At 71.2% G+C, this 113,946-nt stretch carries 107 protein-coding genes and 4 tRNA genes (2 of these 111 only partly in view); 70 read left to right on the top strand and 41 right to left on the bottom strand.

Annotated elements, in window-relative coordinates:
• The 3 genes in view from ctaD to DAI20_RS15055 are tightly spaced (at most 21 nt apart) and all read left to right on the top strand, a layout consistent with a single transcriptional unit that may run on beyond the window.
• A protein-coding gene (ctaD, locus tag DAI20_RS15065; RefSeq protein ID WP_108252276.1) for an aa3-type cytochrome oxidase subunit I crosses the window boundary here: on the top strand, positions 1-508 show its 3' end. The gene continues 1,235 nt to the left of window position 1, outside the view; only the last 508 of its 1,743 coding nucleotides appear in the window; the start codon falls outside the window, past its left edge; its stop codon occupies positions 506-508.
• A 1-nt stretch (position 509) separates the two neighbouring features.
• Positions 510-929 carry a cytochrome c oxidase subunit 4 gene (locus DAI20_RS15060; RefSeq protein ID WP_108252274.1) on the top strand — a complete coding sequence of 140 codons (420 nt, stop codon included), beginning with the start codon at positions 510-512 and terminating at the stop codon, positions 927-929.
• Positions 930-950: 21 nt separating this feature from the next.
• A complete protein-coding gene (locus DAI20_RS15055; RefSeq protein WP_240606101.1) occupies positions 951-1,382 on the top strand; it encodes a GNAT family N-acetyltransferase in 432 nt (143 codons plus the stop codon).
• A gap of 321 nt (positions 1,383-1,703) precedes the next feature.
• Here the strand turns inward: DAI20_RS15055 and DAI20_RS15050 are convergent, their stop codons facing one another.
• From DAI20_RS15050 to ctaE, 5 genes are all read right to left on the bottom strand, one after another.
• Entirely contained in the window at positions 1,704-2,522 is an 819-nt protein-coding gene (locus DAI20_RS15050) for a methyltransferase domain-containing protein (RefSeq protein WP_108252272.1), read from the bottom strand.
• Between the two features lie 50 nt (positions 2,523-2,572).
• Entirely contained in the window at positions 2,573-4,240 is a 1,668-nt protein-coding gene (gene qcrB, locus DAI20_RS15045) for a cytochrome bc1 complex cytochrome b subunit (protein WP_108252270.1), read from the bottom strand.
• Positions 4,224-5,336 (bottom strand): cytochrome bc1 complex Rieske iron-sulfur subunit, encoded by a 1,113-nt coding sequence (gene qcrA, locus DAI20_RS15040; protein ID WP_108252268.1) that lies wholly within the window; start codon positions 5,334-5,336, stop codon positions 4,224-4,226. Before qcrA ends, qcrB begins: the two co-directional genes overlap by 17 nt.
• A 76-nt stretch (positions 5,337-5,412) precedes the next feature.
• The gene (qcrC, locus tag DAI20_RS15035) at positions 5,413-6,210 is read right to left on the bottom strand and encodes a cytochrome bc1 complex diheme cytochrome c subunit (RefSeq protein WP_108252266.1); all 798 of its coding nucleotides are present in this window, start codon (positions 6,208-6,210) and stop codon (positions 5,413-5,415) included.
• A 54-nt stretch (positions 6,211-6,264) separates the two neighbouring features.
• Positions 6,265-6,903 carry an aa3-type cytochrome oxidase subunit III gene (gene ctaE, locus DAI20_RS15030; protein WP_108252264.1) on the bottom strand — a complete coding sequence of 213 codons (639 nt, stop codon included), beginning with the start codon at positions 6,901-6,903 and terminating at the stop codon, positions 6,265-6,267.
• Between the two features lie 95 nt (positions 6,904-6,998).
• Here ctaE and trpD point away from each other — a divergent pair, with 95 nt between their 5' ends.
• On the top strand, positions 6,999-8,054 hold the full coding sequence (trpD, locus tag DAI20_RS15025) for an anthranilate phosphoribosyltransferase (protein ID WP_108252262.1): 1,056 nt from the start codon (positions 6,999-7,001) through the stop codon (positions 8,052-8,054).
• Between the two features lie 40 nt (positions 8,055-8,094).
• Here trpD and glpK read toward each other — a convergent pair whose 3' ends face one another.
• Positions 8,095-9,609, bottom strand: coding sequence for a glycerol kinase GlpK (gene glpK / locus DAI20_RS15020; protein ID WP_108252260.1), 1,515 nt, complete (start codon positions 9,607-9,609; stop codon positions 8,095-8,097).
• 89 nt (positions 9,610-9,698) lie between these two features.
• Complete coding sequence (locus DAI20_RS15015; RefSeq protein ID WP_108252258.1) at positions 9,699-10,451, bottom strand: MIP/aquaporin family protein; 753 nt, start codon at positions 10,449-10,451, stop codon at positions 9,699-9,701.
• Positions 10,452-10,641: 190 nt separating this feature from the next.
• Here DAI20_RS15015 and dhaK point away from each other — a divergent pair, with 190 nt between their 5' ends.
• From dhaK to dhaM, 3 genes are read left to right on the top strand one after another with little or no spacing between them, the layout of a single operon-like run.
• Complete coding sequence (gene dhaK / locus DAI20_RS15010; protein WP_108252256.1) at positions 10,642-11,643, top strand: dihydroxyacetone kinase subunit DhaK; 1,002 nt, start codon at positions 10,642-10,644, stop codon at positions 11,641-11,643.
• 8 nt (positions 11,644-11,651) lie between these two features.
• Positions 11,652-12,293 (top strand): dihydroxyacetone kinase subunit DhaL, encoded by a 642-nt coding sequence (dhaL, locus tag DAI20_RS15005; protein WP_108252254.1) that lies wholly within the window; start codon positions 11,652-11,654, stop codon positions 12,291-12,293.
• A complete protein-coding gene (gene dhaM, locus DAI20_RS15000) occupies positions 12,290-12,982 on the top strand; it encodes a dihydroxyacetone kinase phosphoryl donor subunit DhaM (protein ID WP_108252252.1) in 693 nt (230 codons plus the stop codon). The genes dhaL and dhaM overlap by 4 nt, the downstream gene beginning before the upstream one ends.
• 29 nt (positions 12,983-13,011) lie before the next feature.
• Here the strand turns inward: dhaM and DAI20_RS14995 are convergent, their stop codons facing one another.
• The 4 genes from DAI20_RS14995 to DAI20_RS14980 form a co-directional block, all read right to left on the bottom strand.
• Positions 13,012-13,410, bottom strand: a complete 399-nt coding sequence (locus tag DAI20_RS14995) for a VOC family protein (protein WP_240606100.1) — start codon at positions 13,408-13,410, stop codon at positions 13,012-13,014.
• Between the two features lie 154 nt (positions 13,411-13,564).
• Positions 13,565-14,434 (bottom strand): Rieske (2Fe-2S) protein, encoded by an 870-nt coding sequence (locus DAI20_RS14990; RefSeq protein ID WP_108252248.1) that lies wholly within the window; start codon positions 14,432-14,434, stop codon positions 13,565-13,567.
• A gap of 94 nt (positions 14,435-14,528) precedes the next feature.
• Positions 14,529-16,049, bottom strand: coding sequence for a serine hydrolase domain-containing protein (locus DAI20_RS14985; protein ID WP_108252246.1), 1,521 nt, complete (start codon positions 16,047-16,049; stop codon positions 14,529-14,531).
• Positions 16,025-17,953 carry a glycoside hydrolase family 127 protein gene (locus DAI20_RS14980; protein ID WP_108252244.1) on the bottom strand — a complete coding sequence of 643 codons (1,929 nt, stop codon included), beginning with the start codon at positions 17,951-17,953 and terminating at the stop codon, positions 16,025-16,027. The genes DAI20_RS14985 and DAI20_RS14980 overlap by 25 nt, the downstream gene beginning before the upstream one ends.
• A gap of 210 nt (positions 17,954-18,163) precedes the next feature.
• Between DAI20_RS14980 and DAI20_RS14975 the strand changes: the two genes are divergently transcribed.
• From DAI20_RS14975 to DAI20_RS14950, 6 genes are all read left to right on the top strand, one after another.
• Positions 18,164-18,505 carry a hypothetical protein gene (locus DAI20_RS14975; RefSeq protein WP_108252242.1) on the top strand — a complete coding sequence of 114 codons (342 nt, stop codon included), beginning with the start codon at positions 18,164-18,166 and terminating at the stop codon, positions 18,503-18,505.
• Positions 18,492-19,013 (top strand): MarR family winged helix-turn-helix transcriptional regulator, encoded by a 522-nt coding sequence (locus DAI20_RS14970; protein ID WP_108252240.1) that lies wholly within the window; start codon positions 18,492-18,494, stop codon positions 19,011-19,013. Before DAI20_RS14975 ends, DAI20_RS14970 begins: the two co-directional genes overlap by 14 nt.
• Positions 19,014-19,145: 132 nt before the next feature.
• Positions 19,146-20,294 carry a zinc-dependent alcohol dehydrogenase gene (locus DAI20_RS14965; RefSeq protein WP_108252238.1) on the top strand — a complete coding sequence of 383 codons (1,149 nt, stop codon included), beginning with the start codon at positions 19,146-19,148 and terminating at the stop codon, positions 20,292-20,294.
• Between the two features lie 19 nt (positions 20,295-20,313).
• Positions 20,314-20,895, top strand: a complete 582-nt coding sequence (locus DAI20_RS14960; protein ID WP_108252236.1) for a hypothetical protein — start codon at positions 20,314-20,316, stop codon at positions 20,893-20,895.
• A gap of 117 nt (positions 20,896-21,012) precedes the next feature.
• Complete coding sequence (locus tag DAI20_RS14955; RefSeq protein ID WP_108252234.1) at positions 21,013-21,798, top strand: hypothetical protein; 786 nt, start codon at positions 21,013-21,015, stop codon at positions 21,796-21,798.
• Positions 21,799-21,807: 9 nt separating this feature from the next.
• Positions 21,808-22,608 (top strand): hypothetical protein, encoded by an 801-nt coding sequence (locus tag DAI20_RS14950; RefSeq protein ID WP_108252232.1) that lies wholly within the window; start codon positions 21,808-21,810, stop codon positions 22,606-22,608.
• A gap of 96 nt (positions 22,609-22,704) precedes the next feature.
• On the opposite strand, the gene DAI20_RS14945 is transcribed toward DAI20_RS14950, so the two are convergent.
• Positions 22,705-23,175: an SRPBCC family protein gene (locus tag DAI20_RS14945; protein ID WP_108252230.1), complete on the bottom strand. Its 471-nt coding sequence runs from the start codon at positions 23,173-23,175 to the stop codon at positions 22,705-22,707.
• Positions 23,172-23,507 (bottom strand): ArsR/SmtB family transcription factor, encoded by a 336-nt coding sequence (locus DAI20_RS14940; RefSeq protein ID WP_108252228.1) that lies wholly within the window; start codon positions 23,505-23,507, stop codon positions 23,172-23,174. The genes DAI20_RS14945 and DAI20_RS14940 overlap by 4 nt, the downstream gene beginning before the upstream one ends.
• A gap of 101 nt (positions 23,508-23,608) precedes the next feature.
• On the opposite strand from DAI20_RS14940, the gene DAI20_RS14935 reads away from it, so the two are divergent.
• A complete protein-coding gene (locus DAI20_RS14935) occupies positions 23,609-24,163 on the top strand; it encodes a DUF3817 domain-containing protein (RefSeq protein WP_240606099.1) in 555 nt (184 codons plus the stop codon).
• Positions 24,164-24,212: 49 nt separating this feature from the next.
• On the opposite strand, the gene DAI20_RS14930 is transcribed toward DAI20_RS14935, so the two are convergent.
• On the bottom strand, positions 24,213-26,684 hold the full coding sequence (locus DAI20_RS14930; RefSeq protein ID WP_108252226.1) for a DNA gyrase/topoisomerase IV subunit A: 2,472 nt from the start codon (positions 26,682-26,684) through the stop codon (positions 24,213-24,215).
• A 33-nt stretch (positions 26,685-26,717) separates the two neighbouring features.
• Between DAI20_RS14930 and DAI20_RS14925 the strand changes: the two genes are divergently transcribed.
• Complete coding sequence (locus DAI20_RS14925; protein WP_108252224.1) at positions 26,718-27,857, top strand: alkaline phosphatase family protein; 1,140 nt, start codon at positions 26,718-26,720, stop codon at positions 27,855-27,857.
• A gap of 62 nt (positions 27,858-27,919) precedes the next feature.
• On the opposite strand, the gene sepH is transcribed toward DAI20_RS14925, so the two are convergent.
• Entirely contained in the window at positions 27,920-29,017 is a 1,098-nt protein-coding gene (gene sepH / locus DAI20_RS14920; RefSeq protein ID WP_108252222.1) for a septation protein SepH, read from the bottom strand.
• Positions 29,018-29,219: 202 nt separating this feature from the next.
• On the opposite strand from sepH, the gene DAI20_RS14915 reads away from it, so the two are divergent.
• Positions 29,220-29,513, top strand: coding sequence for a DUF4193 domain-containing protein (locus tag DAI20_RS14915; RefSeq protein WP_108252628.1), 294 nt, complete (start codon positions 29,220-29,222; stop codon positions 29,511-29,513).
• 12 nt (positions 29,514-29,525) lie between these two features.
• On the opposite strand, the gene DAI20_RS14910 is transcribed toward DAI20_RS14915, so the two are convergent.
• Positions 29,526-29,996 (bottom strand): DUF3093 domain-containing protein, encoded by a 471-nt coding sequence (locus DAI20_RS14910; RefSeq protein WP_108252219.1) that lies wholly within the window; start codon positions 29,994-29,996, stop codon positions 29,526-29,528.
• Positions 29,997-30,035: 39 nt separating this feature from the next.
• On the opposite strand from DAI20_RS14910, the gene dut reads away from it, so the two are divergent.
• The 4 genes from dut (at position 30,036) to DAI20_RS14890 (ending at position 34,935) form a co-directional block, all read left to right on the top strand.
• The gene (dut, locus tag DAI20_RS14905; RefSeq protein ID WP_108252217.1) at positions 30,036-30,494 is read left to right on the top strand and encodes a dUTP diphosphatase; all 459 of its coding nucleotides are present in this window, start codon (positions 30,036-30,038) and stop codon (positions 30,492-30,494) included.
• Complete coding sequence (locus DAI20_RS14900) at positions 30,491-31,141, top strand: DUF3710 domain-containing protein (protein WP_108252215.1); 651 nt, start codon at positions 30,491-30,493, stop codon at positions 31,139-31,141. Before dut ends, DAI20_RS14900 begins: the two co-directional genes overlap by 4 nt.
• 4 nt (positions 31,142-31,145) lie before the next feature.
• Complete coding sequence (locus DAI20_RS14895; RefSeq protein WP_240606098.1) at positions 31,146-31,907, top strand: DUF3159 domain-containing protein; 762 nt, start codon at positions 31,146-31,148, stop codon at positions 31,905-31,907.
• Positions 31,908-32,073: 166 nt separating this feature from the next.
• The gene (locus DAI20_RS14890; RefSeq protein WP_108252624.1) at positions 32,074-34,935 is read left to right on the top strand and encodes an aconitate hydratase; all 2,862 of its coding nucleotides are present in this window, start codon (positions 32,074-32,076) and stop codon (positions 34,933-34,935) included.
• A 72-nt stretch (positions 34,936-35,007) separates the two neighbouring features.
• Here the strand turns inward: DAI20_RS14890 and DAI20_RS14885 are convergent, their stop codons facing one another.
• Genes DAI20_RS14885 through DAI20_RS14860 form a run of 6 tightly spaced genes read right to left on the bottom strand, consistent with a single transcriptional unit; the run spans position 35,008 to position 42,803 of the window.
• Positions 35,008-36,213 (bottom strand): acyl-CoA dehydrogenase family protein, encoded by a 1,206-nt coding sequence (locus DAI20_RS14885; RefSeq protein ID WP_108252213.1) that lies wholly within the window; start codon positions 36,211-36,213, stop codon positions 35,008-35,010.
• Positions 36,210-37,640, bottom strand: coding sequence for an LLM class flavin-dependent oxidoreductase (locus tag DAI20_RS14880; RefSeq protein WP_108252211.1), 1,431 nt, complete (start codon positions 37,638-37,640; stop codon positions 36,210-36,212). The genes DAI20_RS14885 and DAI20_RS14880 overlap by 4 nt, the downstream gene beginning before the upstream one ends.
• Positions 37,637-39,349 carry a dipeptide ABC transporter ATP-binding protein gene (locus tag DAI20_RS14875; protein ID WP_205781461.1) on the bottom strand — a complete coding sequence of 571 codons (1,713 nt, stop codon included), beginning with the start codon at positions 39,347-39,349 and terminating at the stop codon, positions 37,637-37,639. The genes DAI20_RS14880 and DAI20_RS14875 overlap by 4 nt, the downstream gene beginning before the upstream one ends.
• Positions 39,342-40,196: an ABC transporter permease gene (locus tag DAI20_RS14870; protein ID WP_240606097.1), complete on the bottom strand. Its 855-nt coding sequence runs from the start codon at positions 40,194-40,196 to the stop codon at positions 39,342-39,344. Before DAI20_RS14870 ends, DAI20_RS14875 begins: the two co-directional genes overlap by 8 nt.
• Positions 40,186-41,145 (bottom strand): ABC transporter permease, encoded by a 960-nt coding sequence (locus DAI20_RS14865; RefSeq protein WP_108252209.1) that lies wholly within the window; start codon positions 41,143-41,145, stop codon positions 40,186-40,188. The genes DAI20_RS14870 and DAI20_RS14865 overlap by 11 nt, the downstream gene beginning before the upstream one ends.
• Before the next feature lie 8 nt (positions 41,146-41,153).
• On the bottom strand, positions 41,154-42,803 hold the full coding sequence (locus DAI20_RS14860) for an ABC transporter substrate-binding protein (RefSeq protein ID WP_108252207.1): 1,650 nt from the start codon (positions 42,801-42,803) through the stop codon (positions 41,154-41,156).
• A gap of 241 nt (positions 42,804-43,044) precedes the next feature.
• On the opposite strand from DAI20_RS14860, the gene dxs reads away from it, so the two are divergent.
• Positions 43,045-44,994 (top strand): 1-deoxy-D-xylulose-5-phosphate synthase, encoded by a 1,950-nt coding sequence (gene dxs, locus DAI20_RS14855; RefSeq protein ID WP_108252205.1) that lies wholly within the window; start codon positions 43,045-43,047, stop codon positions 44,992-44,994.
• A gap of 21 nt (positions 44,995-45,015) precedes the next feature.
• Here dxs and DAI20_RS14850 read toward each other — a convergent pair whose 3' ends face one another.
• On the bottom strand, positions 45,016-45,612 hold the full coding sequence (locus DAI20_RS14850) for a dihydrofolate reductase family protein (RefSeq protein WP_108252203.1): 597 nt from the start codon (positions 45,610-45,612) through the stop codon (positions 45,016-45,018).
• Positions 45,613-45,713: 101 nt separating this feature from the next.
• Between DAI20_RS14850 and DAI20_RS14845 the strand changes: the two genes are divergently transcribed.
• The gene (locus DAI20_RS14845; RefSeq protein WP_108252201.1) at positions 45,714-46,694 is read left to right on the top strand and encodes an aldo/keto reductase; all 981 of its coding nucleotides are present in this window, start codon (positions 45,714-45,716) and stop codon (positions 46,692-46,694) included.
• A gap of 13 nt (positions 46,695-46,707) precedes the next feature.
• On the opposite strand, the gene DAI20_RS14840 is transcribed toward DAI20_RS14845, so the two are convergent.
• The 4 genes from DAI20_RS14840 to DAI20_RS14825 all read right to left on the bottom strand — a co-directional run bounded on the left by DAI20_RS14840 (position 46,708) and on the right by DAI20_RS14825 (position 51,998).
• On the bottom strand, positions 46,708-48,837 hold the full coding sequence (locus DAI20_RS14840; protein WP_108252199.1) for a 3-hydroxyacyl-CoA dehydrogenase NAD-binding domain-containing protein: 2,130 nt from the start codon (positions 48,835-48,837) through the stop codon (positions 46,708-46,710).
• Complete coding sequence (locus DAI20_RS14835; RefSeq protein WP_108252197.1) at positions 48,834-50,063, bottom strand: thiolase family protein; 1,230 nt, start codon at positions 50,061-50,063, stop codon at positions 48,834-48,836. The genes DAI20_RS14840 and DAI20_RS14835 overlap by 4 nt, the downstream gene beginning before the upstream one ends.
• A gap of 80 nt (positions 50,064-50,143) precedes the next feature.
• Positions 50,144-51,349, bottom strand: a complete 1,206-nt coding sequence (locus DAI20_RS14830) for an HRDC domain-containing protein (RefSeq protein ID WP_438501989.1) — start codon at positions 51,347-51,349, stop codon at positions 50,144-50,146.
• A gap of 52 nt (positions 51,350-51,401) precedes the next feature.
• Positions 51,402-51,998, bottom strand: a complete 597-nt coding sequence (locus tag DAI20_RS14825; protein ID WP_108252195.1) for a DUF3000 domain-containing protein — start codon at positions 51,996-51,998, stop codon at positions 51,402-51,404.
• Positions 51,999-52,113: 115 nt separating this feature from the next.
• Between DAI20_RS14825 and DAI20_RS14820 the strand changes: the two genes are divergently transcribed.
• Positions 52,114-53,289: an alpha/beta hydrolase family protein gene (locus tag DAI20_RS14820; RefSeq protein WP_240606096.1), complete on the top strand. Its 1,176-nt coding sequence runs from the start codon at positions 52,114-52,116 to the stop codon at positions 53,287-53,289.
• Between the two features lie 121 nt (positions 53,290-53,410).
• Here DAI20_RS14820 and DAI20_RS14815 read toward each other — a convergent pair whose 3' ends face one another.
• The 4 genes from DAI20_RS14815 to DAI20_RS14800 all read right to left on the bottom strand — a co-directional run bounded on the left by DAI20_RS14815 (position 53,411) and on the right by DAI20_RS14800 (position 60,463).
• Positions 53,411-58,126, bottom strand: coding sequence for a PKD domain-containing protein (locus DAI20_RS14815; RefSeq protein ID WP_159085079.1), 4,716 nt, complete (start codon positions 58,124-58,126; stop codon positions 53,411-53,413).
• Positions 58,127-58,301: 175 nt separating this feature from the next.
• The gene (locus DAI20_RS14810) at positions 58,302-59,030 is read right to left on the bottom strand and encodes a dihydrofolate reductase family protein (RefSeq protein ID WP_108252191.1); all 729 of its coding nucleotides are present in this window, start codon (positions 59,028-59,030) and stop codon (positions 58,302-58,304) included.
• A complete protein-coding gene (locus DAI20_RS14805; protein WP_108252189.1) occupies positions 59,027-59,458 on the bottom strand; it encodes a SufE family protein in 432 nt (143 codons plus the stop codon). The genes DAI20_RS14810 and DAI20_RS14805 overlap by 4 nt, the downstream gene beginning before the upstream one ends.
• Positions 59,459-59,566: 108 nt before the next feature.
• Positions 59,567-60,463 (bottom strand): sulfurtransferase, encoded by an 897-nt coding sequence (locus DAI20_RS14800; RefSeq protein WP_108252187.1) that lies wholly within the window; start codon positions 60,461-60,463, stop codon positions 59,567-59,569.
• 183 nt (positions 60,464-60,646) lie between these two features.
• Between DAI20_RS14800 and zapE the strand changes: the two genes are divergently transcribed.
• Both zapE and DAI20_RS14790 read left to right on the top strand, forming a co-directional pair.
• Positions 60,647-61,663 carry a cell division protein ZapE gene (zapE, locus tag DAI20_RS14795; protein WP_240606095.1) on the top strand — a complete coding sequence of 339 codons (1,017 nt, stop codon included), beginning with the start codon at positions 60,647-60,649 and terminating at the stop codon, positions 61,661-61,663.
• A 285-nt stretch (positions 61,664-61,948) separates the two neighbouring features.
• On the top strand, positions 61,949-63,211 hold the full coding sequence (locus tag DAI20_RS14790) for an ammonium transporter (protein ID WP_108252182.1): 1,263 nt from the start codon (positions 61,949-61,951) through the stop codon (positions 63,209-63,211).
• A gap of 109 nt (positions 63,212-63,320) precedes the next feature.
• On the opposite strand, the gene DAI20_RS14785 is transcribed toward DAI20_RS14790, so the two are convergent.
• The gene (locus DAI20_RS14785) at positions 63,321-64,106 is read right to left on the bottom strand and encodes an EI24 domain-containing protein (RefSeq protein WP_205781460.1); all 786 of its coding nucleotides are present in this window, start codon (positions 64,104-64,106) and stop codon (positions 63,321-63,323) included.
• Between the two features lie 40 nt (positions 64,107-64,146).
• Here DAI20_RS14785 and DAI20_RS18595 point away from each other — a divergent pair, with 40 nt between their 5' ends.
• A complete protein-coding gene (locus DAI20_RS18595; RefSeq protein WP_159085078.1) occupies positions 64,147-64,302 on the top strand; it encodes a hypothetical protein in 156 nt (51 codons plus the stop codon).
• A gap of 91 nt (positions 64,303-64,393) precedes the next feature.
• On the opposite strand, the gene DAI20_RS14780 is transcribed toward DAI20_RS18595, so the two are convergent.
• From DAI20_RS14780 to DAI20_RS14765, 4 genes are all read right to left on the bottom strand, one after another.
• A complete protein-coding gene (locus DAI20_RS14780; RefSeq protein WP_108252180.1) occupies positions 64,394-65,722 on the bottom strand; it encodes a sensor histidine kinase in 1,329 nt (442 codons plus the stop codon).
• Entirely contained in the window at positions 65,715-66,395 is a 681-nt protein-coding gene (locus tag DAI20_RS14775; protein WP_108252178.1) for a response regulator transcription factor, read from the bottom strand. The genes DAI20_RS14780 and DAI20_RS14775 overlap by 8 nt, the downstream gene beginning before the upstream one ends.
• Before the next feature lie 156 nt (positions 66,396-66,551).
• Complete coding sequence (locus DAI20_RS14770; RefSeq protein WP_108252176.1) at positions 66,552-67,574, bottom strand: AfsR/SARP family transcriptional regulator; 1,023 nt, start codon at positions 67,572-67,574, stop codon at positions 66,552-66,554.
• A 247-nt stretch (positions 67,575-67,821) separates the two neighbouring features.
• Positions 67,822-67,897: transfer RNA gene (locus tag DAI20_RS14765), tRNA-Val, on the bottom strand.
• A gap of 161 nt (positions 67,898-68,058) precedes the next feature.
• Here DAI20_RS14765 and DAI20_RS14760 point away from each other — a divergent pair.
• From DAI20_RS14760 to DAI20_RS14750, 3 genes are all read left to right on the top strand, one after another.
• Positions 68,059-68,130 (top strand) — tRNA-Gly (locus DAI20_RS14760).
• 51 nt (positions 68,131-68,181) lie between these two features.
• Positions 68,182-68,252 (top strand) — tRNA-Cys (locus tag DAI20_RS14755).
• A gap of 29 nt (positions 68,253-68,281) precedes the next feature.
• A tRNA-Val gene (locus DAI20_RS14750) sits at positions 68,282-68,353 on the top strand.
• Between the two features lie 104 nt (positions 68,354-68,457).
• On the opposite strand, the gene DAI20_RS14745 is transcribed toward DAI20_RS14750, so the two are convergent.
• Complete coding sequence (locus tag DAI20_RS14745) at positions 68,458-69,222, bottom strand: hypothetical protein (protein ID WP_108252174.1); 765 nt, start codon at positions 69,220-69,222, stop codon at positions 68,458-68,460.
• A 170-nt stretch (positions 69,223-69,392) separates the two neighbouring features.
• Between DAI20_RS14745 and DAI20_RS19105 the strand changes: the two genes are divergently transcribed.
• Positions 69,393-69,515, top strand: coding sequence for a hypothetical protein (locus DAI20_RS19105; RefSeq protein WP_306766479.1), 123 nt, complete (start codon positions 69,393-69,395; stop codon positions 69,513-69,515).
• 427 nt (positions 69,516-69,942) lie between these two features.
• On the top strand, positions 69,943-71,079 hold the full coding sequence (locus DAI20_RS14740) for a class I SAM-dependent methyltransferase (RefSeq protein ID WP_240606094.1): 1,137 nt from the start codon (positions 69,943-69,945) through the stop codon (positions 71,077-71,079).
• Between the two features lie 272 nt (positions 71,080-71,351).
• On the opposite strand, the gene DAI20_RS14735 is transcribed toward DAI20_RS14740, so the two are convergent.
• Entirely contained in the window at positions 71,352-71,753 is a 402-nt protein-coding gene (locus DAI20_RS14735; protein ID WP_108252172.1) for a DUF5997 family protein, read from the bottom strand.
• 224 nt (positions 71,754-71,977) lie between these two features.
• On the opposite strand from DAI20_RS14735, the gene DAI20_RS14730 reads away from it, so the two are divergent.
• The 14 genes from DAI20_RS14730 to DAI20_RS14665 all read left to right on the top strand — a co-directional run bounded on the left by DAI20_RS14730 (position 71,978) and on the right by DAI20_RS14665 (position 86,251).
• A complete protein-coding gene (locus DAI20_RS14730; RefSeq protein ID WP_205781459.1) occupies positions 71,978-72,697 on the top strand; it encodes a LysR family substrate-binding domain-containing protein in 720 nt (239 codons plus the stop codon).
• Between the two features lie 94 nt (positions 72,698-72,791).
• Positions 72,792-74,813 carry a threonine--tRNA ligase gene (thrS, locus tag DAI20_RS14725; RefSeq protein WP_240606118.1) on the top strand — a complete coding sequence of 674 codons (2,022 nt, stop codon included), beginning with the start codon at positions 72,792-72,794 and terminating at the stop codon, positions 74,811-74,813.
• The gene (locus DAI20_RS14720) at positions 74,801-75,439 is read left to right on the top strand and encodes an HIT family protein (protein ID WP_205781458.1); all 639 of its coding nucleotides are present in this window, start codon (positions 74,801-74,803) and stop codon (positions 75,437-75,439) included. The genes thrS and DAI20_RS14720 overlap by 13 nt, the downstream gene beginning before the upstream one ends.
• Positions 75,440-75,468: 29 nt before the next feature.
• Positions 75,469-76,371: a pyridoxal 5'-phosphate synthase lyase subunit PdxS gene (gene pdxS, locus DAI20_RS14715; protein WP_205781457.1), complete on the top strand. Its 903-nt coding sequence runs from the start codon at positions 75,469-75,471 to the stop codon at positions 76,369-76,371.
• A complete protein-coding gene (pdxT, locus tag DAI20_RS14710; protein WP_108252162.1) occupies positions 76,361-76,975 on the top strand; it encodes a pyridoxal 5'-phosphate synthase glutaminase subunit PdxT in 615 nt (204 codons plus the stop codon). Before pdxS ends, pdxT begins: the two co-directional genes overlap by 11 nt.
• A 61-nt stretch (positions 76,976-77,036) precedes the next feature.
• Positions 77,037-77,798, top strand: coding sequence for a YebC/PmpR family DNA-binding transcriptional regulator (locus DAI20_RS14705; RefSeq protein WP_108252160.1), 762 nt, complete (start codon positions 77,037-77,039; stop codon positions 77,796-77,798).
• A gap of 13 nt (positions 77,799-77,811) precedes the next feature.
• A complete protein-coding gene (gene ruvC, locus DAI20_RS14700) occupies positions 77,812-78,411 on the top strand; it encodes a crossover junction endodeoxyribonuclease RuvC (protein ID WP_108252158.1) in 600 nt (199 codons plus the stop codon).
• A gap of 152 nt (positions 78,412-78,563) precedes the next feature.
• Positions 78,564-79,181, top strand: a complete 618-nt coding sequence (gene ruvA / locus DAI20_RS14695) for a Holliday junction branch migration protein RuvA (RefSeq protein WP_108252610.1) — start codon at positions 78,564-78,566, stop codon at positions 79,179-79,181.
• Positions 79,178-80,215: a Holliday junction branch migration DNA helicase RuvB gene (gene ruvB / locus DAI20_RS14690; protein ID WP_108252156.1), complete on the top strand. Its 1,038-nt coding sequence runs from the start codon at positions 79,178-79,180 to the stop codon at positions 80,213-80,215. The genes ruvA and ruvB overlap by 4 nt, the downstream gene beginning before the upstream one ends.
• A gap of 76 nt (positions 80,216-80,291) precedes the next feature.
• Positions 80,292-80,684: a preprotein translocase subunit YajC gene (gene yajC / locus DAI20_RS14685; protein ID WP_108252154.1), complete on the top strand. Its 393-nt coding sequence runs from the start codon at positions 80,292-80,294 to the stop codon at positions 80,682-80,684.
• Positions 80,685-80,750: 66 nt separating this feature from the next.
• Positions 80,751-82,568: a protein translocase subunit SecD gene (gene secD / locus DAI20_RS14680; protein WP_108252152.1), complete on the top strand. Its 1,818-nt coding sequence runs from the start codon at positions 80,751-80,753 to the stop codon at positions 82,566-82,568.
• Positions 82,568-83,575 carry a protein translocase subunit SecF gene (gene secF / locus DAI20_RS14675; RefSeq protein WP_108252149.1) on the top strand — a complete coding sequence of 336 codons (1,008 nt, stop codon included), beginning with the start codon at positions 82,568-82,570 and terminating at the stop codon, positions 83,573-83,575. Before secD ends, secF begins: the two co-directional genes overlap by 1 nt.
• Positions 83,572-83,922 (top strand): rhodanese-like domain-containing protein, encoded by a 351-nt coding sequence (locus DAI20_RS14670; protein ID WP_240606093.1) that lies wholly within the window; start codon positions 83,572-83,574, stop codon positions 83,920-83,922. The genes secF and DAI20_RS14670 overlap by 4 nt, the downstream gene beginning before the upstream one ends.
• A 73-nt stretch (positions 83,923-83,995) precedes the next feature.
• Positions 83,996-86,251 carry a RelA/SpoT family protein gene (locus DAI20_RS14665; RefSeq protein WP_108252147.1) on the top strand — a complete coding sequence of 752 codons (2,256 nt, stop codon included), beginning with the start codon at positions 83,996-83,998 and terminating at the stop codon, positions 86,249-86,251.
• A gap of 52 nt (positions 86,252-86,303) precedes the next feature.
• Here DAI20_RS14665 and DAI20_RS14660 read toward each other — a convergent pair whose 3' ends face one another.
• The 3 genes from DAI20_RS14660 to DAI20_RS14650 form a co-directional block, all read right to left on the bottom strand.
• Positions 86,304-86,852: a type IV toxin-antitoxin system AbiEi family antitoxin gene (locus DAI20_RS14660; RefSeq protein ID WP_108252145.1), complete on the bottom strand. Its 549-nt coding sequence runs from the start codon at positions 86,850-86,852 to the stop codon at positions 86,304-86,306.
• 225 nt (positions 86,853-87,077) lie between these two features.
• Complete coding sequence (locus DAI20_RS14655; RefSeq protein WP_108252143.1) at positions 87,078-88,307, bottom strand: DUF349 domain-containing protein; 1,230 nt, start codon at positions 88,305-88,307, stop codon at positions 87,078-87,080.
• Positions 88,308-88,400: 93 nt separating this feature from the next.
• Entirely contained in the window at positions 88,401-89,180 is a 780-nt protein-coding gene (locus DAI20_RS14650; protein WP_108252141.1) for a peptidylprolyl isomerase, read from the bottom strand.
• Between the two features lie 249 nt (positions 89,181-89,429).
• Between DAI20_RS14650 and DAI20_RS14645 the strand changes: the two genes are divergently transcribed.
• The 25 genes from DAI20_RS14645 to carB all read left to right on the top strand — a co-directional run.
• Entirely contained in the window at positions 89,430-90,890 is a 1,461-nt protein-coding gene (locus tag DAI20_RS14645; RefSeq protein ID WP_108252139.1) for a replication-associated recombination protein A, read from the top strand.
• Between the two features lie 228 nt (positions 90,891-91,118).
• On the top strand, positions 91,119-91,748 hold the full coding sequence (rpsD, locus tag DAI20_RS14640) for a 30S ribosomal protein S4 (RefSeq protein WP_108252137.1): 630 nt from the start codon (positions 91,119-91,121) through the stop codon (positions 91,746-91,748).
• 110 nt (positions 91,749-91,858) lie between these two features.
• Positions 91,859-92,239: a DUF948 domain-containing protein gene (locus DAI20_RS14635; RefSeq protein WP_108252135.1), complete on the top strand. Its 381-nt coding sequence runs from the start codon at positions 91,859-91,861 to the stop codon at positions 92,237-92,239.
• Between the two features lie 77 nt (positions 92,240-92,316).
• A complete protein-coding gene (locus DAI20_RS14630; protein WP_108252133.1) occupies positions 92,317-92,547 on the top strand; it encodes a hypothetical protein in 231 nt (76 codons plus the stop codon).
• A 59-nt stretch (positions 92,548-92,606) separates the two neighbouring features.
• Positions 92,607-95,264, top strand: coding sequence for an alanine--tRNA ligase (gene alaS / locus DAI20_RS14625; protein ID WP_108252131.1), 2,658 nt, complete (start codon positions 92,607-92,609; stop codon positions 95,262-95,264).
• Between the two features lie 2 nt (positions 95,265-95,266).
• On the top strand, positions 95,267-95,734 hold the full coding sequence (gene ruvX, locus DAI20_RS14620) for a Holliday junction resolvase RuvX (protein ID WP_108252129.1): 468 nt from the start codon (positions 95,267-95,269) through the stop codon (positions 95,732-95,734).
• A gap of 190 nt (positions 95,735-95,924) precedes the next feature.
• Positions 95,925-96,953, top strand: coding sequence for an endolytic transglycosylase MltG (gene mltG, locus DAI20_RS14615; RefSeq protein WP_240606092.1), 1,029 nt, complete (start codon positions 95,925-95,927; stop codon positions 96,951-96,953).
• Entirely contained in the window at positions 96,946-97,848 is a 903-nt protein-coding gene (locus DAI20_RS14610) for a shikimate dehydrogenase (protein ID WP_108252127.1), read from the top strand. The genes mltG and DAI20_RS14610 overlap by 8 nt, the downstream gene beginning before the upstream one ends.
• A 2-nt stretch (positions 97,849-97,850) precedes the next feature.
• Complete coding sequence (gene aroC / locus DAI20_RS14605; RefSeq protein ID WP_108252125.1) at positions 97,851-99,056, top strand: chorismate synthase; 1,206 nt, start codon at positions 97,851-97,853, stop codon at positions 99,054-99,056.
• Positions 99,056-99,544: a shikimate kinase gene (locus DAI20_RS14600; protein ID WP_108252123.1), complete on the top strand. Its 489-nt coding sequence runs from the start codon at positions 99,056-99,058 to the stop codon at positions 99,542-99,544. The genes aroC and DAI20_RS14600 overlap by 1 nt, the downstream gene beginning before the upstream one ends.
• Positions 99,541-100,629: a 3-dehydroquinate synthase gene (aroB, locus tag DAI20_RS14595; RefSeq protein ID WP_108252121.1), complete on the top strand. Its 1,089-nt coding sequence runs from the start codon at positions 99,541-99,543 to the stop codon at positions 100,627-100,629. Before DAI20_RS14600 ends, aroB begins: the two co-directional genes overlap by 4 nt.
• A gap of 169 nt (positions 100,630-100,798) precedes the next feature.
• Positions 100,799-101,260: a type II 3-dehydroquinate dehydratase gene (locus DAI20_RS14590; RefSeq protein ID WP_108252604.1), complete on the top strand. Its 462-nt coding sequence runs from the start codon at positions 100,799-100,801 to the stop codon at positions 101,258-101,260.
• Between the two features lie 78 nt (positions 101,261-101,338).
• On the top strand, positions 101,339-101,899 hold the full coding sequence (gene efp / locus DAI20_RS14585; protein WP_108252119.1) for an elongation factor P: 561 nt from the start codon (positions 101,339-101,341) through the stop codon (positions 101,897-101,899).
• 24 nt (positions 101,900-101,923) lie between these two features.
• Positions 101,924-102,337 carry a transcription antitermination factor NusB gene (gene nusB, locus DAI20_RS14580; protein ID WP_108252117.1) on the top strand — a complete coding sequence of 138 codons (414 nt, stop codon included), beginning with the start codon at positions 101,924-101,926 and terminating at the stop codon, positions 102,335-102,337.
• Positions 102,338-102,669: 332 nt separating this feature from the next.
• Entirely contained in the window at positions 102,670-103,104 is a 435-nt protein-coding gene (locus DAI20_RS14575; protein ID WP_108252115.1) for a DUF6157 family protein, read from the top strand.
• A gap of 256 nt (positions 103,105-103,360) precedes the next feature.
• A complete protein-coding gene (locus DAI20_RS14570) occupies positions 103,361-104,191 on the top strand; it encodes an ABC transporter ATP-binding protein (protein WP_108252113.1) in 831 nt (276 codons plus the stop codon).
• A gap of 10 nt (positions 104,192-104,201) precedes the next feature.
• Positions 104,202-105,248 (top strand): aliphatic sulfonate ABC transporter substrate-binding protein, encoded by a 1,047-nt coding sequence (locus DAI20_RS14565; RefSeq protein ID WP_108252111.1) that lies wholly within the window; start codon positions 104,202-104,204, stop codon positions 105,246-105,248.
• Positions 105,248-106,231 carry an ABC transporter permease gene (locus tag DAI20_RS14560; RefSeq protein ID WP_108252109.1) on the top strand — a complete coding sequence of 328 codons (984 nt, stop codon included), beginning with the start codon at positions 105,248-105,250 and terminating at the stop codon, positions 106,229-106,231. Before DAI20_RS14565 ends, DAI20_RS14560 begins: the two co-directional genes overlap by 1 nt.
• Before the next feature lies 1 nt (position 106,232).
• Entirely contained in the window at positions 106,233-108,239 is a 2,007-nt protein-coding gene (acs, locus tag DAI20_RS14555) for an acetate--CoA ligase (RefSeq protein ID WP_108252107.1), read from the top strand.
• A 382-nt stretch (positions 108,240-108,621) separates the two neighbouring features.
• Positions 108,622-109,251, top strand: coding sequence for a bifunctional pyr operon transcriptional regulator/uracil phosphoribosyltransferase PyrR (pyrR, locus tag DAI20_RS14550; protein ID WP_108252105.1), 630 nt, complete (start codon positions 108,622-108,624; stop codon positions 109,249-109,251).
• Positions 109,248-110,198: an aspartate carbamoyltransferase catalytic subunit gene (locus tag DAI20_RS14545; RefSeq protein ID WP_108252103.1), complete on the top strand. Its 951-nt coding sequence runs from the start codon at positions 109,248-109,250 to the stop codon at positions 110,196-110,198. The genes pyrR and DAI20_RS14545 overlap by 4 nt, the downstream gene beginning before the upstream one ends.
• Positions 110,199-110,200: 2 nt before the next feature.
• Entirely contained in the window at positions 110,201-111,535 is a 1,335-nt protein-coding gene (locus DAI20_RS14540) for a dihydroorotase (RefSeq protein ID WP_108252100.1), read from the top strand.
• A gap of 6 nt (positions 111,536-111,541) precedes the next feature.
• The gene (locus DAI20_RS14535) at positions 111,542-112,099 is read left to right on the top strand and encodes a PH-like domain-containing protein (RefSeq protein ID WP_108252098.1); all 558 of its coding nucleotides are present in this window, start codon (positions 111,542-111,544) and stop codon (positions 112,097-112,099) included.
• The gene (gene carA / locus DAI20_RS14530) at positions 112,096-113,319 is read left to right on the top strand and encodes a glutamine-hydrolyzing carbamoyl-phosphate synthase small subunit (RefSeq protein WP_108252096.1); all 1,224 of its coding nucleotides are present in this window, start codon (positions 112,096-112,098) and stop codon (positions 113,317-113,319) included. Before DAI20_RS14535 ends, carA begins: the two co-directional genes overlap by 4 nt.
• Positions 113,319-113,946: the 5' end (the start) of a carbamoyl-phosphate synthase large subunit gene (carB, locus tag DAI20_RS14525; RefSeq protein WP_108252094.1), read on the top strand. 2,666 nt of this gene lie beyond the right edge of the window; 628 of the gene's 3,294 nt are visible here — the first part of the coding sequence; its start codon is at positions 113,319-113,321; the stop codon falls past the right edge of the window. Before carA ends, carB begins: the two co-directional genes overlap by 1 nt.

Genomic DNA, 113,946 nt, shown 5'->3' with positions numbered 1-113,946 from the left:
CGCCATGTTCTCGGGCTTCTACTTCTGGTGGCCCAAGTGGACCGGCAAGATGCTGAACGAGTCGCTCGGCAAGATCCACTTCTGGCTGCTGTTCATCGGCTTCCACACCACGTTCCTCATCCAGCACTGGCTCGGTGCCATGGGCATGCCGCGTCGGTACGCGACGTACCAGCCCGAGGACAACTTCATCTGGATGAACCAGCTGTCCTCGATCGGCGCGGGCATCCTAGCCGCCTCGATGCTGCCGTTCTTCCTGAACGTGTGGATCACCGCCCGCAAGGCGCCCAAGGTGACGGTGAACGACCCCTGGGGCTACGGCCGCTCGCTCGAGTGGGCCACGTCCTGCCCGCCGCCCCGCCACAACTTCACCTCGATCCCGCGCATCCGCTCCGAGGCCCCCGCGTTCGACCTCAACCACCCCGAGGCCGGCATCCCCGTCGGCGTCGGTCCGGCGAAGGACGCGCCGGACACCCCGACCTACGACCAGGCCTCTGGAAAGGTGAAGTAGCGTGAAGATCAACGCGATCCTCTTCTGGGTCCTCACGGGCTTCTTCGCCCTCGCAGCGGTCGTGTACGGCGTCTGGACGTACATCAACAGCGGCACGAGCATCGAGTGGACGGGCACCGTCGCGCTCTCCCTCTCGACAGCTCTGGCGGCGTTCATCGCGTTCTACCTGAGCCGCGTCATCGGCGCCCAGCCCGAGATGCTGCCCGAGGACCGCAGCGACGCGAACATCGACGACGGCGACCCCGAGCTGGGCTTCTTCAGCCCGTGGAGCTGGTGGCCGCTGACGCTGGCCCTTGGCTGCGGCTCGGTGTTCCTCGGCCTCGCCGCCGGTTTCTGGCTCGCGATCCTCGGTGTGTTCATCACGGTCATCGCCCTCGTGGGCTGGACGTACGAGTACTACCGCGGCTACTTCGCCCGCTAGGTCGACGTGATCCGGGCTGCGGTGGCGGCGGACAACTCCGCCGTGTTCCGGCTGTGTCAGCAGCTGGACATGATCAACGCGCCCGCCCACCGGGACGACTTCGACGTCTCGTTCTTCCACATCCTGCGCAGCAGGGGGGAAGGACGGGACGTCCTTCTCGTCGCCGAGGACGAGGCGGGGGTCGTGGTGGGCTACGCCTACCTGACCGTGTCGCGCCTGCTCTACGCGGGTGGTCTGTCCGCCCACCTGGAGGAGCTCGTCGTCGACCCGTCCGCCCGCGGCGCCGGTCTCGGCTCTGACCTCGTGCGCGCCTGTGAGCGCGTGTGCATCGACCGCGGCGTGGGCCAGCTCACCATGTCGACGCGCCGCGCAGGGGGCTTCTACAGCCGCCTGGGCTACGAGCGCACGGCCGAGTTCTACAAGAAGCTCTTCCGCCGCCAGCCCGCGGGCTAGGCGCTATGGCGCCGGTCGTGTGCTCCCGATTTGGCCGCGCCCGTAGCGTCCCTTCGACAAGCTCAGGGACCGTGTGGGGGCGTTCTGCGGATTGCTCGGGGCGTGTCCGCATATACGGTCGCTGAGCTTGTCGAAGCGACGTGACGGGCACGTGCTTGCTGCGCGGTGGCTCCCGCCTCGAACGGATGATCCCGACAGGACGGTCCGTCCCTTCCACACGCTCAGGGACCGTGTGGGTGCGTGGGGTGACTGCCGTCGCTCGGGGGTGCGGCCCTGTGGGCGCAGCCGGGGCGTCGGCGGGGTGGGGCTAGTCCGTGGGCGTCAGTCGCGGCGGAGGAACCGCAGGGCCGTCACAGAGGCGGTGACGGGGGTCTGCTGCTCCACCGGGTCGTTCCCGTGCCGGTGGTGGGCCGAGGGTCCCATGCCGATGAGGGACGACACCGACTCCGGCGCGAGGGACAGGGTCGTGCGCACCGGGATCTCGCGGTCGAGCTCGAACCGGGACGACAGCGCTTCGAGGAGCCGCTCCCGCTTCTCCTCCTGCACGCCGAGCACCAGGCCGCGCTCACGCAGCTCGCGCAGGTGGTCGCCGTCCGGCACGACGACGACCAGCGATCCGCCCGGCTCGAGCACGCGCCAGAACTCCTCGGGGTTGCGTGGGGCGAAGACGTTGAGGATGGCCGTCGCGGCGCCGTCCCGCACCGGCAGCGGAGCCCACACGTCGGCCACGAGTCCGTCGATGCGGTCGTCGCCCCGTACGGCGCGTGACACGGCCGCGGGGGAGAGGTCGAGGGCCAGCGCCGTGGCGTCCGGGCGGTCCTCCAGCACGCGCCGCAGGTAGTAGCCCGTGCCGCAGCCGGCGTCGAGGATCCGCTGCGCTCTCCCGCCTGGCAGCAGCTCGGCGGCCGCGTCGGCGATCGGGCGGTAGTGGCCCGCGGAGAGGAACGCGTCGCGGGCGTCGAGCATGGCCGCGTCGTCGCCGACGACGCGGGTCCTCGGGCTGAGCAGAGTCACGTAGCCGCGGCGGTTGACGTCGTGACTGTGCCCGGACGCGCAGACGAGCGCGAGCGGCGGTCGCGGTTCGAGGGGGAGAAAGCAGATCGGGCAGCGGAGCCAGGCGGACAGCGTGACCGTGGTCACGTGTCGCCGGCTACCGCTGCCCGATGGCAGTGCGTCAGCGCTGATTGTGCTTAGTGCCGGTTGCGGTCGGCGCCGATGGCGGACTGGTGCTCGCCCTCGATCGCCGCGGCCGCGTGGTGCTCGCCGTGCGAGAGCTCCACGTCCCTGCGGGTGACGGGCGCGATGCGGTCCTCGAAGAACCAGCGGGAGAGCCCTGCCCGCACGCGGGTCGCGGCGGTGATCTTGCCGCGGCTGTTCGGGCGGATCATGAGCGGCGCGTAGTCGTTGTAGCTGACCAGCTTCCAGCGGTCGTAGTCGTCGAGCTGCTCGTGCACCTCGATGAACTCACCGCCGGGCAGCTTCACGATGCGGCCGGACTCGATGCCGTGCAGCGCGATCTCCCGGTCCTTCTTCATGAGGGCGAGGCACACACGCTTCGTGATCAGGTACGCCACGACCGGACCGAGGATCGCCGCGGCCTGGAGGAAGTGGATCACGTGCTCCATCGCCAGGTCGAAGTGCGTGGCGATCAGGTCGGAGCTCGCGGCCGCCCACAGCACGCCGTAGAACGTGACACCGGCGGCGCCGATACCCGTGCGGGTGGGGGCGTTGCGGGGACGGTCGGCGATGTGGTGCTCGCGGTTGTCGCGGGTGATCCAGTGCTCGAGGAACGGGTAGATCATCGGGAGCACGATGATCGCGCCGAGCGCCACCATCGGGATCAGGATGTTGAACGACCACGTGCGGTTCAGGAACTCGATCTCGAGTCCCGGCGGGATCAGACGCAGGGCGCCGTCGGCGAAGCCGATGTACCAGTCGGGCTGGGTTCCGGCGGACACCGGGGAGGGGTCGTACGGCCCGTAGTTCCAGATCGGGTTGATGGCGAAGAAGGTGGCCATGACCACGATCACGCCGAACACGATGAAAAAGAAGCCGCCGGCCTTCGCCGCGAAGGTGGGGAGGATCGGCACGCCGAGCACGTTCTCGTTCGTGCGGCCGGGGCCGGCGAACTGGGTGTGCTTGTGCACGACCACGAACACGAGGTGCAGGGCCAGCAGGGCGACGAGCACCGCGGGCAGCAGCAGGATGTGCAGCGTGTACAGGCGGCCGACGATGGCGGTGCCGGGGAACTCGCCGCCGAAGAGCAGGAACGAGATCCAGGTGCCGATGACGGGGATGCCCATCACGAGGCCCTCGATGATCCGCAGGCCGTTGCCGGAGAGCAGGTCGTCGGGGAGCGAGTAGCCGGTGAAGCCCTCACCCATGGCGAGGATGAAGAGGCCGAAGCCGATGACCCAGTTGAGCTCGCGCGGCTTGCGGAACGTGCCGGTGAAGAACACGCGCAGCATGTGCAGGCCGGTCGCGGCGATGAAGAGCAGCGCGCCCCAGTGGTGGATCTGACGGATCAGGAGGCCACCGCGGATGTCGAACGAGATGTCGAGCGTCGAGGCCATGGCCACGGACATCTCGACGCCCTTGAGCGGAACGTATGAGCCCTCGTAGTGCGTCTCCGCCATGGACGGGTCGTAGAAGAACGTGAGGAACGTGCCGGTCAGCAGGATGACGACGAAGCTGTAGAGCGCCACCTCGCCGAGCATGAAGGACCAGTGGTCGGGGAAGATCTTGCGGCCGAACTCCTTGACGACCGCGGAGATCGTGGTCCGCTCGTCGATGTAGTTCGCGGCGGCAGCGGTGTAGCTGCTCGTCCTCGTCCGCTTCGGTTCAGTTGTCGTTGACACTTGCTCGCTCCCAGAAACTCGGTCCAACCGGCTCGGTGAAGTCGCTTTGCGCGATGAGGTAGCCTTCGTCGTCCACGGCGATAGGCAGTTGCGGCAGGGGCCGCGCGGCGGGCCCGAAGATGACCTCGCAGTGATTGGTCACGTCGAACTGGGACTGGTGGCAGGGGCAGAGCAGGTGGTGCGTGATCTGCTCGTACAGCGCCACCGGGCAGCCGACGTGCGTGCAGATCTTGGAGTACGCGACGATGCCGTCGTAGGACCAGGACTTGCGTTCCTCGATCTCGTTGAGCTCGTCGGGACGGAGACGCATGAGCAGGACGGCGGCCTTGGCCTTCTCCTCGAGGTAGTGCTCGGACTCGTCGAGCCCCTCGGGGATGACGTGGAACGCGGAGCCCAGGGTGACCTCGCTGGCGCGGATCGGCGTGCCGGAGGGGTCACGGGTGAGGCGAACGCCCTCTTTCCACATGGTGTGGGAGAGCGCGCTGACCGGGTCCTCCTGGTTGCCCGGGTACAGGTCGCGGAACAGCACGATGGCCGGCAGCGGGAAGGCGACGAGGGCGCCGATGAGGCTGTTGCGCAGGAGGGAGCGACGACCGAGGCCGGACTCCTTGTTCGCCTGGTCGAAGATCTCGACGGCGCGGGCGCGAGTGGCGGGGCTTCCGATCACCGGGTGGCGGTGATCGATCATCTCCTCCTCCGGCATGAGGGCCTTGCCCCAGTGGACGGCGGCGATGCCGATGGCCAGGAGGGCGAGGGAGATGCCGATCCCGATCATGAGGTTGTTCATGCGGGTCGAGGCGATGTTGTTCTCCTCGATGGGGAACCCGAAGTACGCGGCGATGGCGAAGACGCTGCCCGCGAGCGACAGGTAGAAGAGGGTGTAGACCGTTCGTTCGGCCCGCTTCTCCTTCTTGGGATCGAGGTCGGTCACGCGCGGCTGGTGCGGCGGGATGCCCGGGTTCTCGAACCGGTCGGGGGCGATAACGCCGAGACCGGGGGACACCGAGGTCTCCTGGGACGCGCTCACCGGGACGGCGACGGATCGCGCCGACTGCCCGGCCGAAACGACGTCGCGTGCGCCGTGGTCGTCTGCCATGTGTTCCTATTCCTGCCTGTCTTGGTTGTGCAGAAGCATGTCGTGCGGAGTCTTGCGGAGCTCGCTCGTGGCGCCGCTAGTTCGACTTCGCCGTGAGCCACACCGCGATAGCGACGATGGCACCGAGGCCGAAGAACCAGGCGAAGAGGCCCTCCGCCACCGGACCGAGGGAGCCGAGCACGTAGCCGCCCGGGGAGGGGGACTCGCGGTTGAACTCGAGGTACGTGATGATGTCGCGCTTGTCCTCGGGGCTGAGGTTCGCGTCGTTGAAGACGGGCATGTTCTGCGGGCCGATGACCATGGCCTCGTAGATGTGCGCGGGGGTCGCGTCGATGGCCGGGGCGTACTTGCCCTCCGTCAGGGCGCCACCGGCGCCCGCGACGTTGTGGCACATGGCGCAGTTGATGCGGAAGAGCTCGGAGCCGTTGGCGGCGTCGCCCTCGCCGTCCAGGTAGCGGGGGTCCGGGAGGCCCGGGCCGGGGCCGAGCGAGGCGACGTAGGCGGCGAGGGCCTTGGTCTGCTCGTCGGTGAACTGCTCGGGCTTCTCCTCGCCCTGCGGTCCCTGCTGGGCGAGCGGCATGCGGCCCGTGCCGACCTGGAAGTCGACCGACGCGGCGCCGACGCCGATCAGGCTGGGGCCGGACTCCGAACCCTCGAGGTTCAGGCCGTGGCAGCTGGCGCAGTTGGCCGAGAAGAGCTTCTCGCCCTCGTCGATCATCTGCTGCGAGTTGATGTCGGACTGCGCCTCCGCCGTGCCCCCGGAGATCAGCGCGTATGCGCCGCCCGTGGAGAGCAGGCCGATGGCAAGAAGGGCGACCGTGGCCAGCGGACTGCGTCGGCCGGCGCGGTTCTTGCGTTTCGTCGCGTTACTCATGCTGTGTGAATCTGCTCCCGCTCGTTACCTGTGGACCTGTTACCGAGGGTCCCGTTACTTGAGTACGTAGATGACCAGGAAGAGCCCGATCCAAACGACGTCGACGAAGTGCCAGTAGTAGGAGACGACGATGGCGCTCGTCGCCTCGCGGTGCCCGAAGTTGCGCACCGCGTATGCGCGGCCGATCACGAGCAGGAAGGCGATGAGGCCGCCCGTCACGTGCAGGCCGTGGAAGCCGGTGGTGATGTAGAAGGCCGAGCCGTAGGCGTTCGAGTCGAGCGCGATGCCCTCGCTGACGAGCGTGGCGTACTCGAGCACCTGGCCGGCGACGAAGATGGCGCCGAGCGCATAGGTGAGGAAGAACCACTCGACCATGCCCCACTGCGACGGCTTCCAGCCGGTCGACCGGGGCTGCATGCGCTCCGCCGCGAACACGCCGAACTGGCAGGTGAACGACGACGACACCAGGATCAGCGTGTTGACCAGCGAGTAGGGCACGTTCAGCCTGTCGGCCTCGAACGACCACTGCTCGGGCGATGTGCTGCGGAGGGTGAAGTAGATGGCGAAGAGACCCGCGAAGAACATCACCTCGCTGCCCAGCCAGACGATCGTGCCGACGGCAACCGAATTCGGCCGGTTCACCACCGGCGCATGGGCTGCGGGAGAGATTGAGGTGCTCGTCACGTTGTCCATTATGGACTAGTCGGGGGCGCCATTCGGTCATTGGAGGCGGCTTGGAAGGGATTGGCAGCAGGCTGTCGATTTCGCGTGGACAGTACTCTTGTCGCATGACGCTCGCACCGACATGGCCCTCCGTGCTGAATTCGATGCTCGACGGAAACGACCTGTCCGTTGCGGAGTCGACCTGGGCGATGCGGGAGGTCATGAAGGGCGCCGCGACCCCCGCTCAGATCGCGGGCCTGCTGGTCGCGCTGCGCTTCAAGGGCGAGACCGTCGACGAGATCGTCGGCTTCCGGGACGCCGTGCTCGAGAACGCCGTGCCGCTCGACGTCGACTCCCGCGCGCTGGACATTGTGGGCACGGGCGGCGATCCCTACGGAGCGGTACTCAACATCTCGTCCGCCGCGTCCGTGATCGCCGCGGCGGCGGGCGTGCCGGTCGTGAAGCACGGGAACCGGGGAGCGAGCTCGTCCTCGGGAGCGTCGGACGTGCTCTCGGTGCTCGGCGTCAATCTCGCCATCTCGCCGGAGCGGGTCGCCGAGGTGTTCCGCGAGACCGGCATCACGCTCGCGTTCGCCCATCTCTTCCACCCCGGGTTTCGGCACGCCGGTCCGACCCGCAAGGACCTCGGCATCGCGACGATGTTCAACATCCTCGGTCCGCTCTGCAACCCGGCGCGTCCCGACGCCTCGGCGGTCGGCGTGTCCGCGCTGGACCGGGTGCCGCTCATGGCCGGCGTGTTCCAGACCCGTGGTGCCACCGCGCTCGTCTATCGGGGCGACGACGGCATCGACAAGCTCACCACCAGCGGGCACAGCCGCATCTGGGAGGTGTCGGGCGGGTCCGTGAAGCAGCACGACCTCGACCCGCTCGACCTCGGCATCCCGCGGGCCGAGATCTCGGACCTCCTCGGGCAGGGACCCGAGTACAACGCGGGGGTCGTGCGCCGCGTGCTGGCCGGGGAGCCCGGGCCGCAGCGCGACATCGTGCTGCTCAACGCCGCGGCCGGGCTGGTGTCGTTCGAGCTGGCCGAGAGGCCCGAGCAGTTCCTGGTGCCGATCCTCGAGCGGCTTCGCGCCAAGCTCGCTGTCGCGGCCGAGGCGGTCGACTCCGGCGCCGCCCAGGCGAAGCTGGAGCAGTGGGTGGACGCCACCAACCGCTAGCCGTGCGGCCGCGGCGTCCCCCCTCACGGATGCCTTCGCGCTATTGCACGTCCTCGTCGACCCAGTCGAACGTCTTCGTGACGGCCTTCTTCCAAAGGCGGAGCTGGCGGTCACGCTCGGCGTCCTCCATCTGCGGCTCCCAGCGGCTGTCCTCCTGCCAGTTGCTGCGCAGGTCGTCCAGGTTGTCCCAGAACCCGGTCGCCAGTCCCGCGGCGTAAGCAGCGCCGAGGGCTGTGGTCTCCGCGACGACGGGGCGGACGACAGGGACGCCGAGGATGTCGGCCTGGAACTGCATGAGCAGGGTGTTGGCGATCATCCCACCGTCCACCTTGAGCTCCTTGAGGTCCACGCCGGCGTCGGCATTGACGGCGTCGAGCACCTCGCGGGTCTGGAAGGCCGTGGCCTCGAGGGCGGCGCGGGCGATGTGCCCCTTGTTCACGTAGCGGGTCAGGCCGACGAGCGCGCCGCGGGCGTCGGAGCGCCAGTAGGGCGCGAAGAGCCCCGAGAAGGCGGGCACGAAGTACACGCCGCCGTTGTCCTCCACGGTCGCGGCGAGCGCCTCGATCTCCGGGGCGGTCTTGATCATGCCCAGGTTGTCGCGCAGCCACTGCACGAGCGAACCCGTGACGGCGATCGACCCCTCGAGCGCGTAGTGCGGCTTCGCGTCGCCGAGCTTGTAGCCGAGGGTCGTGAGCAGCCCGTTCTGCGACCGCACGATCTCCTCACCCGTGTTGAAGATAAGGAAGTTGCCCGTGCCGTAGGTGTTCTTCGACTCGCCGGTGTCGAAGGCGGCCTGGCCGAAGGTCGCCGCCTGCTGGTCGCCGAGGATGCCCGCGATGGGCACCTCGCGCAGCAGGCTCGAGGCCTCCGCCGTGCCGTACACCTCGGACGAGCTCTTGATCTCGGGCAGCATCGACCGCGGCACGTCGAAGGCGGCGAGGATCTCGTCGTCCCACTGCAGCGTCTCGAGGTCCATGAACAGGGTGCGGGAGGCGTTGGTGACGTCCGTGACGTGCACCCCGCCGTCGGTGCCGCCGGTGAGGTTCCAGGTCACCCAGCTGTCCGTCGTGCCGAACAGCAGGTCGCCCGCCTCGGCCTTCTCTCGCGCGCCCTCGACGTTCTCGAGGATCCAGACGATCTTGGTGCCCGAGAAGTAGGTGGCGAGCGGCAGGCCGACCGTCTGCTTGAAGCGCTCGACGCCGCCGTCCGCGGCCAGGCGATCGACGATCGGCTGCGTGCGGGTGTCCTGCCACACGATGGCGTTGTACACGGGCTTGCCCGTGGTCCTGTCCCACACCACGGCGGTCTCGCGCTGGTTGGTGATGCCGATGGCCACGACGTCGTGGCGGGTGATGTCGGCCTTGGAGAGGGCGAGACCGATGACCTCGCGGGTGTTGCGCCAGATCTCCTCGGGGTCGTGCTCCACCCAGCCGGCCCGGGGGAAGATCTGCTCGTGCTCCCGCTGCCCGACGGACACGATGGATCCGCCGTGGTCGAAGACGATGGCGCGGGTGCTCGTCGTGCCCTGGTCGATGGCGACGATGTACTGGCTCATGGCGGGTGGTTCTCCTCGTGCTTGTCGGATGGACTGGGTCGGGTTGCGGAGTGGTCAGGCGCCGGGGCACCGCGCCGACGGCCCCGGAGTCAGATGACGGGCAGCAGGGCGTAGGACGAGAGGCCGGCGAGCACGCCGCCGATCAGCGGGCCGGCGACGGGAACCCAGGAGTACGCCCAGTCGCTCGTGCCCTTGCCCCTGATGGGCAGGACGGCGTGGGCGATGCGCGGTCCGAGGTCGCGGGCGGGGTTGATGGCGTAGCCGGTGGGGCCGCCGAGCGAGACGCCGATGCCGACGACGAGCAGGGCGACGGGTAGGGCGCCGAGGGCGGCGAGCCCGGCGGGAGTCGTGGCGTCGACGTCGCCGTTGTTGGTGAGGCCGAAGCCCAGCACCACGAACACGAGGACGAACGTGCCGAGGATCTCCGTGACCAGGTTCCAGCCGTAGTTGCGGATCGCCGGCCCGGTGGAGAACACGGCCAGCTTCGACACCGCGTCAGGCTCGGCGTCGAAGTGCTGCCGGTAGGCCAGCCAGCAGAGCACGGCGCCGAGGAAGGCACCGACCATCTGGGCGAGCAGGTAGATGGGGACCACCCCGAGATCCACCTTGCCGGCCACGAGCAGGCCGACCGTCACGGCGGGGTTCAGGTGCGCGCCGGATGCGTAGGAGACGGTGACGCCCGCGAACACCGCGAAGCCCCAGCCGAACGTGATCATGAGGAAGCCGGCGTTGTAGCCCTTGTTCCCCGCGAGCAGGACGTTCGCGACGACGCCGCAGCCCAGCAGGACCAGGATCGCCGTGCCCACCGCCTCCGACACGAAGATGGTTCCGAGATCATCCATGAGTGACCTTCCGAGAAGGGGATCGGATGGGGCGCATCCACCCGCGCCGTCGCGAGTGCCTCCACCCTAGACCTGAGCAAACGCCGTATTCCACAAGGGACCGAAATCCGCTCGCCGACCTTCTCGGCCCCTTCCGGTTGGGCGTACATTGAGCAGGCGCAGCCCCACCCGCGAGCAACGAGGAGTCTCAGTGAAGAAGCTCATCAACGATCCGAGGGCCGTCGTGTCCGAGTCCCTGCAGGGGCTCGCGGCCGCCCACTCCGACGTGGTGACGGTGCACGCCGACCCCGACTTCATCGTGCGCGCCGGGGGTCCGCGATCGGGCAAGGTGGCCCTGGTCAGCGGCGGCGGCAGCGGCCACGAGCCGCTGCACGGCGGCTTCGTCGGAGAGGGGATGCTCGACGCCGCCGTGCCCGGGCCGGTGTTCACCTCGCCGACGCCCGACCCCATCGTCGCGGCGACCCTCGCCGTGGACGGCGGCGCCGGGGTGCTGCACATCGTGAAGAACTACACGGGCGACGTGCTGAACTTCGAGACGGCCGCCGAGCTCGCGGAGGCGGAGGGGGCCACCGTCCGCTCCGTCGTCATCGACGACGACGTCGCGGTGAAGGACTCGCTCTACACCGCAGGCCGGCGCGGCGTTGCCGGCACCGTGCTCGTCGAGAAGATCGCGGGCGCCGCCGCCGAGCGCGGGGACGACCTCGACTCGGTCGCGGCCATCGCGACCCGGGTGAACGCGCAGGCGAGGTCCATGGGCGTAGCGCTCACCCCGTCGACCGTTCCGCACGCCGGGGAGCCGAGCTTCACCCTCGCCGACGACGAGGTGGAGATCGGCATCGGCATCCACGGCGAGCCCGGCCGGGAGCGGATCCCGCTGGAGCCGGCCGACGCCATCGTGGACCGCCTGCTCGCGCCGATCCTCGAGGACCTGCCCTTCGAGAGCGGCGATCGCGTGCTGCTGTTCGTCAACGGCATGGGCGGCACCCCGCAGATCGAGCTGTACATCGTGTTCCGCCGCGCGGCCGAGGTTCTGCGCGAGCGCGGCATCGAGGTGGCACGCTCGCTGGTAGGCAACTACGTGACGTCCCTCGAGATGCAGGGGGTGTCGATCACGCTCCTGAAGCTCGACGACGAGTTCGTCGAGCTCTGGGATGCACCCGTGAACACCATCGCGCTGCGATGGGGAAGGTAGGCGGACAGATGGGCTTGGACAGTCGATGGGCCGAGGCGTGGGTGCGCGAGAGCGCCCGGGTCATCGCCGAGCACCGGACGGAGCTGATCGCGCTCGACCGCGAGATCGGGGACGGGGACCACGGCGAGAACATGGACCGCGGCTTCTCCGCCGTGGTCGCGAAGCTCGACGGCGCGGAGTCCGCGACGCCGGGTGACGTGCTGAAGCTCGCCGCCACGACGCTGATCTCCACCGTCGGCGGAGCCTCGGGGCCCCTGTTCGGAACGGCTTACCTGAAGGCGGCGGGAGCCGTCACCGGGACGCAGGAACTGGACGGGGCCGCGCTGGTCGCGCTGCTGACCGCGGCCCGCGACGGGATCGTGCTCCGCGGCAAGGCGGAGCAGGGCGACAAGACGATGATCGACGCCTGGTCGCCGGCGGTGGACGCCGCGTCCGCCGCCCAGACGGACGGCGCGAGCGAGGCGGCCATCCTCGAGGCGGCCGCCGCCGCCGCGGAGTCCGGCGCCGAGGCGACCGAGCCGCTCGTCGCCCGCAAGGGCCGCGCGAGCTACCTCGGTGATCGCGCCATCGGTCACCGCGACCCGGGCGCCCAGTCGAGCGCGCTCCTGCTCCGCGCCGCGGCGCGGACCGCAGCGGAAGCGGCGTCGTGACCGTCGGCATCGTCTTCGTCTCGCACAGCGCCAAGATCGCCGAGGGACTCATCGACCTCGCCCGGCAGATGGCTCACGACGTGGAGATGCAGAGCGCCGGAGGCACGGACGAGGGCGGCATCGGCACGAGCTACGACCGGGTAACCGCCGCCATCGACGCCGTGAACACCGGAGCCGGCGTCGTCGTGCTCTGCGACCTCGGCTCCGCCTACATGACGGCTGAGACGGCCGTGGACTTCCTGGACGACGACGTGCGGAACGAGGTGCGCATCGTGGACGCGCCCCTCGTGGAGGGCGGGGTGGCGGCTGCCGTCGCGGCCCAGACCGGCGGGCACCTCGACGCCGTCGTCGCGGCGGCCCGCTCGGCGGGCGAGGCGTTCGCTCCCGGATCCCGCGCCGAGCCCGGCACGCTGCCGGTGCCGCAGGACCCGGACGCCGTCGTCGCGACGGTCACGGTCGTCAACGAGGAGGGGCTGCACGCCCGCCCCGCCGCGGAGTTCGTGAAGCTGGCGTCGACTTACGACGCGAAGATCACGGTGAACGGCGTCGACGGGAAGTCGCTGCTGCGCATCATGACGCTCGCGCTGACGCGCGGCTCCGACGCGACCATCTCGGCGACGGGCGAGCAGGCCCGGGAGGCCGTCGACGGCCTCGCCGGGCTCATCCGGTCGGGCTTCGGCGAGGCCTGAGCGGAGCGCCGCAGGGCTCACAGGTCAGGTCAGGAGCTGCGCTCCGGCTCCTCGTCGAGCACGGCGAGCACGTTGCCAGCGGGGTCACGGAACCAGGCGATGCCCGGGCCCTCGCTCTCCCGCATGATGCCCTTCGAGTCGGTGGGGAACTCGCTGTCGTCGTAGATCTTCGTCTGCACGCCGCGGGAGTTCAGCTCGTCCACGGCCGCCTCGAGGTCGGAGACGGGGAAGTTCAGGATGGTGAACGTCGCCGGCGTGTGCTCCTCCTTGCCGTAGACGAGCACGCGCCCGCCGCCCTCGAGCTCGAGGGTCAGGAACCCCATCGGGTTGTCCTGGACGCGCAGGCCCAGGGTGTCGCGGTAGAACGTGCGGGCCGCGTCGACGTCGTCGACGGAGAAGCCGCTGAAGGCGTGCGCTGTGCTGAACAAGAGATCCTCCTCGATCACCTGGCCCGCCGCCGCGGGCATGCCGGACAGCGACGTCGGTCGCTGACACGGGACACACTGGCACTGCGAGGGCCCGGTGTCCATGCCTCCGGACGCCGTCGGATCAGGCCGCGAAGCGGACGGGCCGCCGAGGCGATCAGCCCGGAAGCGAGACCTCGATCATGCCGTCCACGACGCGCGTCCTGAAGCGGTGCTGCGGCGCCGTCGCGGGACCGTGCACGACCTCACCCGTCTCGATCTCGAAGACGCTGCCGTGCCAGGGGCACACGACGCAGGGGTCGTCGCCGCCCTCGATCAGGGTGCCCTCGCCGAGCGGACCGGAGAGGTGGCTGCACTTCGCGGACAGGGCGGACACCCGGTCGCCGCGGCGGTACAGCAGCACGGAGACGTCACCCAGGTAGCGCTGCTGGAGCGTGCGCTCGGGCACGTCGTCGAGGGGCGCCAGGGGCTGCCAGCCGCTCGGCACGAGGTGCGGCACGTCCTCGGCGTGGTTGGCGCCCGCCGCCATCGCGTAGGAGAGGTGCCCGCCCAGGTAACCGCCGCCGCTCACGAGGGCGAGGCCCGCGTAGCCGAGCACCTTGCCGCTCACGTGCCTGCCCCGCCTGCGCTGCACGTACGAGGCGGCGTAGAGCGTGGTGGCGAGGATGTTCGCGGCGGAGTGCACGAGCCCGACCCGCTGCTGCTGCGCGTGCAGCTGCGACCAGTCGTTGAATCCCGCGGCGGCCGTGGGCAGCGCGCTGATCACCCCGGCGCCGACGAGCATCCGGGAGGCCCGCTCCGTTCCGGGCACGAGGTCGAGGCCGGCCGCGGACAGCCAGGCCCCGGCGGGCGCGAGGATCATGAGCGGGTGCAGGGCGTGCCCGATCGGCACGCCGTGCAGGATGTCGCGCAGCCACTGGGGGCGAATGACCGACTCGACGCCCTTCTGCACCGCCTTCACCGCGGGATCGAGCACCGCGGCGTCCTCGAGGTTGTCGATCGGCTTGAGCAGGGGCAGGCGCTTCATGTGCACTCCTCGGTGAGACGGGTGAGACCGAGCCTAGACACGAGCCACGGGCCCGGCTACGACGGCTCGGCAGGGTCACAGGCTCGCCGGCGGGTCAGGGCGCGCCCGGTGCCCCCGGGGTGCGCACGCTGACGCGGAGGGCCTGGATGAGCGGCGGATCGAGCGGGTGCAGGCTCACCTCGCACTCCAGCTCCCCGCGCTCGGCGGGCACCCGCCAGAGGATGTGGGCCGGGGAGCCGACGCGGAGGAGCACCTGATCGAGCGGGCGCTCGGGCAGCAGCGGACCCACCTCGGCGAGCGCGGCGTTCATTCCCCGTCGACGCTCCGCCCAGGGCACGTCGAGCGGGACGTTCGAGCTGAACCGGCCGGCCGGCGGCGACGGCGAGCGCCCGCGCAGCATCCGCTCGACGAGGTCCCGGGCGGCCGCTGTCTCCGGCCAGAGGGCGGGGACCGGGCGATGGAACTCCTCCAGCAGGAGTTCGAGCGCCCCGGCGGCGGGTGTCGCGGCGTCCGCGTACGTCGCGTTCTCGAACACGATCACCGCGAGTCCGGACTCGGGGTGCCAGCGCATGTGCGAACCGAAGCCGGGGTAGCCGCCGGAGTGGCCGACCACGGCACCGAAGCGCGGGTGCAGGGTCACGTTCAGGCCGAAGCCGTACCCGCGGGACACGGGGTGTACGGCGTCCGTGGGCGACGGGATGGCGCGGGCGATCTGCTGCATCTCGCGGCGCGAGGCCCGGGAGAGCACCGCGTCCGCCGAGCTTGTGCCGAGCGAGCCGTCGCCGACCCAGGCGTCGTACGCCGCGCCGTCACCGGCCGCACCGGCCCCGATCGCACCCGTCGGGGTGAACGCGGCCGACAACCAGCCCGCCCAGCGGGCGAGGTCCCGGGCCGTGCTGAAGAGACCGCCGATGGGGGAGAAGGCGCCCGGTCCGCTGAACGGCTGCGGCGACCAGGTGCCGTCGACCGTCCTGCGGTACCCGGTCGCGACGCCGCCGGAGGCCGCCACGCGCTCGTCGAAGCCGGTCGAGGCGAGCTGCAGCGGATCCAGGAGTTCCCGGTGCACGAACGCCCGGAACGGCTGCTCGGCGATCCGCTCGATGACGCGCCCGAGGACGGCGTACCCCAGGTTCGAGTACTCGTACGCCGTGCCGGGCGGGTGCGACCAGCGCACGCCCCGGGCGAGCATGTCGTCGAGCTCTCTCGGGGAGATCGACTCCTGCCGGTCGGCCCACTCGTTGTCGGTGGCCAGCCCCGCGGACATGGTGAGCAGCATGCGGAGGGTGATCTCCGGGTATCCCGGCGGCACCCGCAGTCCCGCCGCGGCGGGGAGATGAAGCAGCGCGGGGTCGTCGAGGTGGAGCGCGCCGCGATCGCGCAGCAGCAGGATCGCCGCGGCCGTGACGCTCTTGGTGCACGAGGCGATGCGGAACGCCGTCGCGGCCCCCGGCCTCGTGCCCGCCTCGTCCGCGGTGCCGTGTCCGCCCGCCAGGAGGAGGCGGCCGTCCCGGCCCACGGCGAACGCGAGTCCCGGCGACACCCCGGCCAGGGCCCGCGCCCGGAACAGCTCCTCGACCGAGTCGAGGGCCGTCAGCGCGCTGTCTCCCGAATCCATACCTCCATGGTGGACTGCCCGCGGTTCGCCCAGGCGAAATAGGGCACGGCGCGCACCCGCGTCGGGCGCGAGTCCGGCGGCGTCTCGCGGTACAGGCGCTCGTCCCCGTCCGGGGCGATGTCGGCGAAGCCGTCCGCCACGATCGCCTCGATCCCGAGGTCCTCGTCCAGTTCGGTGCCGAAGCCGGAGTCCCGCGGGAGTGAGAGGGCCGCGACCGGCACGTCGTGGTCGACGCCCTCGAGGCAGTAGACCAGGGGACCGCGCCGCAGGGCGACCCGGCCGACGTCCTCGGTCACCGCGGGATTGGCCCAGAGTCGCTGCGGCGCCAGGGGCAGGTCGAGCGTGATCACGTCGCCCTCCCGCCACTCGCGCTCCAGCCGCAGGTAGCCGCCCGCGACGGCGGACGGTACGTCGACGGGGTCGCCGTTGACCTCCGCCGTCGCGGATCCCCCGGCCCAGCCGGGCATGCGCACGGCAACCGTGAATGTCGCCGCCTCGGCGGGGGTGACCGTGATGGAGACCGACCCGGTGCGCGGGTACTCGGTCGCGACATCGAGGCGCACGGCGCCGGAGTCCAGCGAGAAGGCGGCGGAGCCCGCGACGAACAGGGTGACCAGGGCCTCGTTCGCGCCCTCGGCGTAGGCGTAGTACTCGAGCGAGGTGAGCAGGCGGGCGAAGTTCGGTGGGCAGCAGGCGACGCCGAACCACTCGTGGCGGTGCACGGATCCGTCGCTCGCGAGCGGGTTGCCGTAGAAGTAGTGCGTGCCCTCGGCGGATGCGCCGCTGAGGGCCGCGTTGTACAGCGCCCGCTCCATCACGTCCGCATACCGGCCCTCCCCGGTGAGCAGCGCCATGCGCTGCGACCAGAAGACAAGTCCGATGGCGGCGCAGGTCTCCGCGTAACCGCCGATGCCGGGGAGGTCGTAGTCCGGGCCGAAGCCCTCGATGGAGGGATCGGAGCCGAGTCCGCCGGTCACGTACATCTTCTTCTCGGTGAGGTTCTGCCACAGGCGCTCGCAGGCGCTCCGCAGCCCGTCGTCGCCGTACTCGAGCGCGAGGTCGGCCATCGCGGTGTAGAGGTACATCGCCCTGACGGAGTGCCCCACCGCCTCCGTCTGCTCGCGGACCGGCAGATGGCTCTGGGTGTACTCGCGGAACCGCTGGACCTGCTTCGGCCGCTCGGGGAAGGCGAAGGAGAAGTAGCCCTCGCTGCCGCGCTCCTCCCGTTCGAGGTCGAAGTAGAAGGGCTCGGTGCCGCGCGCATCGATGAGGCGCCTGCTGAGGTCGAGGTAGCGGCGCTCGCCGGTGGCCCGGTACAGCTTCACCAGGGCGAGCTCGATCTCCTCGTGCCCGTCGTAGCCGCCCTCCGCCGAGCCGCCCGGCCCGAACTCCCGGTCGATCAGATCGGCGAACCGGCGGACGATGTCGAGCAGCGAGGTCTTGCCCGTGGCCGAGTGGTGCGCGACGCCCGCCTCGATGAGATGACCCGCGCAGTAGAGCTCGTGCGTGTCCCGCAGGTCTGTGAAGCGCTTGCCCGGGGCGACGACCGTGAAGTAGACGTTCAGGTAGCCGTCCTCCTGCTGGGCGCCCGCCAGCAGGTCGATCGCCTCGTCGACGGCGGCGTCGAGCACCGGGTCCGGGGTCTTCGCGAGGCTGTAACTCGCGGCCTCGATCCACTTGGCGACGTCCGACTCCCAGAAGATGTGGGGCTCGTTCGGGTCGCCGGGCTTCCAGCCGAGACGGAGGGCCTCGAACTGCCCGCCGGATCGGAGCTGCCGCTCCTGCTGCGGGATCGTTCCCGTCCGCACCACCTCCCGGCGCGGGCTCCAGAAGTGGTCGTCGATGGTCACGGCCGCCAGGGGGAGGGCGTGGCGGGACGACGCGGGGTCGGGGGGAGTGCTCATTGTTACCTGCTTCTTCACGCCGTCGGATGTATCGGTGGTGCGCACCGGACCCGCAGGTGGGTCGGCCGGCGGTGGTGGTGGCTGCGGACGGCGGCGGTGCCGCCCTCCTCGATGCTGCCATCCGGCCGAATGCCGCGCGAGGATCGGCTTCCCCAGGGCCGGGAGGAACGCTAGTGTTTATTTAGTTAGACGAACTAGTTAGGAACAGTCATGAGCGCAACCGCCTCGCACCGCCCGTCCTTCACCGTCGCGTGGCCGTCGCGGCCGCGCGAGACAGCACCGACGGCGGCCGCTGCCGACCGCGCCGCCGTGCTGTGGCTCGAGGTGGAGACCGGGCTCTGGGTGGGGCGCGTCGAGGGCGAGTTCCGGGGGATGATCGAGATCACGTCCGAGGGGTTCGCGGCGACCGACGGCCGCGGCGGGACTCGCGGGGTGCATCCCACCCTCGCCAGGGCGAAGCGCTCGCTCGCGACCGAGTCCGGGGTGCTCGCGGCGTGGCGGCGCGCGACCGCCGGCAAGCGGGCGGGAGCGACGGAGCATGACGACCACTGATCCCGGCGTACGCCGATCGGAGTACTGGTACCCGGAGGACAAGGACCGGGCCATCGGCGTGCTGAACGCGCTGCGGGCGTACCGATCCGCCGAGGTCGCCATGCGCAAGCGCACCCGTGACTCCATGGGCATGGGCGAGACGGACCTCACCGCCATCCGGTACCTGCTCGAGGCCGAGCGTCGCGGACACGCCGTGACCGCCAAGGACCTTGCGCGCCGCCTCGAGGTGTCCTCCGCGTCGGTGACCGCGCTCATCGATCGGCTCGTGAGGAGCGAGCACGTGCGGCGCGACCCGCACCCCACGGACCGGCGCAGCGTGATCATCGTGCCGACGCACGACACCGACACCGAGGTGCGCGACACCCTCGGGCGCATGCACGACGTCATGATGGAGCAGGCGGAGGCGCTGACTCCTGAGGAGGCCAGGGTCGTCGAGCGCTTCCTCCGCGGCATGGCCGGCGCCCTCCGTGCCGTCGACCAGGCGCCCTCAGCCGCCAACGACCTCTGACCGCTACCCCCGACGGCACCCCGCAGCTCGCGCACACGTTTCGGTCGTTCTGCCGATGCGGGTGAACGCCGACGGGAGTTTGCTGGACGTACGTCCGGAGCGCCGAGCCCGGCGGCTACCCAGGAGGCGTACATGAAAGCCATGGTCTACCGCGGCCCCTATAAGGTGCGTGTCGAGGAGAAGGACATCCCGCGCATCGAGCATCCGAACGACGCCATCGTTCGCGTGACGCTCGCCGCCATCTGCGGGTCGGACCTGCACCTGTACCACGGCATGATGCCGGACACCCGGGTCGGCATGACCTTCGGGCACGAGTTCATCGGCGTCGTCGAGGAGGTCGGGCCGTCCGTGCAGAACCTGAAGCGCGGCGACCGGGTGATGGTGCCGTTCAACGTGTACTGCGGCTCCTGTTACTTCTGTGCGCGCGGCCTGTACTCGAACTGCCACAACGTCAATCCGAACGCGACGGCGGTGGGCGGCATCTACGGCTACTCCCACACCTGTGGCGGCTACGACGGCGGGCAGTCCGAGTTCGTGCGCGTGCCGTTCGCGGACGTCGGGCCGAGCATCATCCCGGACTGGCTGGAGGACGAGGACGCTCTCCTCATGACGGACGCGCTCTCCACCGGATACTTCGGGGCCCAGCTCGGCGACATCAGCGAGGGCGACACGGTGATCGTGTTCGGCGCGGGCCCGGTGGGCCAGTACGCCGCGAAGTCGTCCTGGCTCATGGGGGCGGGCCGCGTCATCGTGATCGACCACCTGGAGTACCGCCTGGAGAAGGCGCGTACCTTCGCGCACGCCGAGACCTACAACTTCGCCGAGTACGACGACATCGTCGTCGAGATGAAGAAGCAGACGGACTACCTCGGCGCCGACGTCGTGATCGACGCTGTGGGCGCGGAGGCCGACGGCAACTTCACGCAGCACGTCACATCGGCGAAGTTCAAGCTGCAGGGCGGATCACCGGTCGCGCTCAACTGGGGCATCGACGCGGTCCGCAAGGGAGGCACCATCTCGGTCGTGGGCGCGTACGGGCCGATGTTCAGTGCCGTCAAGTTCGGCGACGCGATGAACAAGGGCCTCACGCTGCGAATGAACCAGTGCCCCGTCAAGCGGCAGTGGCCGCGGCTGCTCGAGCACATCCGGAACGGCTACCTCAAGCCGAACGACATCGTCACGCACCGCATCCCGCTCGAGCACATCGCGGAGGGGTACCACATCTTCTCCTCGAAGCTCGACGAGTGCATCAAGCCCGTCATCGTCCCCAGCGCCAGCTGAGCCAGAGGAAGGATCGATCATGCCTGGAACGCCGTACCTGCCCAGCAAGCCGAGGAGCACCCCCTCGAGCGATGAGCTGCGGGCCCGCATCCCCGGCTGGGGTGCCGACCTCGACCCGAAGGACCGCCCGTCCTACCCGCGGGAACGCTTCGACCCCGGTGCGACGGGCGCGCACTGGGAGTTCCCGGAGCGGCAGGAGGAGAAGTGGCCACGGGAGCGGTCCATCGAGCACGAGTTCCTCACCCCCGTGTTCGGCACGTCGACGCCGCCGCGCGGGCTCTCCGGTGCCCTGCGGAAGTACGCCTATGCCACGTACAGCGAGGGGCGCGCCGCGCACTGGCTGATCCTGATGGGCGCCGATCGGGTCGACGCGATCGAGAGCCACCTGCGGTCGTTCGCGACGCTGCGCCCGGACAACCCGATCACCGAGACCGGCGTGCTGAGCGAGTTCTCCCGCGGCGGGCTGTCATCCCGGGTGGGACGCAAGCGCGTGGACATGTCCCACACCTGGATCGACCCGATCCTCGTGGCGGGCCCGTGGGTGCTCGCCGGCGTGGTGCTCCTGCGGCTCGGGCGGCGCGTGAGCTCGGCCAGGGGCTGACGGCACGGCTCGGCCCCGTCTCGCCCGGGGGCTGACCCGCGTTCTGGGGGTGCCGGTTACCCGATCGTGACGTCCGGACGAGCCGAAGTTTCCCCACCTGTGGATAGCGTGCAGGGGATGAACACCTCAGCCGCCCTCCCCAGACTCACCGCCGCCACCGTCGCCGCCCTCCTGGCCGCCGCGGGACTCGCCTCCGGCCCCGCCTCCGCAGCGCCCGACACCACCTACTACAGCGTGCCGTTCTCGCCGGACCTCTACGTGGTCGGCGAGGACGCCGACGGGGAGGCGGAGGTCCTCATCGCCACCTACGAGGAGTGGAGCGCGGACGGCAACCCCGCACCGGTTGCGGCGCCGACCACCTACAAGGCGTACGAGTGGTCACCGCACGTGTTCGCGGAGATCGAGCTCGGGGAGTACGGGTACGCCGAGCAGCTCAGCTACGAGCAGTGGCTGGCCGGCGGCGCGAAGATGCCGACGCGGAACACCCTCATCGTCGGCACCGTGCTGCTGAAGTGGGACACGTCGCCCGCCCTCGTCGTCTTCAATCCGTACGACCTCTCCAGCCCGACGGATCACAATCTCTCGTACGGCGAGTGGCAGCGCCTTGGCTTCCCCGCGCCGACCTACCTGAGCAATCAGGGCTATCAGAAGCTCTCCTGGTCGCCCGCCATCGCTTACATGACGGACATCACCGCGGGCATCGGCGTTCCCCTCAGCTACGAGGACTGGTCGGCAGGGGGCTTCCAGGTGCCGCAGACGGTGACCCGCTTCCCCAACGACAGGTTCTGCTCGACGCCGGGTTCACCCGACGTGCGGTACACCGGTCCCGTGCACCCCGACTCGATCGTGCTGTCCTACGAGCAGTGGCGCGCCGCCGGTTCGCCGCAGCCGACGGCCTGCTAGCGCATCCCGATGAGCTCCACGACCGCGCTTCCGCGGATCCTCGCGGTGGCGGCCGCCGCCCTGCTCGCCGCTGCCGCCCTCACCCCCGCTCCCGCGGCGGTGGCGCTGGGCAACGACCCGTACTTCAGCGTGCCGTTCTCGAGCGACCTGTACGTGCTCGACCGGGGAGTGGCGCCGAACGCCGTCCCGTCCGTGCGCGTCGCGACCCTGGAGGAGTGGGGCGGGGACGGCTACCCGGTCCCGGTCACCGCCCGGGCGAGGTACAAGGCCTACGAGTGGTCGGCCGACATCTACGCGGAGATCTCGTTCAACGACTTCGTGTACGCGGAGCACCTGACCCCGGCTCAGTGGCTGCGGGCCGGCGCTCCGGTTCCGACCCGGAACACGCTCATCGCGGGCACGGTGCTGCTCAAGTACGACACGGCGGACGACCTGATCGTGGTGACCCCGAGGGAGGAGCTCGGCGCTTCCCCGCGGCACACCCTCGACTTCGCCGAGTGGCGACGGCTGGGGTTCCCCCGGCCCACCCTGCTGCCCAACCGGGGCTACCAGAAGCTGTCGTGGTCGCCGGTCATCACTGAGATGGCGGATCTCTGGAGGGGTGTCGGTGCCCCGATCCGGTTCGAGGACTGGGCCGCGCTCGGCTTCCCGCGCCCGCAGGTCGTTGCGCGTTATCCGAGGGACCTGTTCTGCGCCACCCCGCTGTCGCCGGACATCCTGTACGTCGGACCGGCCTACCCCGAGGGAATCGTCCTGACCTACGAGCAGTGGCGCGCGGCCGGCTCGCCGACGCCGAAGCTCTTCTGCTAGCGGCACCACTCGATCGATGACCCTTCAGTCGACGCACTGAAGACAACGGGGCCGGGGAGCGAGGCTCCCCGGTCCCGTTCTCGTGGGTCGGCTGGGTCAGCGACGGGAGAGGAACGCCTCGATGCGGTCGAACGCGCCGATCAGGGCATAGGTCGCGAAGAAGTCGCGCAGCTCGACCGTGGGGAAGCCGCTCTGCTGGATGGTCATCAGCGTGCCGCCCTCGTGCTCCTCGAACGTCACGACGATGTCGGTCTCCATGGTCGCGCCGTCCGGGCTGCTGCCCGTCGACCTCGTCACGAGCCGGTGCGGGCGGTCGATCTCGCGGAACACCTGCGTCTCGCGGAACAGCTGGTCGCGACTCGGGCCCCACACGGCCGTCTGCGTGCCGCCGACGCGGAGGTCGACCTCGATCTCAACGATGCCCGGTTCCTCGTCGAGGATGCTGAACCAGACCTTCTGCTTCTCCGCATCGGTGTACGCGTCGAACACCTCCTCCGGCGTGGCGGGGAGGTGACGGCTCACCGTCAGCTCGAGGGTGTCGTCGTCGACGCGGGCGTTGTTCGTCATTCTTCCGTTCCTTTCGTGAGTGTGAAGTACGCCTCCAGGCCGTCGAGACGGCGCTCCCACAGGCGCTGGTAGAACGTGATCCACTGCATGGCATCATCCAGACGTTCCGTGCCGAGGCGGCACTGGCGAGCCCGCCCGACTTTCTGCGTCGTCACGAGTCCCGCCTCCTCGAGCACCTGCACGTGCTTCGTGAGGCCGGTGATGGTGATGTCGAACGGCTCCGCCAGTTCGGAGATGGTGGCGGGGCCGGAACCGAGGCGCTCGAGGATGCCGCGCCTCGTCGAGTCCGACAGGGCCGCGAAGGCCCGGTCGAGGACGTGTTGCTGAACCATACGGTTCAGTGTATGACAGTGAACCGGATAGTTCAACGTGGACCTGTGAGAGGGTCCTCAGGTTGACGGGACGCCCGTCGCTACCGTTGAGGGGCGGCGCCGTGCGCCGCCGCCGCGTCCTCGCCCTAGGGAGCCCCGCCATCGTCCGCACGCCGCACCGCCTGTTCTCGACCGTCGCCGTCGCGGAGACGATCACCTGGACCCTGCTGATCATCGCCATGGTGCTGAAGTACGGGGTGCGGGTGGGCGACTGGCCCGTCTCCGTCGCCGGGCTGCTGCACGGCGTCGTGTTCCTCTCCTTCGCCGCGACGGCCGCGCTCGTGGGACTGAATCAGCGCTGGCCATTGCTGCGCATCGTCGGCACCGCCGCCGTCGCGGTCGTGCCCTACGGCACGATCCCCGTCGAGCGGTCGCTGGCCCGGCGCGGGCTGCTGCGCGGCGTGTGGCGCAGCGCGGAACCGGCCGCGGCGCCCGACGGCACCGCGGGTCGCGCGTCCGCCCCGGCGAGAGGCAGCATCGGCGACGCGCCGGCCGTGGACGCCGCGCTCCGCTGGGTGCTCGCGCGCCCCCGCACGCTCGCGGCGCTGCTTGTCGCGGCCGTCGCCGCGATCACCGCGATCCTCCTCGTCGTCGGCCCGCCCGGCGGGCGCGGCTAGCGACGCCCTCGGTACGCCAGGGCGCGTGCACCCGGGCGGCCCCCGCCGGTCAGCGGGGCGGGTGGATGCGGGAGGTGCCCACGAAGGCAACGTCGGCCACGAGCGGCACCCCGGACGCGTCGCGCTTGGCGCCGCCCGCGGGCAGCTCGCGCACGGCACCGTCGGCGCCGGAGGCTAGCGCGGGCGTCGGCCCGGCCCAGGCGAGCAGCAGCGTGTCCTCGCCGCGGAGGAAGCGGTGGGCCCGCACGCCGCCGGTCGCGCGGCCCTTGGCCGGGAACTCGGCGAGCGAGCTCACCTTGGCCGTGCCCGCGTCGGTTCCGGGGAGGGTCGACGTGCTGCCGGCGATGGTCACCACGACGGCGTCCTCGGCAGACGCGATCGCCGCGAAGGACACCACGGCGGCGCCGGAGGACAGGTTGATGCCGGCCATGCCGCCCGCGGCACGCCCCTGCGGGCGTACGGAGGATGCGGCGAAGCGCAGCAGCTGCGCGTCGGACGTGATGAACACCAGGTCGTCGGCGTCCTCGCCCTGAGCGGCCCCGACGACGAGGTCTCCCGGCTTGAGGGTGATGAGCTCGAAGTCCGGCCGGTTCGCCCAGTCGCCGGCGACGACGCGCTTGACGACGCCCTGCGCCGTGCCGAGCACGATGGACCGCGGCGAGGCGAGATCGACGAGGGCGAGCACCCGCTCCTTCTTGTCCGTGAGCCCGAGGTAGTCGCGCATCCGGACGCCGGCGCCCAGCTGCACGGAGTTCTCCGGCACGACGGGAAGGTCGAGCGGCGTCATCCGGAGAAGCCGGCCGGCCGTGGTGACGGCGCCGATCTCCGTGCGGCTCGTCGTCGCGATGCTCGACTGAATGGAGTCGTGCTTGGCGCGACGCGGGGCCGAGGCCACCGTCGACGGCTCCTCGGGCACGTCGACGCGCACCGCGCGCCCGGTCGTACTGAGGTACACGATGCAGGGGGTGTCGGCGAGCTCGAGCGATACGGGCTGCTTCCTCGACCCCGTGGTCGCGGCGCTCGGCCGCGCCTCGGTGAGCAGCGTGCGCCGCGGCGTGCCGAAGCGCTCGGCGACCTCGCCGAGCTCGTCGCTCACGAGGGCGCGCAGGTTCCGGTCACTGCTCAGCAGCTGCTCGAGCTCCGCGATCTCGCGGCGCAGCTGGTCCTGCTCCGCCTCGAGCTCAACCCGCGAGAACTTCGTGAGGCGGCGCAGCCGCAGCTCGAGGATGTACTCGGCCTGCACCTCGGTGAGCTCGAACACGCTCATGAGGCGCGCCCGCGCCTGCTCGGTGTCGTCGCTCGTGCGGATCACCTGGATGACCTCGTCGATGTCGAGGATCGCGACGAGGAGGCCGTCCACCAGGTGCAGCCGCTCGCGCCGGCGCGCCAGCCGGTAGCGCGTGCGGCGGGTGACCACCTGGATGCGGTGCTGGATGTAGACCTGCAGCAGCTCGATGAGGCCGAGCGTCTTCGGCCCGCCGTCCACGAGGGCGACGTTGTTGATGTTGAAGGAGTCCTCGAGCGGCGTGTAGCGGTAGAGCTGCTCGAGCACCGCCTCCGGGCTGAACCCCGTCTTGATGCCGATCACCAGGCGCAGGCCCTTGGTGCGGTCGGTGAGGTCGGTGACGTCGGAGATGCCGCTCAGCTTCTTGTTGCCGACGCCGTCCTTGATCTTCTCGATCACGCGCTCCGGCCCCACGAGGTAGGGCAGCTCGGTGACGACGAGGCCCATCTTCCGCGGCGTGATGTTCTCGATCGACACCTTGGCGCGCGTCTTGAACGCGCCGCGGCCCGTCGCATACGCGTCTCGCACGCCGGCGAGCCCGGTGATCGTGCCCCCCGACGGCAGGTCAGGTCCCGGAATGAACGACATGATGTCGTCGAGCGTCGCCTTCGGGTTCGCGATCAGGTGCTGGGCGCCGGCGACGACCTCGATGAGGTTGTGCGGCGCCATGTTCGTCGCCATGCCGACGGCGATGCCGCTCGCGCCGTTGACCAGCAGGTTCGGGAACGCCGACGGCAGCACCTCGGGCTGCATGTGCGAGTTGTCGTAGTTCGGGAGGAAGTCGACGACGTCCTCGTCGAGTCCCGCGGTCATCGCCAGCGCGGGCGCCGCAAGCCGGGCCTCGGTGTACCGGGCGGCGGCGGGGCCGTCGTCGAGGGAGCCGAAGTTGCCGTGGCCGTCGATGAGCGGCACGCGCAGCATGAACGGCTGGGTCAGGCGCACCATGGCGTCGTAGATGGACGCGTCGCCGTGGGGGTGCAGCTTCCCCATGACCTCGCCCGTGACGCGCGCCGACTTCACGTGGCCGCGCTCGGGGCGCAGGCCCATCTCGCTCATCATGTAGAGGATGCGGCGCTGCACGGGCTTCAGCCCGTCGCGGGCGTCGGGCAGCGCCCGGGAGTAGATGACCGAGTACGCGTATTCGAGGAACGAGCCCTGCATCTCGGTCGAGACGTCGACGTCTTCGATGCGTTCAGGAGTGTCGGGGGAGGTGGTTCGGTTCTCTCGGGGCGTCATTCTCGATCTTCGGCTGCACGTAGGATTTCGATCATGCTACCGGCCAGGCAATCGCACAGGCTGAGCCTCGCCGACGTGCTGCCCGCCGGTCTGGATTCGCTCTCCGGTCGCGACAACGCCCTCTCCCTGCCCCGCGCGGACTCCGCCGTCGTGGTGCTCGTCGACGGCCTGGGCAGCGCGGCGCTCAGGTCGCGGGCCGGGCACGCGCGGGCGCTGTCCCGGCGCTTCACCCGCCGAGACGTGATCGACAGCGGCTTCCCGACCACGACCGCGGCCGCCATCGCGAGCCTCACGACGGGCTCGCGGCCCGGGGAGCACGGGCTGGTCGGCTACTCGGTCCTCGACCGCGCGAACGACCGCGTCGTCAACCAGCTGTCCGGCTGGGACGAGGGCATGGCGCCCGCGGAGTGGCAGCTCCGGCCGACCGTGTTCGAGCGCGCCGCGGCCGACGGAGTCGACGCGTACTCCGTCGGCTCGCCCCGGTACCGCACGTCCGGCTTCACCCAGGCGGTGCTCCGCGGCAGCGAGTACCGCGACGGGCGGGACATCGCCGACCGCTTCGCCGAGGCGCGCGCCATCCTCGACGGCCCCGGCCGGTCGCTCATCTACCTCTACGTCCCGGAGCTCGACGTCGCCGCCCACGCGCACGGCTGGGAGTCGGACCGGTGGCTCGCCGCGCTCGAGGAACTGGACGCCGCCCTCGCCGGCTTCGAGCGGACGCTGCGCCGGGGCGAGGGGCTGCTGGTGACGGCCGACCACGGCGTGCTCGACGTGCCGGCGACCGCGCACGTGCTCTTCGATCTCGACCCGGCGCTCGTCGAGGGCGTGCGGCACGTCGCGGGCGACCCCCGGTGCCTCCAGCTGCACCTCGAGCCGGGGGCCGGGGAGGCCGACCGTGCGCGGCTGCTCGCCGCCTGGCACGAGGCGGAGGGGAGCAGGTCCTGGATCGCCGATCGCGAGGAGGCCATCGCCTCCGGCTGGTTCGGCGGGGTGCGCGACGAGGCTCGCGACCGGATCGGCGACGTGATCGTCGCGGCCCGCGGCCGGATCGCCTACTACGACTCCCGCGACCCGAATCCGGGGCCGCGGCGGATGATCGGCCAGCACGGCTCGCTCACGCCCGAGGAACTGCTCGTTCCTCTGATCCGACTCGGCGCATACGACCGCGGCTGATCGCTCCCAAGACCGCGGCCGAGCAGGGTCGCAGGTCCCGGGAGGACCAGGTGCCGTCGGGGCTAGGCCGGGTCTTCCTCGCTGCGGGCCCCGAAGACGATCTCGTCCCAGCTGGGCATGGCCGCCCGTCCGCCGCGGCGCGACTTGCCGGTCCCGCCCGACGCCTTCTGCGGTGCCACGGGGGAGGGCATCGGGGCCCGCTGGCTCGCGGGCTCCTGCCGCGTCGGCGCGGGCGGCTCGAGGAAGTCCTCGAGCGGCACGTCGACCATCCGGATACCGCTGCCGGCCGGGGAAGCCGCCGTCGGCTCGACGTGCTCCTCCTCCCACGTCGCCGCGGCCTCGCGCTCGCCCCGGCGACGACGCAACGCCTCGAGGAGATCGGCGGTCTCGTTCAGGGAGGGAGCGGAACCGTCCGGGGTCCGCTTGCGGCCGGCGACCGAGCCGCGCGGCTCGGCGGAACGCCCGTAGGGGAGCGAGTCGGTGTTCGCGGCGTCGTGGCCCGCGAGCTCCCGGCCGTCGAACCGGAAGGCGCCGCTGTCGAAGCGCGTCTCGGAGGGCTGGCCGTCGGTGGTGACGGCGCGCAGGCGCGGGATGAGCGCGCCCTTCAGCTCGCCCTGCTGGGAGAGCGTCACGGCCTCGTTGTTCTGCGGCGCGAGCGAGCGCTTCCTGTGGTCGTATCGCCAGCGTGCATCGTGGTCGATCTCGTCGGCGGTGAACTCGAGCTTGACGGTCCAGCCGTCTTCGTCCTTCCAGCTGCTCCACCGCTCGTCGGATGCGCCGAGGGACGCGAGCCGCTCGGACATCACGACGCCGAAGCTCGTGCCGGGGCTCAGCGGATCGACGTCGATCGCGGTGTGCACGATGACGGCCAGCGCCTGCGCGACGATGTGCTCGCGTTCGGCGAGCACGGGGCCCTCGAACTTCCGCACGAACTCGATGGGGGCGCCGGTCGCCGCGGCGACCTCCTCGGCAGACAGTCCGGCGCGGATCTGCGCCTGGATCTCGCGCGGGGGCACCTTGCGCCCGCTCTGCTGGTCGGACGTCGCCGGACGCAGCCGCGCCTGGAGCACCTCGTCGATGGGGATGCGGAAACGGCCGCCCTGCTCAGAGGAGGCCAGCAGCGCACCGTTCTCGACTCCGATTACTTTCAGATCCTGCATGAAAAAGGCCTCTCGCGGTTCCTGGGTGCGGCAAGAATCGCATGCCGGGAGGGCATTTGCCGGGAATAGCCATGGCGCGTCGCAAGTTGCATGGGAAGCGCGGCGCAAACCCCCTCCAAAGCGGTTTGCTATTCGCCTCGTATTGATGCAAACTAACGCCGCCGATCAGCCATCGGCAGCGATTTTCGAAGACTGGATGGGCATGGCAACTGATTACGACGCTCCGCGCAAGACCGAGGACGACTCCGAGTCGATCGAGGCCCTGAAGGAGCGAGTGCCGGACCGTATGTCCGGTGTCGTCGACGTCGAGGACGCCGACAACCCGGGCGGTTTCGACCTGCCCGGTGCCGACCTCTCCGACCTCGACCTCGAGACGGTCGTGCTGCCTCCCCAGGCCGACGAGTTCACCTGCGTGAGCTGCTTCCTGGTGAAGCACCGTTCGCAGATCGACCACGAGGAGAAGCTCGGGCCGATCTGCCAGGAGTGCGCCGCCTAGAGCTGAACCCTCTCACGCACCACCCGCCAATCGCTGCGATCGTTCGATCGCAGCGATTAGTTTTTTCGGGCGGCGGGTGGAGACGAGCCAGTACGGCGCCGGGTCCGCGGGGTCGGTCACCGGCACGCGGACGACCGGCTTCACCCAGCCGCGGATGCAGAGGTACGCGCGGGCGTCGAGCCGGCGCCCGCGCTCCAGGGTCGCCTCCTCGTCCGTGAACGCGGCGGGGGCGCCGAGCAGCGACACCGGGATGTGCGCCCGCCCCGCGCGGAACTCGCCGCCGGCCACCTCGATCACCGGTGCGGTATAGATGAGCGCGCCGATCGCGCCGACATAGAGGAGCACGGCGACGGCGACGCCGACGGGCGCCGAGATCGGCAGGAAGACGAGCATCGTCGCGGGGAAGACGAGGGCTATGAAGATGTACATCCACACGGTCGGCATCAGGCGCTCGCGGTAGACGGTGTCGTCGGGATCGGGCATGGTTCTATTCGACCAGACTTCGTGCACTACCCTCGACACGTGGTTGATAGCGTCGACGTCCTCATCAAGGCGGACTCCGTTCCGGTCTACGCACACCCCGGCGACGCCGGCGCGGACCTGCGGTCGGCGGAGTCCCTCACCCTCGCGCCCGGTGCCCGGGCGACCGTGGGCACGGGCGTCGCCATCGCCCTGCCGGACGGCTACGCCGCGTTCGTCGTGCCGCGCAGCGGCCTCGCGTCGAAGCACGGCATCACCGTGGTCAACAGCCCGGGGACCGTGGACGCGGGCTACCGCGGCGAGGTGCGGGTGACCCTCCTCAACACGGACGCGCGGGAGCCGTACGAGATCACGGCCGGCGACCGCATCGCCCAGATCATCGTGATGCCCGTCAGCCGCGCGCGCTTCGTCGCGGTCGAGGAACTCCCCGGAAGCCACCGCGGGGAGTCCGGCTTCGGCTCGACCGGCTACGGAAGCACCAAGTCAGGAGAATCCGCGTGAGCGATCCCGAGAACACCGAGCTCGAGCCGACCGACCTCGTCCAGCCCAAGTCGGCACCGGAGGATCGCGACACCGCCGGTCCGCTCGACGAGTCCGAGGCGAACCCCGCCCGCCCCTACGTCGACCTCGGCGGCGTGCGCATCCTGCCCCGCGAGGGCCTGCAGCTCCGCCTGGAGGTGGCGGAGGGCACGCAGCGCGTCGTCGCCGTCAGCCTCGACTACGCGAACTCCGGCCTGCAGGTGCAGCCGTTCGCCGCGCCGCGCTCCAGCGGTCTGTGGCACGAGATCCGCGGCCAGATCGCGGAGCAGATCGAGAAGCAGGGCGGCCGCACGACGCTGACCGACGGCCCGTTCGGCCCCGAGGTGCTCGCGGAGATCCCCTCGGTGTCCCAGGCGGGCGGGCCAGCGCAGACGCGCCTCGCCCGCTTCATCGGCGTCGACGGTCCCCGCTGGTTCCTCCGCGGCGTCATCACGGGCGCCGCGGCGACCGGCGCCGAGGCCGCGGCCCAGATCGAGGACCTGTTCCGCAGCATCGTCGTGGTGCGCGGGAACTCGCCGATGCCGCCCCGCGACCTGATTCCCCTGAGCATGCCGAAGACGCCGCCGGGCGGTCAGCAGCGCCCCGCCTCGACCGTGACGGACGTCTGATCGCGTGAGCGGAGCACCGAACGGCCCGGGCGACAGGGCGACGCCCGCCCCGGGCGGCTCCGACCCCCGCGCGGCCGACGTGCTGGCGGACGGCCTCGCCGGGGCCGCGCGCCGCGCCGGCCTCGACCGTGCCGCCGCGGGCGAGCGCATCCGGGGGCACGAGCTGCTCGCGGCGATGGGCGGCGTGCGCGGACTCGTCGAGGCCCTGCTGCCGGGCATCGTGTTCCTCGTCGTCTTCACCGCGACCCGCGACCTCCTTCCCGCGGTCATCGCGCCCGCGGCCCTCGGCGTCGTGTTCCTCGTGCTGCGCCTGGTCGCGCGCAGTCAGACGTCGCCCGCGATCGGCGGACTCGTCGGCATCGTGCTGTCCGCTCTCCTCGCCCTCCGCACGGGCGACGGCAAGGACTTTTACCTGCTCGGCTTCTGGACCAACGGCATCTACGGCGCCGTGTTCCTCGTGTCCGTGATCGTTGGCTGGCCGCTACTCGGCCTCGCGATCGGCGCGCTCATGGGGGAGGGCACGGCCTGGCGGCGCCAGAAGGCGAAGTACCGGGCCCTGCGCCTGCTCACCCTCATCTGGGTCGCGTTCTTCGCGCTCCGCCTCGTCGTGCAGCTGCCCCTCTACTTCGCCGACAACGTGGAGGCGCTCGGCGTGACACGCCTCATCATGGGCACGCCGCTCTACGGCCTGCTCGTCGTGCTCTCGTTCCTCTTTGTGCGCGCCCTCTACGCGAGGGACCCGAACGGCCCGGCCGGGCAGCACTGACACGGGCCCGCTCCCTGCTACGATTTATCTTGACATCAAGATAGTTTGAGACCGTCCCCGAGCTGCGCGAGGGGATAGGTTAGCTGTGCGGGTGCGGCGCCGGGCCACGGGTCCCGGCACGAAAGCGAGAGCCGCGTCCGCCGCGTTCATCGAGGAAGAGGGCATCGTGTCTGCAGTCAACAGTTTCGGCGCGAAGGACACCCTTCGCGTCGGCTCGTCGTCGTACGAGATCTACCGAATCGACTCCGTGCCGGGTCACGAGAAGCTGCCCTTCAGCCTGAAGGTGCTGCTCGAGAACCTGCTGCGCACCGAGGACGGCGCGAACATCACGGAGTCGCACATCCGCGCCCTCGGTGACTGGGTGCCCACGGCGGAGCCGGACACCGAGATCCAGTTCACGCCCGCGCGCGTCGTCATGCAGGACTTCACCGGCGTGCCCTGCATCGTCGACCTCGCCACCATGCGCGAGGCCGTCGTCGAGCTCGGCGGCGACCCGACCAAGATCAACCCCCTCGCCCCGGCCGAGCTCGTGATCGACCACTCCGTCATCGCTGACCTGTTCGGCACGCCGAACGCCTTCGAGCGCAACGTCGAGATCGAGTACGAGCGCAACGGCGAGCGCTACCAGTTCCTCCGCTGGGGCCAGACGGCGTTCAACGACTTCAAGGTCGTGCCGCCCGGCACCGGCATCGTGCACCAGGTCAACATCGAGTACCTGGCCCGGGTCACCTTCACCCGCGAGGTGAACGGCGTGCTGCAGGCCTACCCCGACACGCTGGTCGGCACCGACTCCCACACGACCATGGTCAACGGCCTCGGCGTGCTCGGCTGGGGCGTCGGCGGCATCGAGGCCGAGGCGGCCATGCTCGGCCAGCCCGTCTCGATGCTCATCCCCAAGGTCGTCGGCTTCAAGCTCACGGGCGCGATCCCCGCGGGCGTCACCGCCACGGACGTCGTGCTGACCATCACGCAGATGCTGCGCCGCCACGGCGTCGTCGGCAAGTTCGTGGAGTTCTACGGAGCAGGCGTCGCGGAGGTCCCGCTCGCCAACCGCGCGACCATCGGCAACATGAGCCCCGAGTTCGGCTCGACCGCGGCCATCTTCCCCATCGACGACGTGACGCTCGACTACCTCCGCTTCACGGGCCGCGACGAGGAGCAGGTGCAGCTCGTCGAGGCCTACGCGAAGGCCCAGGGCCTCTGGCACGACCCGTCGCGCGAGCCCTCGTTCAGCGAGTACCTCGAGCTCGACCTCAGCACCGTCGTCCCCTCCATCGCCGGCCCGAAGCGCCCGCAGGACCGCATCGAGCTGAGCGTGGCGAAGGAGCAGTTCGAGCGCGACCTGAACGACTACGCCTCCATCGACCACGGCAAGCACAGCCTCGTGGACGAGGCCGTCGAGGGCACGTTCCCCGCCTCGGACCCCATCGGCTTCACCGCGCAGGACGAGGAGAGCGCCCACCAGCAGACGTCGCACGACGCGAGCTTCCACCACGAGTTCGCCGCCGAGCACTCGAGCCACGCGCCGACCTCCGTGTCGAACCCGACCCGCGTCGCCCTCAAGGAGGGCGAGCAGTTCACGATCGACCACGGCGCCGTCGCGATCGCCGCCATCACGTCGTGCACGAACACCTCGAACCCGTCCGTGATGCTCGCCGCCGGCCTGCTCGCGAAGAAGGCGAGCGAGAAGGGCCTGAAGGCGAAGCCGTGGGTCAAGACCACGCTCGCGCCCGGGTCCAAGGTCGTCACCGACTACTACGACAAGGCCGGACTCACCAAGCCGCTCGAGGACCTTGGCTTCTACCTCGTCGGCTACGGCTGCACGACCTGCATCGGCAACAGCGGGCCGCTCGAGGAGGAGATCTCCGAGGCGGTGCAGCAGAACGACCTCGCCGTGACCGCGGTGCTCTCGGGCAACCGCAACTTCGAGGGCCGCATCAACCCCGACGTGAAGATGAACTACCTGGCGAGCCCGCCCCTCGTGGTGGCGTACGCGCTGGCGGGGTCGATGAACTTCGACTTCGAGCGCGACGCGCTGGGTGTGGACACCGACGGCAACGACGTGTTCCTCCGCGACATCTGGCCCGACGCCGCCGAGGTGCAGGCGACCATCGACGCCGCCATCGACACGGCGATGTTCGACAAGCAGTACTCCGCGGTGTTCGAGGGCGACGAGCGCTGGCGTTCGCTGCCCACGCCGACCGGCGCGACGTTCGATTGGGACTCCGAGTCGACCTACGTGCGCAAGCCCCCGTACTTCGAGGGGATGACGCTCGAGACCACGCCGGTGTCCGACATCACCGGCGCCCGTGTGCTGGCCAAGCTCGGTGACTCCGTGACGACGGACCACATCAGCCCCGCCGGCTCGATCAAGGCCGACAGCCCCGCCGGCCGCTACCTCGCGGAGCACGGCGTCGACCGGAAGGACTTCAACTCCTACGGCTCGCGCCGCGGCAACCACGAGGTCATGATCCGCGGCACGTTCGCGAACATCCGGCTGCGCAACCAGCTGCTCGAGGGCGTCGAGGGAGGCTACACGCGCGACTTCAGCCAGGCCGACGCGCCGCAGTCCTTCATCTACGACGCGGCGCAGAACTACGCCGCGTCCGGCACCCCGCTGGTCATCCTCGGCGGCAAGGAGTACGGCTCCGGATCCTCCCGCGACTGGGCGGCGAAGGGCACGAGCCTCCTCGGCGTCCGCGCCGTCATCACCGAGAGCTTCGAGCGCATCCACCGCTCGAACCTCATCGGCATGGGCGTCGTGCCGCTGCAGTTCCCCGCCGGCGAGACCTGGGAGAGCCTCGGACTCGACGGCACCGAGGTGATCAGCATCACCGGGCTCGAGCAGCTCAACGAGGGCGTCACGCCGAAGACCGTGCACGTCGTCGCCGAGCCCAGCGAGCACTCGGCCGAGGGCAAGCAGACCATCGAGTTCGACGCGGTCGTGCGGATCGACACCCCCGGTGAGGCGGACTACTACCGCAACGGCGGCATCCTTCAGTACGTGCTGCGGAGCCTGGTCGCCTAGCGATCGGTTCCCGCACGACGGCGGAGGCCGGGACAGCGCTGCTGTCCCGGCCTCCGCCGCGTGCGGCGGGTGTCAGGCGCGAACGAGGTCGCTCGACTCGACGGCGCGGAAGTCGGTCTCCGGCTCGGTGCCGTTCAGCAGGTAGTCGCCGATCGCGGCCTGGCGGAAGATCGCGGGGTTGTGCGACGCGATCGTCCTGGCATTGCGCCAGTGCCGGTCGAAGCCCGCCTCGCTGAGCACGGCGGAGGCGCCGCCCACCTCGAAGAGCCGCGACGTGACGGCGAGGATGTCAGCGACGGCGATCTGCTGGGCCTGGAACTGGCGCACCTGGAGGCGCACGTAGTCGGCCGTGCGCTCACCCTCGTCGGCGTGCGCCCGGTCGCGCACCTCGGCGTAGTCCCGCGCGACGTCGCGCACGAGCGCCTGCACGGCGGTGACCCTGCTGGCGAGCTCACCGACGACGGTCTGCACCCGGGGGTCGTGCCGTGGCGCGCTCTCGCCGGCGATGCCGAAGGAGCGTGACCGCCCGCGCACGAAGGCCACCGTCTCGTCGAGGGCGGTGACGCCGATGCCGGCCATCGTCGCCTGCAGGAGCAGGTGCAGCAGCAGCCGGAAGTCGAGGGTGTACCAGTCGGGCTCCTGGCGGATGCGGTACACGTTCTCGTCGGCGAGCTCGACGTCGGTGAACACGGTGGTGCCGCTGGCCGTGAGCCGCTGACCGAACCCCGTCCAGTCGTCGTGCACCTCGACGCCGTCGGCGGCGGTCGGCACGACGGCGCCGTAGCGCTCGCCGGACTCGTCGAGCGCGCCCGTCCAGGTGTAGTCGGCGTACAGCGTGCCCGTCGTGTAGAACTTGCGGCCCGAGAGCCGCCAGGAGCCGTCGACCCGGCGGAGGCGCGCGTCCGTCGTGGTCGTCGACCCCTTCTCGGCCTGCGCGTTGCCGAAGACGGCCCCGTCGGTCGCCCGCCGGAGCCACTCCCGGTCACGATCCGTCCCGCCGACGAGGAACCGCTCGACCAGCGCGAAGTGGCCGCGCAGCGCCTGGGGCAGGTTCGGGTCGGCGGCGGCGAGCTCGATGAGCAGGTCGAACAGCTCGGGGAGCGTCGCGCCCGCACCGCCCAGGTCCGTCGGCACCCGCATCGCGGTGAAGCCGGAGCCCACGAGGGCGGCGATCTCCGGGTGGAGCAGCCGCCGGTCGCGCTCGCGCAGGACCGCGTCCCTGCCGACCTCGGCGATCACCGCGCGGAATCTGTCGAGGGTCCGGGGATCGAGGCTCATCTGGCCACCACCTCGCGGAAGGCGTTGTGGAAGGAGCGCGCGGGGTGCTCGTCGGGCAGCAGGTCCCGGCCGAACAGCTTCCGGCGCAGAGTTCCCGGCGTGTACTCGCGCTGGGCGAGACCGCGGTCCTGCAGCACGGGGACCACCTCGTCGACGAACTCCTCGAAGCTGCCGGGGAGCACCCAGTTCATGACGTTGATGCCGTCGACGCCGGCGTCCCGCCACTCGGCGAGACGGTCGGCGATCTGCTCCGGCGTGCCGACCACCCGGCCGCGCAGCCGGGCGGCGAGGGTCGCGAGGTCGCGCACCCGGGGATCGGGGTCGGGCGACAGCTCGCGCATCCAGCGCAGGTGGCTCACGTTGGTCTTCGTGGAGAGCTCGGAGAGGGGGGTGTCGGGGTCGAGCGGCTCGCCGGTCTCGGGGTCGAAGGCGAGATTGCTGTGCAGGAGGAAGCCGTCGCTGGACAGGTACTCGTCCAGCTCGGCCTCCTTGCGCCGTGCCTCGTGCTCCGTGCCGCCCACGACGAACGCCTGCCCGAGGAAGAAGGCGAGGTCGGCCGGGTCGCGGCCGGTGCCCGCCACCTTCGCCCGGGTCTCCTCGATGAGCGCGCGGGTCTTGTCGAGGCCGGACGTGAGGATGAACTGGCCCTCCGCGTGCCGGGCCGCGAAGGCGCTCCCGGCGGGCGACGATCCGGCCTGGAAGATCACGGGCGTGCGCTGCGGCGACGGGGGACTCTGGTGCGGGCCGGCCACCCGGTAGCGCGGACCGACGTGGTCGATGCGGTGGATGCCCCGCGCGTCGGCGTAGACGGCGTCCTCGCGGTGGCCGAGGGCCTTGTCCACGACGAGCGCGTCGTCGTCCCAGGACCCTTCCCACAGCTTGTAGACGACCTTGAGGTACTCCTCGGCCCAGCGGTAGCGCTCGTCGTGCTCCTCGAGACCGTCGGCGCCGAAGTTGCGCGCGGCGCTCTCCTGCGCGCTCGTGACGACGTTCCAACCGACCCTGCCGCCGGAGAGGTGGTCGAGGGTCGAGACCCGCCGCGCGAACTCGAAGGGGTGCGCCTGCAGCACCGAGGAGGTGAACACGAGGCCGAGGTGCTCGGTGACGGCGGCGAGCGCGCCGAGCAGCACCGACGGGTCGTTGCTCGGGAACTGGAGCCCCTCCCGCGCGTTCACCGTGTAGTCGCCCCGCGCCGGTCCGTACAGGCCGAGCACGTCGGCGAAGAAGATGGCGTCGAACCTCCCGCGCTCAAGCGTGCGGGCGAGGTCGGTCCAGAGGCGGAGCGACGTGAACTCGTGCTGCCGGGCATCCGGGTGGCGCCACAGGCCGTGCTGGATGTGGGAGTTCGTGTTCATGACGAACGCGGAGAGGCGCAGCGGACGCCGCTCCCGCCCTCGATCGCGGAGGTCGTCGGAACCGGCTGTCATCGTCGTGATGCTCCCTCTGTCGTTGCGGTCTGCGCGGCGCCGGCGATGAGCCGGTGTCCGGGAATGGCGTCCAGCAGTTCGCGGACGTAGTCGGTGCGGGGCGCCTCGAAGATCTCGCGCGCGCTGCCCTGCTCGACGACCCGGCCGGCGCGCAGGACGACCACGTGGTGGGCGAGCCTGCGCACGGTGGAGAGGTCGTGCGAGATGAAGAGGTAGGAGACCCCGAACTGGCGCTGCAGGCTCTCGATCAGCTGGAGCACGCGCTCCTGGGTGATGACGTCGAGCGCGCTGAGCGCCTCGTCGAGCACCACGACAGAGCTGTTCGGCGCGAGGGAGCGCGCGATCGCCACGCGCTGGCGCTGGCCGCCGGACAGCTCCCCGGGGCGCTTGTCGATGGTGCCCTCGGGAAGGGCGACGGCGTCGAGCAGCTCCTGCACCCGCGCCCGGCGCTCGGTCACCGGGTAGAGCCCCATGGCCGCGAGCGGCTCCGCCACGATGCGCCCCACCGTCCACCGCGGGTCGAGCGCAGAGTCCGGGTTCTGGTACACCAGCTGCACCCTGCGCCAGAGCGCCAGCCGGTCGCGCCCGGAGACGGCGGTCACGTCCCGGCCGTCCAGCCGGATCTCGCCGGAAGTGGGATCGACGAGACGGAGGATCATGCGCGCCGTCGTCGACTTGCCCGAGCCGGACTCGCCGACAAGAGCGAGGGTGCGGCCCGCGGGCAGGGTGAACGAGACGTCGTCGACCGCGAGGGTCGCGTTCGCCCCGCGGCGGCCGGCGAACGACTTGGTCAGGGCGCGCACCTCGAGCGCGGGGACCGCGGCCCCGGTGCCGGTTGCATCGGCTGCGGGAGCGGGATCCTCCGGCGGGAGCGCGGACTGCGTCGCGCGGGCGTGCGCGATGAGCTCGCGGGTGTAGCCGACCCGGGCCGTGTCGACGATCTCGGCGACCTGCGCGTCGTCGACCAGGCGGCCGCGCTGCAGCACGAGTGCGCGGGACGCGTGGTCGGTGGCGAGGGCGAGGTCGTGCGTGACGAAGAGCACGCTCGACCCGTGCTCCCGGGCGAGCCGGTCGAAGACGCGCAGGATCTGCTTCTGCACGGTCACGTCGAGGGCCGACGTCGGCTCGTCCGCGACCAGGAGCGCGGGGTTCAGACCGAAGGCGATCGCGATCAGGATGCGCTGCTTCAGGCCGCCCGAGAGCTCGTGCGGGTACTGGGTGAGGCGGTCCGCGGCGCGGCTGACCTCCGCGACCTCCAGAAGCTCGATGGCGCGGGCGCGCCGCTCGGCGCGTCCGAGGCGCTCGCCGCGGATCGCGAAGATCTCGGCCACCTGGTCGCCGATGGTGAGCACCGGGGTGAGGCTCGCGCCGGGATCCTGCGGGATCAGGCCGACCGTGCGGCCGCGGATCCTGCTCCAGCGCGACTCCGAGAGGCGCGTGACGTCCGTGCCGTCCACGGTGATGCTGCCGGCCGTGATCGCGGCGCTCCGCGGCAGGAGGCCCGTCACGGCGCCGGCGATGGTGGTCTTGCCGGAGCCCGACTCGCCCACGAGCGCGACGATCTCGCCCTGGCCGATCGAGAAGGACACGTCGTCCAGCGCGCGCACCCGCTTCCGGCCGAGCCGGTAGTCGAGCGAGACGCCGTCGAGCCGCAGGGCAGGGGCGATAGTGGCGGTGGTATCAGCGACGGTGGTGGTGGTGTCAGGCACGGGTCACCTTTCCGAGGTAGCGGCCGAGGACCCCGAGCGCCACGACGACGAGCAGCACGAAGGTGCCGGGCAGCGACGTCATCCACCAGGCGTTGGCCAGGTAGTTGCGCCCCTCCGCGATGATGAGCCCCCACTCGGGCGTCGGGGGCGGGGTGCCGAAGCCGAGGTAGCCGAGGGCGGACACGGCGAGGACGGCCGCGCCGAAGTCGACGACGGCGAGTGCGATGAGCGCGCCTGCCGCGCCGGGCAGGATGTGCCCGAACAGCTGACGGAAGTAGCCTGCGCCGGCGAGCTTGCTCGCCTCCACGTAGTCGAGCGCGCGGACCCGGAGCACCTCGGCGCGGGTCACGCGGGCGAACAGCACGATGGAGCCGATGCCGACGCCGACGCCCAGGGAGACGGGCCCCGCGCCGTAGGCGGAGACCACGAACAGGGCGACCATGAACGCCGGGAGGGCGATGAGGGCGTCGATGACCCGCATGCTGATCGCGTCGGCCCACGGGCCGAGGGTCGAGGAGGCCAGGCCGATCGCGGTGCCCAGCGCGAGGCCGACCAGGACGGCGAGGCCGGCGGTCAGCGCGGTCTGCGTCGTCCCGTGGATCACCCGGGCGAGGACGTCGCGACCGAGGTGGTCGGTGCCGAAGGGGTGCGCCACGCTGGGCGCGAGGAAGACCTCCGCGGAGTCGCCGACCAGAGGGTCGTAGGACGTGAAGAGGCCGGGGACGACGAGCCAGGCGACGAGCACGAGCACGAGGAGGGCGGACAGCGCCGTGGCCGGGCCGGGCAGGGGGAGGGCCCCGATGCCGCGCGGCACGCGGACGGCGGGGAGCGATCGACTAAGCGCCAAGGCGGGACACCCCTCTCGTTCCCACGCTGCGGAGGACCCGGGGGTCCAGCAGCGGGGTGATCAGATCGACGACGAGCGCGGCGACGACCACGACAAGGGTGGTGAGGAACACGAGGCCCTGCACCAGCGGCACGTCCTGCGCGATCACGGCGCGCAGGAGCACGGAGCCGAGGCCCGGGCGGGCGAAGACGGTCTCCGTGATGACGGATCCGGCGATGAGCACGCCGAGCGTCGTGCCGATGACCGCCGTGGTGGCCCCGAGCGACGAGCGGAAGACGTGGTGCCAGAAGACCCGCATCGGACGGGCGCCCTTGGCCCGCGCGGTCTTCACGAACGCGAGCTCGGACGCCTGCTCGACCCCGGTGAGCAGCACCTGCGCGATCGGCGCCGACACCGGGATGGCCAGCACGAGGGCCGGGATGAGCAGCGACAGCAGGGAGCCGTCGGGGAACAGCGAGAGGATGCGCAGCTGGAACGAGAACACCTGCAGCACCACGATGCCCAGCCAGAACACGGGGATCGAGCTGAACAGGGAGGGCGCCGCGACGATGACGGCGCGCAGCCGGGGCGAGTCGACCAGGAACGCGATCGCGCTGATCCCGATCGCGATGAGCACGCTGAGCAGCAGGCCGGTCGAGGCGAGCGCAAGCGTGCTGCCGACGACGCTGCCGATCCGCTCGAGCACCGACTGCCCCGTGGAGAGCGAGAAGCCGAACTCGCCGCGCAGCAGGTTGCCGAGCTGTAGCGCGTACTGCTCGAACCACGGCCGGTCGTAGCCGTACAGGGCGCTCACCCGGTCGATGAGCTCCTGGTCGGCGCCCGCGTCACTGGCGAGGAAGATCGTCACGGGGTCGGACGGCAGCGTCTGGATGAGCACGAACACGATCGTGTACGTGATCCAGAGGACGACGAGCGCCTGCCCGGCCCGGGACGCGAGATAGCGCAGCATCTGAGGGATCAGTCCTCGACCCAGGCTTCCTGGAGCAGCGGGGCGGTCCCGCCGTCGAAGGAGATGTGGACGCCCTTGCCGACGGCGTGCACCTGCACCTCGTCCCACAGGGGCACGAGGAGGTTCGTCCCGAGCACGAGCCGCTCCTGGATGTCGGCGAGCACGGCCTCGCGCTCGCTCGGCTCGGTCGCGGCGCGCTCGGTGGCGAAAAGCGCGTTCAGCTCGTCGTCCGAGACGTAGGTGTTGGTGTTGCCGGCCGCGCTGAAGAGCGGGCCGAGGCCGCCGAGGTAGAACTGCCGCGACCCGATGATGGGGTAGGCCGGGTCGCCGAGCGCGGTCGCGAGGATCGCGCTGTCACCGGCGTTGTTCGTCAGCTCGACGCCGATCTTGCGCCATTCGGACTCGATGAACTCGAACGCGGGCTTGATGACGACGCTGCGGGGGCTCGCGGCGATCGAGACGCGCAGCCGCTGGCCGTCCTTCTCGCGGATGCCGTCGCTGCCGACCTTCCAGCCGGCCTCGTCGAGCAGGCGCTCGGCCTCGTCCGCGTCGTAGGCGAACTCGTCGCTCAGGTCGACGAAGCCCGGGGCGGAGCGGTTGAGCACGGAGCCCGAGAGGGGGTAGCGCTCGCTGAGCACGGTCGACTTCAGGGCCTCGCGGTCGAAGCCGATCTGCAGCGCCCGGCGCACGTTCTGATCGGAGACGACGGGCGCACCGCCGCGGAAGGCGGCCCAGTTGGCCGTGAGCTCGGGCGCCTCGGCGACGGCGAGCTCGATGCCGGATGCGGTGGCGCTCGCCTCGTCGCTCGGCTGCACGCCGCGGGAGACGTCCGCCTGCCCGGAGGCGACGGCGCCCACGCGGAGGCCGACCTCGGGGATGGCGCGGAAGACGACCTCGTCGAGGTGCGCGGCGCCGTCGTTCGTGGAGATGGACGACGGCCAGGCATAGTCGTCGCGCTTGGTGAACACGAGCTCCTGGTCGGGCACCTGCGACTCGAAGACGAACGGGCCGGATGCGACGATCTTGCTGATGTCGGCCTGCCCGGCGTAGTCGAGGGCAAGCGTCGCGGGCGCGAGCAGGCTCGCGGTCGCGGCCGCCGTGGCCTTCAGGAAGTCGGCGTTCGGCTCGGACAGGCGCACGACGACGGTGTCCTCGGCGGTGACCTCGGAGCCGACGTAGCCGATGAAGTCGCGGTTCTTCACGATCTTCTTGGCGTCGTCGCCGAGGCCGAGCTGGTCGAGGTTCGCCTTGACGGCGGCCGCGTCGAGGGGGGTCCCGTCCGAGAACGTGACGTCGGGACGGATGGTGAAGGTGAACTCCGTGTTGTCCTCGTTCACGGTCCACTCCGACGCGATCCACGGCACGACCTCGCCGGTCTCGGGGTCGAAGGCCGTCAGCCGGTCGGCGATGTTCCGGAACACGTTCGACTGCGTGTAGTTGAAGGCCTTCTGCACCTGGAAGTCGGTCTGCAGCTCGATGTCGGCGAAGACGAGCGAGCCGCCCTCCACCGGGGAGCCGGACAGCGTCGAGGCGCCGGCACCGTCACCGGCACCACCGCCCGTGGCGGCCGGGGCGGCGCAGCCGGCGAGGACACCGGCCAGGAGTGCGGCGGCGCCTGCGGTGGCGGCGAGGCGGGTGCGAACGCGGTGGAACGACATGGGGACTCCTTGCGGCGGGCGGTGTGACGGGGCGGGATCAACCTATGAGCGCGCCCCTCCTCCGCACGAGCGCCGCCGTAACACTGCGCCATGAAGGAGGACGCGGCTGTGCCGAGGGGGTCCCGTCGCCGGCTCCACCGCCCAACACGCTCGCCCCGCCGCCATTCCGCCCGTTCCAAGGGTCGGTGCGTAGACTCCCAGGCGGGGCGAGTGGTCCCGCAGGCTGCGAAAGGTGCACGGGATGGGTCTACTCGAGGCGATCTCCGGTCCACGGGATCTCGACGGCCTCAGCCGCGCCCAGCTCGTCGAGCTCGCCGCCGACGTGCGCCGCTTCCTCGTCGAGAACGTGTCGCGGACGGGCGGGCACCTCGGCCCGAACCTGGGCGTCGTCGAGACGACGATCGCGATCCACCGCGTCTTCGACTCGCCGCGCGACGCGATCGTGTTCGACACCGGGCACCAGTCCTACGTGCACAAGCTCCTCACCGGTCGCCAGGACTTCTCCCGGCTCCGCAAGACCAACGGGCTCGCCGGCTATCCCCAGCGCTCCGAGTCCGTCCATGACATCGTGGAGAGCTCGCACGCGTCGAGCTCGCTGAGCTGGGCGGACGGCATCTCCCGCGCGTTCCAGATGACGGGGCAGGACGACCGGCACGTCGTCGCAGTCGTCGGCGACGGCGCCCTCACGGGCGGCATGACGTGGGAGGCGCTCAACAACATCTCCGACGACAACAACCGCCGGCTCATCATCGTCGTGAACGACAACGGGCGCTCCTACGCGCCGACCATCGGCGGCATGGCGCGCTTCCTCAACACCGTGCGCACCCGGCGCTCGTACCGCGACCTCTACTTCGGCAGCCGCGCGGCGTTCGACCGGCTCGGCGCCCCCGGCCAGGCCATCTACCGCGGCGTGCGCGGCGGGCTGCACGGCTTCCTCAGCCGGTTCACCAACAACGAGGCGCTCTACTCGAACCTCGACATCAAGTACCTCGGCCCCGTCGACGGCCACGACGTCGACGCCATGGAGGAGACGCTCCTCCAGGCCAAGAACTACGGCGCGCCGGTGATCGTGCACGCGATCACCCAGAAGGGGCGCGGCTACGAGCCCGCCCTGCAGGACGCCGCCGACCAGTTCCACGCCGTCGGCCAGATCGACCCGGAGACCGGCGAGCCCCTCGACCCGTCGACCACGCCGTCCTGGACGAGCGTGTTCGCCGATGAGATCGTGACGCTCGCCGACGAGAACCCCGCGATCGTGGGCATCACCGCCGCGATGCTGCGACCCGTCGGGCTGCACAAGCTCGCCGAGAAGTACCCGCAGCGCGTGCACGACGTCGGCATCGCCGAGCAGCACGCCGTGACCTCGGCGGCCGGCCTCGCCTTCGGCGGCCTGCACCCGGTCGTCGCCCTCTACGCCACCTTCATCAACCGCGCGTTCGACCAGGTGCTCATGGACGTCGCGCTGCATCGCGCCGGCGTCACGTTCGTGCTCGACCGCGCCGGCGTCACCGGTCCGGACGGGCCGAGCCATCACGGCATGTGGGACCTCGCGATCCTGCAGGTCGTGCCGCACATCCGGCTCTCCGCCCCGCGCGACGCGACCCGCCTGCGCGAGGAGCTCGGCGAGGCCGTGAAGGTGGAGGACGCTCCCACCGTCGTGCGATTCTCCAAGGGCAACGTCGGCACCGAGATCGACGCCGTGCGCCGGCTGCCCGACGGCGTCGACGTGCTCCGCGAGGAGGCCCGCCGCGACGTGCTCATCGTCACGGTCGGACCCATGGCGCAGATCGGCCTCGACGTCGCCGAGCGGCTCACGGCGCAGGGCATCGGCGCGACCGTCGTCGACCCGCGCTGGGTCGTGCCCGTTCCCCGCAGCGTCATCGACCTCGCGGCCGGGCACCGGCTCGTCATCACCATCGAGGACGGCGTCCGGGTCGGCGGCATCGGCACGCGCATCCGCCAGGACCTGCGTGGCGCCGGGGTCGACACGGCCGTGACGGAGCTCGGCCTGCCCGACGAGTTCCTCGACCACGGCTCGCGGGACGACATCCTCGAGCAGGTCGGCCTCACGCCGCAGCACATCGCCCGCGACGTCGTGGCGCAGGTGCTCGGCAGCAAGATCCCGATCGCCCGGCCGCTGCCGGAGGACGCCGAGGACCCGGTGTTCAGCCGCCGGGCCGACGCCGAGTAGCGGTCCTCGGACGGGCTCGCCCTAGCGCGCGGGCCCGGCGTCCTGTCCGGGCCCGGCCTCGCGCGCGGGCTCGGCCTCCTGTGCCGGCCGCAGGGCGTAGCGCAGCTCGATCGCGCCGCTCGGGAACGACGTTGTGCGGTCGAGGGTCACGGTCCTCGCGCCCGTGGTGATGGGCAACAGTCGCCGCCCCCGGCCGAGGAACACCGGCACGATCGTGAGGTGCACCTCGTCGAGCAGCCCCGCGTCGGCGAACTGCGCGGCCACGTCACCGCCGCCGACCACCCACACGTTCCGGTCCCCGGCGGCCGCGGTCGCGGCGGCGTGCACGGTGGCGACGTCCGCGGCGCCGATCGAGATGCGTGCGCCCTCGATCGCCGGCAGGTCCCGGGTGGTGAGGACCCAGGTCGGCGTGTCCCCGTAGGCCCAGGCCGACGGTCCCTCACCGAGCAGGAACTCGTAGGTGCGCGAGCCCATGACGATGGCGCCGACCTGGCTGATGAAGGCGTCGTAGTGGGCCTGGAACTCCTCGAAGCCCAGCCGCAGGAGCCAGTCGATGCGGTCGTCCTCGTCGGCGATGAAACCGTCCGCCGTCGAGGCGACGTAGTACTGCGTGCTCATGCGCACACGCTAGACCCGACAGGCGACATCGGCCAGGCCGCGAACACGGCGGCGGCCGAGGACCTACCCTTGACCGCGGGTCACCACAGACGGAGGAACACATGAAGCACGTGACGCTGGGCGCCGGACGACTCGACGTGTCGAGGATCGGCCTCGGCTGCATGGGGATGTCGGACTTCTACACCGGGAGCGGGCAGGACGACGACCAGGCGCTCCGGGTGATCGGCCGCGCGCTCGACCTCGGCGTGACGTTCTTCGACACCGCGGACATGTACGGGCCGCACACCAACGAGATCCTGGTGGGCAAGGCGCTGAAGCGCGCCTCGGACGACGTGGTGCTCGCGACCAAGTTCGGCGTCGTGCGCGACCCGGACGACCCGTCCCGGCGTGGCATCGACGGCAGCCCGGCCTACGTGCGGAGGTCCATCGAGGGGTCCCTGCGCCGCCTCGGCCGCGACCACGTCGACCTGTACTACCTGCACCGCGTCGACCCCGGGACACCCATCGAGGACACGGTCGGCGCCATGGCGCAGCTCGTGACGGAGGGGAAGGTGCGCTACCTCGGGCTGTCCGAGGCGGCCCCGGAGACCATCCGGCGCGCGAACGCCGTGCACCCGATCACCGCCGTCCAGACCGAGTACTCGCTCTGGACCCGCGACCCCGAGCAGGAGGTGCTGCCGACCGTGCGCGAGCTCGGCATCGGATTCGTGCCGTACTCGCCGCTCGGTCGGGGCTTCCTCACCGGCACGATCCGGTCCATCGACCAGCTCGCCGAGAACGACTTCCGCCGGTTCAACCCGCGCTTCGAGGGCGACAACCTGAAGGCCAACATCCGCATCGTGCAGCAGGTGGACGACGTCGCCCGCGCCATCGGCGCGACGCCCGGCCAGGTGGCCCTCGCCTGGCTGCTCGCCCAGGGCGACGACATCGCCCCGATCCCGGGCACGAAGCGCGTCCCCTACCTGGAGCAGAACGTCGCCGCGGACGCCGTGCGGCTGAGCGAGGACCACCTCGCCCAGCTGAACGAGGTGGCCGCGCCCGTGGGCGACCGTTACGCGGACATGTCCCCGCTCAACCGCTGAGCCGAACGATCCATCACTCGACGCCGCGGATAGGCGGCTCGTGGAACGTGCCGCCGAACGCCCTCTCGCTGGCGCCGACCCGGTCGAGGTACGGCGTGACGCCGCCCATCTGGAACGGGTAGCCCGCGCCAAGGATCAGGCACAGGTCGATGTCCTCCGCGGCGTGCACGACGCCGTCGTCGAGCATCCGCTTGATCTCGTCGGCGAGGCCGACCTCGACGCGCTCGCGGATCTGCTCGCCGGTCATCGGGCTTGTCCCGCCCCGCACGATCCGCAGGGCCGTCCTGTCGAAGCCCTTCACCGTGCCCTTCGCGTCCCGCTCGTAGATCCGGCCGTGCTCGGCCAGGGCGTGCAGGGTGCTGCTGGCGAAGAACCGGTCGGGGAAGGCGGCGTGGTGCGTGTCCAGCACGTGCGCGCCGACCTTGAGGCCCACGAGCTCGAGCAGCGCGAACGGCGACATCGGCATCCCGAACGGGTCGAGCGCCGAGTCGACCACCTCGAGCGGGGTGCCGGAGTCGACCGCGTGCATCGTCTCGCCGAGGACCTTCGCCAGGATGCGGTTCACGACGAAGCCCGGGGTGTCGCGCGTGATCACGGCGTTCTTCTTGAGCGCCGCGGCGGTGACCATCGCCGTGCTGAGCACCGCGTCGGTGGTCTGCGGCGTGCGCACGACCTCGATGAGCGGCATGACCGCGACGGGGTTGAAGAAGTGGAAGCCGACCAGCCGCTCGGGGTGCGCGAGCTTCGCGCCGATCGCCTCGACGGAGAGGGACGACGTGTTCGTCGCCAGCACGGCCGTCTCGGACACGTACCGCTCGATGTCGGCGAAGACGTCCTGCTTCACGCCGAGCTCCTCGAACACCGCCTCGATGACCCAGTCCGCGTCGGCGAAGTCCGTGCGGTCCGTCGTGCCCGTGACGAGGGCCTTCAGCCGGTTCGTCTCGTCGGGGGAGATCCGGCCCTTGTCGCGCAGTTTGTCGATCTCGGAGTGGATGGTGGACAGCCCCTTGTCGACCCGCGCCTGGTCGAGGTCCGTGATGAGCACGGGCACCTGCAGGCGCCGGGCGAACAGGAGCGCGAACTGGGTCGCCATCAGGCCGGCGCCGACCACGCCGACCTTCGTGACCGGCTGAGCCAGCGACTTGTCGGGCGCGCCCTCGGGGCGCTTCGCCCGCTTCTGCACGAGGTTGAACGCGTAGATGGATGCACGGAACTGATCGCCGGCCACGAGGTCGGCCAGAGCCTCGTCCTCGGCGGCGAACCCCTCCGCCCGCGTCGTGTTCTTCGCAGCCCTGAGCAGGTCGAGGGCGCGGTACGGCGCCTCGGCCACCGGACCGATCTTGGCCAGGAGTTGCTTGCGCGCTATGCCGACCGCGATGTCCCACTTGGCGAGCCGCTCGAGCCTGCCGGGCTGGTGCGGGCGCTTCACCTCGATGGCGCCCGTGAGCACGCCGTCGGCCCAGCGTAGGGAGTCCTCGAGGAAGTTGGCGGGCGGGAAGATCGCGTCGGCGATGCCCAGCTCGAACACCTCCCGGCCCTTGAGCGTGCGGTTGTTCTTCAGCGGGTTCTCGACGATCACCTTGAGGGCGTTCTCGATGCCGATGAGGTTCGGCAGCAGCCAGCTGCCACCCCAGCCCGGGATCATGCCGAGGAACACCTCGGGCAGGGCGAGCGCCGGGATGGAGCTGTCGACCGTGCGGTAGGTCGAGTTCAGTGCGATCTCCGTGCCGCCGCCGAGGGCGAGGCCATTGATGAAGGTGAACGACGGCACGCCGAGCTCGGAGAGCTTGCCGAGCACGCGGTGGCCGAGCTGGGCCAGCTGCTTGCCGACGTCGCGGCTCGGGATCTCGCCGACCTTCGTGAGGTCGGCACCCGCGGCGAGGATGAAGGGCTTCCCGGTCACGGCGACGCCCGCGATCTCGGCGCGCGCCGCGCGCTCGGCCAGCGCGTCGAGCACGCCCTCCAGCTCGAGCAGCGTCGCCGGGCCGAGCGTGTTGGGGCGCTTGTGGTCGCGGCCGTTGTCGAGGGTGATCAGGGCGAGGACACGGCCGCGCGCGAGCGGCACGTCCCGCACGAAGGAGTGCGTGACGACCTCGTCGGGGTCGAGGGCCACCAGGGCGTTCAGGGTGCCGGTGTCGGTCATCGTGCGCTCCTCGTGCTCTTCTTCTTGCTCTTCTTCTTCCCGTCGAAGTGCGGGTTCTCCCAGATGACGCTGCCGCCCTGGCCGAGCCCGATGCACATGGCCGTGAGGCCGTAGCGGACCTCCGGGTGCTCCTCGAACTGGCGCGCGAGCTGGTTCATCAGCCGAACGCCGGAGGACGCGAGCGGGTGACCGAACGCGATGGATCCGCCGTACTGGTTCACGCGCGGGTCGTCGTCGTCGATGCCGAAGTGGTCGAGCAGCGCGAGCACCTGCACGGCGAACGCCTCGTTCAGCTCGAACAGCCCGATGTCGTCGATGGTCAGCCCCGCCTTGCGCAGGGCCTTCTCGGTGGAGGGGACCGGGCCGATGCCCATCACCTCGGGCTCGACGCCGGCGAACGCGAAGCTCACGAGCCGCATCCGCGCGGGCAGCCCGAGCTCCTTCGCCGCGTCCTCGCTCGCCAGCAGCGCGGCCGTTGCGCCGTCGTTCAGGCCGGAGGAGTTGCCCGCCGTGACGCGGCCGTGCGGCCGGAACGGGGTGCGCAGGCCGGCGAGCCCCTGCAGCGTTGTGTCGGGTCGCGGCGCCTCGTCGCGGTCCGCGAAGCCCCAGCCCGCGTCGCTGCGCGTGGCGACGGGCACGAGGTCCGCTTGGATCTTGCCCGCGGCGTAGGCCTCGGCGACCTTCTGCTGGCTGCGCAGGGCGTAGCTGTCCGCGCGCTCCTTGGTGAGGTGCGGGAACCGGTCGTGGAGCCGCTCGGCGGTCTTGCCCATGTTCAGGGCGTCCTCGCTCACCAGCCGCTCGGCGAGGAAGCGCGGGTTGGGGTCCGCCCCGAAGCCCATCGGGTGCCGCCCCATGTGCTCGACGCCGCCCGCGATGGCCACGTCGTACGCGCCGAAGGCGATGCCGCCCGCTGTGGTGGTGACGCTGGTCATGGCGCCGGCGCACATGCGGTCGATGGCGTAGCCGGGCACCGAGCGGGGGAGGCCCGCGAGCAGCGCGGCCGTGCGGCCGAGCGTGAGGCCCTGGTCGCCCGTCTGCGTGGTCGCGGCGATCGCGACCTCGTCGACCCGCTCCTTGGGCAGCGACGGATTGCGCTCGAGCAGGCCGATCATCGCCTTGACGACGAGGTCGTCGGCGCGGGTCTGCCAGTACATCCCCTTCTCGCCGGCGCGGCCGAACGGGGTGCGCACCCCGTCGACGAACACGACTTCAGTTCTCTCGGCCACAGTGCCTCCCGGTGTCTTCCTTGACGGACGGCTTCGATCCTAGGGAGGGCACCGTGGCGCACTGAATCGTTTGATTCTTCCTACGACGCCTCGTCCGACGCGTTCTCGTCGTTTTGGTCGGCTTCGACAAAGGCTTGCGCGATCAACTGTGCTGTTCGCTGAATCTGCCACGGCCTGGCGCCCCATTCGGCCAGTGCTGCGGCGACGGACTCCGCGTCGGTCGGCTCCGGCGGAGCCCACGCGACGCGGCGGAGGATCTCCGGCGTGAGGATGTTCTCCACCGGGATGGCGATGGCCTCGGAGAGCTCGAGGATGGCCGCGCGCGCCCTCTTCAGACGGCGGTCCGCGTCCGGGTTCCTGTCGCCCCAGAGCTTCGGCAGGGGGATCGCCTCGCGGGCGGCCCGCAGCGGCGGCAGGTCCGTCGTGGTCAGGCCGCGCTCGACGGCGGCCCACCAGCGGTCGATCTCGCTCCGCGACGCCCTGCCGGTGAACTCCTTGAGGTTCGCGAGGTCGCGCTTCGTCGCCGGCAGCGCCCGCACCACGTGCATCAGGGAGGAGTCGGGCACGAGCCGTCCGGGCGCGGTGTCGATCTCCTGCGCGAAGGCGTCGCGTTCGAGCCACAGCTCGCGGGCGACGGCGAGGTTGCGCGGACCACGGACCGAGTGGATGCCGGAGAGCCGGCGCCACGGCTCGAGCCGGGCGGGCTTCGCCTCCTTGGCCAGCGTCGCGTCGAACTCCTGGGCGGCGATCTCCGCCTTGTCCGCATCGGCGAGCCGCTCGACCATGACGTCGCGCAGGTCGACGAGCAGCTCGACGTCGAGGGCGGCGTAGACGAGCCACGCCTGCGGCAGCGGGCGGCTCGACCAGTCGGCGGCGGAGTGCTCCTTGGCCAGGTGGACGCCGAGCAGCTGCTCGACGACGGTGCCGAGGCCCACCCGGGGAAGCCCGAGCAGGCGGGCCGCGAGCTCGGTGTCGAAGATGCGCACCGGGTCGAGGCCGACCTCCCGCAGGCAGGCGAGGTCCTGGCTCGCGGCGTGCAGCACCCACTCCTCGTCGCGGATCGCGTCCTGCAGCTCCTCGAAGGAGCCGACGGCGGGAGGATCGAAGAGGAACGTGCCCGCGTCGCGGCGATACACCTGGATGAGGTAGGCACGCTGGGAGTAGCGGAAGCCGGAGGCGCGCTCGGCGTCGACGGCGACGGGTCCGGTGCCCGCCGCGATCGCCGCGACGGCGGCCAGGTAGTCCTCGCGCGTGTCGATCACGTCGAGCGGCGGGTGCGCCGGCACGGGGGACGCCGCGGGGGCCGCCCCGGTCGTCCTCGACCTTCTCCTCGTCGTGTCACTCACGTCTGGCTCGTCGCGCTGATAGCAGGCTCACTCCCTCGCCGACGGGCGGCAGGCCCGCCAGCATGCACAATAGTTCCCCCCAGCCTTCCACATGTGCGGTGACATCGTGGTCGAGCGGGGTCCAGGAGGCCCGCAGCTCGATCTTCGCGCCGCTGCCCTGAGCCGCGAGCTCGCCGTAGCCGGTGGAGATGATCTTGGTCGCCGTGCCGGACGCGGCGGTGTACCTCGCACCCCGCGACTGCAGTCCGTCGACGAGCCAGGACCAGGCGACGTCGGCGAGGAAGGGGTCGATGCCGATGTCGGTCTCGAGGGGCGCCTGGGCGAAGCACACGATCCGGAACCGGCCGCCCCAGGCCTCCGGCTCGTCCTCGTCGTGGAGCAGGATGAACCGGCCGGTGCCCAGGTCGGAGTCGGTGCCGTGACGCGTCGGCGAGACGTTGGCCGCGAGGGCGACGGCGTGCGGGGCGAGGTTGGCGGGAGCGGCGATCTCGTGCACCTCGAGCTCGGGCCTGGTCGATGCGCGGCGGATCGCGTCGAGCGCTGCGGCGAAGTCGGCCGGCAGCCGCGGGTCGTCCCGGGAATCTGACACGTTACGCACACTAAAGTCGTTCGCGGGGGCTCGCGGGAAGGCACGCCGACGTCTCCGCCGCAACTGGAGTGCAGGGGCACGATTCCGAACCCCTCGTGAACGAACGGAGCCCGCCGTGGCACGCCGACGCCCTCTCCTGCCCGCCCTGCGGGCCGCCGCCGTTGCGGGCGCCGCCGTGGCCGGTGCGGCCCTCGTGACCGCCGGGATGGCGACCTCGTTCGCCCGCGGCGTCGTGAAGCCGGAGCGGCGCCGCACCGAGGGCATCCGCATCCTCGGCGTCAACGACGCGGGCGACCGGGTGATGCTCTCCGCGTCGCCCGACGCGCTGCTGCCGGGCGACTACAGCCTCTGGTTCTGGCAGGGGGCCGGTCACGCCCGCGTCGGGGAGATCACCGCGCGCACCGGCACGATGGTGACCCGGGTCGTCCTCGGCACCGACTTCGGCGACCTCCGGCGGGCGCGGACGGGCCGATTCAACGGCTGGGTCTACCTGAACCCCCGCGAGCTCGGCGTCCCGCACGAGAACGTGACCGTGCCGATGCCGGTCGGCGCGGCTCCGGCCTGGCTGATCCCCGCGGAGGGCGGCAGCGACCGCTGGGCCCTGCACGTGCACGGCCGCGGCACCCGGCGGCCGGAGACGCTCCGCGGGGTGCCCGTGTTCCGGGATGCGGGGTTCACGTCGCTCATCGTCTCCTACCGGAACGACGAGGAGGCCCCGCCGAGCGAGGACGGCCGGTACGCGCTTGGCGACACGGAGTGGGAGGACCTCGAGGCCGCCATCCGCTTCGCGGTGGATCGTGGCGCCCGGGAGATCGTGCTGGTCGGCTGGTCCATGGGCGGCGCCGTCGTGCTGCAGACCGTCCTTCGTTCGCCCCTCGCCTCGTTCGTGCGCGGCATCGTGCTCGACTCGCCGGTGATCGACTGGGTCGAGACCCTCAACTTCCAGGGCGACGCCCGCGGGCTGCCCCGTCGTGTCGAGCGCGGGGCGTTCGGCATCCTCGCCGCCCCCTGGGGCCGCGCGCTCACGGGACTGCACGCGCCCATCGACTTCGCCCGGCTGAACGTGCTCGAGCGGGCGCAGGAGCTCCGCATCCCCATGCTGCTGCTGCACAGCGACGACGACGGCTTCGTGCCGTCCGCCGGCTCCCGGCACCTCGCGGCCGCCCGGCCCGACCTCGTCACGCTCGTCCCGTTCGACATCGCCAGGCACGCCAAGCTCTGGAACTACGACCGGGACCGCTGGAACGGTGCGATCTCCGGGTGGCTGGGCGCCCTGGGGCTCACGGACTGACCCGGCTCCCGGCGGGGCACTGCGGTGGCGGCCGCCCGGATCGGCGCCGGAGCAGGCCCGGAGAACAGGAGAAGCGGGCCCCCGGCATCGCCGGAGCCCGCTCCTCGTGCTGCTCGTCGCGCTACTGCACCGTGCTCACGGCGAAGTCGTCCCAGCTGACGGTCAGGGGGAGGCTCGTCACACCGGTTCCGATGTAGGAGCTGATGCCCGCGTGGCCGGCCTGCTGAAGGGTCGCGGTCGTGTCGGTCGCCTCGACCTGCCAGGCGGCGGGCTCGGTGGTGCCGACCTTCCAGATCTTCGCCCGGATGGTGGTGGGCGCGGTGCCCGTGACCTGGATCCGGAGTCTCATCTGGTCGCCCGCGGAGTAGGTCACACCCGTGATCGTCTGGATGTCGAGCGTGGTGCCGCCCTGGTAGATGCGGAGCGAGATCGCGCCGTCGGCGCCGACCACGGCACGGGTGCGGTAGTCCTCGGTGCCGACCCTGCGGCCGATCACGGACGCGAAGACGCTGCCGCCGACGTTCATCGGGGCGATCGAGAACGTGGCCTGCACGTCGGCGTTGGTGCTCGTGACGCCCGGCAGGTAGTTCTCGATCGTCCGGCCCGCCGTGGTCGCGGTGTGCCGGCCGACGCCGTTGGCGACGGAGTAGTACGACGCCGTGCTGCTGCTGTTCGTCCAGGCGCCGCCCGTGTTCGCGCTGCCCCAGTTGCCGGTGGCGGTGCGGGTGAAGGTGTCGGACGCGAGTGCGCCGGTGGGCGGGGTGGTGGGGGCGGTGACGGTAACCGTTGCGGTCTCGGTGTCGGTTGCGCCGTCGTCGTCCGTCGCGGTGAGGGTCACCGTGTAGGTGCCAGCGGCGGCGTAGGTCCTCGTGGCGGTGGCACCGGTGCCGGTGCTGCCGTCGCCGAAGTTCCACGCGTAGGAGGCGATGGTGCCGTCGGAGTCGGTCGACGTCGAGGCGTTGACGCTCGCCGTGAGGCCGGACGTCGAGGACGTGAACCGAGCCACCGGGGCGACGTTCACGGGCTGCTCGGCGCCGGTCGTGGCGCGGGCCACGCGGAGGTCGTCGAAGGACACGGTCACCGGGCTCGGCGCCCCGCTCGCGCTGAGGTAGCTGTAGAGGCCGATGGAGCCGGCCGTCTGCAGACCCGCCGTGGAGTCGGTCGTGCTCACCCACGTGCTCGGCTCGGCGGTGCCGACCTTCCAGACCTTGGCCCGGATCGTGGTGGGGGAGGATCCCGTCACCTCGAGCCGTAGGCGCAGCTGCTCGCCGGCGTTGACCGTGAGACCGCTGACCGTGCTCGTCGTGAGGGTGGTGGCGGTCTGCTGGAGCTGCAGCTGCACGCTGCCCGTCGCGCTCACGATGGCTCGGGCCCGGTAGTCGAGCGAGCCGACGCGGCGGCCGATGACGCCGACGTACGCGCTGCCGGCCGTCGGGCGCTGGGAGAGCGACGCGGACACCTGGGCGTCCGTGTCGACCGAGCTGACCCCGGCGAGGTAGGCGTAGCGGGTGGATCCGGCGGGGGTGGTGACGCGGGCCTGGCCGTCGGTCACCGCGTAGTTCGTCGAGCCGCTGCTCAGCGTCCAGGCTCCGCCGGTCTCGGCGGTGCCGAGGCCGCCGGTGGTGGTCCGGCCGAACGAGTCGATCGCGAGTGCGCCGGTGGGCGGGGTGGTGGGGGCGGTGACGGTGACCGTTGCGGTCTCGGTGTCGGTTGCGCCGTCGTCGTCCGTCGCGGTGAGGGTCACCGTGTAGGTGCCCGCGGCGGCGTAGGTCCTCGTGGCGGTGGCGCCGGTGCCGGTGCTGCCGTCGCCGAAGTTCCACGCGTAGGAGGCGATGGTGCCGTCGGAGTCGGTCGATGTCGAGGCGTTGACGCTCGCCGTGAGGCCGGACGTCGAGGACGTGAACCGCGCCACCGGGGCGACGTTCGCCGGGGGCGTCGTTCCGCCCACGGTTACCGTCCTGGTGGTCGTGCTCGTGGCTCGCAGGTCGTCCTGAACGGTCAGGGTGATCGTGTAGGTGCCGGCCCTCGCGTAGCTGTAGTTGACCCGCGCACCCGTGAAGGTGTTCGAGCCGTCGCCGAAGTTCCAGGAGTAGGAGGCGATGGGGCCGTCCGGGTCGGTCGATCCGGACGCGTCCACCGCGACACCGAGGCCCGAGACGGCCGCCGTGAACGAGGCCGTCGGCACCTGGTTGGTCGTGACGTTGACGGTCGCCGTGGACACCGAGCTTGCGCCCCTGTTGTCCGTCACGGTGAGCGTGACCGTGTAGCGTCCCGCCGCCGCGTAGGTGTGCGAGGCGGTCACCCCGGTCGCCGTCGTGTTGTCGCCGAAGTTCCACGCGTAGGAGGCGATGGTGCCGTCAGTGTCGGACGACGTGCTGGCGTCGACCGAGAGGGCGAGAGCGTTCTGCGTGCGCGTGAACGCGGCGGTGGGTGCGACGTTCGGTGCGGTACCGCCCACCTGGCGGCCGGAGCCGGTGTAGTGAGCGGTCACCTGGGCGAGGGTGAGCGGCGCGTCGTAGACGGCCACCTCGTCGATGCTGCCGGCGAGGAACGTCGGTCCACCGGCCGCCAGGGCGTTGTCGCCACCGATGCGCCAGTATCCCGACGCCGCTCCGGCGGTCGTCGCGGTGGTGTTGATGGCGACGAGGCGCCCGTCGACGAACAGCTCCATGCCCCGCGGCCCGACGGATCCCACGGCGTGGTGCCACTGGCCGTCGTTGAGTCCGGTCGCGGTCGAGGACACGAGGCGCGCACCGCCACCGAAGCCTCCGCGGAGGCCGAAGGACACTCGACCCGTTCCGTCGATGAACAGGTTGCGGTTCGAGGTGGAAGCCGGGGTGGTCGTCGTCGCCGTCGTGGTGATCGTGGTCGCCGACCCGAGGTCGACGATGTTCCCACCCGTCGTGCTCGTGGTGCGGAACCACGACTCCACGGCGAAGGTCGTCGGCGCCGTCACGGCCTGTCGCGCGGTGGCGACGCCGGCTGCCGTGCCCGGGAAGGTTGCCGCCGGGTTGCTGTCGCCACCGATCGCTCCGGCCGCGCCGCGGCTGATCCCGGTGCCCGGGGTGGCGCTGTTCGCACCGGCCCAGTCGAGGAAGTTGCCGGATGCGTCGCCGAGGCGCCAGTAGGAGGCCGGGGTGTCGCCGAGCACGGTGTTGGCGTACCCGCTGTTCGCCGCGCTGGGCACCGTTGCGGTGACGGCGTCACCGATGACCGTGTTGCCGAACGGGTCGGTGGCGCGCACCCGGTAGGTGTGGGTGCTGCCCGGGGTCAGGCCGGTGTCGGTGAAGGACATGACGGGGCGGTCGAAGTTGGCGCGGGAGCCCATGGTGACCGGTCCGTAGACACGGTTCGCGGTTCCGTTGCGGTAGACCTCGTAGGTGAGGAACTCGTTGTCGCGGTCCCAGTTGGTGAGCCAGCGCACGTTGACGGCGCCGGAGGCGGCGGGCGTCACCGTGGGCACGAACGCGGAGCCGGTGACGCGGGGGCCGTCGTCGTTCGGGGCGATGTCCCTGCTCGCGAAGCGGACGATGCCCTGCTGGCCGATGTTGTTGACCCGCGGGAACTCGCCGGCGAACACGACGTAGTCGTCGGTGGCCGCGACGCTCCACGGGCCCTGGGTGGCGCCGGACACGGCGCCGGCGCTGAAGTCCGGCCACCAGTTGAGCATCTTCGGCGAAGGGTTGCCCGCGAACTCGCCGATGGTCGTGCCGTTGCCGCTCGCCGCCTTCGTCCAGGCCATGCCGCGGTGGTAGACCTTCGGGTTGTTCGTGTCGGGGAACTCGCCCAGCTCGGAGCAGTCGTGCGGGTGGCCGGCGAGGTAGACGGTGTCGGAGTTCATGGCGACGTCGTAGCTGTCGCCCTTGCAGGTCTCGAGCCAGACGATGTCGCCGTTGGCCCAGTCGGCGCGGAACGCGCCCTCCAGGGTCTTGCCGCTGACCGGGTACATGTACGCGGTGCCGTAGACGCCGGTCGCGTCGGACTTGAGGCTGTAGATGGCGGCGCTGGTCGGGTTGGTCGCCGTCGAGACGCTCGCCTGGCGGACCTCCCGGTTGATGTTCCAGGGCATGATCGCGCCGGTCGAGGTGCTGACGGCGCCGAAGCCGAAGCCGGGGTTGCTCGACCCGTTGAGGGTCGTGAAGTGGCCGCCGACGACGAGCTTGCCGCCGTCGGGGGAGAGCGCGAGGGCCAGCACTCGGGCGTCAGCCCGCACGTCGAGGGGGAGGACGGCGCCGGTGTCGGCACGGGCCGCGGCGACGCGCATGCGGGCGACGCCGCTGACGGAGGTGAAGTTGCCGGCGAAGTAGACGGTGGTGCTGTTCGCGACGATGGACTCGACGACGGTGTTGGCCGACGGCGCGAAGCTGGTGATCAGGGCGCCGGTCGAGGCGTTGAGCGCGGCGATGCGGTTGCGGGTCACGCCGTTCACCTGGGTGAAGGAGCCGCCGATGTAGATGCGGCTGCCGTCGGGCGAGGCCGTCACCGAGTTGATCGTGCCGTTGACGGTGGGCGCGAAGGTCGAGATCAGCGCGCCGGTCTGCAGGTTGAACGCGAGGAGGTTGGAGCGGGGGATGTTGCCGACGCCCACCGCGTTGCCCGCAGGCCGGGCGTTCGCGAAGGATCCGCCCGCATAGACGGTGTTGCCGACGATGGTGGTGGACCAGATGATGCCGTCGATCTGCACGGTGGGCAGCACGTCGGTCGAGACGGTGTCGGGGACTCCCGCGGCGGGAGCGGTGTCGGCGAATGCGGGGGAGACCCCCACGAGCGCGGTGACCGTCAGGACGGCGAGGGCGGCGGCCAGAGCGCGCAGGCGCGCGGCGAGGGGAATGAGCATCGGGGGTAAGCCTTCGTTCGGGTAGCGAAGTAAAACCCGGCGCTGGGTGAACACACCGGGTGGCCGAAGCATATGGAGTATTCGCGGCGCTGCACAACGCCGAAATGAAAGAAAGATGAGAATTACTCGTCCGGCCGGTGAATGGCGCACGAACTCTCCCCGGGGAAACGGCCGGTCAGGACCGATCGCGGCGCACGGACCAGCGGGCATAGAGCGATCCGGCATCGTCGACCAGGAGCTGCCGCAGGGCCAGGTCCACATCGGCGGTGCGGCCCGGCGGAACGAGCGCGAGACCCGGCGAGACGAGCGTCGCGCTCGTCGACAGGCAGAGTTCGTCGACGACGCCCCCGCCGAGCAGGGCGGTCGCCAGGTGCGGACCGCCCTCGCAGACGATTGAGGCGAACCCCTCGCCGCGGAGGGAGTCGACCACGGCGGTGGGGGCGAGATCGTCGCCCTCGGCCGGCACCCCGATCACGCGGGCGTCCGGGATGGCGACGGCGCGCCGCACCCGCTCCTCCAGGCCGCGCGGGCAGACGATCACGAGCTCACCCCGGGACCGGTCGGGGTCCAGGCGGTGCCCGCCGAGGTCGCCGGTGCGGGTGACGACGGCGAGCGCGGCCCTGCGCGGGCGGACGTAGCCCTCCGCCCGCACGGTCGAGGCCCCGACGAGCACGACGTCGCTCAGGTCGCGCATCACGCCGAGGATGCGCCGGTCGGTGCGGTTGCTCAGCGACTCGGAGGTGCCGTCCCGCCCGGTGGCGCTCCCGTTGACGCTCGCGATGAGGTTGAGCCGGACCCAGTCCGGCCGGTCGGGCCGATACAGCGCGGAGACCCAATCCCGGAAGTCCGGGTCCTCAGTGGGCCGCGACTCCGCGGGCGCGGGCACGACCCGGGTGAGGTTCACGCCGCGGTCTTCTGCCGGACCTGTCGCTTCGCGCGACCGAGCAGCGCCGTCATGCCGCGGAGCCGGAGGGGCGAGATCGCCTGGGCGAGGCCGAGCATCTGCGGGAAGTCGTCCGGGACGTCGAGGACCTCGTCGACCGTGAGTCCGCCGAGGCCCTGCGCGAGGATCGAGGCGAAGCCGCGGGTCGTCGGCGCCTCGGCGGGCGCCGTCGCGTACATGTGCACGACGCGGTCGTCGCCGACCTCCACGAAGATGAACACCGGCGCCTGGCACTCCTCGACGCGCTCCAGCAGGTCCGGGTGGTCGTGGTACCGCTCGGGCAGGGGCGGGAGCTCGTTCGAGAACTCGAGCAGCAACTGCAGCCGGTCGCGCTGACCGAGCTCCAGGAACTCGTCCTTGATCTGTTCCAACTGGGTGGGCAGGGCCATCACGCACTCTCCTCGGCGGTGGACAGGCGCGCCGTCATCGGGCCGTCCGACTCGGGCGGGGAGGTCGGGATCGAATCCGGTCGCCGAGCCCGGAACCGAGTCGTCGGCTCAGGCAGGGAGGTCGCCCGGAGTCGGTCCCGTGACGATGGGGACGCGGACAGCGCTTCCCCACTCCGTCCAGGAACCGTCATAGTTGCGAACCCCTTCGAAGCCCAGCAGGTGGGTGAGCACGAACCAGGTGTGGCTCGAGCGCTCGCCGATGCGGCAGTACGCAATCACGTTATCACCGTCGTTCAGGCCGGCCTCGCCCCGGTAGATGGCGTCCAGCTCGTCCTTCGAACGGAACGTGCCGTCGGGCGCGGCCGCACGTCCCCAGGGCACGCTGCGGGCGGTCGGGATGTGGCCGGCGCGCAGGGCGCCCTCCTCGGGGTAGGCGGGCGCGGTGGTGCGTTCGCCGCTGTACTCCTCGGGGCTGCGCACGTCGATGAGGGGGTTGCCGAAGTGGGCGAGCACGTCGTCGCGGAAGGCCCGCACCTCGCTGTCGCGGCGCTCGACGACGGGGTAGTCGACAGGCTCCGGCGACGGGGTCTCCGTGGTGACGTCGCGGCCGTCCGCGATCCACTTGTCGCGGCCGCCGTCGAGCAGGCGCACGTCCTCGTGGCCGAACAGGGTGAACACCCAGAGCGCGTAGGCGGCCCACCAGTTGCTCTTGTCCCCGTAGAGCACGACGGTTGTGTCGCGCGTGATGCCCTTGCTCCCGAGCAGCGCGGCGAACCGCTCGCCGTCGACGAAGTCGCGGGTGACGGGGTCGTTGAGGTCGGTGTGCCAGTCGATCTTCACGGCACCCGGGATGTGACCCGTCTCGTACAGGAGCACGTCCTCGTCGGACTCGACGACCACGACGCCGGGCGTTCCGAGGTTCTGCTCCAGCCACTCCGCGCTGACGAGTCGTTCGGGGTGCGCGTACTGGGCGAACCGGGGGGACGAGTCTGGCGCGACGGGCATGGGGCCTCCATGGGACTGAGGGAGTGGGAACGGTGTGGCGGATAGGCTGGAAGAAGCGCATCCCGCACTGCGACACTACGCAATCCGGTGCACGCCGTAGGCCCACCCGTAAGACTCCGACACAATAATCCGACCGCCTGGGAGGGTGACTACACAACCGTGTTCGACCAGCAGACAAGCGCCGTGCCACGACTCGTCGATCGCGCACCGACCATCACGGGTGCGGAGATCGCCGCTGAGCTCGTGCCCCCGCGCCAGTTCGAGACGGCGACGTTCGAGTCCTACCGGCCCGACGACGACTTCTCCTCGCAGGCGGTGGCGCTCGAGCGGCTGCGCGCCTTCGCGGGCGGCTGGGGGCCGACGAAGTCGCGCGGGCTCTTCTCCCGGGCGAAGAAGGCGCCGGCCGGGAAGCCGGGGGTCTACCTTGACGGCGGCTTCGGCGTCGGCAAGACCCACCTCCTGGCCGCGCTCTGGTCCGTCGCGCCGGGACGGAAGTACTTCGGCACCTTCATCGAGTACACCGCGCTGGTCGGTGCGCTCGGCTACCGCGAGGCGGTGCACCTGCTGAAGGGCGCGAGCTTCGTGGCGATCGACGAGTTCGAGCTCGACGATCCCGGCGACACCATGATGATGACCCGCCTGCTGTCCGAGCTCGTCAGTCACGGGTCCCGGGTCGCGGCGACGTCCAACACGCCGCCCAACGCTCTCGGCGAGGGGCGCTTCGCCGCCGAGGACTTCCTGCGCGAGATCCAGGCCATGGCCGACAACTTCGAGACGCTCCGCATCGACGGGCTCGACTACCGGCGCCGCGAGATCGAGGGACACGCCGTCGCGCTGCCCGACGACCGGCTGGTGGCCGCGGTGGAGCAGGCGGCCGCCGCGGGCCGGCGCGTGACGCGGGACTCCTTCGCGGACCTGGTGGCGCACCTGGGCTCGGTGCACCCGTCGAAGTACATCAAGATGATCGACGGCGTCGACGTGATCGCGCTGCGCGACGTGCGTCAGCTGTCCAGCCAGACCGACGCCCTGCGCTTCGTCGCCTTCGTCGACCGCGTGTACGACGCGCAGATCCCCGTGCTCGCGTCCGGCCAGCCGCTCGATGCGGTGTTCGCGGCCGACATGCTCGCCGGCGGCTACCGCAAGAAGTACCTGCGCGCCATCTCCCGCCTCGTCGCGCTCACCTCCGCCGCCTCCGCCTGAGCGCGGGCTCGGGATCCCGACCCGCCCGTGAACGCGGGTGAGCGGGTGACGTGGTGTGCCGGATTCTGCTCCCGGGGGCTGGATGCACCCCCCGGAGCCCGACTTCGGAAACAGGATGTTTACACCGAGCCACGCCGTGTAACAGGACGGAAACACGGGATGCGCCGATCCGAAACCTCTCGCCGCAAAACTGACTGGCACATCGGAACCCACCCTGGACGCCGCCGACCCGACGGTGACGTCCTGGCCGATGCGAGACCCGCACACTACGAGAGGTTCTTTTCCATGGATCAGGGCAACACCGCCTTCATACTGATCGCCGCAGCGCTCGTGCTGCTCATGACCCCCGGACTCGCCTTCTTCTACGGCGGCCTCGTCAAGGCCAAGAGCGTCGTCAGCATGATGATGCTGAGCTTCGGCTCGCTCGGTCTGATCGGCGTCCTGTGGGTGCTCTACGGCTACGCCGTCGCCTTCAGCAACGGGGGCACGGACACCTTCGTCGGCATCGACGGCTGGTTCGGCATCGACACGGCGAACCTGGGCCTCGAGGGCCTGCTCGCCGACGCGGCCGACCCGGCCGGCACCTACCCGGTGCTCGCATTCGCGGCCTTCCAGGCGACGTTCGCCATCCTCACGGTCGCCCTGATCTCCGGCGCCATCGCCGACCGCGCCCGCTTCGGCCCCTGGCTGCTCTTCGCGGGCATCTGGGCCACGGTCGTGTACTTCCCGGTCGCGAGCTGGGTCTTCAACTTCACCCTGGGTGACGAGGGCGTGGTCGACGGCGGCTGGATCGCCTACAACATCGGCGCGATCGACTTCGCCGGTGGCACGGCCGTGCACATCAACGCCGGTGCCGCCGCCCTCGCCCTCGCGCTCGTCCTCGGCAAGCGCGTCGGCTTCGCCAAGGGCATCCAGAAGCCCCACAACGTGCCGCTCGTGCTGCTCGGCGCCGGTCTGCTCTGGTTCGGCTGGTTCGGCTTCAACGCGGGCTCCGAGCTCGCGGCGGACGGCATCGCGGCCCTGGCCTTCGTCAACACGATCGCCGCCCCCGCGGCCGCCATCCTCGGCTGGCTGCTCGTCGAGAAGCTCAAGGACGGCAAGGCCACCTCGGTGGGTGCCGCATCCGGTGCCGTCGCGGGCCTCGTCGCGATCACCCCCGCCTGCGCCTCGCTCACGCCGTTCTGGGCCATCGTGCTCGGTGTCGTCGCCGGTGTCGTCTGCGCCCTGGCGATCGAGCTCAAGTTCAAGCTCGGCTTCGACGACTCGCTCGACGTCGTGGGCATCCACCTCGTCGGCGGCCTCATCGGAACGCTCTACATCGGCTTCTTCGCCACCGACGTCGGCTTCATCTACTCCGGCAGCTTCGCCCAGCTGGGCGCCCAGGCGCTCGCCGCCTTCGCCGTCCTGATCTACTCCTTCGTGCTCGCCTACGCCATCGGCTTCGCGATCGAGAAGACGATCGGCTTCCGCGTGAAGAACGAGGACGAGGTCGCCGGCATCGACACCATCGTCCACGGCGAGGAGGGCTACGTGCTCGAGAGCCGCTGACCCGCCGCTCCCTCGTTCGACGCGAGCGCCCGCACCCCCTCGGGGGCGCGGGCGCTCGTGCGTGTCGGCTCCGCCAGGGGCCCACGGCAGGAGCCGACGGCAGGAGGGGTCAGGCGCGGGCGGGCTGCCGCTCGAGCACGCCGCGCGTGAGCAGCGTGGCCCCGGCCACGGCGGCCGGCATCACGATCACCGCGCCGAGCGGCACGAGGAACACGAGGTAGGTGGCGACGCCGAAGCCGACCGCCCGCGCCCGGTTGGCCCCGAGCACGCGGCGCCGCTCGCGGAGCCGGAGCCCGCGCGCCTCGAAGGCGAAGCTCGTGAGCTCGACCGCGAGGAACCACCCGCCGACGAGCGCGGCGAGCACCGGGATGACGGTCTGCCCCACGACGGGGATGAAGCCGCCGGCGAACAGGAGGATGCCGAGCGCCGCGGTTGCGGCGAGCAGCCGGAGCGCGTCCCCGGCACCGCGCAGAACGGAGGGCCAGAACGGCTGGTCGAGCTCGTCCGGCATCCCGCCCAGCCGCTTCTCGACCGCGCGCCAGATGCGCTCGTAGAACGGGTCGCCGACAAGCAGAGTGAGGGCCACGAACGTGTAGACGGCGAGGAGCGCGGTGACGGCGAGGATGGCGAGGGCGGTGGTGATCCGCATCCCGGAGCGGAAGGGCTCCTGCCAGTCGGCTGCAAACGGCGTCGCCCAGGTGGCGATGGCGTCGAGGTTCACGGCGAGGAGCACGAGCCCGGCGAGATACACGGCCGCGACGAGCAGGGCAGGGACCGCGCCGATCAGCATCAGCCGCGGCGCGGTGACCCACATCCTGAGGCCCGCGCCCAGCAGCCGAACGCCGGAGAAGAACTCGCGGACCACTGCCGCCGGGCCGCCGACCTGTCGCTGCACGCCATCAGCGTACGCTTGCCACAAAACGGGAGGAGCCGCGATGACGGACGACAAGGCACAGACGGACGCACCGGAAGAGGATGGCGCGCTGGGCAAGCCCTCGCAGGCCGAGGGGGACGAGGGCCTGGGTGAGCAGCACGTGGTGCTCGACTCCCCGGGCAAGCCCTCCCAGGCCGAGGGCGACGACGAGGGCTGAGCCCCGCGCGTCCCGCCCGCCGGGGATGTGATCCGCGAAGGTGGCGGTGCCGGACAGCCGGCGCCGCCACCTTCCCTGTGTCCGTGGCGGATCAGGTCAGCGGAAGCGACGCGAAGACCGTCGTACCGAGGCCGATCCGGGAGTGCACCTGCAGCTGCCCGCCCGCCTGGTTGATGACGTCGTGCAGGATCCGCATCCCGAGGTGACCCTCGGGGGAGCCGGCGGCGACGTCGAAGCCGCGTCCGTCGTCCTGGATGGTCAGCTCGGCCACGTCGCCCTGCCTGCGCAGATCGATGCGCGTGTTCCTGGCCTCGGCGTGCTTGGCGACGTTGACGAGCACCTCGCGGGCCACCCGGAACAGCAGCAGGGTCTGCTCGTCGTCGAGCTCGAGGTCGTCGGGGACGTCGAGGGTCACGGCGACGCCCTGCTCCCTGATGGTCTCGACGAGCCGGTCGAGGGCCTCGCGCAGCCCCAGCTGGGCGAGATCGGGCGTGTACAGCTCGCTCGTGACCGCGCGGAGGGTGCGGAGGTTCCGCTGCAGCGCGGCGTGCGTCTGGCCGAGCAGGGGGGACCCCCCACCTCGGCCGGCCTCCGCGTCGAGCCTGTAGGCGAGGCCGGACAGCTCCTGGATCACGTCGTCGTGAAGGTCCCGCGCGATCCGCCGGCGTTCCAGATCCGACGCCTCGATCGCACGCTGCAGCAGCAGCCGCTGGCCGAGCTGGTGGCGCTGCACCCGCTTGGCGAGCCCGACGGCGGGGAGCAGCTGGGCCGCCTGGAGGACGAGCAGGGCGATCAGGAACGGGGGCGCCATGTTCGCGAGCACAGCCGACTGCTCCGAGCGCACGAGGTCGTTGTCGTAGGCAACGTCGAGGAGGAGGGGCTCGGTGGCGGGGGAGGTGATTCGGGCGAAGGCGCGGACCACCTCGGACTCCATGCTCGCCAGGTCCCCGATCGACGACGCCCGCACGAGGGTGGCGTCCCCCGGCCAGCCGACGGCGAAGACCTCCCGCCCGAGCGGCAGGGGGAAGCGCTCGCGGATGAGCGACTCGTCGTCGGAGTAGACGACCCGCCCGCTCTCGTCCCAGATCTTGATGTGGTGGATGGTGCCCACCCGCATCCACGGCTCGAGGCGAGCGCGCAGGCGCAGCAGCGCGTCCGCGTCGCCGGCCAGCAGCTCCTCCGTGGTCAGGGGGGAGATCGCGTAGTCCGCGAGTCGCTTGGTGATCTGGGTGGCTGAATGCAGTGCGTGCACCTCGGTCTGAGCCCGGATCCAGAAGGCGAGCGGGGTGATGACGACGAGCAGCACGATGAGCCCGGTCGAGAGGAACCGCGCCACGGCGTCGCGCACCTCGGACCTCTCCCGCGGCCCGCCGAGGGCGGCGGGCCCCGTGGCGGGGCGCAGCAGCGGAAGGTCAACCATGACGACCGCTGAGCAGTCCGAGCCGGGTCGCGCTCGCGACCGCCTCGAGCTGGCTGTGCGCGCCGAGCTTGGCGAGGATCGACTTGACGTGCCCCCGACAGGTGTTCGTCGACATCCCCAGCTTGTTCGCGCTCGTGCGCACGTCGGCACCCGTCGACATGAGCCGGAGGACCTCGTGCTCCCGCGGGGTGAGCATCGGCACGGGGCCCGTCACCGGTGCGGAGGTGGGTGCCGTCTGCACGAGAAGGGACGGGTGCACGAAGAACGCGCCGTGGCGGGAGTGACGGATGGCGTCGAGGACCGTGGACAGCGAGCCGTCCTTGGGGAGGAACGCGCAAATGCCGAGGCCGGCGGCCTGCTCCATGGCCTCGCGAGGGGCCGCGCCGGTGAGCATCACGATCCGGGTGGCCGGGGCCGCCTTGAAGATCCGCTCGGCGGCGGCCAGTCCGGTGCCGTCCGGCAGGTGGTAGTCGAGCACGATGACGTCGGGCCGCAGATCGAGTGCCTGAGCCGTGCCGTCCGCCACGGTGCCGGCCCAGCCGACGCTCGTGATGTCGTCCTCGCGGCTGAGCGCCTGGATCAGCAGCTCGGCGAAGGTGCGGTGGTCGTCGATGACCAGAACAGAAATACGTCGTTCATCAGCATCTCGGCTGTGCGCGCTCGTTCCGGCCACGTTTCTCCCTCTCCCGAGTCAGACCCGAGACGTGGGGAAATTATAGGGCGGCACAGGGAAAGTGTCGAGAAATCGTCAGTTTATGCGGCGCGGGAATCGCGCCCCCGACCGGGGGCGCGATCGCCGGCTTCGTCCGGAGGAGGTGGAGGGGACCCGCTAGGCCGCTGCCAGGGCCCGCTGGAGGAACGAGGAGAGGACCGCGCTCGCCTGGCTCTGACGCGAGTCGATCGCGCGGACGTTCGACATCCCGGTGTCGCTTCCGGCCGGGGCCGACGTCGTGGCGAGCACCCGCGTCGTCGGGGACGGGGTCGCACCCTGCGCGGATGAGACGAGGGCCTCGTGCAGCACGAGGAGCGCCGCGAGGACCTCGGAGAGCCCGTCGTCCTGTCCCGCCGTCGCGCGGAGCAGCCGCGCGTGGGCGCCCTGCAGGCGCGGGCCGGGGGCGCAGCCGAGCTCGCGCTCGAGGATCCCGCGGCACCGCTCGTACTCGCGCAGCCCCTCCGCGGGACGCCCCTCCTCCTGGCGGGCGAGCAGCAGTGCCGTCCAGGCGTTCTCGCAGAGCGGGTCGGCCTCCACGGCGAGCTCCGCGAGCCGCGCGGCCTCGGTGGGCCGGCCGAGCTCGATCGCGGCCTCCGCGGCCATCGTGCGGGCCGTGGCGACCCTCGCCGCGTGGCGACCGCGCTCCTCCTCTGCCCAGGCGGGCCGCAGCTCGTCCCCGAGCAGGGGGGCGTCGGCAATGGCGAGGGCCTCCATCAGGAGGGGGAAAGCGACGGCAGGGTCGGCATCCGCCGCGAGCCGCAGCCGGGAGTCGAAGCGGTTCAGGTCGAGATCGACGAGCGTGGGGTCGAGGAAGTAGCCGCCATTGGTCGTCTTCAGCGGGCCGGACTTGCCGCAACCCGGCTGAAGGTGGCGGCGGAGCACGCTGACGTAGCTCTCCAGGGTCGACATGGCCTCGGTGGGCGCGTTGCCCTCCCAGATCAGTTCGACGAGCCGCTCCTTCGAGACGGACGTGCCGACGCGCAGGAGCAGGATCTCGAGGATCTGGCGGGGCTTCGGGCCCCCGAGCTGCGTTGCGTCGAGAACGACCGAACCCCTCTGCACGTGCAGGGGGCCGAGGATGCGGACGATGAGGGGTTCGGGACGGGCGGGGATCTGCTCGGGTGAGCGCGTGTGGGCCATGGGGTGGGTCCTCTCGGGTGTGGACTCGTTCAGTGTGCCGAGGAGCCGAGAGGCATTGAAGACCTGCATGGGGGGGCGTGCGTCCCGAAAATGGGGGGCGCGGAGGGGGGCGCGTGGGGGGTGTCGGCGGGGGCGCGCTGCGGCGTCCTGCGCACGGGTACCGTGCTCGTGCCGACCTCGGAAGGGTGCGGGCCGTGGACGAAGGGCCGAAATGGAGGACGCCCCGGTCTCCCGGGGCGTCCGATGGTGGTGGGCGATACCAGACTCGAACTGATGACCTCTTCCGTGTGAAGGAAGCGCGCTACCAACTGCGCCAATCGCCCGTGTTGCGAAGACCATGATGCCACAGGTTGACGCCGCCGAAATCCACCGACGCCGCCATCGCGCCGCCGCGAGGGCGGCCGCGACACACCCGCGGGGGCTCGTTTTGGTACTCGGGGGTCCGATCGGTTAGAGTTCCTGAGCACGCCAAAACGGCGGGCATGCGGATGTGGCGCAGTGGTAGCGCATCACCTTGCCAAGGTGAGGGTCGCGAGTTCGAATCTCGTCATCCGCTCGAAGGGAATGATCCTCGGATCGATCCCGTTCACAGGTGGAGAACCACCACGGTGGAGTGGCCGAGAGGCGAGGCAGCGGCCTGCAAAGCCGTCCACGCGGGTTCAAATCCCGTCTCCACCTCGCCCGACTACGGCGACAACATAACAGATGAGCGATTGGCGCAGCGGTAGCGCGCTTCCCTGACACGGAAGAGGTCGCTGGTTCGATCCCAGTATCGCTCACTCGAGAAGAAGCCCCGGCATGCCGGGGCTTCTTCCGTTAACGCGTGGTTCCCGCGCCGCTGTCGAGCCGTGCGTCGGGTCATCGCGACGCGCTGCGGCGCTCGTCAGAGGCAGCTGCCCTCGCCGCCGTCCGACCCCCAGATCGAGCGCTCGCCGTATCCGAGCTCGCTGGTGCGCAGGGTGACCACCGTGCCGACCTCCTCGGGCGGGAAGTACCCGGGCGACGTGTCGTTGGCCACCTCGAAGACCGTCTGCCCCGACGGCCCGCGCAGCACCCAGACGTCCGTGAGACCTTCGGCGAGCGGCACCTGGGTCACCTCCGGATGCGCGGCGCGCAGCTCGTCCACCGTCGAGCCCACGCCGATGTCGCGGGGCGTCCGCAGGTCGGCCTGTCGCACGCCGATGGACAGGACCACGCCCTCGGCCGTCACGGAGACGCCGAACGTGTCGCTTCCGTAGGTGCTGACCCATCGGCCGTTCGCGGGGTCGGCCGGGTCCTCGGCGACGTCGTCGCAGTGATCGGGGTCGTACTCCACCATGCCGCTGGCCGCCGCAGGGCGACCGATGCGAAGGGATCCGAGGCCCTCGGTGGTGAGGAAGATGTCGTCGAGGTCGGGCTTCGGCGCCGAGGAGGGGTCCGGCGACGGCTCGTCCGAGGGGGTCGGCGAGGGCGTCACGGACGGCGAGGGCGTGGCGGAGGGGGACGGCGGGGCGGTGGGGTCGGGAGAGGCGGTCGCGGACGGCGGGGGAGACGCTGACGGCGACGGCGTCTCGGTCTCGAACGGGTCCGGGAAGAACGGGGCGCAGCCCGCGAGCAGCAGTGCCGTCGCCGCGGCGAGCAGTGGGGGAAGGGCGGTGCGGTGGCTCATGGCGCTGACAGTAGGACTCCGGGTTGGCGGCCCGACACGGGTCGGCGTCACCGTTGCATCACGATTGCCGCGCGGTGGGGTGGGTTCCGCGCGGCGGATGGTCGTCGAGCGACGACGAGACGTGGTCCCGCGTTCATCCGGGGTTCATGGCGCTTCGGTAAGAACCGATCATGAACATCATCGGAATCGAAGTGGCCGCGGTACTGGCCGGCTTCACGACCTGGCTCGTGGGAGCCATGGCACTCGCCGTTCTCATCGGACGGACCGCTCGCCTCGCCGAGAGCGACGACTGAGGGCCTCGAGAACCGCCTCGCGCGTGCAGTAGCGCGGTCTGCCCGGGAGCCTGGAGCCAGTTGCTGCGCACGGCGGTGCGTGGGCGGTGCGTGCGCGCGTGCCCGGCTCCTGCCCAGGCAGGGGATTCTTAGGCAGGTGCGGTTCCTGTGCTGTGCGGTTCCTGCCCAGGCAGGGGATTCCTGCGCAGCTTGAAGCTGGGCACGATCCTTCTGCCTAGGCAGTGGCGCATCCGCTCTGCCCGGGCAGGGGCGCATCCGCTCTGCCCGGGCAGGGGTGCGCCGCTGTAGTGCGACCCATCACTCCGCCGGACCCGCCCTCCTTGTGGGACGGGGGAGCGCGGCGGGATCATGACAGCGACGGCGCGTGCACGACGTGGCGCGACCGGCATCCGTGAGGAGGCCGTCAGGGCCGATCGAGGAGACCGACGTGAGCGACAGCAGCACACCCGCACCGTCCTCCGAATCCGGACTGGGCCCCGGACCGGAGCCCGAACGGCAGTCCGAGGCCGAGGAGCTCGCGGAGAGGGTGGCCGGCGCCACCATGGCCTGCTACGAGCTGCTGAGCATCTATCTCGGAGACAGGCTCGGCTGGTACCGAGCCCTCGCGGCGGGGCACGGGATGACCGGAGCGGAACTGGCCGCGGCAACGGTCACCGCGGAGCGGTATGCGCGGGAGTGGCTCGAGCAGCAGGCCGCGGCCGGCTTCCTGACGGCCAGCGAGGACGAGGACGCGCCGAGCCGCCGCTACGGGCTGACGACCGCCGCAGCGGAGGTGCTCACAGACCCGTCGTCGCTCCTCTTCTCGGCCCCGCTGGCCCGCATGGTCGCCGCATCGGCGAAAGTGCTGCCCGAGCTCCTCGATGCGTACCGCGCTGGCGGCGGCGTGCCCTGGGACCGGCTCGGCGACGACGCGAGGCAGGCGCAGGCGGACGTCAACCGGCCCTGGTTCGAGCGAGCCCTACCCGGCGCGCTCGCCGGCGTTCCGGAGCTGCAGGCGGTGCTCACCGCACCGGCTGCCCGCATCGCGGATGTGGGCTGCGGTGCCGGCTGGTCGACGGTGTCGCTGGCGCGCTCGTACCCTTCGGCGGAACTCGACGGGTACGACCTCGACGCCCCATCCATCGCGGCCGCACGCGGCAACGCGGAGGCGGCGGGAGTGGGTGATCGGGTCTCCTTCGAGATCGCGGACGCCGCCCTGCTCGAGGGAGAGGACGTGTACGACGCGGCGTTCGTCTTCGAGGCGCTACACGACATGCCGCATCCTGTCGAGGTGCTGACGGCCCTCCACCGCGTGGTCCGCGCGGACGGCGCCGTCGTGATCATGGACGAGGGTGTCGACGAGCGGTTCGCCTCTCCCGCAAGCGAGGTCGACCGGCTGATGTACGGCTACAGCCTGTTCGTCTGCCTGCCGGACAGCATGTCCACGCCGGGCTCCGCCGCCACGGGGACGGTGATGCGTCCCGCCACACTCCGGAGGTACGCGCGGGAGGCGGGCTTTCGGGACGTCGAGATCCTGCCGATCTCCGACTTCGGCTCCTTCAGGTTCTACCGCCTCCTGCACTGACCGGAGCCCGACGATCCGTCGGCGGCGCGCCTCTGCCTAGGCAGAAGGATCCTGCCCAGTCTCAACCTGCGCAGGATTCTTCTGCCTGGGCAGGAGCGTGTCTGAACGTCCCTTCGACAGGCTCAGGGACCGTGGGGTCAGGGCCGCGTGGGGCTAGAGCCGCGTGGGGCTAGGGCCGCGTGGGGTCAGGGGCGCGTCGGGCCAGGGCCGCATGGGCTCAGGGATCGTGCGGGCGCAGGAGCGTTGCGCGTCGACGACCTCGGGAGGGTGGGTCAGCTGCGGTCGGGGTTCGCCGCGCGGCGGGCTGCGTCGCGCTCGTTGATGCGGTGGTTCTCCGCGCGCACCTCCGCCTGCGTCTGGCGCTCGCGCACCAGCCACTCCGGCGGCGCCGCGAGCAGGCCGCGGATCTCCTCGGTCGTGAGCGCGTCCGTGACGCCGGCGCGGGCCAGGCCGGACGTGGAGACGCCGAGCTTGCGGGCGACGACGTCGCGGGGGTGCGGCCCCGCGAGCCGCAGGTCGACGACCCACTGCGGCGGGTGGGCGAGCATCGCGTCGAGCTCGCTCCGCGACACGGGCGTGTTCTGGAACTCCTCCGGAGCGGCGGGCAGGTAGATGCCGAGCTTCTTGGCGGCCGACGAGGGCTTCATGGTCTGCGGCTTCTTCTCGGGGCTCATGGGCCAAGCGTAACGGCGGGGAGGAGGGGGCCCGGGCGCACGCGAGCCGGTCCACGCCTCGCCGATGCCCGCTGACCGGATGCCCGGCGCCGGGGAGCAGGCCGCCGACTGGACCGCCGGCGCCGCCCAGCAGGCCGCCCAGCAGGCCGCCGAGGTGGGCGGCGATGCGGGGTGTCCTATCCTGGGAGCCGTGTCCGCGCTCGCGGCCGGGAAGGGGCGCGCGCATGGACGGCACCCTCCGCGTCGGCATCGTCCCCGGCGTGACGGTGAGCAAGTGGTCGCGCGTCTGGGCTGAGCGGATGCCGGACACCCCGCTCGAGATCGTGCTCACGACGCCCGAGACGCAGGCGACCGCCCTCCGCGACGCCGAGATCGACATGAGCTTCGTGCGGTTGCCGATCGACGACGAGGGCCTGACCCTCATCCCGCTCTGGACGGAGACGGCCGTCGTCGTGCTTCCCCGCGACCACGAGGCGTCGCTGTTCGACGGCGTGACCCTCGCGGACCTCGCCGACGAGCGCCTGCTCGACGGGGAGGTCGCGGACGACATCGAACTCGTCGCCGCCGGCGTCGGCCTGCGCATCCTGCCGCAGTCGCTCGCCCAGCTGCATGCGCGCAAGGACCTGCTGTACCGCCCCGTGACCGACGCGGAGGGCACCCGGATCGCCCTGGCCTGGCGCAGCGGGGACGAGCGCCCCGAGCTCGAGGAGTTCGTGGGGATCGTGCGCGGGCGGACCGCCCGCAGCTCCCGCGTCGCCGGGCAGGCGGATGCGGAGCCCTCCGCCCCGGTGAAGAGGACCGCGAAGGCCAAGGCGAAGGCCAAGGAGGCGCGCGCCGAGAAGGCCAAGGCCGCCCCGAAGCGGGCCACCGCGTCGTCCGCGCGGGCCGCCGCGAACGCCCGCCGGCAGCGCAAGGGCCGCCCGGGCGGCGGCGGCCGGGGCTGACCCGCCCCTGCTGGGCGGGCGGGGCTCTCCGCCGCGGCTAAAGTTGGACGGTTGGTTCAACTAGCGAGGAGCATCCGTGACCCACCATCTCGATTTGTCCGCCGGCAGCGACGACGCGATCGAGGTCACCGAGACGACCACGGGCTTCGAGCTGTTCCCCGACCGCACGGTCGTCGCCCTGCGCGTGAACGGCGAGCTGCGCGACCTCGCGACGGAGGTCGGCCCCGGTGACACCGTGGCGCCCGTCGCCGTCTCGTCGAAGGACGGGCTCGACATCCTGCGCCACTCGACCGCGCATGTGCTCGCCCAGGCGGTGCAGTCGATCAACCCCGAGGCCAAGCTCGGCATCGGCCCGCCCGTCACCGACGGCTTCTACTACGACTTCGACGTCGCGACCCCGTTCGCCCTCGAGGACCTCAAGGCGATCGAGAAGGCGATGGATCGCATCATCCGCCAGGGCCAGCGCTTCGTGCGCCGCGTCGTGAGCGACGACGAGGCGCGCCGCGAGCTCGCGGCGGAGCCGTACAAGCTCGAGCTCATCGGGCTGAAGGGCGGCAGCACCGACCCGGACGCGCTGCCGGACGACTCCGGCGAGTCGGTCGAGGTCGGCGGCGCCGAGCTCACGATCTACGAGAACGTGGACGCGAAGACGGGGGAGCGGTACTGGCAGGACCTCTGCCGCGGCCCGCACGTGCCCTCGACCCGCATGATCGGCAACGGCTACGCCCTCACCCGCGTCGCCGCGGCGTACTGGCGCGGATCCGAGAGGAACCCGCAGCTGCAGCGCATCTACGGCACGGCCTGGCCGTCGAAGGACGAGCTGCGCGCGTACCAGGCCCGAGTCGAGGAGGCGCTGAAGCGCGACCACCGCCGGCTGGGCAGCGAGCTCGACCTCTTCTCCTTCCCCGACGAGATCGGCTCCGGCCTCGCGGTGTTCCATCCCAAGGGCGGCATCATCCGCCGGGAGATGGAGAACTACTCGCGGCGCCGCCACGAGGACGAGGGCTACGACTTCGTCTACTCGCCGCACATCACCAAGGCCCACCTGTTCGAGACGTCCGGCCACCTCGGCTGGTACGCCGACGGCATGTTCCCGCCCATGCACCTCGACGAGGCGCGCAACGAGGAGGGCGAGGTGACCAGGCAGGGCGCGGACTACTACCTGAAGCCCATGAACTGCCCGTTCCACATCCTCATCTACCGGTCCCGCGCGCGCTCCTACCGCGACCTGCCGCTGCGCCTGTTCGAGTTCGGCACCGTCTACCGCAACGAGAAGTCCGGCGTCATCCACGGCCTCACCCGCGTGCGCGGCCTCACCATGGACGACGCGCACATCTTCACGTCGCGCGAGCGGATGAAGGACGAGCTGAGCCGCACGCTGCGCTTCGTGCTCGACCTGCTGCGCGACTACGGCCTCACCGACTTCTACCTCGAGCTGTCGACGAAGGACCCGGAGAAGTACGTCGGGGACGACGCGATCTGGGAGGAGGCGACCAACACCCTCGCCGAGGTCGCCGCCGAGTCCGGGCTCGACCTCGTGCCCGACCCGGGCGGGGCCGCGTTCTACGGCCCCAAGATCTCGGTGCAGGCACGGGACGCCATCGGCCGCACCTGGCAGATGTCCACGGTGCAGCTCGACTTCAACCTGCCCGAGCGCTTCGAGCTCGAGTACACGGCCCCGGACGGATCCCGGCAGCGCCCGGTGATGATCCACCGCGCCCTGTTCGGCTCGATCGAGCGCTTCATGGGTGTGCTGACCGAGCACTACGCGGGCGCCTTCCCGGTGTGGCTCTCGCCCGTGCAGGTCATGGGCGTGCCTGTGGCGGACGAGTACGCGGATTACCTCGAGGGCATCGTCGACCGGCTTCGCGACGGTCGCGTGCGCGCGGAGGTCGACCGGTCCGACGACCGCATGCAGAAGAAGATCCGCAACCACACCAAGGCGAAGATCCCGTTCCAGCTCATCGCTGGCGAGGAGGACCGGGCGGCGGGCACCGTGAGCTTCCGCTTCCGCGACGGCAGCCAGAAGAACGGCGTGCCGGTCGACGAGGCCGTCCGCCGCATCCTCGAGAGCATCGAGACCCGCGCGCAGGTGGAGACCGCATGGCTCGACTGAGCATGTCGGACTACGGCGACGAGGAGCAGCCCCGCGGCGAGGATGCGCACGCCTTGGCGGCGGACGCCGCGGGCGGGATCGCCGTCGAGAACGCCGGCGGGGTGCCCACGCACCTCGCCGGCGTCCCCGACGAGTTCCAGCGGCTGTGGACGCCCCATCGCATGGTCTACATCGAGCACGGTCAGCAGCCGACGAAGGACGACTGCCCGTTCTGCGTCGCGCCCACCATGGACGACGAGCAGGCGCTCATCGTCGCGCGCGGGACGCACGCGTACGTGCTGCTGAACCTGTTCCCGTACAACAGCGGTCACCTGCTCGTCTGCCCGTACCGGCACGTCGCCACCTACGACCTCGCGACCGAGGAGGAGGCGGCGGAGATCGCGTCGCTCACCCAGAAGGCGATGCGCGTGCTGCGTCGGGTGTCGAGGAACGACGGGTTCAACATCGGCATGAACCAGGGCGTCGTCGCGGGCGCCGGCGTCGCCGCGCACCTCCACCAGCACATCGTGCCGCGGTGGGCGCAGGACGCGAACTTCTTCCCGATCATCGCCAAGACCAAAGCCCTGCCGCAGCTGCTCGGCGAGGTGCGCCAGAGCATCGCCGACGGCTGGGCTCACGGCGAATAGCGATCCCCAGACGAAATAGAATGGAAGCCATGTCTACCTCTCCCACTTCCGGCGAATTCGGGTCGAGCCGCGTCAAGCGCGGCCTCGCCGAGATGCTGAAGGGCGGCGTCATCATGGACGTCGTCACCGCCGAGCAGGCTCGGATCGCCGAGGACGCCGGGGCGGTCGCCGTCATGGCCCTCGAGCGCGTGCCGGCCGACATCCGTTCGCAGGGCGGCGTCGCACGCATGAGCGACCCCGACCTCATCGACCAGATCATCGCCACCGTGTCCATCCCCGTCATGGCGAAGGCCCGCATCGGTCACTTCGTCGAGGCGCAGGTGCTGCAGACCCTCGGCGTGGACTACGTCGACGAGTCCGAGGTGCTGAGCCCGGCCGACTACGTGAACCACATCGACAAGTGGAAGTTCACCGTGCCCTTCGTCTGCGGTGCCACCAACCTGGGCGAGGCGCTGCGCCGCATCAACGAGGGCGCCGCCATGATCCGCTCGAAGGGCGAGGCCGGCACCGGCGACGTCTCCGAGGCGACCAAGCACATCCGCAAGATCAAGTCGGAGATCGCCGCGCTGTCCGCGATGTCGAAGGACGAGCTCTACGTCGCCGCGAAGGAGCTGCAGGCGCCGTACGACCTCGTCGCCGAGGTGGCCGAGCGCGGTGCGCTTCCCGTCGTGCTGTTCACCGCGGGCGGCGTCGCCACCCCGGCCGACGCGGCCATGATGATGCAGCTCGGCGCGGACGGCGTGTTCGTCGGCTCCGGCATCTTCAAGTCCGGCAACCCCGCGGCGCGGGCGGCGGCCGTCGTCAAGGCCACCACGTTCTACGACGACCCCTCCGTGATCGCGGAGGTCTCCCGCGGTCTCGGCGAGGCGATGGTCGGCATCAACGTGGCCGACGTGCCTGCGCCGCACCGACTCGCCGAGCGTGGCTGGTAGCGGCACCGGCGCACCGGTCGGCGTCCTCGCGCTGCAGGGCGACTTCCGCGAGCACATCCGCGTGCTCGCGAGCCTGGGCGCCGATGCGGTGCCCGTGCGCCGCGCCGAGGACGTCCGGGCGATCTCGGGCCTGGTGATCCCCGGCGGCGAGTCGAGCGTGATGGACAAGCTGTCCCGCGCGTTCGGTGTCGCCGAGCCGCTGCAGGAGGCCATCGCCGACGGGATGCCCGTGTACGGCACGTGCGCTGGGCTCATCATGCTGTCCGACCGGATCGTGGACGGGATCGCCGGCCAGCAGAGCCTCGGCGGACTGGACATCGCGGTGCGCCGCAACGCGTTCGGGCCGCAGACGGAGTCGTTCGAGGTCGACCTCGACGTCCCGAAGCTCGGCGAGGTGCCCATGCACGCCGTGTTCATCCGCGCGCCCGTGGTCGACGAGGTCGGCGAGAAGGCGTCGGCGATGTCGACGCTCGACGACGGGCGCGTCGTGGCGGTCGAGCAGGGCAACCTGCTCGGCACCTCGTTCCACCCGGAGATCACCAACGACTACCGCTTCCACGAGTACTTCCTGGAGCGCGTGCGGCGGGTCGGCTACTCCTCCTAGAGGGCCGTTGTTCGCCGTCCTTTACACTTAATCGACTCTCGGGTTAGGAGACACCACACGCATGTCCGGTCATTCCAAGTGGGCGACGACCAAGCACAAGAAGGCGATCATCGACTCTCGCCGTGCGAAGTCGTTCGCGAAGCTCATCAAGAACATCGAGGTCGCGGCCAAGATCGGCGGCGCGGACCTCGCGGGTAACCCGACCCTCGTCGACGCCATCCAGAAGGCCAAGAAGACCTCCGTCCCGAACGACAACATCGACCGCGCCGTCAAGCGCGGTGCGGGCCTGCTCGGCGAGGTCGTCGATTACCAGACGATCATGTACGAGGGCTACGGGCAGAACGGCGTGGCCATGCTCGTCGAGTGCCTCACCGACAACAAGAACCGCGCCGCAGCGGAGGTTCGCACCGCCATGACGCGCAACGGCGGCACCATGGCCGACCCCGGCAGCGTCGCCTACAACTTCCACCGCAAGGGCGTCATCGCGGTCCCGCACAGCGACGGCCTGTCCGAGGACGACGTGCTGATGGCCGTGCTCGACGCGGGCGCCGAGGAGGTGCTGGACCACGGCGAGCTGTTCGAGGTGCGCACCGACCCGTCCGCCCTCGTGAACTCGCGCACAGCGCTGCAGGAGCAGGGCATCGACTACGACTCCGCGGACATCGAGTTCGTGCCGTCGCTCAAGGTCGAGGTCGACCTGGAGACCGCGCGCAAGGTGCTGAAGCTCGTCGACGCCCTCGAGGACCTCGACGACGTGCAGAACGTCTACGCGAACTTCGACATCCCCGCGGACGTGCAGGCTCAGCTCGACGACGAGGAGTAGGGCGGGTTCCGCGATGCCGCACCGCGTGCTCGGCATCGACCCCGGCCTCACCCGGTGCGGCATCGGCGTCGTCGACGTGCTGCCGAACCGCACGGCGACGCTCGTCGACGTGCTCGTGCTGCGCACCACGGCGGACATGCCGCTCGAGCAGCGCCTGCTCGTGATCGGCGACGGGATCGAGCGCCTGCTCGACGAGCACCGCCCGGCCGCCGTGGCGATCGAGCGGGTGTTCGCGCAGCAGAACCGCGGCACGGTCATGGGCGTGGCCCAGATCAGCGGCGTCGCCCTGCACGGCGCCGCCCGGCGCGGCATCCCCGTGGCCCTGCACACCCCGAGCGAGGTCAAGGCCGCGGTGACCGGCTACGGGTCCGCGGACAAGCGGCAGGTCGGCACCATGGTCGCGCGCATCCTCGGGCTCCTCGAGCCGCCGAAGCCCGCCGACGCCGCCGACGCGCTCGCCATCGCCATCTGCGCGGCGTGGCGGTCGGGCGGCATCCCCTCCGTCGCCGCTCCGGGGCGGCGCGGCATCCCCTCGGTAGCCGCGGGATCCGGTGCCACCACCCCCGCGCAGGCCGCCTGGCTCGCCGCGGAGAAAGCCGCACGGGGCCGCTGACCCTCTCCACCCCGTCCCCCCACCCCGTGAGGTGCCCGAAGCGGTCCTCAATCGAGCGATTTCGCGTCCTTTTCGGGCACCTCAGGGGATGGAGTTGGCGGCTGTCGGCGGGGCACCGCCGGGACGTCGGGGGTTGCTCCTAGGCTGTGCCGGTGATCTCCTCTCTGCGCGGCACCGTGCTCGTCGCCGCCGGCTCGACGGTCGTTCTCGACGTCGGCGGGGTCGGCTACGGGGTTCAGGTGACGCCCGCCCACGCACTCGGCCTCCGGGTCGGTCACGAGGCGACCCTGCTCACCTCCCTCGTCGTCCGGGAGGACTCGCTCTCCCTGTTCGGCTTCCCCGGCCAGGACGAGCTGCACATCTTCGACCTGCTCTGCGGCGTCACCGGCGTCGGCCCCAAGTCCGCCATGGGCGTGCTCGCGGCCCTCGACCCGGCGGCCATCGCGTCCGCCGTCGCCACCGAGGACGACGCCGTGTTCCGGCGGGTCTCCGGCATCGGCCCGAAGACGGCCAAGCTCATCATCCTGCAGCTCGCGGGCAAGGTCGTGGTGACCAGCCCGCCGGTGTCCCGCGCGGCCGCCGCACCCGCCGGGGTGCAGTCGAGCGTGCTCGCCGCCCTCGTCGGCCTCGGTTGGTCGGAGCGGGCCGCGGCGCAGGCCGTCGACGAGGTGCTCGCCGAGGCGAACGGCGACTCCGAGTCCGTGCCCGCCGTGCTCCGCCTCGCGCTCGCCCGGCTCGGTCCCGCCCAGTCGAGCGGGGTGTCGCGATGACCGCCCCCGACAGCGTGCCCGAGGTCGCGAACCCCGAGGTCGAGTCGGATGCCGAGCTCGCCTTCGAGGGGGCGCTGCGCCCGAAGACCCTCGCCGAGTTCGTCGGCCAGACCAAGGTGCGCGGGCAGCTTCAGCTGCTGCTGCGCGCGGCGGAGATGCAGAGCCGCACGCCCGACCACATCCTGCTCGCGGGTCCGCCCGGGCTGGGCAAGACGACCCTCGCCATGATCGTCGCGCAGGAGGGCGGCCGCCCGCTGCGCATGTCGAGCGGACCCGCCATCCAGCACGCCGGCGACCTCGCGGCCGTGCTCTCCTCCCTGGTGCCCGGCGAGGTGCTGTTCATCGACGAGATCCACCGCATGGCCCGCTCCGCCGAGGAGATGCTCTACCTGGCGATGGAGGACTTCCGCATCGACATCATGGTGGGCAAGGGCGCGGGCGCAACCTCCATCCCGCTGGACCTCGCACCGTTCACGCTCGTGGGCGCGACCACCCGCAGCGGCCTGCTGCCCAATCCGCTCCGCGACCGCTTCGGCTTCACCGCCCACCTCGAGTTCTACGACGAGGCCGAGCTCGAGCAGGTGCTCGTGCGGGCCGCGTCGCTGCTCGAGCTGCGCATTGACCGGCGCGCGATCGCCGAGATCGCCGGGCGCTGCCGCGGCACGCCCCGCATCGCGAACCGGCTGCTGCGCCGTGTGCGCGACTACGCGCTCGTGCACGGCACGGACGCCGACCTCGCATCCGTGCACGCGGCGCTCGACCTCTACGACGTCGACCCGCTCGGCCTCGACCGGCTGGACCGCGCGGTCATGGAGACGATCCTGACCCGTTTCGGCGGTGGCCCGGTCGGCCTCAGCACGCTCGCCGTCTCGGTGGGCGAGGAGCCGGAGACCATCGAGTCCGTGGTCGAGCCGTTCCTCGTGCGCATCGGCCTCCTGAGCCGCACGCCCCGCGGCCGCGTCGCCACCCCGTCCGGGTGGCGCCACTTCGGGGTGCAGCGCGGTCAGGAGGGGCTGTTCGGTGATGACCTATAATTTCAAGCGGCCTCAGGAACACCCAGTCCTCTCTCTGACGCGCCTCAGCCACAATTTCCGAAAGGCTTCGTGATCCATGGATCCGTTCACCCTCATCATGCTCGCGGTCCTCGCGCTGCTCATCTTCTTCATGTTCCGCAACGGACGGAAGCGGCAGCGTGACCTGCTCGAGCTGCAGGAGAAGATGGTGCCCGGGGCCGAGGTCATGACCAGCTTCGGCCTGTACGGCACGCTCCTCTCGATCGACGAGGAAAACAACATCGTCGTCGTCGAGACGTCGCCCGGCTCCACCGTGCGGCTCCACCGCCAGTCCCTCTCCCGCGTCGTCGACCCGGTGACTGCGGAGAGCGTCGAGGACGCGACCGTTGTCGACGGCAACGGCGGCCCGAGCGTCCGGCTCGACGAGACCGACATCGCCCGCCCGGACACCGACGCCCCGGGCAACGGTCCCAAGCGGGTCGACGAATAACCACCGACAATGCACGCTCCGGGGCTTTCGGCCCCGGAGCGTGCGCGTAGAAAGCTGAGTCCGTAGTTGGCAAAGTCGTCGACCCCCGTGCGCAAGGCACGGCGCTCGCTGATCTGGCTCCTCGTGATCATCGGCATGCTCGTCGCCGGTAACGCGGCGAGCGTGATCTTCTCCAATGGTTCCTGGACCCCGAAGCTCGCCCTCGACCTCGAGGGCGGAACGCAGATCATCCTCGCGCCGCAGCTCGCGGGCGGCGAGGAGGCGCGTCCGTCCGCCGAGCAGCTCTCCCAGGCGGTGGCCATCATCCGCCAGCGCGTCGACGCGAGCGGCGTCTCCGAGGCGGAGATCAACACCCAGGGCGGGTCGAACATCGTCGTCTCCATCCCGGGTCGCCCGGACGAGGAGACGCTGAACCGCATCGAGCAGTCCGCGAAGCTCGAGTTCCGTCCGGTGCTCATTGCGGGAGCCCCCGGCACGACCTCGGTGGGCGAGACGCCGACCCCGGGTGCCGAGGCGCCCGCCGGCGAGACCCCCGCAGCGGAGGCCCCCGCGGGGGAGACCCCGGCGGCGGAGGCGCCCGCGGCGGAAGCGCCCGCCGAGACGCCGGCCCCCGAGCTCGAGTCGACCCCGACGGCGAGCCCGACGGACGGCAGCGACCTCGCGTGGGTCACGCCGGCCCAGCAGGCCGCCTTCGACGCGTACGACTGTGCGGCCGCGGACAACGACAACAGCGCCGCCCCCGAGGACGAGCCCCTTATCACCTGCGAGTCCGACGGATCGGTGAAGTACCTCCTCGGCCCCGTCGGCGTCTCCGGTGAGCGCATCTCGAACGCGACGAGTGGCCTGGAGACCACCCAGCAGGGCGCGAGCACCGGCCGCTGGGCCGTCAACATCGTGTTCGACGGCGAGGGCACCAAGCAGTTCGCCGACATCTCGACCCGCCTCGTCGCCCTCGAGGCGCCGCGCAACCAGTTCGCCATCGTGCTCGACGGCCAGGTCATCTCCGCCCCGGTCACGCAGGGCGCCGTCACGAACGGCAAGCCGAGCATCACCGGAAGCTTCGACCAGGAGTCGGCCAAGACCCTCGCCGACCAGCTGAAGTTCGGCGCGCTGCCGTTCAACTTCACGGTGCAGAGCTCGGAGCTGATTTCCGCGACCCTCGGTTCCGCGCAGCTCGTCAGCGGCCTCCTCGCCGGTGTCATCGGCCTCGTGCTCGTCGTGCTGTACTCGCTCGTGCAGTACCGCGCGCTTGCCGCCGTGACCATCGCGTCGCTCGTGATCGCGGCGATCGTCACCTACCTGCTCATCACCCTGATGTCCTGGCGCGAGGGGTACCGGCTCTCCCTCGCGGGCGTCGCCGGTCTGATCGTGGCGATCGGCATCACGGCGGACTCGTTCATCGTCTACTTCGAGCGCATCAAGGACGAGCTGCGCGACGGCCGCGGGCTGGTCTCCGCTGTCGAGTCGGGCTGGAAGCGCGCGCTGCGCACGATCATCGCGTCCGACACGGTGAACTTCCTCGCCGCGGGCGTGCTGTTCATCCTCGCCGTCGGTAACGTCCGGGGCTTCGCGTTCACGCTCGGCCTGACGACGATCGTCGACCTCATCGTCGTGTGCCTCTTCACGCACCCGATGCTGCAGCTGCTCGCCAACACCCGGTTCTTCAACGAGGGCCACCGCCTCAGCGGCCTCGACCCCCGCGCACTCGGCGCCGTGTACCGCGGCCGCGCCTCCTTCCGCACGCCCGTGGCGGGCGGCGGGGGCAAGAACGCCCCGAGCGCCAAGGAGGCGGAACGCCGCCGCACCATCGCCGAGCGCAAGGCCGAGGAGGAGCTCGTCTCCTCCGGCCGCGTCCGCTCCACCAAGTCGGAGAAGGATTCCTGATGGCCAGCTTCACGCGCTTCGGCAACGACCTCTACACGGGTCGGCGCTCCTTCGACATCGTCGGCCGCCGGAAGCTCTGGTACCTGATCGCGATCGCCGCGATCGCGATCTCCGTGCTCGGCCCGGTTCTGCGGGGCGGGTTCACCTTCGGCATCGAGTTCACGGGCGGCTCCGAGTTCCAGATCGCGGGCGCCGAGTCGACCGACCAGAGCCTCGCGACGGACGCCGTCGCCAGCGTCACCGACGTCCCGGCCCGCGTCTCGATCGTCGGCAACGACGCGATCCGCGTGCAGACCGACACCCTCGAGGACGGCGACCAGAGCGCCGCGGTGCGCCAGGCCCTCGCGGAGGCGTACGACGTGCCGTCGGAGGACGTCACGGAGTCCTTCATCGGACCGTCGTGGGGCGGGGACATCACCCAGTCGGCCGTGCGCGCGCTGGTCGTCTTCCTCCTGCTCTCGGCCGTCGTCATGGCCATCTACTTCCGCACCTGGAAGATGTCGGCCGCCGCGCTCATCGCGCTGCTGCACGACCTCGTGCTCACCGCCGGGATCTACGGCATCACCGGCTTCGAGATCACCCCCGCCGCGGTCATCGGGTTCCTCACGATCCTCGGCTACTCCCTGTACGACACCGTCGTGGTGTTCGACAAGATCCGCGAGAACACCATGGAGGACGGCACGGAGTCGCGCCGGACGTTCGGCGAGTCGGTGAACCTCGCGGTGAACCAGACCCTCGTGCGCTCGATCAATACCTCGATCGTGGCGATCCTGCCGGTCGCGTCGATCCTCTTCATCGGCGCCGTGCTGCTCGGCGCGGGCACGCTGCGGGACATCGCGCTCGCGCTGTTCATCGGCATCCTGGTGGGCACGTACTCGACGATCTTCATCGCCGCTCCGCTCTACGCGCACCTGCGCGAGGGTGAGGACGCCGTGAAGAAGGCCGACCAGCGCACGCTCGCGAACCGCGCCAAGGCGGCGGCCGAGCGCCAGGCGGTGTCGGCGTGAGCGCCGCACAGGGCTCCGTGCCGGGCGTCGACCCGGCCACGGCGATGGCCCGCATGGCGTCCGGCGCCTGGCTGCTCGACGTGCGCGAGAGCGACGAGTGGGAGGCCGGCCACTCGGCCGCAGCCCACTTCCTGCCCATGTCCCAACTCCAGGAGCGGGTGGACGAGGTGCCCTCCGACGTCCCGGTGCTCGTGATCTGCCGCTCCGGCGCCCGGTCCGCCGCCGTCACGGGTGCGCTCCGCCAGGCCGGCTACGACGCCACCAACGTCACGGGCGGCATGCAGGCGTGGCGCGCGGCCGGCGGAGACGTGCTGACGTCCGACGGCGCGGTCGGCCAGGTCATCTGAGGGCGAACATCGGACGTTCATGGCTTTCCGCGGTGCTACTTTTGAGCGTACGAACCGGGACGGAGGTGCGGCCATGAGCGAGACGACGACCTCCACGACGGCGTCGCTGCGCCGCCTCGTGCCGCGGCTCTTCTCCCGCGCACAGCCCGCGGGTGCTGTCGACACACTCCTGCGCACCGTGCGCACCCACCACCCGAAGGCCGACCTCTCGCTCATCGAGCGCGCCTACACCGCGGCGGAGCGGGCCCACGACGGCCAGAAGCGCCGCAGCGGCGAGCCGTACATCACCCACCCCGTCGCGGTCGCGCAGATCCTCGCCGACCTCGGGATCGGTCCGAAGACCATCGCGGCGGCGCTGCTGCACGACACCGTCGAGGACACCGACTACACGCTGGACATGCTCCAGCACGACTTCGGCGACGAGATCGCGATGCTCGTCGACGGCGTCACGAAGCTCGACAAGGTCAAGTACGGCGACAGCGCGCAGGCCGAGACGGTGCGCAAGATGATCGTCGCGATGTCGAAGGACATCCGCGTGCTGATCGTCAAGCTCGCGGACCGCCTGCACAACGCGCGCACCTGGGGCTTCGTGCCCGCGGAGTCCGCGGCCCGCAAGGCCAAGGAGACCCTCGAGATCTACGCGCCGCTCGCGCACCGCCTGGGCATCCAGACGATCAAGTGGGAACTCGAGGACCTGTCCTTCGCCGTGCTCTACCCGAAGCTCTACGAGGAGATCGAGAGCCTCGTGCGCTCCCGCACCCCGCAGCGCGAGGAGTTCGTGCAGCACGTCATCGACGCGGTCAACGAGGACCTGCGCGCCGCCCGCATCCGCGGCAAGGTCGTGGGCCGGCCGAAGCAGTACTACTCGATCTACCAGAAGATGATCGTGCGCGGCCGCGAGTTCGACGAGATCTACGACCTCGTCGGCATCCGCGTGCTCGTCGACTCGCTGCGTGACTGCTACGCGGTGCTCGGCTTCATCCACGCCCGCTGGACGCCCGTGCCCGGGCGGTTCAAGGACTACATCGCGACGCCCAAGTTCAACCTCTACCAGTCGCTGCACACGACGGTCATCGGGCCCGAGGGCCGGCCCGTCGAGATCCAGATCCGCACGTACGAGATGCACCAAAGGGCCGAGTTCGGCGTCGCGGCGCACTGGAAGTACAAGGAGCAGGTCAACGGCGGCAAGAGCACGGGCGCCGCCGTGCAGACGGACACCGAGATGGCCTGGCTCGCCCACATCTCCGACTGGCAGGCCGAGACCGCCGACCCGAGCGAGTTCCTCGACTCGCTGCGCTTCGAGATCGGCGCCAAGGAGACCTACGTCTTCACGCCCAAGGGCAAGGTCATCGGCCTTCCCGCCGGCGCGACGCCGGTCGACTTCGCCTACGCGGTGCACACCGACGTGGGCCACCGCACGATGGGCGCCAAGGTCAACGGGCGCCTGGTGCCGCTCGAGTCGACGCTGTCCAGCGGCGACGTCGTCGAGGTGTTCACGTCGAAGAACCCCGACAGCGGCCCCAGCCAGGACTGGCTCACCTTCGTCAAGAGCCCCCGGGCGCGGAACAAGATCCGCCAGTGGTTCACCAAGGAGCGCCGCGACGAGGCCATCGAGCAGGGCAAGGACGCGATCGCGCGCGCGATGCGCAAGCAGAACCTGCCGCTGCAGAAGCTGATGAGCCAGGACGTCATCTCCGAGGTCGCCTCGGGCATGCGCTACGCCGACGTCGACGCTCTGTACGCCGCGCTCGGCGAAGGCCACATCTCGACGCAGTCCGTGATCGAGAAGGTGCTCGCGTCGATCCAGGGCGACACGGACGACGACGAGGACGAGGTCGTCCTCCCCGTCACCCAGCGCTCGCGCTCGACCGTCAACAGCGACTCCGGCGTGCTCGTGCGCGGCGCCCCCGACATCCTCGTCAAGCTCGCCAAGTGCTGCACGCCGGTGCCGGGCGACGAGATCGTGGGCTTCGTGACCCGCGGGTCCGGCGTCTCGGTGCACCAGCGGGTGTGCCACAACGTCGCGCAGCTCCTGCAGGAGCCGGAGCGGATGATCGACGTCGAGTGGGCGCCGTCGTCGAAGAGCCTCTTCCTGGTGCACATCCAGGTCGAGGCGCTCGACCGGGCGGGCCTGCTCTCGGACGTGACGCGGGTGCTGTCCGAGCACCACGTGAACATCCTCTCGGCCAGCGTGTCGACGTCCAGCGACCGGCTCGCCATCAGCCGCTTCGTCTTTGAGATGGGCGACACCACCCACCTCGACCGGGTGCTGAACGCCGTGCGGCGCATCGACGCGGTGTACGACGTGTACCGCGTCAACGCCGGCTGATCCCCGGGTGGTGCTGAGCCCGGGCTCGTGCTGAGCCCCGGGTAGTGCGGGCTCAGAGCCCGAGCGACCGCAGCCGCCCGAGCGCCCTCCGCTTGTGCGGGAGGTGGCTCCGGGCGGCGATGGCGCGGGCGCAGTCGTCCGCCGCCGCGCCCGTCATGCGGAGCAGGGCGGAGACGGTGCGCGCCTCGCGCACCCCGAAACGCGACTCGAAGCGCACGATGTCCGTCGCGGTGCGCAGCGGGGTCGTGACCGTGAGGCCGCGCAGCGACGCCGTGTCGCCCTCGGCGAGCAGGACCTCGCGCACGGCGAGCCGCGACCGCGGCGGGGGATGCACGCGGGCGCCCGCGTCAACGCACAGCCGGTGGATGGCGGGCGGCCGCTCGAGCGCGCCCCACACCCAGGCGGCGCTGTCCCGCTCGGCGATAAGCCGCGGAGGCACGCTCCGGGCGAGCGCCTCAGCACGCTCGCCCGCGCCGAGCACGGAGTCCACCGGGCAGAAGCACTCGTCTAGCGCGACCAGCTCGCCGTCGAGCCGCGCCGCGCAGAGCTCCGCCAGAGGGAGGTCGGGTGCCGCGAGCACCGCGGGGAGCCGGTCCTGCATGCGGCCATGGTCGCCGCTCCGCCGGGCACCGCGAACGGGACCGGGCGATGTGTGCAGTGCCCGGGAGGATCGCCCGCTGTGCGCGGCCGGACCGGGCGCGGGAGCATCCGGGCACGATTCAGGCCCAACGGCGACACGCCGCATCTCGGGTGCCGAGATGCGGCGTGTCGCAGCTGAACCTGAATCAGGAACGGGTCTGGGTGCCTGCGCAGGGGCGGGCGAGGGTCAGCGCAGGGCGTCGAGCCAGACCCGGCGGGCGTTGAGGGCCTCCTCGGCTGCCGCGATCTTCCGCGCGTCGCCCGTGGCGCGGGCCTCGGCCAGCTCGTCCTCGAGCTTGCTGATGGCGCCCTGGAGCTGGCCGGCGAGGCCCTCGGACCGCGCCTTCGTCTCCGGGTTGTTCCGCTGCCAGTGGTCGTCGTCGAGCTTCCGGACGTGCGTCTCGACCTTGCGCAGGCGATCCTCGACCGTCTTCACCTTGTCGCGGGGCACCTTGCCGATCTCGTCCCAGCGCAGCTGCACGGCCGTGAGCTTCTCGCGGGCGGCCGCCCGGTCCGTGATGGTGAGGATCGTCTCCGCCTCGTCGAGCAGGGAGAGCTTCTGCTGGAGGTTGCCCTCGAACTCCTCGTTGTCGCGGGCGTCGACCTCGGCCTTGGCCCCGTAGAGCGCGTCGCCCGCGGCCTTGAACTTCGCCCACAGGGCGTCGTCGTAGCGCTTGCCGGCCCGGCCCGCCTTCTTCCAGTCCTCGAGCAGCCCGCGGTAGGCGGGGATGCCCGCCGCGCCCTGGGCCGCGAGGGCCTCCGCGCGCTCGACGAGACCCTGCTTCGCGGTGCGGGCGTCGCGGTGCACCGTGTCCAGCTCCGCGAAGAACGCCTTGCGGTGCTGCTCGATCGTCGTGCGGGCGGCGCGGAACCGCTTCCAGAGCTCGTTGGCCTCGCCCTTGGGCAGGCGCGGGCCCTCCTGCTGGTGCTTCTGCCAGCGCGCGAAGAGCGCGTCCAGCTGAGCGGTCGTCTGCTTCCACTGGGCCTTGGCGGGGTCCTGCGCGGCGAGGCTCTCGACCTCGGCGACGATGGCGGTGCGCTCCGCGATGGCCGCGTCGAGCTGCGCCTTCGCCTCCTCGCTCTGCTTCTCGGTGAGCTCGCTCACGCTGGCGGCGAGCGTCTGCAGCCGGTCCGCGAGCGCCTGCAGGTTGCCGACGGCGTTGGCCCCGGTGACGCTCTCGGTGAGGTGCGCCACGGCCTTGGCGATGTCCGACGCCGACGCGCCGGCCTTGGCCCGCTGCTCGAGCAGGGTCACCTGGCCGTTCAGGTCGGCGAACTTGCGCTCGTAGTAGGCGAGCGCCTCCTCGGGGGTGCCGTCCGGGTACTCGCCGACGACACGTTCGCCGTCGCCCTCGCGCACGTAGACCGTTCCGGTCTCGTCGACGCGACCCCAGGGGGCCTGGTTCTCACTGCTCACAGAACTCACCTTGTTCTTCAGCCTTAACGCTCAGCACCGGACGCACCGGCTTCGGGAAGTGGTTTCACAGCCTATTGCACCGGCCGTGGGGCGCTACTGGACGCGAACGCTCGTGATACTGGTCGGCACGACCGGGGCGCCGTCCGCGGCACCCTCCGGGCTGATGCCCGCATCCGCGATGTCGCTCACGAGTGCGTCGAGCCCGCTCGTGACGCGGCCGAAGATCGTGTAGCCGCCGGTGGCCGGATCGAGCGGCGTCTCCTCGTAGACCACGAAGAACTGGGTGCCGTGGCCGTAGGGGTCGGCGGTGCGCGCCATGGCGATCGTCCCCGCCGGGTACATGGCGTCCGCGGGGGCGTTCTCGATGGGGCCCCAGGTGAAGCCGGCGTCGCCCGTGCCGTCGCCGTTGGCGGAACCGCACTGCAGGATCGCCGGGGTGAGGCGGTGGCAGGTCTTGCCGGGGTAGAAACCGCTCTGGGCGAGGCTGACGAAGACGGAGGTGGCCTGCGGGGCGGCGGCGCCGTCCAGCTCGATGCCGAGCGTCACGTCGTCGTTGAGCACGAGCTCGCCCGTCCAGGTGCGACCCTCGGCGAGCTCGGCGGAGGGCACGGGGCCCACGTTCGCGCCCGCGGTGGCGGAGGGGGTCGGGGTCGGGGTGGGGGACTCGGCCGGGTCCGGCGTGCCGGGACCACCGGCGAAGTAGAAGAGCTGGGCGACGGTCGCCAGGGCGAGCACGACCACGAGGGCGATGCCCGCGATCAGGTTGTCGCGGCGGCGGCGGCCGATGCGGCGCTCGTGCACCGTGCGCCGAGCAGCATAGGCGCGGGCCCTCTGCCGTGCCTCACGAAGTTCGCGTCCGCTGCGCTGTGCCATGGCATCCTTCCTCTCGCCTGCCCGTCGTCCCCGGTGCGCGGGTGGCATACCGATCGTTCCGGAACCACCCGATCCGACCCAGTCCGATCCGACCCAGTCCGATCCGACACAGAAGACTACTGGCCGCGACGCCGAGGGCCCTGCCCGCGGCTCGGCCGCGCCGGTCACCGGTGCTGCCCGGAGGCCGGGGAGGATCCGGGCGTCCACGGCGGTCGGACTCTGTCGGCCGCCCGAACTACCATCGACGTCATGACGAATCTGGGCCTCGGGCTGCGCTCGGGCTCGACCCCGCTCGCCGTGCGCATGCGCCCGAAGAGCCTCGACGAGGTCGCGGGGCAGCGGCACCTGCTCACCCCGGGCTCGCCGCTCGTCAGCCTCGCGAACCCCGACTCCCGGCTGCAGGGCACGGTGTCCGTGATCCTGTGGGGCCCTCCCGGCACGGGCAAGACCACCCTCGCCCAGGCGATCGCGCACAGCTCCGGACGCGCCTTCGTCGAGCTCTCCGCGGTGACCGCGGGCGTGAAGGACGTCCGCCAGGTCATGGAGAAGGCCATGAGCGACCGCGATCTCTACGGCTCGTCCACCGTCCTCTTCCTCGACGAGATCCACCGCTTCACGAAGGCCCAGCAGGACGCGCTGCTGCCGGGCGTCGAGAACGGTTGGGTGATCCTCGTCGCGGCGACGACCGAGAACCCCTCGTTCTCCGTGATCTCCCCGCTGCTGTCGCGTTCCCTGCTGCTCACCCTGCAGCCGCTGAGCGACGAGGACCTCGGCACGTTGATCGACCGGGCGGTGACGGACCCGCGGGGCCTTGCCGACCGGTACGAGCTCGCCTCCGACGCCCGCGACATGCTCATCCGGCTCGCCTCCGGGGACGCCAGGCGTGCCCTCACCGCGCTCGAGGCCGCCGCGGTCACCGCCGGCAGCGCCGGAGCGGGCGCCGCCGGCCCCGCGGAGGACGACGAGGACGAGGACCCCGGCGCGCTCGGGGCCTTCTACGGCGGCGGCGAGGACGACGACGAGGATGAGGATGACGAGGACGGCGCCGCGGAGGCGCCGGAAGCCGCGCCGAAGCCGCTCATCACCGCGGACCAGGTGGCCACGGCCGTCGACCGCGCTCTGCTCCGCTACGACAGGAACGGCGACGAGCACTACGACGTCATCAGCGCCTTCATCAAGTCCATCCGCGGCTCCGACGTCGACGCCGCGCTGCACTACCTGGCCCGCATGATCGAGGCGGGGGAGGACCCGCGCTTCATCGCGCGGCGCATCATCATCTCGGCGTCCGAGGACATCGGCATGGCGGACCCGCAGTCGCTCGTCATCGCCACCGCCGCCGCGGACGCCGTGCAGTTCATCGGCATGCCGGAGGGGCGCATCCCCCTCGCCCAGGCCGTCGTGCACCTCGCGACCGCGCCGAAGTCGAACGCGGCGTACCTGGGCATCAACGCGGCGATCGCCGACGTGCGGGCGGGCCACATCGGCCGCGTGCCCAAGCACCTGCGGGACGCCCACTACGCGGGCGCCAAGCGGCTCGGGCACGGCAAGGGCTACGTCTACCCGCACGACTCGGACATCGGCGTCGTGCGCCAGCAGTACCTCCCGGACGAGCTGCGCGACACGCGGTACTACTCGCCGACCCAGCACGGCCACGAGCGCGAGGTGTCGTCGCGGGTGGAGAAGCTGCGCCGCATCGTGCGCGGCGAGTGAGATCTGATAGTATTTCCGATGCCTAAGTCTGTGTTCGCGTGCGGCTGCGTCGAACTCGAGACCACGGGATCCGTTCTGTAGCCGAACGCCCCTTGGCGAATCCCTCTGCTTGACCGATCGGCGACATCGCCGTGCGGCTTTCGTGTGCGTGCGCGCACACGGACGAAGCCTGCCCGAGATCGGGCGCGCGTCGTCACCCAAGAGAATTCACCACGTCGAAAGGAACCCGTGTCTACCAAGTCACGTACCCACAGCAAGACCCGCCTCTCGCGCGCGCTGGGCATCGCCCTCACGCCGAAGGCCGCGAAGTACCTCGAGAAGCGCCCCTACGGCCCCGGCGAGCACGGCCGGTCGAAGCGCAAGCAGGACTCCGACTACGCGGTGCGTCTGCGCGAGAAGCAGCGCCTGCGCGCCCAGTACGGCATCCGCGAGGCGCAGCTGCGCATCATCTTCCAGGAGGCGCGTCGCGCCCAGGGCCTGACCGGTGAGAACCTGGTCGAGCTGCTCGAGATGCGTCTCGACGCCCTCGTCCTGCGCGCCGGCTTCGCCCGCACCACGGCGCAGGCCCGCCAGTTCGTCGTGCACCGTCACATCCTCGTCGACGGCAAGATCGTCGACCGCCCCTCCTTCCGCGTGAAGCCGGGCCAGATGATTCACGTCAAGCAGCGCTCCGAGGGCACCGACCCGTTCCAGGTCGCCGCCGCCGGTGGTCACGTCGACGTGCTCCCCAAGGTTCCGGGCTACCTCGAGGTCGAGATCGACAAGCTGCAGGCCCGCCTCGTGCGTCGCCCGAAGCGCGCCGAGGTCCCCGTGACCTGCGAGGTCCAGCTGGTCGTCGAGTACTACGCGGCCCGATAGTCCCCTCGCCGCTGCCCGGGTAACCGGAAGCGGCCGGACGCACCGCTAATGTTGAGGCGGACCACCCCCGGGTGGTCCGCCTCTCATGCTTCTATCGGAAGGGTCACACCATGTCTGGTGGAGACATCGCCGGCCTCATCGCCGCCGGAGTATTCGCAATCCTCGTCGCGTTCCTCGCGCTGCCCCTGATCAAGCTCGGCGGGGTGCTCGACGAGACCCGCGCCGCCATCCGGGAGGCGAGCAACGGCGTGTCGCCGATCCTCGAGGAGACGACGATGACGATCCGCGAGGCCAACAAGCAGATCGGCCGCGTCGACACGATCACGCGCAGCGTCGCCGATGTGTCGGGCAACGTGTCCGCCCTCGTCGCGCTCTTCGCCGCGACGGTCGGCGGTCCGCTCATCAAGATCGCGGGCTTCAGCGCCGCGGTGAAGGCCGGGTTCGCCGGCCTCCGGCCCTCGCGCCGCGACGAGCCGCGGCACACGAAGTAGGCCACGGTCCACGAAGTAGGATCGTTCCCGGATCGACAGCGATCGACGGGAACGGCGATCGGCAAGGAGAGCGCGCGATGAACAGAGCCCTACTGCTCGGCACCGGCGTCGGAATCGGCACCGTGCTCGGCTTCGGGGTGGCGCATCTCGTCAGCCGCACCCCCGCGGGTGCCCGGTTCTTCGACGGCCTCAACGGCCGGCTGCAGGGGCTCGGCGCCGCCATGCGGACCGGCTACCGCGAGCGCGAGGCCGAGCTGCGCGCCGCCATCGGCGACGCCGAGGCCGCCGTCGCCGCCCTCGACCACTGATCGACCACACCTTCACCCGTGGCGGATCCCCGCCACCCACTTCTCGAACAACGGACACCATGCAGACTGCAGAAATCCGCCAGCGCTGGCTCGACTACTTCGCCTCGCGCGGCCACACCGTCGTCCCCTCCGCCTCCCTGGTGAGCGACGACCCGACGCTGCTGTTCACGGTGGCCGGCATGGTGCCGTTCGTGCCGTACCTCACCGGGCTCGTCCCCGCGCCGTACCCGCGCGCCACGAGCGTGCAGAAGTGCATCCGCACGAACGACATCGAGGAGGTCGGCAAGACCCCGCGGCACGGCACGTTCTTCCAGATGAACGGCAACTTCTCCTTCGGCGACTACTTCAAGGAGCAGGCGATCGCCTACGCCTGGGAGTTCCTCACCTCAGCGGAGGACGAGGGCGGTCTCGGCTTCGACCCGAAGGACCTCTGGGTCACGATCTACGAGGACGACGACGACGCGTTCCAGTACTGGAAGCAGACGGCGAACCTGCCGGACGAGCGCATCCAGCGCCTCGGCAAGGGCACGAACTACTGGTCCACCGGCCAGCCGGGACCCGCCGGCCCCTGCTCGGAGATCTTCTTCGACCGCGGACCGGCTTACGGCGCCGACGGCGGCCCCGCCACCGACGACGACCGGTACGTGGAGATCTGGAACCTCGTGTTCATGGAGTACCTCCGCGGCCAGGGCACCGGCAAGGACGACTTCGAGATCCTCGGCGAGCTGCCGAAGAAGAACATCGACACCGGCATGGGCCTCGAGCGCGTCGCCTTCCTCAAGCAGGGCGTCGAGAACATGTACGAGATCGACCAGGTGCGCCCGGTCCTTGACAAGGCCGCGGAGCTCTCCGGGCGCCGCTACGGCGCGAACCACGACGACGACGTGCGGATGCGCGTCATCGCCGACCACGTGCGCTCGGCGCTCATGCTCATCGCCGACGGCGTCAGCGTGTCGAACGAGGGCCGCGGCTACATCCTCCGCCGCCTGCTCCGCCGCACCGTCCGCGCCATGCGCCTGCTCGGCGTCGAGACGGCGACGTTCCCCGAGCTGTTCCCCGCCTCCCGCGACGCGATGAAGGCCGCATACCCCGAGGTGGAGTCCGACTTCGACCGGATCAGCCGCATCGCCTACGGCGAGGAGGAGACGTTCCTCCGCACCCTGGCGAGCGGCACGAGCATCCTCGACCTCGCCGTCGCGGACACCAAGACCAAGGGGGCCGGCGAGCTTCCGGGCGACACCGCGTTCCTGCTGCATGACACGTTCGGCTTCCCCATCGACCTCACCCTCGAGATGGCGGAGGAGGCGGGCCTCACGGTCAACCGCGCCGAGTTCGACCGGCTCATGGCGGATCAGCGCGCCCGCGCCAAGGCGGACGCGAAGACCAAGAAGACGGCGCTCGCCGACCTGTCGGTCTACAGCGCGTTCCGCGCCAAGGGCGAGACCGTGTTCACCGGCTACGACCTGCTCGAGACGGACACGAGCGTGCTCGGCCTCATCGTGAACGGCGAGTCCGTGCAGAGCGCCGCGGCCGGGGACATCGCCGAGGTCATCCTCGCCGAGACGTCGCTCTACGCGGAGTCCGGCGGCCAGGAGGCCGACGCGGGAAGCATCGTCGGCAACGGCTTCGACCTCGAGGTGCTCGACGTGCAGCGCCCCGTCAAGGGGCTCGTGAGCCACCGCGTGCAGGTGCGGAGCGGCGAGGTCGGCGTCGGCGCGGCCGCGCGCACCGTCGTGGACGCGGAATGGCGCCGCGGCGCGACCCAGGCGCACTCCGGCACCCACCTGGTGCACGCGGCTCTGCGGCAGATCCTCGGCCCGCAGGCGCACCAGTCCGGCTCCTACAACAAGGCCGGTTACCTCCGCCTCGACTTCGCCTGGAACCAGGGCCTGTCGGCCGAGACCCGCAGCGAGATCGAGGAGGTGGCGAACAACGCGATCCGCGAGGACCTCGAGGTCGTCACCCGCGTCCTGCCCCTCGACGAGGCCAAGGCCCTCGGCGCCATGGCGCTGTTCGGCGAGAAGTACGGCGACCTCGTGCGCGTCGTCGACATCGGCGGCCCGTGGTCGCGCGAGCTCTGCGGCGGCACCCACGTGCGGCACAGCAGCGAGATCGGCATCATCAACCTGGTGAGCGAGTCCTCCATCGGCTCGACGAGCCGGCGCATCGAGTCGCTCGTCGGCCGGGACGCGTTCCGCGACCTCGCGACCGAGCGCGCCATCGTGTCCGAGCTCACGGCCAGCCTGAAGACGCCGCGCGAGCAGCTGCCCGACCGCATCTCCGAGCTCCTCGCCAACCTCAAGGCGGCCGAGAAGAAGATCGCGGAGTACGAGTCGCGCCAGCTCGCCGGCCGCGTGCCCGAGCTCGTCGCCTCCGCGACGCGGGTCGGCGAGGTGACCCTGGTCAGCGAGTCGGTCGGCTCTCTCCGCTCCACGGACGAGCTGCGTCAGCTCGTGACGAGCGTGCGCGAGCGCCTCGGCAGCGACGCGGCGGTCGTGGCGTTGGCCGCAGAGGTCTCCGGCAAGCCCGCCGTGATCGTCGCGACCAACCCGGCGGCCCGCGAGACCGGCGTGCGCGCCGGGGTGCTCGCGCGCGGCGCCGCGGGCGTGCTCGGCGGTGGCGGTGGCGGCAAGGACGACCTCGCGCAGGGCGGCGGCTCCGACGTGTCGGCGATCCCCGCCGCACTCGAGTCCGTCACCTCGAACTTGGCGGCATAGCCGTGCGGCGCGGGGTCCGGATCGGCGTCGACGTCGGTAAGGCCCGCATCGGCGTCGCCCGCAGCGACCCCTCCGGCCTGATCGCCACGCCGGTCGTCACCGTGGCGCGGGCTGCCGACGGCGATGCCGACGTGCGCGAGATCCTGGCTGCCGCGACGGAGCACGACGCCATCGAGATCGTCGTCGGCCTGCCCCTGTCGCTCTCCGGCGGGCGCACGCCGTCGACGGATGATGCGGAGCGGTTCGCCGAGCGCATCGCGGCGGCGTCCCCGCTGCCCGTGCGACTTATCGACGAGAGGCTCTCCACCGTCTCCGCGCAGTCGGCGCTCAGCGCGTCCGGCCGGAACACGCGCAAGTCGCGGCCGGTGATAGACCAGGTCGCGGCCGTTATAATCCTGCAACACGCACTCGACAGCGAGCGGGCCGGTGGTAGCGCGCCGGGCACCGTTGTCCTGACCGAAGGACCGTGACCTGACTCCGCAGCCTCCGCCGCGACTCCCGAACACCGGCAGCGACGCCGATGCCGGGCCCGCGCGCGACCCATTCGCCGACCTCTTCTCCGCCGAGCCCGAGAAGGCCGCCCCGACGTCGGGATCCGGCGCCCGACGGCCGGGCAGGCCCACGCGGCCGGGTCGCCGCCGCCATCCGAAGTGGCCGTACGTGCTCGTCGTCCTCGCGCTGCTGCTCGGCGGCGGCGTCGCGTTCGTGATGGGCACCGTCGTGCCCGCGGTCCAGGGCATCTTTGCCCCCGAGGAGGCGGACGACTACACCGGCGCCGGTGAGGGCGAGGTGCTCGTTGTGGTCTCCTCCGGCGACACCGGCACGACCATCGCCGAGATGCTCGAGGCCGAGGGCGTCGTCAAGTCCTCCGATGCCTTCTACGAGGCCGTCATCGGCCGCAGCCCCGAGCCGGTGTTCCAGCCCGGCACCTACTCGGTCGCCCAGAAGATGAGCGCGTCCGCCGCCCTCGACCGGCTCCTCGACCCGGCGAGCCGGGTGGAGGACACCGTGGTCATCCCCGAGGGCACGTCGGTGCGCGGCATCCTCCCCCTGATCGCGGAGTCGACCGAGATCCCGCTCGCCGATCTCGAGGCCGCCGCGGCGGACTTCGGCTCGTACGGGCTGCCCGCCGAGGCGCCGAGCCTCGAGGGCTACCTCTTCCCCGCGACGTACCAGTTCCAGCCCGGGACGACGGCGCGCGACGCCATCCAGCAGCTCGTCGACCGCCAGTTCAAGGCGCTCAACGACGCCGGCGTGCCCGAGGGGGACCGGCACCGCGTGCTCACCCTCGCGTCGATCATCCAGCGCGAGGCGCGCTACTCGGACGACTTCTTCAAGGTCTCCCGCGTGTTCACCAACCGCCTGGACATCGACATGCCGCTGCAGTCGGACGCCACGGTCTCCTACGGCGCCAACTCGACCGGCCGGGTCTCCACGACCGACGCCGAGCGCGCGGACCCGAACCCCTACAACACGTACGTGTACACGGGCCTCCCCGTGGGCCCGATCTCGAACCCGGGGGACCTGGCGATCAAGGCCGCGATGTCGCCGGCGGACGGCCCGTGGCTGTACTTCGTGACGGTCAACACGCTCACCGGCGAGACGAAGTTCTCCGAGACCCTCGGCCAGCACGAGGCAGCGGTTGCGGAGTGGCAGCAGTTCATGCGGGACAACCCCGGCAATGAGTGACGCGCGGGCCGTGCGCCTCGCGGTGCTCGGGTCGCCCATCGCGCATTCGCTCTCGCCCGCCCTGCAGGGGGCCGCGTACCGGACGCTCGGCCTGGACTGGGACTACGGCATCCGCGAGGTGACAGCCGATGGCCTCGCCGGCTTCCTCGCGGGGCTCGGTCCCGAGTGGCGCGGCCTGTCGCTGACCATGCCGCTGAAGCGGACGGTGCTGCCCCTGCTCGACGCGATCGACCCGGTGGCCGAGGCGACCGGCGCCGCGAACACGGTGCTGATCGGCCGCGACTCGGGACGGCGGACCCTGACCGGCTTCAACACCGACGTCCACGGCGTCGCCCGGTCCCTGCGGGACGCCGGGGTCGACCGGGTGGGCACGGCGCGCGTGCTCGGCGGCGGGGCGACGGCCGGATCGGTCATCGCCGCCCTCGCGGACCTGGGCGCCGAGCGCATCCGCGTGACCGTGCGCGACGTCTCCCGGGCGGCGGACCTCGCCGACCTCGGCGGGCGACTCGGTGTCGACGTCGCGCTGCACGTCTTCGGCGACGGCGCAGACCGGGCTGATGACCCGCCGGACGTCGTGGCGAGCACGCTGCCCGCCGTGGCCGGTGCTCCGGTGGACTTCCCCGACGACGTGGCGCGGAAGGCCGTGCTGTTCGACGTCGTCTACGCGCCGTGGCCGACGCCGCTCGCCGCACGGTGGCTCTCCGTCGGCGGCAGGGTGGTGCCGGGCATCGACATGCTCATCCATCAGGCGCTGCTGCAGGTGCGCATCTTCGTGGGCGGCGACCCCGCCGTCCCGCTGCCCGACGAGGCGTCCGTGCTCGCCGCCATGGCCGCGAGCGTCGACCGGGAGCTCGGTCGCGACTGGCGAGGCCCCGTCGCTGTGGGAGGATTTTAGGCATGCTGCGCTGGTTGACCGCCGGGGAATCCCACGGCCCCGAACTCCTTGCCATTCTCGAGGGGTTGCCCGCGGGCGTGCCCGTGTCCCTCGACGACATCCGCGCCGACCTCGCCAGGCGCAAGCTCGGCTACGGCCGCGGCGCCCGCATGAAGTTCGAGCAGGACGAGCTGAACCTCTCCGGCGGCGTCGTGCACGGCCGCACCATCGGCAGCCCCGTCGCCGTGCGGATCGGCAACACGGAGTGGCCGAAGTGGGTCGACGTGATGAGCCCCGAGCCCGTGGCGCCCGAGGCGCTGAAGGGCGGCCGCGCCGCCCCGCTCACCCGCCCCCGCCCCGGCCACGCCGACCTCGTGGGCATGCAGAAGTACGGCTTCGACGAGGCCCGCCCGGTGCTCGAGCGCGCCAGCGCACGCGAGACGGCGGCGCGCGTCGCCCTCGGCGCGGTCGCCCGCTCGTTCCTCGCCGAGCTCGGCATCACGCTCGTGAGCCACACGCTCTCCATCGGTCCCGTGCGCGTGCCCGAGGACGCGCCGCTGCCGACGCCGTCCGACGTCGCCGCCCTCGACGGCGATCCACTGCGCTGCTTCCACGCCGAGACCTCCGCCCGCATGGTCGAGGAGGTGGACGCCGCCCACAAGGACGGCGACACCCTCGGCGGCATCGTCGAGGTGCTCGCCTACGACCTGCCGCCCGGCCTCGGCTCGCACGTGCACTGGGACCGCAGGCTCGACTCGCAGCTCGCGGCCGCGCTCATGGGCATCCAGGCCATCAAGGGCGTCGAAGTCGGCGACGGCTTCCTCACCACGACGCGTCGCGGATCGCAGGCGCACGACGAGCTGCTGCCGTCCACCGACGGCATCGCGCGCGCGAGCGACCGCGCCGGCGGCACCGAGGGCGGCATGAGCACCGGTACCGTGCTGCGCGTCCGCGCGGGCATGAAGCCCATCGCGACGGTGCCGCACGCGCTGCGCACCATCGACGTGGCCACCGGCGACGTCGCCCAGGCGCACCACCAGCGCTCGGACGTGTGCGCCGTTCCCGCAGCGGGCGTCGTGGCCGAGGCCATGGTCGCGCTGACGCTGGCGAACGCCGTGCTCGAGAAGTTCGGCGGCGACTCGGTGCTCGAGACGCGCCGCAACCTCGACGGCTACCTCGCCGCCATCCCGGAGGCGCTGCGCACGAGCGCGTCCCCGGCCCTGCTCTAGTGGCGATCGTCCTCATCGGCCCGCCCGCCGCGGGCAAGACGAGCGTGGGACGCAAGCTCGCCAGGCGGCTGGGGATCGAGTTCGTCGACACCGACAAGCTCATCGTCGCCGCGCACGGACCCATCGCCGACATCTTCCGGGAACACGGCGAGCCGCACTTCCGCGCCATCGAGCGGGAGACCGTGGCCGAGGCCCTCCGGCGGGACGCCGTCGTCTCGCTGGGCGGGGGAGCCGTGCTGCACCCGGACACGAGGAGCGACCTCGCCGGCGGACCGGTCGTGCTGCTCACCGTGAGCCGCGAGGCCGTGGAGGCCAGGATCGGCGGGTCGAAGCGGCCGCTCGTGCAGGGCATCGACTCGTGGCAGGCGCTCGTGGACGCGCGGGCCGACCTCTACGCGTCGCTCGCCTCCGTGACATTCGACACCTCGGAACGCCCGATCTCGTCGATCGTGGCCGACATCGCAGACTGGGTAGGGGAGAGCAGATGACCGACACCGCGAACGGAAGCACCGAGATCCGCGTCACGGGGGCGACCCCGTACTCGATCCACGTGGGCACGGGCGTGCTCGGCCGCCTGGCGGGGGAGCTCGGCCAGAAGGTGCGCAAGGTGCTGATCGTGCACGCGCCGCCGCTCGGCCAGCTCGCCGAGCAGCTGCGTGAGGAGCTGCGCGGAAGCTACGAGGTGTACCTCGCCGAGGTGCCGGACGCCGAGGGTGCCAAGCGCGTCGAGGTCGCCGCGTTCTGCTGGAAGATCATGGGCACGACCGACTTCACCCGGTCCGACGCCGTCGTGGCGTTCGGCGGGGGAGCGACGACGGACCTCGGCGGCTTCGTGGCGGCGACCTGGCTGCGCGGCGTGAAGCTCGTGCAGATCCCGACCACCGTGCTCGGCATGGTGGACGCGGCCGTGGGCGGCAAGACCGGGATCAACACCGACGAGGGCAAGAACCTGGTCGGGGCGTTCTACGCGCCCGCCGCCGTGCTCGTCGACTTCGACCTGCTCGCGAGCCTGCCGCGCAACGAGATCCTCGCCGGCTTCGCCGAGATCGTGAAGGCCGGCTTCATCGCCGAGCCCGAGATCCTCGACCTGCTCGAGGCGGACGTCGACGCGACAACCGACCCGACGACGCCGCAGTTCCGGCGAGCCGTCGAACTGGCGATCGCGATGAAGGCCCGCGTGGTGAGCGACGACTTCACCGAGCAGGGGCAGCGCGAGATCCTCAACTACGGCCACACCCTCGGCCACGCCATCGAGCACGCCGAGCGCTACCAGTGGCGGCACGGCGCCGCCGTCTCGATCGGCATGGTGTTCGCGGCCGAGCTGTCGCGGCTCACCGGGTCGCTGAGCGACGAGGCCGTCGACCGGCACCGCCGCATCCTCGAGTCGCTGACGCTGCCGATCAGCTACCCGGCCGGTCGCTGGCAGACGCTGCTCGCGACGATGCAGCGGGACAAGAAGGCCCGCGCGGGGATGCTGCGCTTCATCGCGCTCGACGACATCGCGAAGCCGACCGTGCTGAACGGCCCGGAGGAGTCGATCCTCTTCGCCGCCTACCAGGAGATCGCCTCCTAGGTGGGGCTGGGGCGCGCGGCCGCTGAGCCATGCGATCCCTGAGCCATGCGGTCCCTGAGCCTGTCGAAGGGACGTGACGTCGCTTCGACAGGCTCAGCGACCGTGTGGGCTCAGCGACCGTATGGGCTCGGCGATCGACACCTGGGGCGCGGCGTTAGGCTCGGGGACCATGAGCAGCGCGCCGGCCACGACCGCCACCGTCCTCGTCCTCAACGGACCGAACCTCGGTCGCCTCGGCAGCCGCGAGCCCGACGTCTACGGCACCGGGTCGCTCGAGGACCTGCGGGGCGTGCTCGAGGCTGATGCCGCCGGCCTCGCCGCTATCGACCTGCGGCAGACGAACGACGAGGCCGAGCTCATCGGCTGGCTGCACGAGGCGGTCGACGCGGAGCTGCCGGTGATCCTCAACCCCGCCGCCTTCACGCACTACTCCTACGCCCTGCGCGACGCCGCCGCGTTGGTGACGAAGGCGGGCCTGCCGCTGCTCGAGGTGCACCTGTCGAATCCGCACGCGCGGGAGGAGTTCCGGCACACGAGCGTCATCTCCGCGGTCGCGACCGGGGTCATCGCCGGGCTCGGCTTCGGCTCCTACCGGCTCGCGCTCGCGCACGTGCTGGGCAGCTACCGCTAAGCTAGACCGTCGGACCGCGCGTTCCGCCCGTCTCCACGCGCCCTCGCTCTCCCCGATCCCCAAGGAATTCTCTTCACTATGGCTTCAACCGCGGACATCCGTAACGGCGTCGTGCTCAACATGGACGGCCAGCTCTGGACCGTCATCGAGTTCCAGCACGTCAAGCCCGGCAAGGGTGGCGCGTTCGTGCGCACCAAGGTCAAGAACGTGATGAGCGGCAAGGTCGTCGACCGCACGTTCAACGCCGGCGCGAAGATCGAGACCGAGACCGTGGACCGCCGCGACTTCACCTACCTGTACCAGGACGGCGACGGCTACGTCTTCATGGACGCGACCGACTACGACCAGATCACGTTGTCGGCCGCCCAGGTCGGCGACGCCGCGAACTACCTGCTCGAGAACCAGACCGTCACGGTCGCGCTGCACAACGGCGACCCGCTCTACGTCGAGCTGCCCGCATCCGTCGTGCTCGAGATCACCTACACCGAGCCCGGCCTGCAGGGCGACCGCTCGACCGGTGGCACCAAGCCCGCGACCGTCGAGACCGGCTACCAGATCCAGGTGCCGCTGTTCCTCGAGACCGGCACGAAGGTCAAGGTGGACACCCGCACGGGCGACTACCTCGGCCGCGTCAACTAGCGCTCCGCGCGCGGAAGAGACGCCATGAGTGCAAGGACCAAGGCGCGCAAGCGCGCCCTCGACGTGCTGTACGTCGCGGACGTGCGTCAGATCTCCATCCAGGAGTCGCTCGACGCCGAGGCCGCCCGCGCGCGCCTGAACCCGGAGCGCGACTCGTCTTGGGCGTACGCGCGCCAGCTCGTCACCGGCGTGATGGACCACTTCGACGAGATCGACGAGCTCATCGTCACGTTCTCGGTGAACTGGACGCTCGCGCGCATGCCCACCATCGACCGCGCCATCCTGCGGCTCGGCATCTGGGAGATCCTCTACAACGACGAGGTGCCGAACGGCGTCGCGATCTCGGAGGCCGTGGAGCTCGCCCAGACGCTCAGCACGGACGACTCCGCGAGCTTCGTCAACGGCATGCTCGCCCGCATCGCCCAGACCGCGGGTTAGAGACCGCGCCTGCGGTTCACCGCGTTCCGTTGGCTCCGGTGCCTCTCGGCCTCCTGTCGCTCAGGCGGCAGTCGATACTCGTCCCCCGACGCAATTCAGCAGATCCGCGCCGACTCGCCGCTGGCCGGTCCGGACACGCCGAAGCGCCCTCGGGATCTGCTGAGATGCGTCGGGTGCGGGACGGGATCTGCTGAGTTGCGTCGGGTGTGGGGCGGGATCTGCTGAGTTGCGTCGGGTGCCGGGCGGGATCTGCTGAGTTACGTCGAACCACAGGGTGAGTCCGGTGCAACGGGCACTGGCCCCGTGTCGGCGGGGTGGCGCAGAATGCCTGCATGGCCGGTGCGCACACCACGAACTACTACGACACCTTCATCGCGGTCGCGGAGGACAGCACGGCCGCCGGGGCGAGCGCTCCGCCCGAGCGCACGCCGGCGAGCGTCGCCGAGCTCACCTTCCGCATGATCGCCGAAAACCCGTACCGGTACACCTCGGACGACGTCCAGTTCACGGTGTGGGCGGACCGCCGCGGCATCCCGGAGGAGGAGCGCGCCGAGGCCCGCGCGCAGTTCTTCGCGAAGGGGCAGCCGTGCCTGCGCTCCAGCGACCTCGGCAAGCGATACGGCTGGGGCGTGCACTCGGACGCCGAGGGTCGCGTCGCGCTGGTCGGGCTCGGCTCGGCGGAGTACGCGCGGCTGGAGTCGGGCGCGGCGCCGTCGGGAGGCGCGGTCACCGTCACGCGCGCCATGCGGTCCCGCCGCGCGACCTGACCCGGCGGCGCTCCTGCGGCGCCGGCAGCCGCACCGCTTCCACCGCGCCCGGCTGCCGCGCGAGCGACTCGCATCGGAACCCGACCTGCACACATCCGGCCGCATGCCCGCGCCCTCGTCGGTGTGCACAACCGCGGCACACGACCGAGGCGGAATGCTACCGAGCCGCAGTCGCGCGGCGCAGGACCGGTCTCGTACGTTGCGCCGCGTTACGGCATCGTTTGGCCGCGGGGACGGGCCCGCATAGTTTCGCAGCGTGACCTACGCCTCCGCCCCCGCGACCGCCGGCGCACCGCCGCGCGCGCTCCCGGTGCGGCTGACCGGGGTCACCCGGAGCTTCCCCGCCCCGTCCGGCGGCCGGCGCACGGTCCTCGACGGCATCGACCTCGAGGTCGGCGCGGGGGAGATCGTCGCCCTCCTTGGCCCGTCCGGATGCGGCAAGTCGACCCTGCTGCGCCTGATCAGCGGCCTCGACGCCCCGGACGCCGGCTCCGTGACCATCGACTCCGCCCCGGTGCAGCCGGTGGACCAGCGCTGCGCCGTCGCGTTCCAGGAGCCGCGCCTGCTGCCCTGGCGCACCATCGCGCACAACGTGCAGCTCGGCCTGCCCCGGGGCACGGACCGTGCGACCGGGTCCGCCCGCGTCGCCCATCTGCTCGAGCTCGTGGGACTCGGCGAGTCCGGCGGGCTGCGGCCCCGCCAGGTGTCGGGCGGCATGGCCCAGCGCGCCTCCCTGGCCCGGGCGCTCTCCCGCACGCCGGGGGTCCTCGTGCTCGACGAGCCGTTCGGTGCCCTCGACGCGCTCACCCGCCTGCGGATGCAGGACCTCCTGCTCGACGTGCACAGCGCGGAGCCGACGACGGTGATCCTCGTGACCCACGACGTCGACGAGGCGCTGTACCTCGCCGACCGCGTCGTCCTGCTCGGCACGAACCCGAACGGCGACGGGGCGGGCGTCCATAGGATCGTCTCCGTGCCCGGCCACCGCCCGCGCGACCGCGCGCACCCCCGCCTCGCGGAGCTGCGCGTCGACCTGCTCGAGGGACTCGGCGTCCCTCGGCACCACGAGACCCCCACCGCACGCTAGGAGCACCACCATGACCCGACGACGCCCCCTGCTCGCCCTCGCCGCTTCGGCGGCGGCGGCCGCGCTCCTGCTCACGGGCTGCGCCGCAGGCGAGGGGTCCGCCATCGCGGACAACGAGCCGACCGCCGCCCCCGACGAGGAGCAGCGCTGGAGCGACGACACGCTCACGCTCGACTTCGCCACCTACAACCCGCTGAGCCTCGTCGTGAAGGACCAGGGCTGGCTGGAGGACGCGACGAGCGGCGACGTCACCGTGACCTGGGTGCAGTCGGCGGGCTCGAACAAGGCCAACGAGGCGCTGCGCGCCGGCGCGGTCGACGTCGGCTCCACCGCAGGATCCGCGGCGCTGCTCGCCCGGTCCAACGGCTCGCCGATCAAGACCATCGACATCTACTCGCAGCCCGAGTGGTCCGCCATCGTCGTCGGCGCGAACTCGCCGCTCACAAGCGTCAGCGAGCTCGCGGGCAAGAAGGTCGCGGCCACCAAGGGCACCGACCCCTACTTCTTCCTGCTGCAGGCGCTCGAGGAGGCCGGCGTGCCGCTCGAGAGCGTCGACGTGCAGAACCTGCAGCACGCGGACGGCAAGACCGCCCTCGAGAACGGCAGCGTCGACGCCTGGGCCGGGCTCGACCCGCTCATGGCCACAAGCGAGGCGACCGCCGGATCCCGGCTGCTGTACCGCAACGTCGACTTCAACACCTACGGCTTCCTCAACGCCACCGAGGACTTCCTCGAGGAGTCTCCCGACCTCGCCCAGCTCGTCGTCAACGCGTACGAGAAGGCGCGCGAGTGGGCGCAGGAAAACCCCGAGGAGACCGCCGGGATCCTTGCGGAGGCGGCGGGCATCGACCCGGCCATCGCCACGGCGACGCTCGAGCGCACGACGCTCGACATCGACCCCGCGCCCGGGAAGACGCAGCGCGACGTGCTCGAGATCGTCGGCCCCATCTTCGTGGAGTCCGGCGACGTGCCGAACCAGGAGCAGGTGGACGACGCGCTCGACTCCCTATTCGATGACAGCTACGCCTCACGGGCGAACCCGGACGCGCTGAACTGATGATCCAGACCGGGCAGGAGACGGGGAGCGAGGCGCGCGCCGACGCGCTCGGGGCGCCCACCGGTGTCACGGCGGGCACCGCCGCCGCGCGTGCGGTCGAGCACGACGGTCGGCAGGCGGAGCCGCAACGCTCCGCGAGTCTCGTGCAGTTCGTCTCCTCCTGGGGCTTCTCGGCGGCGGGTACCGCCACGGGCACCGACCGCGCGGGCGACCGCGCCGGCGGGCGCTTCGTGGCCCGCCGCACTCGCGTGCTCGTCGGGCTGATCCTGCCCGTCCTGCTGCTCGCCGTCTGGTACGCCGTCACGGCGACGGGTGTGGTGCCCGCCTACCGGCTTCCCGGGCCGGTCGCGGTGTGGCAATCCGGCGTCGACCTGCTCCAGCGTGGAGTCCTCGGCCCCTACGTCGCCATCTCGACGCAGCGCGTGCTGCTCGGATTCGCGGCCGGCGCGGCCGTCGGCATCGTGCTCGGGGCGCTCGTGGGGCTGTCCCGCTTCGCCGATCTGCTGCTCTCGCCGACGATCGGCGGCGTCCGTGCCGTTCCGTCGCTCGCCTGGGTGCCGCTGCTGCTGCTCTGGGTGGGCATCAACGAGGACTCGAAGGTGCTGCTCATCGCCATCGGTGCGATGTTCCCCGTGTACACCACCGTCGCGGGCGCGCTGCGCCACGTGGACCCGCACCTCGTCGAGGCGGGCCGGGCATTCGGCCTGCGCGGCGTCTCGCTGCTCACGTCGGTGCAGCTTCCCGCCGTGCTTCCCGCCGTGGTCTCCGGCCTCCGGCTCGCCCTCGCCCAGGCCTGGCTGTTCCTCGTGGCCGCGGAGCTCATCGCGTCCTCGATGGGCCTCGGCTTCCTGCTCATCGACTCGCAGAACAACGGCAGGGTCGACCGGATGCTGCTCACGATCGTGCTGCTCGCCGTGCTCGGCAAGACGACGGATGCGCTGCTCGGCCTGGCCGAGCGCTGGCTCCTGAAGCGGTGGCGCTGACGTGACCGCGGCAGCCGACCTCCTCGCGGAGGCCCCGAACTCCTTCGCGCCTCCCGCGCACATCGCCGCGTCGGCCAACGTGACCGCCGATGCCTGGGCCGAGGCGGAGGCCGACCCCATCGCGTTCTGGGAGCGTGCGGCAGAGCGCCTCGACTGGAGCGAGCGCTGGCACACGGCGCACACCTGGACGCCCGCGCTCGACGAGGACGGCGCACCGCGGATCCCCGAGGCCCGCTGGTTCGTCGGCGGCAGGCTCAACGTCGCCGTCAACTGCGTCGACCGGCACGTCGCCGCGGGGCGCGGCGACAAGGTGGCGCTGCACTTCGAGGGCGAGCGCGGGGACCGGCGCACCGTGACCTACGCGGACCTGCAGCGCGAGGTGAGCCGGGCGGCCAACGCCCTCACCGCGCTCGGGATCGGGCAGGGCGACCGCGTCGTCGTGTACCTGCCCGTGCTCGTGGAGACGATCGTCGTCACGCTCGCCATCGCGCGCGTCGGCGCCGTGCACTCCCTCGTCTTCGGCGGGTTCTCGGCCGAGGCCCTCAAGTTCCGGGTGGAGGACACCGGTGCCAAGCTGCTCGTGACGAGCGACGGCCAGTTCCGCCGGGGCGAGCCGCACGCCACCAAGGCGAACGCGGACGCGGCCGTGGCGGACACCGCCGCCAACGCCATCGAGCACGTGCTCGTCGTGCGGCGGACGGGCCAGGACGTCGACTGGACGCCCGGTCGCGACGTCTGGTGGCACGACGTCGTGGACACCGCCCCGGACGTGCACGAGCCGGACGCCTTCGAGGCGGAGACGCCGCTGTTCATCATGTACACGTCGGGCACGACGGGGAAGCCGAAGGGGCTCGTGCACACGAGCGGCGGCTACCTCACCCAGGCGTCGTGGGCGCACTGGGCGCACTTCGACGTGAAGGAGGACGACGTGCACTGGTGCACGGCCGACCTCGCCTGGGTCACCGCGCACACCTACGAGATCTACGGGCCGCTGTCGAACGGCATGACGCAGGTGATCTACGAGGGCACCCCGAACACTCCACATCCCGGCAGGCACGCCGAGATCATCGAGCGCTACGGCGTGACCACCTACTACACAGCCCCCACGCTGGTGCGGAGCCTGATGAGTTGGTTCCCTGACGGGATCACCGGCTACGACCTGTCGTCCATCCGTCTGCTCGGCTCCGTCGGCGAGGCGATCAACCCCGCGGCCTGGACATGGTTCCGGGAGCAATTCGGGGCGGGCACGGCCCCGGTGATCGACACGTGGTGGCAGTCGGAGACCGGCGCCGCCATCCTCGCGCCGCTGCCCGGCGTCACCACCCTGAAGCCGGGCTCGGCCACGCGACCGCTGCCCGGGCTCTCCGCCCGCGTCGTGAGCGACGACGGCCAGGATGCGGCCCCGGGGGAGAGCGGCTACCTCGTGCTCGACCGGCCCTGGCCGGCGATGGCCCGCACGGTGTGGGGCAACCCCGAGCGATACCGCTCCGCCTACTGGGAGCGGTTCGCCGCCCAGGGCCTCTACTTCGCGGGCGACGGGGCCAAGCGCGACGAGGACGGCGACATCTGGCTCCTCGGCCGCGTCGATGAGGTCATCAACGTGTCCGGTCACCGGCTGTCCACCATCGAGATCGAGTCGGCCCTCGTGTCGTCGCCGCTCGTGGCGGAGGCGGGCGTGACCGGGTACGACGACCCGCTGACCGGGCAGGCCATCGCGGCCCTCGTCATCCCGCGCATCCGGAACCGGCCGGCGGCGGATGACGTCGAGGGCTGGCGCGCGCTCGGCGCATCCCTGAGCGGCGAACTCCGTGCGCACGTGGCCCACTCGATCGGCCCGGTGGCCAAGCCGAAGCGCGTGATCCTCGTGCCCGACCTGCCGAAGACCCGGTCGGGCAAGATCCTGCGCCGCCTGCTCGCCGACCTGCTCCAGGGCCGGGAGCTGGGCGACGCGACGTCGCTGCAGAACCCCGAGGCGGTCGACGCGATCCGCGCCATCCTCGCCCACTGAGCGGCGAGTCGCCCCTTCGGTCGGTGACTACACGGTCGCTCATTGCACGGTCGCTGAGCCTGTCGAAGCGACGGGAGGCGTCCTGCCGGGTCCGTCGCGTCCCTTCGACAAGCTCAGGGACCGTGATCGTCGCGATAAGGAGGTTGGATGTCCGCAATTCAGGCTGTGTTGCGACACGCCGCATCTTGGCGCCTCGAAACGCGGCGTGTCGCAGCTGAGCCTGAATCCGGAACGGGGTCGGGGATTGGGCGCGTCCCTTCGACGAGCTCAGGGACCGTGTGCCTCGCACTCGCGGGTACGGGGGCGGGTCGCGCGGAACGGTAGGGTGGAGGCAATAGACGTCCTTTAAGTTCCGTCCTGTGAGGCGGGGAAGGAGGTCAGGTTGAGCGCACGCACCGTGCTGCATCAGGCTGATATCGCCCGGGCTCTGACCCGCATCTCGCACGAGATCCTCGAATCGAACCGCGGATCTGCCTCCCTCGTGGTGCTCGGCATCCCGACCCGGGGCGCGACCCTCGCCCGCCGCATCGGCGGCATCCTCGCGGGCATCGACCCGGAGCTCGGCTCGGACACCGTCGGCACGCTCGACGTGACGATGTACCGCGACGACCTCTCGCGCAACCCGCTCCGCGCGAGCTCGCCGACACAGCTGCCCGCGGGCGGCATCGACGGCAAGACCGTCGTGCTCGTGGACGATGTGCTCTACTCCGGCCGCACCATCCGCGCCGCCCTCGACGCGCTCAGCGACCTCGGCCGCCCCCGCGCGGTGCGGCTCGCCGTCCTCGTCGACCGCGGTCACCGCGAGCTGCCCATCCGCGCCGACTTCGTGGGCAAGAACCTGCCGACCTCGTCAGACGAGCGCATCTACGTGCGCCTCGACGAGGTGGACGGCGAGGAGTTCGTGAGCGTCGCGTCCGGCGAGGACGCGCACGGCGCGCACGGCGCGCCCGGCGCGCCCGGCACGCCCGGCACGCACGGCGCGCCCACCCCGGGATCGGGGGCCCGCCCGTGAGGCACCTCCTCTCCACGCGCAACCTCTCCCGCGACGACGCCGTGCGCATCCTCGACATCGCCGAGGACATGGCCGACGTCGCGACGCGCGAGGTCAAGAAGCTGCCCACCCTCCGCGGCCGCACGGTCGTGAACCTCTTCTTCGAGGACTCGACCCGCACCCGCATCTCCTTCGAGGCAGCGGCGAAGCGGCTCTCGGCGGACGTCATCAACTTCAGCGCGAAGGGCTCCAGCGTCTCGAAGGGCGAGAGCCTGAAGGACACCGCGCAGACCCTCGAGGCCATGGGGGCGGACGGCGTCGTCGTGCGCCACCCCTCCTCGGGCGCCCCGCAGACCCTCGCGCAGAGCGGCTGGATCGACGCCGGCATCGTCAACGCGGGCGACGGCACCCACGAGCACCCCACCCAGGCCCTGCTCGACGCGTTCACCATCCGCCGCCGGATGCACGGCTCGGCGGCCCGCGGGCGCGACCTCGACGGCGTCTCCGTGGTCATCGTCGGCGACATCCTGCACTCCCGGGTCGCCCGCTCGAACGTGTGGCTGCTCACGACGCTCGGCGCCTCGGTGACGCTCGTCGCACCGCCCACCCTGTTCCCCGTCGGCATGGGCACCTGGCCGGCCGACGTGCGCTACGACCTCGACGCGGCCATCGACGACGTGCGCCCGGACGTCGTCATGATGCTGCGCATCCAGGCCGAGCGGATGCGCGCGGCGTTCTTCCCGAACAGCCGCGAGTACGCGCGGGTCTGGGGTCTCGACGACGCGCGGACCGCGCGTCTGGCCCCGGGTAGCATTGTCATGCATCCCGGCCCCATGAATCGGGGTCTCGAGATCTCCGCGGCGGCGGCCGATTCGACCCGGTCGACGGTGCGTGAGCAGGTCGCCAATGGTGTCTCCGTGAGAATGGCAGTGTTGTACCTCCTCCTCGCGGGCGGAGGAGAGGTTTGAGCATGAGCGCGCACGAGTACCTGATCAGGGGCGCCCGCCTCGTCGACGACCGCACGGTCGATCTGCGGCTGTCGGGCGACCGGATCACCGAGGTCGGTTCCGGCGTCGACGCCTCGGGCGCGACCGTGCTCGACGCGGACGGGCTGCTCGCGCTGCCGGGCCTCGTCGACCTGCACACTCACCTCCGCGAGCCGGGCTTCGAGCAGAGCGAGACCGTGCTCACCGGCACCCGCGCCGCCGCGAAGGGCGGCTACACCGCCGTCTTCGCGATGGCCAACACGTCTCCGGTCGCCGACACCGCGGGCGTCGTCGAGCAGGTCGAGGCCCTCGGCCGGGCCGCCGGCTACGCCACCGTGCGCCCCATCGGCGCCGTGTCGGTCGGCCTCGCGGGCGAGCAGCTCGCCGAGCTCGGCGCCATGGCGTCGTCGCGGGCGGCCGTCCGGGTGTTCTCCGACGACGGCCACTGCGTCGCCGACCCGCTGCTGATGCGCCGCGCCCTCGAGTACGTCAAGGCGTTCGACGGCGTCATCGCCCAGCACGCCCAGGAGCCGCGGCTCACCGAGGGCGCCTCGATGAACGAGGGCGCGCTGTCCGGGCAGCTCGGCATCACCGGCTGGCCCGCCGTCGCCGAGGAGTCGATCATCGCCCGCGACGTGCTGCTCGCCGAGCACGTCGGCTCGCGCCTGCACGTCTGCCACGTCTCCACCGCCGGCTCCGTCGAGGTGCTGCGCTGGGCGAAGGCGCGCGGAATCGACGTGACCGCCGAGGTCACGCCGCACCACCTGCTGCTCACCGAGGACCTGATCGCCGGCTACGACGCCCGGTACAAGGTAAACCCGCCCCTGCGCGCCGAGGAGGACGTGCTCGCGCTGCGGGCCGGCCTCGCCGACGGCACCATCGACATCGTCGCCACCGACCACGCCCCGCACCCTGTGGAGGCGAAGGACTGCGAGTGGGATGCGGCCGCGTTCGGCATGGTCGGGCTCGAGTCCGCCCTGTCCGTCGTGCAGGCCGCCGTGGTCGACACCGGGATGCTGACCTGGGCCGACGTTGTGCGGGTCATGTCCACGACCCCCGCCCGGATCGGGCGGCTGCGTTCGCATGGCCAGGAGCTGGCCGCGGGCGCGAACGCGAACCTCGTGCTCGTAGACCCGTCGGCCTCCCGGGCGTTCGGCCTCGGCGACCTCGCGGGCAAGGGCATCAACTCGCCCTACCTCAGCCGCACCCTCCCGGGCCGCGTGCACGCCACGTTCCACCTCGGCAGGCCGACCGTCCTCGACGGCGCCGTCCTGCCGGCCGAAGCCGTCTCGGCGGGCGTCGTGCCCGCCGAGGGGTAGGCGCACGTGGACGAGCGCACCATCCCCGCCCTCCTCGTGCTGCTGGTGCTCGTCGGCATGCTGTTCGCGATGTACGCCGGCTGGCGTGCCCGTGGACGACGCCAGGCCGCACTGCCCGCGCCGGCCGGCCCGCCCGCCGAGCTCGGCCGCACGCTCGCGGAGGCGGACGCCCTGTACGTGGCGACGACGGCCGCGGGCCGGCCGCTCGACCGCATCGTCGTCGGCGGGCTCGGCTTCCGCGCCCGCGCCGTCGTGCGGGTGACCGACCGCGGCGTGCTGCTCGACCTCGCCGGGACGCCCGACATCTTCGTCGCCGCGTCGGTGATCCGCGGCGCCGGCCTCGGCACCTTCGCGATCGACCGCGTCGTCGAGACCGGTGGCCTCGTCGTGCTCACCTGGCTGCTCGACGTGCCGGGCGATGTGGCCGTCGACACCTACCTCCGCGTGACGGACGCGGCCGAGCGCGACGCGCTGCTCGCCGCCCTCACCACACTCTCCCCGGCCTCCGACGGCACGGGAACGACCGGGTCCGCTGACCCGAACGGAAGGAACCCACGCACGTGACACTCTCCCCAGCAGTCCTGGTGCTCGAGGACGGCGCCCGCTACACCGGCCGCGCCTACGGGGCGCAGGGCCGAACCCTCGGCGAGGCCGTCTTCGCGACCGGCATGACCGGATACCAGGAGACCATCACCGACCCGTCCTACGCGGGCCAGATCGTGCTCCAGACCGCGCCGCACATCGGCAACACCGGCGTGAATGACGAGGACCAGGAGTCCAGCCGCATCTGGGTCGCCGGCTACGTCGTGCGCGACCCCTCCCGCGTCGTCTCGAACCACCGCGCGAAGCGCAGCCTCGACGCGGACCTCGAGGCCCAGGGCGTCATCGGGATCTCCGGCATCGACACCCGCGCGGTCACCCGGCACATCCGCGACGCGGGCGCCATGCGCGCGGGCATCTTCTCGGGCGACGAGGCCGCCCTGCCCGCCGAGGAGCAGCTCGAGCTGGTGCGCCGCGGCCCCGACATGACCGGGCTCAACCTCTCCGGCCAGGTCTCCACCACCGAGGCGTACACGATCCCCGCCGAGGGCGAGCGCATCGGCTCGGTCGCGGTGCTCGACCTGGGGATCAAGACCGCGACCGTGCGCCACCTCGCCGCCCGCGGGCTCGAGGTGCACGTCGTGCCGCAGTCGATCACGACCGAGGAGCTCGCCGAGCTGAACCCGACCGCCGTCTTCTACTCGAACGGCCCCGGCGACCCCGCCGCGAGCGAGTACCACGTCGAGCTGCTGCGCGACGTGCTGCGCAAGGGCATCCCGTTCTTCGGCATCTGCTTCGGCAACCAGCTTCTCGGCCGGGCGCTCGGCTTCGAGACCTACAAGCTGCCCTTCGGGCACCGCGGCATCAACCAGCCGGTGATGGACCGCAGCACCGGCAAGGTCGAGATCACCTCGCACAACCACGGCTTCGCCGTGCGCGCGCCGCTCGACGGCCCTGTGGACACGCCGGCGGGCTTCGGCCGCGCCGAGGTGAGCCACGTCGACCTCAACGACGACGTGGTCGAAGGCCTCAACTGCCTCGACATCCCCGCCTTCAGCGTGCAGTACCACCCGGAGTCCGCCGCCGGCCCGCACGACTCCACGTACCTCTTCGACCGGTTCGTCGACCTCATCAAGACCGCGCAGGCCGGCGGATCCGCCGCGGCCGCCGAGGTCTCGAACTCCCAGACGCCGAACTCCCAGACGCCGAACGACCAGACGACGAACGACCAGGAAAGCAACTGATGCCCAAGCGCCCCGACATCAACTCCGTCCTCGTCATCGGCTCAGGGCCGATCGTGATCGGCCAGGCCGCGGAGTTCGACTACTCCGGCACCCAGGCGTGCCGCGTGCTGCGCGCGGAGGGCGTCCGCGTCATCCTCGTGAACTCGAACCCGGCCACGATCATGACCGACCCCGACTTCGCCGACGCCACCTACATCGAGCCGATCACGCCGGAGGTGCTCGAGTCGATCATCATCAAGGAGCGGCCGGATGCGGTGCTGCCGACCCTGGGCGGCCAGACCGCGCTCAACGCGGCCATCGAGCTCGACCGCCTCGGCATCCTCGCCAAGCACGGTGTCGAGCTGATCGGCGCGAAGGTCGAGGCCATCCAGAAGGGTGAGGACCGCCAGCTCTTCAAGCAGCTCGTGCTCGAGTCCGGCGCGGACGTCGCCCGGTCGCACATCGCGCACACGGTCGAGGAGGCCGTCGACTTCGCCGAGGACCTCGGCTACCCGCTGGTCGTGCGCCCGTCGTTCACCATGGGCGGCCTCGGCTCCGGCTTCGTCTACACCCGCGACGAGCTCGTGCGCTTCGTCGCGGACGGCCTGCACCAGAGCCCGACGAGCGAGGTCCTGCTCGAGGAGTCCA

This window comes from Planctomonas deserti (assembly GCF_003067705.1).
GTDB lineage: Bacteria > Actinomycetota > Actinomycetes > Actinomycetales > Microbacteriaceae > Planctomonas > Planctomonas deserti.
This window is presented reverse-complemented; position numbering and strand designations above follow the sequence as displayed.

What these genes read in the sequence shown, in the direction of transcription:
- qcrA (WP_108252268.1), bottom strand. Translation starts at nt 5,336, where the DNA reads ATGGCAGACGACCACGGCGCACGCGACGTCGTTTCGGCCGGGCAGTCG.
- qcrC (WP_108252266.1), bottom strand. Translation starts at nt 6,210, where the DNA reads ATGAGTAACGCGACGAAACGCAAGAACCGCGCCGGCCGACGCAGTCCG.
- ctaE (WP_108252264.1), bottom strand. Translation starts at nt 6,903, where the DNA reads ATGGACAACGTGACGAGCACCTCAATCTCTCCCGCAGCCCATGCGCCG.
- trpD (WP_108252262.1), top strand. Translation starts at nt 6,999, where the DNA reads ATGACGCTCGCACCGACATGGCCCTCCGTGCTGAATTCGATGCTCGAC.
- glpK (WP_108252260.1), bottom strand. Translation starts at nt 9,609, where the DNA reads ATGAGCCAGTACATCGTCGCCATCGACCAGGGCACGACGAGCACCCGC.
- DAI20_RS15015 (WP_108252258.1), bottom strand. Translation starts at nt 10,451, where the DNA reads ATGGATGATCTCGGAACCATCTTCGTGTCGGAGGCGGTGGGCACGGCG.
- dhaL (WP_108252254.1), top strand. Translation starts at nt 11,652, where the DNA reads ATGGGCTTGGACAGTCGATGGGCCGAGGCGTGGGTGCGCGAGAGCGCC.
- DAI20_RS14990 (WP_108252248.1), bottom strand. Translation starts at nt 14,434, where the DNA reads ATGAAGCGCCTGCCCCTGCTCAAGCCGATCGACAACCTCGAGGACGCC.
- DAI20_RS14985 (WP_108252246.1), bottom strand. Translation starts at nt 16,049, where the DNA reads ATGGATTCGGGAGACAGCGCGCTGACGGCCCTCGACTCGGTCGAGGAG.
- DAI20_RS14980 (WP_108252244.1), bottom strand. Translation starts at nt 17,953, where the DNA reads ATGAGCACTCCCCCCGACCCCGCGTCGTCCCGCCACGCCCTCCCCCTG.
- DAI20_RS14975 (WP_108252242.1), top strand. Translation starts at nt 18,164, where the DNA reads ATGAGCGCAACCGCCTCGCACCGCCCGTCCTTCACCGTCGCGTGGCCG.
- DAI20_RS14970 (WP_108252240.1), top strand. Translation starts at nt 18,492, where the DNA reads ATGACGACCACTGATCCCGGCGTACGCCGATCGGAGTACTGGTACCCG.
- DAI20_RS14965 (WP_108252238.1), top strand. Translation starts at nt 19,146, where the DNA reads ATGAAAGCCATGGTCTACCGCGGCCCCTATAAGGTGCGTGTCGAGGAG.
- DAI20_RS14960 (WP_108252236.1), top strand. Translation starts at nt 20,314, where the DNA reads ATGCCTGGAACGCCGTACCTGCCCAGCAAGCCGAGGAGCACCCCCTCG.
- DAI20_RS14955 (WP_108252234.1), top strand. Translation starts at nt 21,013, where the DNA reads ATGAACACCTCAGCCGCCCTCCCCAGACTCACCGCCGCCACCGTCGCC.
- DAI20_RS14950 (WP_108252232.1), top strand. Translation starts at nt 21,808, where the DNA reads ATGAGCTCCACGACCGCGCTTCCGCGGATCCTCGCGGTGGCGGCCGCC.
- DAI20_RS14945 (WP_108252230.1), bottom strand. Translation starts at nt 23,175, where the DNA reads ATGACGAACAACGCCCGCGTCGACGACGACACCCTCGAGCTGACGGTG.
- DAI20_RS14940 (WP_108252228.1), bottom strand. Translation starts at nt 23,507, where the DNA reads ATGGTTCAGCAACACGTCCTCGACCGGGCCTTCGCGGCCCTGTCGGAC.
- DAI20_RS14930 (WP_108252226.1), bottom strand. Translation starts at nt 26,684, where the DNA reads ATGACGCCCCGAGAGAACCGAACCACCTCCCCCGACACTCCTGAACGC.
- DAI20_RS14925 (WP_108252224.1), top strand. Translation starts at nt 26,718, where the DNA reads ATGCTACCGGCCAGGCAATCGCACAGGCTGAGCCTCGCCGACGTGCTG.
- sepH (WP_108252222.1), bottom strand. Translation starts at nt 29,017, where the DNA reads ATGCAGGATCTGAAAGTAATCGGAGTCGAGAACGGTGCGCTGCTGGCC.
- DAI20_RS14915 (WP_108252628.1), top strand. Translation starts at nt 29,220, where the DNA reads ATGGCAACTGATTACGACGCTCCGCGCAAGACCGAGGACGACTCCGAG.
- DAI20_RS14910 (WP_108252219.1), bottom strand. Translation starts at nt 29,996, where the DNA reads ATGCCCGATCCCGACGACACCGTCTACCGCGAGCGCCTGATGCCGACC.
- DAI20_RS14885 (WP_108252213.1), bottom strand. Translation starts at nt 36,213, where the DNA reads ATGAGCCTCGATCCCCGGACCCTCGACAGATTCCGCGCGGTGATCGCC.
- DAI20_RS14880 (WP_108252211.1), bottom strand. Translation starts at nt 37,640, where the DNA reads ATGACAGCCGGTTCCGACGACCTCCGCGATCGAGGGCGGGAGCGGCGT.
- DAI20_RS14865 (WP_108252209.1), bottom strand. Translation starts at nt 41,145, where the DNA reads ATGCTGCGCTATCTCGCGTCCCGGGCCGGGCAGGCGCTCGTCGTCCTC.
- DAI20_RS14860 (WP_108252207.1), bottom strand. Translation starts at nt 42,803, where the DNA reads ATGTCGTTCCACCGCGTTCGCACCCGCCTCGCCGCCACCGCAGGCGCC.
- dxs (WP_108252205.1), top strand. Translation starts at nt 43,045, where the DNA reads ATGGGTCTACTCGAGGCGATCTCCGGTCCACGGGATCTCGACGGCCTC.
- DAI20_RS14850 (WP_108252203.1), bottom strand. Translation starts at nt 45,612, where the DNA reads ATGAGCACGCAGTACTACGTCGCCTCGACGGCGGACGGTTTCATCGCC.
- DAI20_RS14845 (WP_108252201.1), top strand. Translation starts at nt 45,714, where the DNA reads ATGAAGCACGTGACGCTGGGCGCCGGACGACTCGACGTGTCGAGGATC.
- DAI20_RS14840 (WP_108252199.1), bottom strand. Translation starts at nt 48,837, where the DNA reads ATGACCGACACCGGCACCCTGAACGCCCTGGTGGCCCTCGACCCCGAC.
- DAI20_RS14815 (WP_159085079.1), bottom strand. Translation starts at nt 58,126, where the DNA reads ATGCTCATTCCCCTCGCCGCGCGCCTGCGCGCTCTGGCCGCCGCCCTC.
- DAI20_RS14805 (WP_108252189.1), bottom strand. Translation starts at nt 59,458, where the DNA reads ATGGCCCTGCCCACCCAGTTGGAACAGATCAAGGACGAGTTCCTGGAG.
- DAI20_RS14800 (WP_108252187.1), bottom strand. Translation starts at nt 60,463, where the DNA reads ATGCCCGTCGCGCCAGACTCGTCCCCCCGGTTCGCCCAGTACGCGCAC.
- DAI20_RS14790 (WP_108252182.1), top strand. Translation starts at nt 61,949, where the DNA reads ATGGATCAGGGCAACACCGCCTTCATACTGATCGCCGCAGCGCTCGTG.
- DAI20_RS18595 (WP_159085078.1), top strand. Translation starts at nt 64,147, where the DNA reads ATGACGGACGACAAGGCACAGACGGACGCACCGGAAGAGGATGGCGCG.
- DAI20_RS14780 (WP_108252180.1), bottom strand. Translation starts at nt 65,722, where the DNA reads ATGGTTGACCTTCCGCTGCTGCGCCCCGCCACGGGGCCCGCCGCCCTC.
- DAI20_RS14770 (WP_108252176.1), bottom strand. Translation starts at nt 67,574, where the DNA reads ATGGCCCACACGCGCTCACCCGAGCAGATCCCCGCCCGTCCCGAACCC.
- DAI20_RS14745 (WP_108252174.1), bottom strand. Translation starts at nt 69,222, where the DNA reads ATGAGCCACCGCACCGCCCTTCCCCCACTGCTCGCCGCGGCGACGGCA.
- DAI20_RS19105 (WP_306766479.1), top strand. Translation starts at nt 69,393, where the DNA reads ATGAACATCATCGGAATCGAAGTGGCCGCGGTACTGGCCGGCTTCACG.
- DAI20_RS14735 (WP_108252172.1), bottom strand. Translation starts at nt 71,753, where the DNA reads ATGAGCCCCGAGAAGAAGCCGCAGACCATGAAGCCCTCGTCGGCCGCC.
- DAI20_RS14730 (WP_205781459.1), top strand. Translation starts at nt 71,978, where the DNA reads ATGGACGGCACCCTCCGCGTCGGCATCGTCCCCGGCGTGACGGTGAGC.
- DAI20_RS14720 (WP_205781458.1), top strand. Translation starts at nt 74,801, where the DNA reads ATGGCTCGACTGAGCATGTCGGACTACGGCGACGAGGAGCAGCCCCGC.
- pdxS (WP_205781457.1), top strand. Translation starts at nt 75,469, where the DNA reads ATGTCTACCTCTCCCACTTCCGGCGAATTCGGGTCGAGCCGCGTCAAG.
- DAI20_RS14705 (WP_108252160.1), top strand. Translation starts at nt 77,037, where the DNA reads ATGTCCGGTCATTCCAAGTGGGCGACGACCAAGCACAAGAAGGCGATC.
- ruvC (WP_108252158.1), top strand. Translation starts at nt 77,812, where the DNA reads ATGCCGCACCGCGTGCTCGGCATCGACCCCGGCCTCACCCGGTGCGGC.
- ruvB (WP_108252156.1), top strand. Translation starts at nt 79,178, where the DNA reads ATGACCGCCCCCGACAGCGTGCCCGAGGTCGCGAACCCCGAGGTCGAG.
- yajC (WP_108252154.1), top strand. Translation starts at nt 80,292, where the DNA reads ATGGATCCGTTCACCCTCATCATGCTCGCGGTCCTCGCGCTGCTCATC.
- secF (WP_108252149.1), top strand. Translation starts at nt 82,568, where the DNA reads ATGGCCAGCTTCACGCGCTTCGGCAACGACCTCTACACGGGTCGGCGC.
- DAI20_RS14665 (WP_108252147.1), top strand. Translation starts at nt 83,996, where the DNA reads ATGAGCGAGACGACGACCTCCACGACGGCGTCGCTGCGCCGCCTCGTG.
- DAI20_RS14660 (WP_108252145.1), bottom strand. Translation starts at nt 86,852, where the DNA reads ATGCAGGACCGGCTCCCCGCGGTGCTCGCGGCACCCGACCTCCCTCTG.
- DAI20_RS14650 (WP_108252141.1), bottom strand. Translation starts at nt 89,180, where the DNA reads ATGGCACAGCGCAGCGGACGCGAACTTCGTGAGGCACGGCAGAGGGCC.
- DAI20_RS14645 (WP_108252139.1), top strand. Translation starts at nt 89,430, where the DNA reads ATGACGAATCTGGGCCTCGGGCTGCGCTCGGGCTCGACCCCGCTCGCC.
- DAI20_RS14635 (WP_108252135.1), top strand. Translation starts at nt 91,859, where the DNA reads ATGTCTGGTGGAGACATCGCCGGCCTCATCGCCGCCGGAGTATTCGCA.
- DAI20_RS14630 (WP_108252133.1), top strand. Translation starts at nt 92,317, where the DNA reads ATGAACAGAGCCCTACTGCTCGGCACCGGCGTCGGAATCGGCACCGTG.
- alaS (WP_108252131.1), top strand. Translation starts at nt 92,607, where the DNA reads ATGCAGACTGCAGAAATCCGCCAGCGCTGGCTCGACTACTTCGCCTCG.
- DAI20_RS14610 (WP_108252127.1), top strand. Translation starts at nt 96,946, where the DNA reads ATGAGTGACGCGCGGGCCGTGCGCCTCGCGGTGCTCGGGTCGCCCATC.
- aroC (WP_108252125.1), top strand. Translation starts at nt 97,851, where the DNA reads ATGCTGCGCTGGTTGACCGCCGGGGAATCCCACGGCCCCGAACTCCTT.
- aroB (WP_108252121.1), top strand. Translation starts at nt 99,541, where the DNA reads ATGACCGACACCGCGAACGGAAGCACCGAGATCCGCGTCACGGGGGCG.
- DAI20_RS14590 (WP_108252604.1), top strand. Translation starts at nt 100,799, where the DNA reads ATGAGCAGCGCGCCGGCCACGACCGCCACCGTCCTCGTCCTCAACGGA.
- efp (WP_108252119.1), top strand. Translation starts at nt 101,339, where the DNA reads ATGGCTTCAACCGCGGACATCCGTAACGGCGTCGTGCTCAACATGGAC.
- nusB (WP_108252117.1), top strand. Translation starts at nt 101,924, where the DNA reads ATGAGTGCAAGGACCAAGGCGCGCAAGCGCGCCCTCGACGTGCTGTAC.
- DAI20_RS14575 (WP_108252115.1), top strand. Translation starts at nt 102,670, where the DNA reads ATGGCCGGTGCGCACACCACGAACTACTACGACACCTTCATCGCGGTC.
- DAI20_RS14565 (WP_108252111.1), top strand. Translation starts at nt 104,202, where the DNA reads ATGACCCGACGACGCCCCCTGCTCGCCCTCGCCGCTTCGGCGGCGGCG.
- DAI20_RS14560 (WP_108252109.1), top strand. Translation starts at nt 105,248, where the DNA reads ATGATCCAGACCGGGCAGGAGACGGGGAGCGAGGCGCGCGCCGACGCG.
- DAI20_RS14540 (WP_108252100.1), top strand. Translation starts at nt 110,201, where the DNA reads ATGAGCGCGCACGAGTACCTGATCAGGGGCGCCCGCCTCGTCGACGAC.